Source organism: Clostridium sp. C1 (genome assembly GCF_018223625.1).
GTDB lineage: Bacteria > Bacillota_I > Bacilli_A > Erysipelotrichales > Coprobacillaceae > Allocoprobacillus.
Window position 1 is genome coordinate 1,957,617 of record NZ_CP073631.1, and the last position, 115,343, is coordinate 2,072,959.

At 30.9% G+C, this 115,343-nt stretch carries 115 protein-coding genes, 3 rRNA genes and 1 pseudogene (2 of these 119 cut by a window edge); 25 read left to right on the top strand and 94 right to left on the bottom strand.

The features are described 5' to 3' along the window. The 3 genes from KEC48_RS10530 to KEC48_RS10540 all read right to left on the bottom strand — a co-directional run. Window positions 1–606 carry the start of a sensor histidine kinase gene (locus KEC48_RS10530; RefSeq protein ID WP_087357296.1) on the bottom strand. Its footprint begins 702 nt before the window's first position, so only the first 606 of its 1,308 coding nucleotides appear in the window; the start codon lies at window positions 604–606; its stop codon lies off the left edge, out of view. Continuing rightward, window positions 606–1,559 carry a sugar ABC transporter substrate-binding protein gene (locus KEC48_RS10535; protein ID WP_205089873.1) on the bottom strand — a complete coding sequence of 318 codons (954 nt, stop codon included), beginning with the start codon at window positions 1,557–1,559 and terminating at the stop codon, window positions 606–608. Before KEC48_RS10535 ends, KEC48_RS10530 begins: the two co-directional genes overlap by 1 nt. Window positions 1,560–1,687: 128 nt before the next feature. Then, complete coding sequence (locus KEC48_RS10540) at window positions 1,688–2,155, bottom strand: hypothetical protein (RefSeq protein ID WP_211962184.1); 468 nt, start codon at window positions 2,153–2,155, stop codon at window positions 1,688–1,690. A 244-nt stretch (window positions 2,156–2,399) separates the two neighbouring features. Here KEC48_RS10540 and rhuM point away from each other — a divergent pair, with 244 nt between their 5' ends. Next, entirely contained in the window at window positions 2,400–2,993 is a 594-nt protein-coding gene (rhuM, locus tag KEC48_RS16225) for a RhuM family protein (protein ID WP_249191351.1), read from the top strand. An 11-nt stretch (window positions 2,994–3,004) separates the two neighbouring features. After that, on the top strand, window positions 3,005–3,355 hold the full coding sequence (locus tag KEC48_RS16230; protein WP_249191352.1) for a Fic family protein: 351 nt from the start codon (window positions 3,005–3,007) through the stop codon (window positions 3,353–3,355). A 306-nt stretch (window positions 3,356–3,661) separates the two neighbouring features. Here KEC48_RS16230 and KEC48_RS10550 read toward each other — a convergent pair whose 3' ends face one another. Beyond that, window positions 3,662–4,594 carry an AEC family transporter gene (locus KEC48_RS10550; protein WP_205089846.1) on the bottom strand — a complete coding sequence of 311 codons (933 nt, stop codon included), beginning with the start codon at window positions 4,592–4,594 and terminating at the stop codon, window positions 3,662–3,664. Between the two features lie 129 nt (window positions 4,595–4,723). Between KEC48_RS10550 and KEC48_RS10555 the strand changes: the two genes are divergently transcribed. After that, entirely contained in the window at window positions 4,724–5,602 is an 879-nt protein-coding gene (locus tag KEC48_RS10555) for a LysR family transcriptional regulator (RefSeq protein ID WP_211962185.1), read from the top strand. A gap of 52 nt (window positions 5,603–5,654) precedes the next feature. On the opposite strand, the gene KEC48_RS10560 is transcribed toward KEC48_RS10555, so the two are convergent. Next, a complete protein-coding gene (locus KEC48_RS10560) occupies window positions 5,655–7,118 on the bottom strand; it encodes a family 1 glycosylhydrolase (RefSeq protein ID WP_205089843.1) in 1,464 nt (487 codons plus the stop codon). 305 nt (window positions 7,119–7,423) lie between these two features. Between KEC48_RS10560 and KEC48_RS10565 the strand changes: the two genes are divergently transcribed. After that, window positions 7,424–8,200 carry a transposase gene (locus tag KEC48_RS10565; RefSeq protein ID WP_211962005.1) on the top strand — a complete coding sequence of 259 codons (777 nt, stop codon included), beginning with the start codon at window positions 7,424–7,426 and terminating at the stop codon, window positions 8,198–8,200. Window positions 8,201–8,907: 707 nt separating this feature from the next. Here the strand turns inward: KEC48_RS10565 and KEC48_RS10575 are convergent. The 12 genes from KEC48_RS10575 to KEC48_RS10625 form a co-directional block, all read right to left on the bottom strand. Then, complete coding sequence (locus tag KEC48_RS10575; protein ID WP_087357290.1) at window positions 8,908–9,930, bottom strand: alpha-hydroxy-acid oxidizing protein; 1,023 nt, start codon at window positions 9,928–9,930, stop codon at window positions 8,908–8,910. 4 nt (window positions 9,931–9,934) lie between these two features. After that, on the bottom strand, window positions 9,935–10,792 hold the full coding sequence (locus KEC48_RS10580) for a MurR/RpiR family transcriptional regulator (RefSeq protein ID WP_211962186.1): 858 nt from the start codon (window positions 10,790–10,792) through the stop codon (window positions 9,935–9,937). A 1,213-nt stretch (window positions 10,793–12,005) separates the two neighbouring features. Then, window positions 12,006–12,224: a hypothetical protein gene (locus tag KEC48_RS10585; protein WP_211962187.1), complete on the bottom strand. Its 219-nt coding sequence runs from the start codon at window positions 12,222–12,224 to the stop codon at window positions 12,006–12,008. A gap of 70 nt (window positions 12,225–12,294) precedes the next feature. After that, on the bottom strand, window positions 12,295–12,582 hold the full coding sequence (locus tag KEC48_RS10590; protein ID WP_211962188.1) for a hypothetical protein: 288 nt from the start codon (window positions 12,580–12,582) through the stop codon (window positions 12,295–12,297). Window positions 12,583–12,893: 311 nt separating this feature from the next. Then, on the bottom strand, window positions 12,894–13,109 hold the full coding sequence (locus KEC48_RS10595) for a hypothetical protein (protein ID WP_211962189.1): 216 nt from the start codon (window positions 13,107–13,109) through the stop codon (window positions 12,894–12,896). Window positions 13,110–13,114: 5 nt separating this feature from the next. Continuing rightward, window positions 13,115–13,237: a hypothetical protein gene (locus KEC48_RS16360; RefSeq protein ID WP_283092189.1), complete on the bottom strand. Its 123-nt coding sequence runs from the start codon at window positions 13,235–13,237 to the stop codon at window positions 13,115–13,117. Window positions 13,238–13,492: 255 nt separating this feature from the next. Further along, window positions 13,493–14,968 (bottom strand): hypothetical protein, encoded by a 1,476-nt coding sequence (locus KEC48_RS10600; RefSeq protein WP_211962190.1) that lies wholly within the window; start codon window positions 14,966–14,968, stop codon window positions 13,493–13,495. A 4-nt stretch (window positions 14,969–14,972) separates the two neighbouring features. After that, window positions 14,973–16,019 carry a DNA cytosine methyltransferase gene (locus KEC48_RS10605; RefSeq protein WP_211962191.1) on the bottom strand — a complete coding sequence of 349 codons (1,047 nt, stop codon included), beginning with the start codon at window positions 16,017–16,019 and terminating at the stop codon, window positions 14,973–14,975. Next, complete coding sequence (locus KEC48_RS10610) at window positions 16,012–17,082, bottom strand: DNA cytosine methyltransferase (protein ID WP_211962192.1); 1,071 nt, start codon at window positions 17,080–17,082, stop codon at window positions 16,012–16,014. Before KEC48_RS10610 ends, KEC48_RS10605 begins: the two co-directional genes overlap by 8 nt. Window positions 17,083–17,245: 163 nt before the next feature. Continuing rightward, on the bottom strand, window positions 17,246–17,659 hold the full coding sequence (locus KEC48_RS10615; protein ID WP_211962193.1) for a hypothetical protein: 414 nt from the start codon (window positions 17,657–17,659) through the stop codon (window positions 17,246–17,248). Between the two features lie 595 nt (window positions 17,660–18,254). After that, window positions 18,255–18,788, bottom strand: coding sequence for a hypothetical protein (locus tag KEC48_RS10620; protein WP_211962194.1), 534 nt, complete (start codon window positions 18,786–18,788; stop codon window positions 18,255–18,257). 117 nt (window positions 18,789–18,905) lie between these two features. Continuing rightward, window positions 18,906–19,433, bottom strand: a complete 528-nt coding sequence (locus KEC48_RS10625) for an ATP-binding protein (RefSeq protein ID WP_211962195.1) — start codon at window positions 19,431–19,433, stop codon at window positions 18,906–18,908. An 85-nt stretch (window positions 19,434–19,518) separates the two neighbouring features. On the opposite strand from KEC48_RS10625, the gene istA (KEC48_RS10630) reads away from it, so the two are divergent. Then, window positions 19,519–20,778, top strand: coding sequence for an IS21 family transposase (gene istA, locus KEC48_RS10630; protein ID WP_211962196.1), 1,260 nt, complete (start codon window positions 19,519–19,521; stop codon window positions 20,776–20,778). Beyond that, entirely contained in the window at window positions 20,765–21,523 is a 759-nt protein-coding gene (gene istB / locus KEC48_RS10635) for an IS21-like element helper ATPase IstB (RefSeq protein ID WP_211961934.1), read from the top strand. Before istA (KEC48_RS10630) ends, istB begins: the two co-directional genes overlap by 14 nt. A gap of 14 nt (window positions 21,524–21,537) precedes the next feature. On the opposite strand, the gene KEC48_RS10640 is transcribed toward istB, so the two are convergent. The 4 genes from KEC48_RS10640 to KEC48_RS10655 form a co-directional block, all read right to left on the bottom strand. Then, on the bottom strand, window positions 21,538–21,795 hold the full coding sequence (locus tag KEC48_RS10640) for a hypothetical protein (RefSeq protein WP_211962197.1): 258 nt from the start codon (window positions 21,793–21,795) through the stop codon (window positions 21,538–21,540). After that, window positions 21,792–23,345: an IS21 family transposase gene (istA, locus tag KEC48_RS10645; RefSeq protein ID WP_211962198.1), complete on the bottom strand. Its 1,554-nt coding sequence runs from the start codon at window positions 23,343–23,345 to the stop codon at window positions 21,792–21,794. The genes KEC48_RS10640 and istA (KEC48_RS10645) overlap by 4 nt, the downstream gene beginning before the upstream one ends. A 155-nt stretch (window positions 23,346–23,500) precedes the next feature. Then, window positions 23,501–24,067 (bottom strand): hypothetical protein, encoded by a 567-nt coding sequence (locus tag KEC48_RS10650; protein WP_211962199.1) that lies wholly within the window; start codon window positions 24,065–24,067, stop codon window positions 23,501–23,503. Next, window positions 24,057–26,036 carry an AAA family ATPase gene (locus KEC48_RS10655; RefSeq protein WP_249191353.1) on the bottom strand — a complete coding sequence of 660 codons (1,980 nt, stop codon included), beginning with the start codon at window positions 26,034–26,036 and terminating at the stop codon, window positions 24,057–24,059. The genes KEC48_RS10650 and KEC48_RS10655 overlap by 11 nt, the downstream gene beginning before the upstream one ends. Window positions 26,037–26,540: 504 nt before the next feature. Between KEC48_RS10655 and KEC48_RS10660 the strand changes: the two genes are divergently transcribed. Continuing rightward, on the top strand, window positions 26,541–26,990 hold the full coding sequence (locus KEC48_RS10660) for a sigma-70 family RNA polymerase sigma factor (RefSeq protein ID WP_211962200.1): 450 nt from the start codon (window positions 26,541–26,543) through the stop codon (window positions 26,988–26,990). 321 nt (window positions 26,991–27,311) lie between these two features. Next, window positions 27,312–27,512 (top strand): 2-C-methyl-D-erythritol 4-phosphate cytidylyltransferase, encoded by a 201-nt coding sequence (locus tag KEC48_RS10665; RefSeq protein WP_129739639.1) that lies wholly within the window; start codon window positions 27,312–27,314, stop codon window positions 27,510–27,512. Here the strand turns inward: KEC48_RS10665 and KEC48_RS16235 are convergent. Continuing rightward, window positions 27,421–27,702, bottom strand: a complete 282-nt coding sequence (locus KEC48_RS16235) for a hypothetical protein (RefSeq protein WP_087298203.1) — start codon at window positions 27,700–27,702, stop codon at window positions 27,421–27,423. The genes KEC48_RS10665 and KEC48_RS16235 overlap by 92 nt on opposite strands. Between KEC48_RS16235 and KEC48_RS10670 the strand changes: the two genes are divergently transcribed. Then, a complete protein-coding gene (locus tag KEC48_RS10670; protein ID WP_249191436.1) occupies window positions 27,631–28,929 on the top strand; it encodes an IS4 family transposase in 1,299 nt (432 codons plus the stop codon). The genes KEC48_RS16235 and KEC48_RS10670 overlap by 72 nt on opposite strands. A gap of 554 nt (window positions 28,930–29,483) precedes the next feature. On the opposite strand, the gene KEC48_RS10675 is transcribed toward KEC48_RS10670, so the two are convergent. The 18 genes and pseudogenes from KEC48_RS10675 to KEC48_RS10760 all read right to left on the bottom strand — a co-directional run bounded on the left by KEC48_RS10675 (window position 29,484) and on the right by KEC48_RS10760 (window position 46,607). Then, a complete protein-coding gene (locus KEC48_RS10675; protein ID WP_211962202.1) occupies window positions 29,484–29,774 on the bottom strand; it encodes a hypothetical protein in 291 nt (96 codons plus the stop codon). Beyond that, complete coding sequence (locus KEC48_RS10680; protein ID WP_211962203.1) at window positions 29,749–31,779, bottom strand: histidinol-phosphatase; 2,031 nt, start codon at window positions 31,777–31,779, stop codon at window positions 29,749–29,751. The genes KEC48_RS10675 and KEC48_RS10680 overlap by 26 nt, the downstream gene beginning before the upstream one ends. 731 nt (window positions 31,780–32,510) lie before the next feature. Further along, window positions 32,511–35,408: an SIR2 family protein gene (locus KEC48_RS10685; RefSeq protein WP_211962204.1), complete on the bottom strand. Its 2,898-nt coding sequence runs from the start codon at window positions 35,406–35,408 to the stop codon at window positions 32,511–32,513. Between the two features lie 78 nt (window positions 35,409–35,486). Continuing rightward, window positions 35,487–36,518, bottom strand: a complete 1,032-nt coding sequence (locus KEC48_RS10690) for a DGQHR domain-containing protein (protein ID WP_211962205.1) — start codon at window positions 36,516–36,518, stop codon at window positions 35,487–35,489. A gap of 8 nt (window positions 36,519–36,526) precedes the next feature. Further along, on the bottom strand, window positions 36,527–36,730 hold the full coding sequence (locus KEC48_RS10695) for a hypothetical protein (protein WP_211962206.1): 204 nt from the start codon (window positions 36,728–36,730) through the stop codon (window positions 36,527–36,529). Window positions 36,731–36,791: 61 nt separating this feature from the next. After that, complete coding sequence (locus KEC48_RS10700; protein WP_211962207.1) at window positions 36,792–37,646, bottom strand: hypothetical protein; 855 nt, start codon at window positions 37,644–37,646, stop codon at window positions 36,792–36,794. Window positions 37,647–37,699: 53 nt separating this feature from the next. Beyond that, on the bottom strand, window positions 37,700–38,131 hold the full coding sequence (locus tag KEC48_RS10705; protein WP_211962208.1) for a very short patch repair endonuclease: 432 nt from the start codon (window positions 38,129–38,131) through the stop codon (window positions 37,700–37,702). 10 nt (window positions 38,132–38,141) lie between these two features. Beyond that, the gene (locus tag KEC48_RS10710; protein ID WP_211962209.1) at window positions 38,142–39,662 is read right to left on the bottom strand and encodes a Sau3AI family type II restriction endonuclease; all 1,521 of its coding nucleotides are present in this window, start codon (window positions 39,660–39,662) and stop codon (window positions 38,142–38,144) included. 48 nt (window positions 39,663–39,710) lie between these two features. Then, window positions 39,711–40,928, bottom strand: a complete 1,218-nt coding sequence (dcm, locus tag KEC48_RS10715; RefSeq protein ID WP_211962210.1) for a DNA (cytosine-5-)-methyltransferase — start codon at window positions 40,926–40,928, stop codon at window positions 39,711–39,713. A 445-nt stretch (window positions 40,929–41,373) separates the two neighbouring features. Then, window positions 41,374–41,751: a hypothetical protein gene (locus KEC48_RS10720; RefSeq protein ID WP_211962211.1), complete on the bottom strand. Its 378-nt coding sequence runs from the start codon at window positions 41,749–41,751 to the stop codon at window positions 41,374–41,376. Between the two features lie 648 nt (window positions 41,752–42,399). Beyond that, window positions 42,400–42,765: a TnpV protein gene (locus KEC48_RS10725; protein WP_211962212.1), complete on the bottom strand. Its 366-nt coding sequence runs from the start codon at window positions 42,763–42,765 to the stop codon at window positions 42,400–42,402. Between the two features lie 12 nt (window positions 42,766–42,777). Beyond that, window positions 42,778–44,007 (bottom strand): relaxase/mobilization nuclease domain-containing protein, encoded by a 1,230-nt coding sequence (locus KEC48_RS10730; protein WP_211962213.1) that lies wholly within the window; start codon window positions 44,005–44,007, stop codon window positions 42,778–42,780. A 38-nt stretch (window positions 44,008–44,045) separates the two neighbouring features. Further along, window positions 44,046–44,357: a plasmid mobilization relaxosome protein MobC gene (gene mobC, locus KEC48_RS10735; RefSeq protein WP_211962214.1), complete on the bottom strand. Its 312-nt coding sequence runs from the start codon at window positions 44,355–44,357 to the stop codon at window positions 44,046–44,048. Between the two features lie 156 nt (window positions 44,358–44,513). Continuing rightward, window positions 44,514–45,431 (bottom strand): annotated as a pseudogene (locus tag KEC48_RS10740) (AAA family ATPase); the annotation flags it as partial. Between the two features lie 20 nt (window positions 45,432–45,451). Further along, the gene (locus KEC48_RS10745; protein ID WP_349291061.1) at window positions 45,452–45,727 is read right to left on the bottom strand and encodes a primase alpha helix C-terminal domain-containing protein; all 276 of its coding nucleotides are present in this window, start codon (window positions 45,725–45,727) and stop codon (window positions 45,452–45,454) included. Beyond that, on the bottom strand, window positions 45,678–46,217 hold the full coding sequence (locus tag KEC48_RS10750) for a bifunctional DNA primase/polymerase (RefSeq protein ID WP_211962217.1): 540 nt from the start codon (window positions 46,215–46,217) through the stop codon (window positions 45,678–45,680). The genes KEC48_RS10745 and KEC48_RS10750 overlap by 50 nt, the downstream gene beginning before the upstream one ends. After that, window positions 46,210–46,398 (bottom strand): hypothetical protein, encoded by a 189-nt coding sequence (locus tag KEC48_RS10755; RefSeq protein WP_029482170.1) that lies wholly within the window; start codon window positions 46,396–46,398, stop codon window positions 46,210–46,212. Before KEC48_RS10755 ends, KEC48_RS10750 begins: the two co-directional genes overlap by 8 nt. A 5-nt stretch (window positions 46,399–46,403) precedes the next feature. After that, window positions 46,404–46,607: a helix-turn-helix transcriptional regulator gene (locus tag KEC48_RS10760; RefSeq protein ID WP_156346888.1), complete on the bottom strand. Its 204-nt coding sequence runs from the start codon at window positions 46,605–46,607 to the stop codon at window positions 46,404–46,406. Window positions 46,608–46,797: 190 nt separating this feature from the next. Between KEC48_RS10760 and KEC48_RS10765 the strand changes: the two genes are divergently transcribed. Continuing rightward, complete coding sequence (locus KEC48_RS10765) at window positions 46,798–47,484, top strand: helix-turn-helix transcriptional regulator (protein WP_211962218.1); 687 nt, start codon at window positions 46,798–46,800, stop codon at window positions 47,482–47,484. A 106-nt stretch (window positions 47,485–47,590) separates the two neighbouring features. Continuing rightward, window positions 47,591–48,673 carry a site-specific integrase gene (locus tag KEC48_RS10770; protein ID WP_211962219.1) on the top strand — a complete coding sequence of 361 codons (1,083 nt, stop codon included), beginning with the start codon at window positions 47,591–47,593 and terminating at the stop codon, window positions 48,671–48,673. Between the two features lie 40 nt (window positions 48,674–48,713). Here KEC48_RS10770 and rpsR read toward each other — a convergent pair whose 3' ends face one another. From rpsR to ychF, 8 genes are all read right to left on the bottom strand, one after another. Next, on the bottom strand, window positions 48,714–48,941 hold the full coding sequence (rpsR, locus tag KEC48_RS10775; RefSeq protein WP_087357267.1) for a 30S ribosomal protein S18: 228 nt from the start codon (window positions 48,939–48,941) through the stop codon (window positions 48,714–48,716). Between the two features lie 14 nt (window positions 48,942–48,955). After that, window positions 48,956–49,411, bottom strand: a complete 456-nt coding sequence (gene ssb, locus KEC48_RS10780) for a single-stranded DNA-binding protein (protein WP_087357266.1) — start codon at window positions 49,409–49,411, stop codon at window positions 48,956–48,958. Between the two features lie 13 nt (window positions 49,412–49,424). Then, window positions 49,425–49,712, bottom strand: a complete 288-nt coding sequence (gene rpsF, locus KEC48_RS10785) for a 30S ribosomal protein S6 (protein WP_087357265.1) — start codon at window positions 49,710–49,712, stop codon at window positions 49,425–49,427. 143 nt (window positions 49,713–49,855) lie between these two features. After that, window positions 49,856–50,191 carry a DUF3788 family protein gene (locus tag KEC48_RS10790; protein WP_211962220.1) on the bottom strand — a complete coding sequence of 112 codons (336 nt, stop codon included), beginning with the start codon at window positions 50,189–50,191 and terminating at the stop codon, window positions 49,856–49,858. Window positions 50,192–50,297: 106 nt separating this feature from the next. After that, window positions 50,298–51,416, bottom strand: coding sequence for an SLC13 family permease (locus KEC48_RS10795; protein WP_087357262.1), 1,119 nt, complete (start codon window positions 51,414–51,416; stop codon window positions 50,298–50,300). Window positions 51,417–51,503: 87 nt separating this feature from the next. Continuing rightward, window positions 51,504–53,504 carry an ATP-dependent Clp protease ATP-binding subunit gene (locus tag KEC48_RS10800; RefSeq protein ID WP_087357261.1) on the bottom strand — a complete coding sequence of 667 codons (2,001 nt, stop codon included), beginning with the start codon at window positions 53,502–53,504 and terminating at the stop codon, window positions 51,504–51,506. 119 nt (window positions 53,505–53,623) lie between these two features. Continuing rightward, window positions 53,624–54,349 carry a class B sortase gene (gene srtB / locus KEC48_RS10805; protein WP_211962221.1) on the bottom strand — a complete coding sequence of 242 codons (726 nt, stop codon included), beginning with the start codon at window positions 54,347–54,349 and terminating at the stop codon, window positions 53,624–53,626. Next, window positions 54,349–55,449: a redox-regulated ATPase YchF gene (gene ychF / locus KEC48_RS10810; protein WP_205089833.1), complete on the bottom strand. Its 1,101-nt coding sequence runs from the start codon at window positions 55,447–55,449 to the stop codon at window positions 54,349–54,351. The genes srtB and ychF overlap by 1 nt, the downstream gene beginning before the upstream one ends. Before the next feature lie 113 nt (window positions 55,450–55,562). On the opposite strand from ychF, the gene KEC48_RS10815 reads away from it, so the two are divergent. Next, window positions 55,563–55,883, top strand: a complete 321-nt coding sequence (locus KEC48_RS10815) for a putative heavy metal-binding protein (RefSeq protein WP_211962222.1) — start codon at window positions 55,563–55,565, stop codon at window positions 55,881–55,883. Window positions 55,884–56,081: 198 nt separating this feature from the next. Here KEC48_RS10815 and KEC48_RS10820 read toward each other — a convergent pair whose 3' ends face one another. Both KEC48_RS10820 and KEC48_RS10825 read right to left on the bottom strand, forming a co-directional pair. Continuing rightward, on the bottom strand, window positions 56,082–56,525 hold the full coding sequence (locus KEC48_RS10820; protein ID WP_087360429.1) for an Hsp20/alpha crystallin family protein: 444 nt from the start codon (window positions 56,523–56,525) through the stop codon (window positions 56,082–56,084). 175 nt (window positions 56,526–56,700) lie between these two features. Then, entirely contained in the window at window positions 56,701–57,153 is a 453-nt protein-coding gene (locus KEC48_RS10825) for a helix-turn-helix domain-containing protein (protein ID WP_087360427.1), read from the bottom strand. A gap of 596 nt (window positions 57,154–57,749) precedes the next feature. On the opposite strand from KEC48_RS10825, the gene KEC48_RS10830 reads away from it, so the two are divergent. Further along, window positions 57,750–58,232: a hypothetical protein gene (locus tag KEC48_RS10830; RefSeq protein ID WP_087360424.1), complete on the top strand. Its 483-nt coding sequence runs from the start codon at window positions 57,750–57,752 to the stop codon at window positions 58,230–58,232. 104 nt (window positions 58,233–58,336) lie between these two features. Here KEC48_RS10830 and KEC48_RS10835 read toward each other — a convergent pair whose 3' ends face one another. The 3 genes from KEC48_RS10835 to KEC48_RS16365 all read right to left on the bottom strand — a co-directional run bounded on the left by KEC48_RS10835 (window position 58,337) and on the right by KEC48_RS16365 (window position 61,429). Next, window positions 58,337–59,023 (bottom strand): hypothetical protein, encoded by a 687-nt coding sequence (locus KEC48_RS10835; RefSeq protein WP_211962223.1) that lies wholly within the window; start codon window positions 59,021–59,023, stop codon window positions 58,337–58,339. 166 nt (window positions 59,024–59,189) lie between these two features. After that, window positions 59,190–61,292 (bottom strand): CocE/NonD family hydrolase, encoded by a 2,103-nt coding sequence (locus KEC48_RS10840; RefSeq protein WP_211962224.1) that lies wholly within the window; start codon window positions 61,290–61,292, stop codon window positions 59,190–59,192. 14 nt (window positions 61,293–61,306) lie between these two features. After that, window positions 61,307–61,429, bottom strand: coding sequence for a hypothetical protein (locus KEC48_RS16365; RefSeq protein WP_283092190.1), 123 nt, complete (start codon window positions 61,427–61,429; stop codon window positions 61,307–61,309). A gap of 169 nt (window positions 61,430–61,598) precedes the next feature. Between KEC48_RS16365 and KEC48_RS10845 the strand changes: the two genes are divergently transcribed. The 4 genes from KEC48_RS10845 (at window position 61,599) to KEC48_RS10860 (ending at window position 63,728) form a co-directional block, all read left to right on the top strand. Then, the gene (locus KEC48_RS10845; protein WP_211962225.1) at window positions 61,599–62,060 is read left to right on the top strand and encodes a phosphatase PAP2 family protein; all 462 of its coding nucleotides are present in this window, start codon (window positions 61,599–61,601) and stop codon (window positions 62,058–62,060) included. Between the two features lie 51 nt (window positions 62,061–62,111). Further along, a complete protein-coding gene (locus tag KEC48_RS10850; protein ID WP_087359821.1) occupies window positions 62,112–62,534 on the top strand; it encodes a MarR family transcriptional regulator in 423 nt (140 codons plus the stop codon). Continuing rightward, window positions 62,531–63,373 carry a DegV family protein gene (locus KEC48_RS10855; RefSeq protein WP_087359819.1) on the top strand — a complete coding sequence of 281 codons (843 nt, stop codon included), beginning with the start codon at window positions 62,531–62,533 and terminating at the stop codon, window positions 63,371–63,373. The genes KEC48_RS10850 and KEC48_RS10855 overlap by 4 nt, the downstream gene beginning before the upstream one ends. Before the next feature lie 136 nt (window positions 63,374–63,509). Next, window positions 63,510–63,728, top strand: a complete 219-nt coding sequence (locus KEC48_RS10860; RefSeq protein ID WP_087359816.1) for a helix-turn-helix domain-containing protein — start codon at window positions 63,510–63,512, stop codon at window positions 63,726–63,728. A gap of 90 nt (window positions 63,729–63,818) precedes the next feature. On the opposite strand, the gene KEC48_RS10865 is transcribed toward KEC48_RS10860, so the two are convergent. The 34 genes from KEC48_RS10865 to mnmG form a co-directional block, all read right to left on the bottom strand. Continuing rightward, the gene (locus tag KEC48_RS10865; protein ID WP_087359813.1) at window positions 63,819–64,220 is read right to left on the bottom strand and encodes a secondary thiamine-phosphate synthase enzyme YjbQ; all 402 of its coding nucleotides are present in this window, start codon (window positions 64,218–64,220) and stop codon (window positions 63,819–63,821) included. A 10-nt stretch (window positions 64,221–64,230) separates the two neighbouring features. Further along, window positions 64,231–64,701 (bottom strand): GNAT family N-acetyltransferase, encoded by a 471-nt coding sequence (locus KEC48_RS10870; RefSeq protein ID WP_211962226.1) that lies wholly within the window; start codon window positions 64,699–64,701, stop codon window positions 64,231–64,233. Continuing rightward, window positions 64,682–64,882 (bottom strand): DUF951 domain-containing protein, encoded by a 201-nt coding sequence (locus KEC48_RS10875; protein ID WP_087359807.1) that lies wholly within the window; start codon window positions 64,880–64,882, stop codon window positions 64,682–64,684. Before KEC48_RS10875 ends, KEC48_RS10870 begins: the two co-directional genes overlap by 20 nt. Beyond that, the gene (gene folD, locus KEC48_RS10880) at window positions 64,872–65,732 is read right to left on the bottom strand and encodes a bifunctional methylenetetrahydrofolate dehydrogenase/methenyltetrahydrofolate cyclohydrolase FolD (RefSeq protein ID WP_087359804.1); all 861 of its coding nucleotides are present in this window, start codon (window positions 65,730–65,732) and stop codon (window positions 64,872–64,874) included. Before folD ends, KEC48_RS10875 begins: the two co-directional genes overlap by 11 nt. A 72-nt stretch (window positions 65,733–65,804) precedes the next feature. Beyond that, window positions 65,805–67,451 carry a VanW family protein gene (locus KEC48_RS10885; protein WP_211962227.1) on the bottom strand — a complete coding sequence of 549 codons (1,647 nt, stop codon included), beginning with the start codon at window positions 67,449–67,451 and terminating at the stop codon, window positions 65,805–65,807. Between the two features lie 97 nt (window positions 67,452–67,548). Further along, window positions 67,549–68,967, bottom strand: a complete 1,419-nt coding sequence (locus KEC48_RS10890; protein WP_087359797.1) for an NAD(P)/FAD-dependent oxidoreductase — start codon at window positions 68,965–68,967, stop codon at window positions 67,549–67,551. A 124-nt stretch (window positions 68,968–69,091) separates the two neighbouring features. Further along, a complete protein-coding gene (locus KEC48_RS10895) occupies window positions 69,092–70,018 on the bottom strand; it encodes an AEC family transporter (RefSeq protein ID WP_087359794.1) in 927 nt (308 codons plus the stop codon). A gap of 2 nt (window positions 70,019–70,020) precedes the next feature. Continuing rightward, window positions 70,021–70,272: a kinase to dihydroxyacetone kinase gene (locus tag KEC48_RS10900; RefSeq protein ID WP_087359791.1), complete on the bottom strand. Its 252-nt coding sequence runs from the start codon at window positions 70,270–70,272 to the stop codon at window positions 70,021–70,023. 2 nt (window positions 70,273–70,274) lie between these two features. After that, window positions 70,275–71,747, bottom strand: coding sequence for a family 1 glycosylhydrolase (locus KEC48_RS10905; RefSeq protein WP_211962228.1), 1,473 nt, complete (start codon window positions 71,745–71,747; stop codon window positions 70,275–70,277). Between the two features lie 100 nt (window positions 71,748–71,847). Then, window positions 71,848–72,795 (bottom strand): magnesium transporter CorA family protein, encoded by a 948-nt coding sequence (locus tag KEC48_RS10910; protein ID WP_087359785.1) that lies wholly within the window; start codon window positions 72,793–72,795, stop codon window positions 71,848–71,850. A 237-nt stretch (window positions 72,796–73,032) separates the two neighbouring features. After that, a complete protein-coding gene (locus KEC48_RS10915; protein WP_211962229.1) occupies window positions 73,033–74,241 on the bottom strand; it encodes a carbamoylphosphate synthase large subunit in 1,209 nt (402 codons plus the stop codon). A gap of 1 nt (window position 74,242) precedes the next feature. Then, window positions 74,243–74,998 (bottom strand): alpha/beta hydrolase-fold protein, encoded by a 756-nt coding sequence (locus KEC48_RS10920; protein ID WP_087359779.1) that lies wholly within the window; start codon window positions 74,996–74,998, stop codon window positions 74,243–74,245. A 10-nt stretch (window positions 74,999–75,008) separates the two neighbouring features. After that, window positions 75,009–76,190 carry an ATP-grasp domain-containing protein gene (locus KEC48_RS10925; protein WP_205090401.1) on the bottom strand — a complete coding sequence of 394 codons (1,182 nt, stop codon included), beginning with the start codon at window positions 76,188–76,190 and terminating at the stop codon, window positions 75,009–75,011. A 106-nt stretch (window positions 76,191–76,296) separates the two neighbouring features. Then, window positions 76,297–76,405, bottom strand: a 5S ribosomal RNA gene (gene rrf / locus KEC48_RS10930). Between the two features lie 52 nt (window positions 76,406–76,457). After that, window positions 76,458–79,341, bottom strand: a 23S ribosomal RNA gene (locus tag KEC48_RS10935). 36 nt (window positions 79,342–79,377) lie between these two features. Beyond that, the gene (locus KEC48_RS10940) at window positions 79,378–79,518 is read right to left on the bottom strand and encodes a hypothetical protein (protein WP_211962230.1); all 141 of its coding nucleotides are present in this window, start codon (window positions 79,516–79,518) and stop codon (window positions 79,378–79,380) included. A 16-nt stretch (window positions 79,519–79,534) separates the two neighbouring features. Then, a 16S ribosomal RNA gene (locus tag KEC48_RS10945) occupies window positions 79,535–81,058 on the bottom strand. The 16S, 23S and 5S rRNA genes sit together here, the layout of an rRNA operon. Before the next feature lie 195 nt (window positions 81,059–81,253). Then, on the bottom strand, window positions 81,254–82,630 hold the full coding sequence (locus tag KEC48_RS10950) for an FAD-dependent oxidoreductase (protein ID WP_211962231.1): 1,377 nt from the start codon (window positions 82,628–82,630) through the stop codon (window positions 81,254–81,256). A 58-nt stretch (window positions 82,631–82,688) separates the two neighbouring features. After that, complete coding sequence (locus tag KEC48_RS10955) at window positions 82,689–84,374, bottom strand: ATP-binding protein (RefSeq protein ID WP_087360223.1); 1,686 nt, start codon at window positions 84,372–84,374, stop codon at window positions 82,689–82,691. Next, window positions 84,367–85,056: a response regulator transcription factor gene (locus KEC48_RS10960; RefSeq protein WP_087360220.1), complete on the bottom strand. Its 690-nt coding sequence runs from the start codon at window positions 85,054–85,056 to the stop codon at window positions 84,367–84,369. The genes KEC48_RS10955 and KEC48_RS10960 overlap by 8 nt, the downstream gene beginning before the upstream one ends. An 11-nt stretch (window positions 85,057–85,067) precedes the next feature. After that, complete coding sequence (gene phoU / locus KEC48_RS10965) at window positions 85,068–85,727, bottom strand: phosphate signaling complex protein PhoU (protein WP_087360217.1); 660 nt, start codon at window positions 85,725–85,727, stop codon at window positions 85,068–85,070. 45 nt (window positions 85,728–85,772) lie between these two features. After that, window positions 85,773–86,528: a phosphate ABC transporter ATP-binding protein PstB gene (pstB, locus tag KEC48_RS10970; protein ID WP_087360214.1), complete on the bottom strand. Its 756-nt coding sequence runs from the start codon at window positions 86,526–86,528 to the stop codon at window positions 85,773–85,775. 14 nt (window positions 86,529–86,542) lie between these two features. Next, entirely contained in the window at window positions 86,543–87,406 is an 864-nt protein-coding gene (pstA, locus tag KEC48_RS10975) for a phosphate ABC transporter permease PstA (protein WP_205091011.1), read from the bottom strand. Continuing rightward, entirely contained in the window at window positions 87,396–88,331 is a 936-nt protein-coding gene (gene pstC / locus KEC48_RS10980) for a phosphate ABC transporter permease subunit PstC (protein ID WP_211962232.1), read from the bottom strand. The genes pstA and pstC overlap by 11 nt, the downstream gene beginning before the upstream one ends. Before the next feature lie 222 nt (window positions 88,332–88,553). Then, the gene (locus KEC48_RS10985) at window positions 88,554–89,396 is read right to left on the bottom strand and encodes a phosphate ABC transporter substrate-binding protein (RefSeq protein ID WP_211962233.1); all 843 of its coding nucleotides are present in this window, start codon (window positions 89,394–89,396) and stop codon (window positions 88,554–88,556) included. A gap of 120 nt (window positions 89,397–89,516) precedes the next feature. Continuing rightward, complete coding sequence (locus tag KEC48_RS10990) at window positions 89,517–91,169, bottom strand: FAD-dependent oxidoreductase (protein ID WP_249191355.1); 1,653 nt, start codon at window positions 91,167–91,169, stop codon at window positions 89,517–89,519. A 100-nt stretch (window positions 91,170–91,269) separates the two neighbouring features. Continuing rightward, entirely contained in the window at window positions 91,270–91,950 is a 681-nt protein-coding gene (locus KEC48_RS10995) for a fructose-6-phosphate aldolase (RefSeq protein ID WP_211962234.1), read from the bottom strand. A gap of 15 nt (window positions 91,951–91,965) precedes the next feature. Then, window positions 91,966–92,883: a glycyl-radical enzyme activating protein gene (locus tag KEC48_RS11000; RefSeq protein WP_205089126.1), complete on the bottom strand. Its 918-nt coding sequence runs from the start codon at window positions 92,881–92,883 to the stop codon at window positions 91,966–91,968. Beyond that, a complete protein-coding gene (locus tag KEC48_RS11005; protein WP_211962236.1) occupies window positions 92,870–95,218 on the bottom strand; it encodes a formate C-acetyltransferase/glycerol dehydratase family glycyl radical enzyme in 2,349 nt (782 codons plus the stop codon). Before KEC48_RS11005 ends, KEC48_RS11000 begins: the two co-directional genes overlap by 14 nt. Before the next feature lie 9 nt (window positions 95,219–95,227). After that, complete coding sequence (locus tag KEC48_RS11010; RefSeq protein WP_211962237.1) at window positions 95,228–95,989, bottom strand: DeoR/GlpR family DNA-binding transcription regulator; 762 nt, start codon at window positions 95,987–95,989, stop codon at window positions 95,228–95,230. Window positions 95,990–96,079: 90 nt separating this feature from the next. After that, the gene (locus KEC48_RS11015; RefSeq protein ID WP_211962238.1) at window positions 96,080–96,934 is read right to left on the bottom strand and encodes a zinc ribbon domain-containing protein; all 855 of its coding nucleotides are present in this window, start codon (window positions 96,932–96,934) and stop codon (window positions 96,080–96,082) included. A gap of 116 nt (window positions 96,935–97,050) precedes the next feature. Continuing rightward, window positions 97,051–98,496 (bottom strand): ATP-binding protein, encoded by a 1,446-nt coding sequence (locus KEC48_RS11020; protein ID WP_211962239.1) that lies wholly within the window; start codon window positions 98,494–98,496, stop codon window positions 97,051–97,053. Between the two features lie 327 nt (window positions 98,497–98,823). Further along, window positions 98,824–99,528: a 16S rRNA (guanine(527)-N(7))-methyltransferase RsmG gene (rsmG, locus tag KEC48_RS11025; protein WP_211962240.1), complete on the bottom strand. Its 705-nt coding sequence runs from the start codon at window positions 99,526–99,528 to the stop codon at window positions 98,824–98,826. A gap of 9 nt (window positions 99,529–99,537) precedes the next feature. Beyond that, window positions 99,538–101,391, bottom strand: a complete 1,854-nt coding sequence (gene mnmG / locus KEC48_RS11030) for a tRNA uridine-5-carboxymethylaminomethyl(34) synthesis enzyme MnmG (RefSeq protein ID WP_211962241.1) — start codon at window positions 101,389–101,391, stop codon at window positions 99,538–99,540. Window positions 101,392–101,553: 162 nt separating this feature from the next. Here mnmG and KEC48_RS11035 point away from each other — a divergent pair, with 162 nt between their 5' ends. Continuing rightward, complete coding sequence (locus tag KEC48_RS11035) at window positions 101,554–101,931, top strand: CoA-binding protein (RefSeq protein ID WP_087359756.1); 378 nt, start codon at window positions 101,554–101,556, stop codon at window positions 101,929–101,931. 24 nt (window positions 101,932–101,955) lie between these two features. On the opposite strand, the gene KEC48_RS11040 is transcribed toward KEC48_RS11035, so the two are convergent. Beyond that, window positions 101,956–102,471: a hypothetical protein gene (locus KEC48_RS11040; protein WP_211962243.1), complete on the bottom strand. Its 516-nt coding sequence runs from the start codon at window positions 102,469–102,471 to the stop codon at window positions 101,956–101,958. A 165-nt stretch (window positions 102,472–102,636) separates the two neighbouring features. On the opposite strand from KEC48_RS11040, the gene KEC48_RS11045 reads away from it, so the two are divergent. From KEC48_RS11045 to KEC48_RS11055, 3 genes are all read left to right on the top strand, one after another. After that, a complete protein-coding gene (locus tag KEC48_RS11045) occupies window positions 102,637–104,088 on the top strand; it encodes a substrate-binding domain-containing protein (RefSeq protein ID WP_211962250.1) in 1,452 nt (483 codons plus the stop codon). A 16-nt stretch (window positions 104,089–104,104) separates the two neighbouring features. Beyond that, a complete protein-coding gene (locus KEC48_RS11050; protein ID WP_211962252.1) occupies window positions 104,105–104,641 on the top strand; it encodes a hypothetical protein in 537 nt (178 codons plus the stop codon). Window positions 104,642–104,789: 148 nt separating this feature from the next. Next, on the top strand, window positions 104,790–106,388 hold the full coding sequence (locus tag KEC48_RS11055) for a potassium/proton antiporter (protein ID WP_211962254.1): 1,599 nt from the start codon (window positions 104,790–104,792) through the stop codon (window positions 106,386–106,388). A 47-nt stretch (window positions 106,389–106,435) separates the two neighbouring features. Here KEC48_RS11055 and KEC48_RS11060 read toward each other — a convergent pair whose 3' ends face one another. The 5 genes from KEC48_RS11060 to KEC48_RS11080 all read right to left on the bottom strand — a co-directional run bounded on the left by KEC48_RS11060 (window position 106,436) and on the right by KEC48_RS11080 (window position 111,475). Further along, entirely contained in the window at window positions 106,436–107,755 is a 1,320-nt protein-coding gene (locus KEC48_RS11060; protein WP_211965482.1) for a 6-phospho-beta-glucosidase, read from the bottom strand. Further along, the gene (gene nagB / locus KEC48_RS11065) at window positions 107,739–108,488 is read right to left on the bottom strand and encodes a glucosamine-6-phosphate deaminase (protein WP_211962256.1); all 750 of its coding nucleotides are present in this window, start codon (window positions 108,486–108,488) and stop codon (window positions 107,739–107,741) included. Before nagB ends, KEC48_RS11060 begins: the two co-directional genes overlap by 17 nt. Before the next feature lie 366 nt (window positions 108,489–108,854). Beyond that, entirely contained in the window at window positions 108,855–109,418 is a 564-nt protein-coding gene (locus KEC48_RS11070) for a flavodoxin family protein (RefSeq protein ID WP_211962258.1), read from the bottom strand. 173 nt (window positions 109,419–109,591) lie between these two features. Continuing rightward, window positions 109,592–110,575 (bottom strand): serine hydrolase, encoded by a 984-nt coding sequence (locus tag KEC48_RS11075; RefSeq protein ID WP_087359145.1) that lies wholly within the window; start codon window positions 110,573–110,575, stop codon window positions 109,592–109,594. 78 nt (window positions 110,576–110,653) lie between these two features. After that, window positions 110,654–111,475 carry a MerR family transcriptional regulator gene (locus KEC48_RS11080; RefSeq protein ID WP_211962267.1) on the bottom strand — a complete coding sequence of 274 codons (822 nt, stop codon included), beginning with the start codon at window positions 111,473–111,475 and terminating at the stop codon, window positions 110,654–110,656. A gap of 389 nt (window positions 111,476–111,864) precedes the next feature. Between KEC48_RS11080 and KEC48_RS11085 the strand changes: the two genes are divergently transcribed. From KEC48_RS11085 to KEC48_RS11100, 4 genes are all read left to right on the top strand, one after another. Further along, window positions 111,865–112,248, top strand: a complete 384-nt coding sequence (locus KEC48_RS11085; protein WP_211962269.1) for a GntR family transcriptional regulator — start codon at window positions 111,865–111,867, stop codon at window positions 112,246–112,248. Continuing rightward, window positions 112,229–113,089, top strand: coding sequence for an ABC transporter ATP-binding protein (locus tag KEC48_RS11090; RefSeq protein ID WP_211962271.1), 861 nt, complete (start codon window positions 112,229–112,231; stop codon window positions 113,087–113,089). Before KEC48_RS11085 ends, KEC48_RS11090 begins: the two co-directional genes overlap by 20 nt. A gap of 1 nt (window position 113,090) precedes the next feature. Continuing rightward, complete coding sequence (locus tag KEC48_RS11095; protein ID WP_087359138.1) at window positions 113,091–113,813, top strand: hypothetical protein; 723 nt, start codon at window positions 113,091–113,093, stop codon at window positions 113,811–113,813. Window positions 113,814–113,881: 68 nt separating this feature from the next. Then, window positions 113,882–114,571: a hypothetical protein gene (locus tag KEC48_RS11100; RefSeq protein ID WP_087359136.1), complete on the top strand. Its 690-nt coding sequence runs from the start codon at window positions 113,882–113,884 to the stop codon at window positions 114,569–114,571. Between the two features lie 179 nt (window positions 114,572–114,750). On the opposite strand, the gene KEC48_RS11105 is transcribed toward KEC48_RS11100, so the two are convergent. Continuing rightward, window positions 114,751–115,343: the 3' portion of an alpha/beta hydrolase gene (locus KEC48_RS11105; RefSeq protein WP_087359134.1), read on the bottom strand. 397 nt of this gene lie beyond the right edge of the window; 593 of the gene's 990 nt are visible here — the last part of the coding sequence; its start codon lies off the right edge, out of view; it ends in the stop codon at window positions 114,751–114,753.

Here is a 115,343-nt window from a genome sequence, read left to right on the forward strand (position 1 = left end):
CATTTCATCGGCAAGATAAACAATCATAAATGCAATAAACAAGATAATATTGAGCATCTCTAAACATGAAGTAATAATCATAAGAATACCATTGACTTGTGAACCATATATCTGAAAATATTCAAACATATTGGTCATAGGTACAAATATAGAAAAAACATCATAACTAGATATGATATACACAATAATCAATACACCTAATAATCCTTTAGAATATTTTTCTTGTTTTAGGTTAAAAATAGAATCACAGAAGATGAGGAATAAAACACCATTATAGGACATGTATAAAAAATAAATCAAAAGAAAACCAATCAAAACTTCTAAAAAACTATAAAAAACATTCATTTTATATGAAACTTTTGTTGTATTTCTATTATATATAACAAAAATTAAAACTGCATATAATGATATAGAACCCAAAAAAGTAACGAGTGGGTGTTGTGGAAGATGTGTGATACGATCTAAAAATTCTCTGGCATATTGTATTTGTACAATATATTGTGTTGTCATTAAAATCAACATACTATAAAAAAGAATAATAACAAAATTTAATATACTAAGGGAATGACGTAATATAGATAGAACTTGTTGATAAGAATATTTCATTATTGCCACCCCGTTTGATCATACTTTGTTATGTTATTTTCATTGATTAACTGAACTGGAATAATAATATTTTTTTCAATAGCTTTCCCTCGTAATAATTCATACATCTTTTGTGACGCAATATTGCCAATAGAAATAGGTGATTGTGCAACAGTTCCTGCAACCATCGAATGATTACCAATAAGTGTTTTAATATCTGGTGTCCCATCAACCCCATAAACGATAGTATGATGATATTGATATGCCTGTAAAGCCGCTAATGCTCCTAAAGCACTTGGATCATTTAAAGCCATCACAACATCAACATCTTTATTTTTTTCTAAAATATCTTCCATAATAGGCATGGCTAATTCCAGCTGTCCTTCACATTCTCCCTGATCAATAATTTGATATTGGGAGTATCCTTCAATTGTTTCTAAAAATCCATCTATACGGTCTTTCGCAGACTGGACATTTGTATGTTTTAATAGAACAATATTTGCTGATTTCAATCTTTTCATCATGTCTTTAGCACATTGAACACCTGCATCATAATTATCCGACACAATCGTACAATCAACAAACTGTTCCTGTTCTATAGATGCATCCATAACAATAATAGGTATCCCGGCTTTTTTAGCTGCTTTTAAAGCAGGAGTTACTTTCTTTGAATCTACTGGATTAATAAAAATCCCATCTACATCTTCATCAATAAAATCATAAATTTGTTCAATTTGTTTATCTATATCTAAAGCTGGATCTCTTACAAGAAGCTGATCTCCCCTATTTTCAATTTCCTTTAATAATTCATTGTTGATAACTTCATAAAACGTATTGTTCATTGTCATATATGTTACCCCAAAAAGATAATTCTGTCTTTTAGGAAAATAATCATTATTATAAATAAGAGTACCAATTAACATGACAACGATAAATAAACTCATAACAACAATCTTTTTCTTTCCTATTTGCATCATTTCACCTACTTTGTTTATGTAAAGATATATCTTATTATATACTTTCCATAAAAATTAAGATAGTCTTTCCATAGGTTTATCTATTTCTTTTCAATAAAAAAGCATATTCTTCAATAGAATATACCTTATGATTCATTCATATCTTCATCTAAAGATAAAACTTCTTTTTGATGTCGATGTCTTAAATATTTAGATATTGTTTGATTCTTTAATCGAATTTCAATATGCTTAGCTTTTAAATATCTATTCATAACTAATGCTTCATCATCTCTTAAACAATCTATCCAATGAGAAGCATCTACACTTAAAATAAAACGGACAATGATAACCAATCCCATAACAATGATGGCAAGAATAAAAAAGAGAATACCCAAAGGATAAATATGTTGTTGGATAAAGAAGATACATAACGCTATAAAAAGAGTCGTGATTCCAATAAAAACTTTCATCAAAATATAACCACCTTGAGCCAACAGTTGTCGTATTTCATAATAGAGTTGATAAACTTCTTTGGTATCTTTGATAATATTTTCTAGAATTGTTTCATGACTTTCTCTGATTGCTGTAATAATTTCTGATTCATAATCAAACATTTTCTCATCTCCTGACTTATATATTATATCTTAAGAATATATCTTCGTAAAATAAAAATATCAATAAACACTATCATCAATTAAAAAACATATTTCAACAAGGAATGATATAAAAATATATTCTTTCCCATTTATTTATTTTTTATTCTATTATTCAATCTTTTTTGTATTTGGTCATAAAATAGAAACAAACAAATGTTATCATAAACTCATCAATAAAAATAGAAAAGGAGAAGATGATGCTATGATTAATACTGTAGAAAAAAATGAAGTTGTTCAATTTAAAAATGGAGATTTTGTATTAGATGTTACTATTGATTCCAATAATGAAACAGTATGGCTAAATAGAGAACAATTATCACAATTGTTTGATAGAGATATTAAGACAATAGGAAAACATATTAACAATGCATTAAAGGAAGAATTAGATAATTCAACTATCGCAAAATTTGCGACAGTTCAAAAAGAAGGCAATCGTCAAGTCACTCGACAAATTGAATATTATAATTTAGATATGATAATAAGTATCGGATATAGAGTAAAATCTAAAAATGGTATTCTTTTTAGAAAATGGGCTAATAATATATTAAGAGAATATTTATTAAAAGGATATGTTGTTAATGATAGACACTTTCAAGATATTGAATATGTTACAAGAATGCTTGATCAATACAAAGAAGCAGGTGGTCAATTGCCAAGTAGTGATGCTATGCTAGAGTTTTTAAAAGCCTACCAGAGAGGATTTAAAATATTAGATGATTATGATCATCATTGTTTAGAAGTACCCAAAGGACAAAAAGATATTTATATCATTCAATACGATGAATGTATAAAATAAATCACAATACAATGTTTGCAGATCAGGGAGATCAATTTGCCATTGAAAGAGATGATTCATTTAAAAGTAGTATATCAACCATCTATCAAAGTTTTGGCGGAAATGACTTATATCCAACACTTGAAGATAAAGCCAGTGCATTATTATATTTTATTGTTAAGAATCATAGCTTTATTGATGGAAACAAGAGAATAGGTGCAACGATATTTTTATATTTTTTAGATAAGAACAATGCTTTATATAAAAATGGAATAGAAAGAATCAATAATGATACGCTTGCAACCTTGACTATATTAGTAGCTACTTCAAGACCAGAAGATAAAGATATTATGATGCAACTCATTAAGACAATTATGAAATAAAACTCAGTTATATAACCCAATGTCATCGAATCCAATTTATAGATTTTTTAACTAGGAATGATATTAAAATAATTCCTAGTTTTTATTTCATATAGGCTAAAATAGACTAATACTTATTGAAAGAATCATTTTCATACGGATTTCTACTTTTTCTTTTGATAAAATCATTATCTAAATGAAAACAATGGATGTAAGAATAGAATATTTATAGTTGTTCAAATATATATCAAACAAGTTTACATCTTTCTTTAAAAAAGAAAAAGAGGCGATGTCATGCATCCCTCAAATACCATTAAAATGATATTGTTAAATCAATACAACAATCAAAGCATAAACGATTAATGTAATGACCATATATAAAGAAATAAATGCTGATTGAAAATCTTCATCTTCTTCTGTTTTATTAAGTGGGGATATAATCATAGGAACAGCAAATCCTGTTGGACTCATAAAATAAATCAAAACTGCAATCATATAAATCTGATCTGCCATCATTGATGGAAATAAGATAAAAAATCCTGCAATAATTCCTGCAAACAATACAAATCTTACACACAATAATTTGATAAGTGATGGTAATGCTTCTTTTTGTATTTTTAAATTAAAACCAATAATTAATAAAATCATTCCTACAATAGGACCCGTTGCCTGATTAATTGTATTTGTATAAATATCTATGAGTGGTGTTGTTTGTAAAAAAGTGTAACCCCCTATTAAATTAAGAATTAACCCTAAGGTTACTGCAATCAAAAATGAATTTGTACACATTGTTTTCAATAATTCTTTAAAACTTGTTTTTCCAGATGTTTCTTTTGCAACCATAATAGGCATCACAACAAAAGCCATTAAGCTTCCTGCAATATCAAAAATAATTGTATTGCTGGCATAACTTAAACCAACGATAGATGTGTATAATGGTAAAGCGACATTCCCACCTTCTGTTGTTGTTAATAAATAGGGTGAAATATGAGCCATTTTTGCTCCTGTAAACTGACTTAACAATTTTCCTAATACCATTGTTAATACAAATGCGATAAAAACATATAATACAATCCAAATTACCGAAACTGATATATTGGCAGTAAATAAGACATTAAAGATCATAATAGGAAATAAAATATTAAATATAATATGGTTGGCTCCCTCTTTTTGTTGGGGTGTAATCCATCCTTTTATTCTTGCAAATACTCCTAAACCAATCATAAAAAATACGGGGAATAATGTTGATAAAGCTGTCATATATTTTCTCCTTTCATTTTGCCTTTATTATATGAATTCACCCAACATATATCAAATACTTATATTTTATATTTTCCTATACTTGTAAGGCATAGCAAATGCGGCTATAATGATAATAGGTGATGAATCATGGAAATAAGAGTCTTAGAATATTTTTTAGCTATCGCAAGAGAAGAAAGCATTTCTAAAGCAGCTGAAGTTTTGCATATTACACAGCCAACTCTTTCAAGACAGATGAAAGAATTAGAAGATGAATTTCAAAAGCAATTATTTATTCGTGGTAATCGCAAAATCACACTCACAAAAGATGGCATCATTCTAAAACAATATGCTCAAGAAATTATCAGTCTTACCCAAAAAGCTGAACGTGAATTATCAAAAAATCAAGAAGAACTTTCTGGTGATATTTATATTGGTGGTGGGGAGAGTGCTTCTATGCGTCTGATTATGCGTGTGATTGCCAGTATGCAAAAAATGCACCCTAAAATTCAATTTCATCTTTTTAGTGGTAATGCTCAAGATGTTGCTGATAAATTGGAGAGTGGATTATTAGATTTTGGTATTTTCTTTGACCCTGTCAATCTTTCTCAATATGATTATTTTACACTACCAGGAAAAGAAGTGATGGGTGTATTAATGAGAAAAGACGATCCTTTATCTCAATATGATGCCATTACACCTGATATGTTAAGAAATCAACCGATTATTTTATCTGATCAGGATATTGTAAAAAATGAAATTGCTGGATGGATTGGTGGTAATGAAAGAAAACTGAATATTAAAGTCACTTACAATTTGATTCATAATTCTGCTTTATTAGTCGAAGAAGGTGGAGGTTATGCTTTAACTTTCAACAATATTATTTCCACTGATGAAAATAGTTTACTATGCTTTAAACCTCTTTCTCCACAATTAGAGGATGGTATTCATATTGCATGGAAAAAATATCATCTTTTTTCTAAACAAGCTGAAAGATTTTTAGAACTATTGAAGGAAGAAATCAGTTAATATTGACATCTAAGCTTCATGAAGGTAAGGTTTCATGCCTTACCTTCATTATTTATATTTCCTCTCCATTTGTTTCAATAACTTTTTTATACCAAGTAAATGAATCTTTCTTATATCTTGACAAATCCCCTGTTCCATCATCATTTCTATCTACATAAATAAATCCATATCTTTTGTAAAATTGTCCTGTCCCCGCTGATACTATATCAATAGGTCCCCAACTTGTATATCCTATTAAAGGTACCCCTTCATCAATAGCCTCACTCATAGCCTGTATATGTGCTCTAAAATATTCAATACGATAATCATCATGAATACTACCATCTTTTTCTATTTTATCTACAGCTCCAAATCCATTTTCAACTATCATAATCGGTATATGAGGATAACGACTTGCAACAGCTTTTAGTGTGTATTTTAAGCCTAGAGGATCAATCTGCCATCCCCATTCACTTGCTTTAAGATAAGGATTTTTAACACCTCCAACAAGATTGCCACCAATATGCTCAGCATGAGGATCTGCGCTTACACAATTAGAAATATAGTAAGACATAGTATAAAAATCAATAGTTCCTTTCTTCAAAATATCTAAATCAGTTTCTAGAATATAAGATAAATCTATTTGATGATTTTTTAAATAAGCTATCATATAATTTGGATATTCTCCTCTTATCTGTACATCTGCACAAAAATCATTGAACAATGCATCTTTTTGTTGCCACGCTAAAATATCTTGAGGATGACATGTATGAGGATACCATGTGATATGACTAATCATATTGCCAATCATCAAATTTTTATTTATACGATGTCCTTCAATCACTGCTAATGCACTGGCAACAAGTTGATGATGCAAAGCTGTATAACGTTGTTGAGGGTTATCTTTCAATTCATCAAACGAACATGGTTGTTCTCTTTGTAAATCTTCTTTTGTCATATAACCAAGTCCCATTAGACTAGCAAGAGGATCTCCCATTGTTCCAGCATTAATCTCATTAAAAGTCAACCAATATTTCACTTTATGTTGATATCTTTGAAAGCATGTTTTCGCATATCTTATAAAGAAATCAATAACTTCTCTTGAATAAAATCCTTGATATTTTTCAACAAGATGCCAAGGCATCTCATAATGAGATAAAGTCACCATTGGTTGAATACCATATTTTAAACATTCATCAAAAACATTTTCATAAAACTGGAGTCCTGCTTCATTAGGTTCTAAATCATCCCCATGAGGATAAATTCTTCCCCAATTGATAGATAGTCTTAAAATCTTAAATCCCATCTCAGAAAATAATTTAATATCTTCTTTATAGTGATGATAAAAATCAATCGCTTCATGGCTTGGATAAAACTTTCCTTCTTGAATAATCTTACAAATTGTTCGTGGTGTATTTTGATCACCACCCAAAATCATATCTGGTACACATAATCCCTTACCATCTTCTAAATAAGCACCTTCGCATTGATTAGCTGCAAGTGCCCCACCCCATAAAAATCCTTCTGGAAAACTCATATTTTCTACCTGGTATATTATAATTGACTCATTTATCAGTCATTAAAATATACCTTTTCCTTTCTATCAACTTTATTAATACGTAGTTGATGACGTTTAGGTTTATATGTAAAATTGAAATATGTGTTTGTGGATTTGTATTTTTCCGTGTGGCTTTGACTACTTCAAGGAGGTTTGGACCACTCACTTATTCCTCAATAACGATGAGTTAGATGAGTCTTTGAATTCGCATTTTGAACCAGGTTTTATGGTCTAAGTGTTGTGGGTACCACTTCACATGAAATTTATTTGAAAGGATGGTTTTTATGAAATTAGTTGGTATTGATATTGGAAAGCACAAGCATTTCGTCAGTATCGTTGACAAGTTGACTGGTGAAATTATTCTTCAGCCTGTCGCTTTCTCTAATAATGCTCAGGGTTTTGAATTCCTTATCTCTCAGATCGCTCTCTATCCTGTTGATAGCGTTCTTATCGGTATGGAAGATACTGGTCATTATCATTTCGCTTTATTGCGCTTTCTTTTACAGAAGAACTACAGCGTCGCTTTGATCAATCCTAAAACTACCGATCTCAATCGTAGAATGGATGGTGGCATCACTAAAAACGATAAACTTGATACTCTTAATATATGCGATATATTAAGCTCAAACAAACTCAAGAAACCTTATCGTTTGACGTCATCTAAGAAATTTGACCTTTATGAACAGAAGCAGCTGACTAGGTTGCATCATTCCCTCAAGGAACAGATTAATGTTCTTTCCAATCGTCTGCAGAAATGCATAGATCTTGTTTTCCCTGAATATAACGCACTTTTTAAATCCAAGTATGGAAAAGTCTATATGTCTATTCTTAAACAGTTTGGCAGTGCAAAGGCCATTGCACAGGCTGACATCAGAACTTTACGCAAATGCTTTGATATTACCGGCAGAGGCAATCGCATTTCTCTGACTGCTGAAAAGCTAAAGGAAAGTGCAAAAACATCTGTTGGCATTTCTTCGTTGGCAGATGAAATGCAGATCAAGCATTTGATAGCTCATATCGAACTGCTTAACGATCAGCTCAAAGAAATAGATAAAAAATAGAAGAGTTTTCCACTGACTTAAACTCTCCTATCATCTCCGTACCAGGAATTTCGCATTTCTCTGGTACATCAATTCTAGCAGAATATGGAGATATTTTCAACTATTCTAAGCCTTCAAAGATAATAAAGGCAGCGGGTGTCGCCCCATTTCACTACGAATCAAGTCAGTACGAAGCCAAGCATAGTGCCATAACCAAGCAGGGATCGAGCTATTTAAGAAAGACGTTATATCAGGTCATTGTGCCAGTCATCAGGTTCAACAAGGTCTTCAAGGATTACTACGACCTTAAACGCTCACAGGGAAAAAGTCATCGCTGTGCGCAGGGACATTGCATCAGGAAGCTGTTGAGAGTCATCTATCATCTGGTAACGACAAATCAGCAGTTTGATGCATCGTTACTGAGATAGAAAGAAAATGAAACCGTATTCAAAAAAGTCTATTCCATAGGCTGTTTTCGTCATGCCCAAAAACACAAATCGTATTCACATTTCAAAGATCTTACATATTGATGAGCTACCATAATCAAATCATTTAACATTTTCAAACTTTTTTCATCAAATGACTTGAATTTTATATAGTTAGCTCCTTTTATTTCATATCATCTTTTTATCACAACTTAATATAAAAAAATAGAGCATTGTACCATTTTAAAACAATGCTCTCATATTCATCTGATTTTTATGCCTTAAATTAGAACAGTGATTGAATTAAAGACATACAATCATATCTCGTGTTATATCTTTTAATGATGTTGCTCCACACATTTTCATTGTATCTTCCAATTCACTAACTAATTTCTTTAAATATATTTCAATACCCTTGTCTTTTCCACCATATAAAGCTGTCACAAATGGTCTAGCAATCATCACAGCATCAGCACCTAAAGCCAGTGCTTTAAAAATATCCACACCACTGCGAATACCTCCGTCAACAAAAACTTTCATATCTTTTCCAACAGCATCAACAATATCACCTAAAACTTCTGCTGTTGACAATGTCTGATCTAAAACTCTCCCACCATGATTAGAAACAACAATAGCACTTGCTCCTGCCTCTCTAGCTTTTACTGCGCCTTTTACCGTCATAATTCCTTTAACAATAAATGGTGCATCACACAAGGATATTATGTCTTTTAATTGTGATACGGTTTTGCTTCCTGCAGGTGGATTCATATTTTTTAAAAATGGTAAACCTGCTGCATCAATATCCATTGCAACAGCAATAGGATATGCTTCTTGAATATAAGTGAGTTTTTCTTGAATCGTGTCTTTATTCCAAGGTTTAATTGTTGGAATCCCTTTACCATGCACTTTTTTGATAGCTTGACAGGCACCAATCATAACTTGAGGATCAAGTCCATCACCTGTAAAAGCAGCAATTCCTAACTGAGCACAAGTTGACACCATGATTTCATTATATGTAATATCATCATATTGTTTACCATAATGAGTTTGAACCGCACCAACTGGACCTACAAAAATCGGATAACGAAATGTCTGATCAAAAATATGAAGGGTAAGATCCGGTTCCTTGTTTTCAACAATTGTATCCATTTGCACTCTTATTTTTTTCCACTGATCATAATTTCTAATCGCAACATCTCCTACACCTTTAGCTCCTGGACCGGGAATACAATGACGACAGGCTTTTCCATTACATTCCGGACACGCTTTACAATATGGTCCTATACACTCTCTTGCATTTTTCAAAACATCTGCATATGTTTTCATATTCTCACTCCTTAATCATTTGATTTGATGAAAAATGTTCTTGTTCTACAGATTTAGAATAATGTATCTTATGTTCTAAATTCTTTTGATACTTTAAACGGAAATAACATGAATAAAGAATATCAAATAATAATGATACAGAATGTTCCGAAGTATAATTGGCAATTTTTGAAAACAGTTTTTCTCTCGTTGACATATAAAGAACAACTTCTCCATCATGACTTAATGTATTCTCCCCTAGACTCGTTATAACAATGATAGGTATATTTTTCTGCTTAATCAAACGAGAAGCACTTAATAATGTCTGATTTTCACCTGAGTATGAAATAATAATTGCACAATCATTTTTATTCATCATATCTACTTGATAATTGTCTTCACCCGGACAACTTTGTACAATAACATGCTTATGAACTCTTGACATTTTTTGTTGAAAAACAGTTGCCAATGATATATATGAACTAAAACTAAATATATAGATATGTTGTGATTGATTAATTATTTTTACAGCTTTTTGCAAACTATCATGATGTAATAGGGAAATTGTATCATTCATAGCTTCCTGAATAACTTGATAAACACTTCCTACAACCCCCATCATCGTTTCATCTTCTGTAAAAGGTATATTAGCATCAATATGATCAAAATGAGAATCAAGATATTCCTGCTCTTTGATTAATTGTTCTTTCAATTGACTATAGCCTTGAAAGCCTAATTTGTGGGCTAATCGAATCAAAGCCGAAGTTGAACAATATACCTTTTTAGCAATATCTCTCGTTGATAATTTGTGAAGTAAAGATTGATGACTAAGAAGATAATCAACAATATCCTGTTCTACTCTTGTCAAAGTTATACTTGTCATTTTATCCTTTAATAACATGTTATCACCCTCTATATCATAACATTTTTCAGGATTAAAAATATAGACTATCCTTATTATATTCTACATTTCTATTTAAAAAAGAAGAAAACAAGTATAAATAAACTCCATGAAGTGAGTAAGAAATATTTAAAATAATCTCGATTTTGTAAAAGACAAGATATTATTTTTATAAAGCCATATATAAGTGTAAATGGTGTAAAGATAAAAAGCATATTTATACAATCATTAATGAAAGAATTTGTTTGTATAGATGCAAATAGAAAAACAGCAACAGGCAAAAGGATAAAAAACCATATCATTTTATATGTTAGAAATGCATCATCACTCTTTTTATGATAAAGTTCTAAAATAATCTGTTCTGATTTTTCTAGTAGTTCGTCTTGTTCTATATGTTCACCTAAAATCAGTTCTTCAACACGTATATCTAAGCAATCACATAAAGAAGATAAAACTGTCCCTTTGGGAAATGACAGATTCGTTTCCCATTTTTTGACTAATTATTCTTTTACACCTAATTGTTCTGCCAACTCTTTTCGAGTCATTTCTTTTTTCTTTCTACATCTTATTATAAAACTTCCTATATTGTGTGTATCCATAACTTTCCCTCCTACTTTTATAGTAGCATTTCTTTATGGAAAAAGTATGACTTTATAGGAATATGCAATAAATATTTTGATATAAATGAATTAAATTTCTGTATAAAGCATATTTTTAAATTATCTATTCTTTTTACAAAGTAACATAAAAAATTCTTTGTAGCTTCCAATACTGGTTGTTTTTCTTTATTTTTATCGTATAAATTTGATCAACATTTAATTTTGTGAATTAAAATTAACAAAAAAAGCCTTGATTTTATCAAGTTTTTTTAATACTTATTATTCAACAACATAAGGTAAAACACTTATTTATCGTTTTATCTGGAACAAAATCATTAAAATAAATCGAAAAACTATATTTTTTAGGGCTGTTTTTATTTATCGTGTGCAACTGTTAATTAAGTTTTATGAAACTTTCACGTATGAATCACGTATAAACACACGTTTTATAGGTCATTTTCACGTAAAAGCTACCAAAAATGGTCCTGTTTTTTTGATGTGCTTAAATTTGGTACATCTTTACCTATTTTTTCACGTATAAAAGCAAAATGAGAGATGCAGGAGTATACCCCCACACATCTCTTCTTTTGTTTAAACTACACTGAGGCTACCGGTTCTTTCCATGTAATATCCATAATTGGATTATGTGTTAGAAAGTCAATTGTCTTTGGTGCATTAATATAATATCTGCTACCAATCTTCATATAAAATACTTTTTCTTCTCTTAATAACTTTCTAACGCAGCATTCACTTAAACCTGTATGTTTAGCGAATTCTCTTACTGTCATAATTTCTTTTTCAACACGTTTTTCCATATTTAGTAATTCTCCTTTTCCTTGATAAACTCATTATAGAGTTTCTTCTTAAATAAAAATAAGGTACAATTCAATGAATGAACTTGTACATCTTTCTCCTTATATATCTGATACTTTGATCAATTGATTTACGAATAGCGCTATATGAAACTTGTTCAACTTCAGCAATTTCCACATTTGACATTTCTAAATAATATTTCATATATAATCGTCTTTGTTGAATTACTGTTAGGTCTTTTATTAATTGTTCTAGTTCGTAATATAAGCAATCGTTTTGATTAGCCTCTAGTGTTGATGATGGATCAGGTAATGATTCAACATCAACATCTACTATTGGCCAATATAATAATGTAGCCATTGGAATTCCTTCCCTCTTATATAGTTCATGTTATGTTTCAATATCAGCAACGACATATCCCATTATTAGTCGTTCATTTGATGATGATCAAGCAGGGATCTTAGTTATCCTACACAATCCTTTGACTTGCGACGGTCATTATCACGCTCGAGTTAAAGCTAATTGTATGTATCATTATATTTGATTTGCGAAAATGCAAAACTATGGTATGGACTGATATCGCCTTTATTCTTTTTTCAATGTACTAGCAAAGGATTAAAAAAACACCCTTCATTATATAAGATAAAATGAAAGATGTTTTTAAGTTGTTTTTAAATTTTTTTTATTTTATTTAATTTGTCAATTAATTCACTCATATATTCTGAACTTAAATATCTCGATTTCATCATACCAATTGCCATTCCGGTGATAAAACCTTGTTCAAAATCATAATACCTGTACAATGATGATAATGCATTATTAGCAAAAAAGATATCATCAACTATTTGATCTATATCTTTTTTGCTATTAGATCTTTGCTTAAGCATTGCTTTTAGCTTTTTTCCAGATCCACAAGTTTTCCAGTTAGCTCACCATACTTTTCATCATCAAAGATAGCATCATTGTTTGTATCTCCAACATATAAATCATACATTATTCTCATTAACTGATCCATTATAACATCTCCTTTAATACTTACATAATAAAGGAAATTAATAGTGATTACTAATGTACAAATTATAATTATATCTTAAAAACATGTCTATTATTGATAATTTTAATTATTATATTCAAATATGTAATCTACAAATTTAATTATACCTATATTATTAAACCAATATTTTTTGGTTCTTGTTAAATATCACTACAATTAAAATTTAATAATAGTTTAAATTTTTATTATATCATAACAATCAAACAATTATAATAGCTAATTTTGAAGAAAACTAGAGTTAACTGCATTACTTAATTTATCACAAATAAAACTATCAATAATAGGAGAAATATCTGTTCCTAAATTATGAGTTATTATCTCATTTAAAAAATCATAATGAATATCTCTATCATATTTAACAGATAATTGATACATTAAGTTTGAAAATGTCCTAGATTTTATAATTACTATATCATCATTCTTAATATCTTCTTTGACAGCAGGCATGTATTCAGGGGTAATGACAATAGTATACTCCGATCCTATCCTTTTTCTATGAGATCTTAATCTTCCTGAGTTAAGTGACGATAGTTTATTTTTTGTTGATTTTGCTTCTATATCAAATTTTTTATTATTTTTATAATATAAGCATTCAATGTCAGTATTTCCAGCACCACCTATCTTTTCTGCACGAACATCAGCAAAATAATTAAATGCAAGAGTTAAAACATCTTCAAAAGTATAGCAGTCACCTGCAGCTTGATTGGTACTTGTTTCTTCAATTTTCTTTGTAATAGATAGTATTGATAATAATCTTTCTTGTTTATCATCTTTAATACCCAATTCGTCTATTAATTCTTCAGGATAAAAATTATATAGTTCAGTTACCTTATCACTTCTAAATAAATCAGTTCGTGACATTATAGTTTTTTCATTAAAAGGATATTTTTCTAACATTTTTGTTATTAAAGTATCTACTTGTGGATGAATTGAAACATATTCTAATCGGTATGTTCTTTTCGTATCTTTACCTTGAATTAAATTTCCATATTTTATGCCATCAGTAGCATGATTAATTAGTACGCCTGCATTTTCTAAAGTTCCTACTGTATATTTCCACAAATGTAAGGAATCAGCTAATACAGATTCGTCCTTTTTAAAAAGCATCATTTTTTCTATACAACTCATATTTCTAAATTTTAAAATATCTTGTACGAGTTGTTCATAAATATAAAAATCAATTTTCTTTATAAAGGCCAGATAATAGAAGACCTCATCATTATATAAGATACCACCTAATCTTTTATCTTTTAAAAGTTTAAAAATAATACGGAATGGATGTAGATTAAAATCTTTTGACATATGATTAAATGGGTGGTGAAACTCTATAGAAAATAGCATTGCTGTAAAAATTTTGGCTACTTCTTCTTTATTATCATAATGATCTAATAACAAGTTGCCTAATGGAGAAAAAACAAATTTTAAATCCTCTCCTATTTTCTTTGTATACCCAAACATAAAATACACAATATGTCTAATTTTACATTCTAATGTTGTTCTATTTCTCTTTCCAAAACGCGGATTATAAAATCCTATATTTTCAAACTCTTTTTGTATCTCATCGAGAGATGCCGAATCTATTTGAGATTTCATTCCTCTAATCTTCATAGCATAAGAAACAATTTGATCAAAATTTTTTATATATTTCATAAATGTCCATTTTTCTTTTGTTGAAGATCTATCATAATTCATATATTCACCTTCTTATTCCACTTAATATTTTTTTTATAAATAATGGAGGTACCCCTTCTCCTATAATTTGTCTAATAAAATTATCTGAAAAATCACTTGGATAAATAATATCTTTCGGAATTGATGAAACAATGAATAACTCTAATAAACTTAACACTCTAGCATCCGAATATGTACCATCTGATTTCAAACGACCTGGATGGACATTATTATGCCCACTGATAGCTCCATTATTAAGAGCTCTGGTAGGACAGGGCTCATCCCATTTCATTCTCTTGTAAGTATTATGAAATCCTTTTACTTTTTCACCATTCTTTTTTTTTGGATAATAAACTTTATTTTGCATTGCACTTTTTCCCTCAGGAGTATGTTTCATAACATTTATATGCATTTCATTATGTATTGGAGCATAATGATACTTTATTGCCGAGGCTTCTCCACTCTCTAAAGAAGGTAAGTCTCCAATAGCCTCTTTTAATGTAATAACCTTTTCTTTTTTCGGTAGATCCCAACTAAGATTTTTTTTGTATATTCTAATTATGCTTCTTGGCCTACATTGTGGAACGCCATAATCCATTACATTTAGAATTGATGATTCTATAACATATTTTTCTCCTAATTGATCTTTCAATATATCATCTATATGCATTAGAGTATTATTATATGGATAATACATTTTTAAAAATTTGGGAACATTTTCAATTAAACAATATTTAAAATCTAGATTTTTTAATACCTCTAAAACATAATAAATAAGATAATTTCGTAAATCATTTTCATAATCTTTTTTTCCTAATGTACTCATTCCTTGACATGGAGGTGTTGCGATAATAAAATCAATTTCACTTTTCTTTGCTTCTTTAATTATCTCCATATAATGTTTTTTTATATCGCCGACAAACATTTTTGTCTTTGGGTGAAAATACGAATAAAACGAAGCTCTTTTTTGAATTAATTCATTTGCAACAACTACATCTATATTTATATCTTTAAGGAACATTTCACCTATACCACCACCAGAGAATAATGAAAGGCCTTTTAAATTAGTCATGTTTGATTCCCTCCAATATTTTTTTAATAAGTAGTGGAGGAACTCCCTCACCTATAATTTGTCTTATTTCAGTATCCGAAAGCCATTCTGGCAATTGAAAATCATTAGGAAGTGACATTAAAATAAATAGCTCTTTTATAGTTAATACCCTAGCATCAGAATAGGTTCCATCAGGTAATAATCTACCAGGATGAACATTATTTTGTGAAGAAATAGCATCACTTCTTATAGTTACGGTAGGTGCCGGTAAATCCCACCTCATTCTTTTGTAACATGTATTAAATCCACGAATTCTGCTCCCATCTCTTTTGGTCGGATAAAATTTTTCATTATCTAAAGCCGTTTCTCCTGTTGGGGTGTGCTTCATCCAATTTATATGCTTATCATTATGTTTTCTAGCATAATGGTAAGGAATTTCACTTATTTCTCCGGATTCTAATGATGGTAAATACCCTATAGCCATTTCAACAGTGATATGTTTAGATGGTTTTGGATCGTTCCATACCAAACCTTTCTTATATATCCTTATTATAGCCCTTTTCCTATATTGCGGGATACCATAATCTGCACAATCAAACACCTTACAATATATTTCATATTTATCACTCAATTTATAATTTAAGATTTCCTCAATAGTATATAAATCAATGCTATTTTCAATTGAATATGGATATTTTACATTTAAAAACCGTGCTACATTTTCAATTAAGACATATTTAAAATTATATTTTTCTATTAAGTCTATCACCTTAAATATCAAATGATTTCTCTTATCATTTATCATATCTTTATTATTTTTATTTTTACCAGCAATACTCATTCCTTGACATGGTGGAGTAGCTATTAACATTTCTATTTTATTTTTTTCAATTTCATTGCAAATTTTTTCAAAAACATTTTTATTACATATATCACCAATAATCATTTTGCAATTTGGATATAGCCATTCATGAATCTTTGCCCTTTTTACTAACAACTCATTTGCTGCTATAACATCTATTCCAATTGCTGATAAATATGCCTCATCAATACCTGCACTCGAAAATAAAGTGATAGCTTTCATAAGCACTCCTCCTTCAGTTACAACCTTCAATAATAAACTAAAAATTAGTATATTAGCTATTTTATTCTTTGAAATAATTAAACTTTAATAGTTAAACATTGTTCTCATTTTTTAGCAATTATAATTCTATAATATCTTGTTAATAATTTTCATATATTTATTACTAATTAATTTTTAATTGAATATCATTTTTAATAAACAAATATGATAAATCTAAGAATTCTCTATTTTCATCATATGGCAATATACTTATGCTATTCTTTACAAGGTAGTGCTCTTCATTTAACGTATAAGTTGATCCATAGCAAATAAGATACAAAACATTGTTATCACCTATTTCAATATCTACGCCATTTTTTATGTCTACATATTCAATCATTTCTAAGAAATCATATAATGAGCATGCCATTATTTTATCTTCAACATTCTTGTGTGCTGGATCCAGACTTTTAATTACTACTGCGCAATCATAATTAGGCAATTCACATATTTCATCAACAATATCTAATATTTCTTGATTATGTTCCTGTTCCTCAAATTCATCACATTCCAAAATTGACTTACTATTTAGCAACATTAATGATCACACTCCTAGTAATTACATATTATATCAAATTTAATCGTCTCTTGGAATATGCAAATACAAAAGTTTAATTATAACAAATAATACCAATAATTACACAAGAAATTTTGAAATATTCCCTTTTTCTAAAGTGAAAACTTAAATTCCGCTTTAAATACATCAAAGTTGAATTTATTTTTTTACTCAATTTTAGTTGTGTTTTCTCTTACAAATGGAATTTATTTCTATACTTTTCTTTTTGAATTGACTTTTTCACCCATATAATGTTCTTGATATCTCCTTCACTCCATATATCCGCTACATTTACATCTTGCTTCTTCCATTTCCCTATGAACTTCGTGATGCGGAGCACACTCGTCCTCCACAAAATGCCTTATATGTTATTGCTATCCGTCGGACCAAAGTTTTACATCCTCTTTTTTCAGATTCCACTTTATGATGGACACCTTTGATATTGGCTAGTGGTTGGTTGGAAACAATTTCACTCTAACTGTGAACTTTCAACACATAGAATATGTTGTGCTCAGCATACTAAAAAATGTGGAACATATTGTTTATTCCACATCATTATCTAATCTATTTATCATATTTACACATGAAAATAATTGTTCACTATATCACCTAGTGACTGACATATCTTTTTAAAATCAGTGTTAAGATCTAAAGTTGTAAACTCAAATTCATATCCTTTATCAACAAACTTTTGATTTGGTATAACTGATTCATTAGTTTTCGCATAAAGGAGCATTCCTTTAACATTATATTTATTTTCAATATCAGCATGCATGACATAAGCAAATATTTGAAACCAGTTCTTACTGTGATATGAATGCTTCCCATATTTTTCCTGCATGGTATGACTGTAATACTTTGCATCAATGATGAGTATCTTTTTACCATCAGTTAGATAAATGTCAGATATCATAGATGGCAAAAATTCTGCATCATCATATTCATCTAGAAGCCATTTTATCTCAGCTGCATGAGGATTTAAATACTTATAGTGTTCCTTATAATATTCCAAAATGAACTTTTCATATAATCTATGCATAAATTCATCAATGAAATTCATCATTTTTGATTGTCCATATTCATCACTTAATAATTGAGTGATTATTCGCATGTAAAAGCACTGGTAGTCGCAGACATCTGCACCACCTCAATCGCATAAAGTGCACCACTTATATTTATACACAATTATAGTCAATCATGTCCAAACATGATTGACCTTTTTAAAAAATTATTTTTTGATTCTAAAGTTTTCATTACCCATATACACATCTATTCTATTATGAATGATTCTATCAAGCAATGCCTCTGTTAATGTCGATTTATGCAATTTATCATACCAGTCTCCTGATGGATACTGACTGCAGAAAATTGTTGAACATTTATCATGTCTTACCTCCATAAGCTCAGATATAAACTGTTTTTCTTTATCAGTCATTTCATACATTAACCATTCATCTAATACAAGCAGATCGTATTTTGCGTATTTCTTAACTACTTGTGATAGACTTTTACCCATATTCCTCAGTTCATTATACTTTTCTAATAGCTCAGGCATTCTAATGTAAAATATTTTATATTTTTGTTTTGCCGCTTCATTTGCTAATGCACATGAGAGCCATGTTTTCCCTGTACCACATGGTCCATGAATAATGATGTTGGTTTTTAATGTAATATAATTACATGTAGCCAGTGAGCTAATCAGCTGATGTGTAATGCTTCGATTGTCAGTTATAAAAGTTAAAATAAGATTACCCAAATTGTTGCAGATAAGTGGTTACACTTTGCATTAATCAGGGTAATCTTTTTTGATATAATTCTTTCCTGTAAAGGAGTGAATTATATTGAATACAGCAGTCATTAAAATAAATAATTTGGATCAGGCTTTAATGTTAAGCAGAGCCTATAAGGAAGGAGAAATTAAATTGAATGTTTCTAAACTTGCAAGAGAATTAAACTGTAGCCGAAAAACACTAAGCAGAAGGCTAAACGGTATCGCACCTAAAAAAACAAGAAACAGAAAAAGATATTTAGATGATTATAAAGATCTTATATACAAATATTTGTGTGATGAACAGAGAAATTTTGATTATATCGATCATATTTATTATTTTATGAAACGTGAACATGGTATCACCTGTACACGTTCGACATTTTTCAGATACATTAAGGATAACGAAGAGCTCAATAGTAAATTTAAAAATAACAGAACCGATTCTTTTATCGAACGTTTTGAAACCAATCCTGGTCAACAGGCTCAGTTCGATATGAAAGAAAAAGTTAAACTTACAGATAAAAATGGCACGCAGACAGTAGTATATATTCCTACTCTGACTTTATCATGGTCAAGATATAATTACAGGCAGGTAATATTAAAACCTACAACTGATAACCTGTTAATATTTTTAGCCCAGGCATTTGAAGAAATCGGTGGTGTTCCTAAAGAACTGGTCATTGACAATCTTAAAGCATTTGTAGAAAAGCCTCGTAAATCAGCTGATGATAAAGCTTTATTAAACAGTAAATTTGAAGAATTCTGTAAAGATTATGGAATAACACCTATGCCATGTATGCCATATAGACCTCAAACCAAAGGAAAAACTGAGACACAAAATAAAATAGTGGATCAGCTTAAAAATTATAACGGTTATTATAGCGGATTATCTGATATACATGACAAACTGGAAATAATCAATAACGAGGATAATGAACGTTCCTCACAGGCAACAAGGCTTCCTAGAAATTTTCTTTTAGAAAGAAAAGGCGATCTGCTTCCGTTACCCAGCAAAGAAATCAGAAGCAGGTATCACCTTAAATTAAATGAAGTCTATGTTACAAATGAATCACTATTCCAGTATAAATACAATAAATATTCCCTACCACAAGAATATATTGGAAAACGTGTCGGACTAGTGGTCCAAAACAAAGAACTTCTTATATATTATAACGGAAAAATTATTGAAAAACATCCTATTACTAATAATAAATTTAATATAAAAGAAGAACATGAACTTTATTATAAGAAAACAGATAAGCAGGCAGTTAAAGAAAGCAATCAAATAATATTAAAAGAACTGGAGAATATAATTTATGACAATGACTAATGATGTACTGGAACAATTGAATTATTTAAAACTGAAATCAGCATATTCATATTTAAATTCATTAGTAATGAATAATGAAATAGCTGAAGAAGAACTGCATGTAATGCATAAGATACTGAATAAGGAAGTGATAGCTAAAGAGGAGAATAACAGACTTTATAATGTAAAAGTAGCAGCATTTCCTTTTCTAAGAAAAGTTGATGATTATGATTTTAATTTTCAGCCAGGTATAAAAGAAGAAAAAATAAGATCTATTATTGAATCGGATTTTTATGAAAATGCTACAAATATCGTATTTGTAGGTAACCCTGGTACTGGAAAAACACATTTGGCAATAGCAATTGCATATACAGTAGCTATAAGAAGAAATAGTGTATATTTTATTAAATTTAATAAATTAATCAATATACTAAGACAGGCATATAATGAGGGGACATTAGAAAGAAAACTAAGACTCTTTTATAAGTATAAGCTGCTAGTCATTGATGAAGTTGGATTTAATGAAATAACACCACTGGAAGCTAAATTATTTTTTCAATTGATTGATTTAAGATATACTAAACGATCTACTATTTTTACAAGCAATATTTCATTTGATAAATGGTCACAGATATTAGGAAATGATGAAATGATAACTAAAGCCATATTAGACAGGATTCTTCATTATTCATATTTATTTAATATCACAGGTCCATCTTATCGAATCAAAGATAAATTAAATCCTAAAAAAACTGAGAACACTTAATTGCAACAAATTGGTCAAATTATCTTGACTTTTATATCAGTATAGTGAATATCTCTTAGATCTGCATCTACATAGCGTAATTTAGCCGATTTCTTTAATCTTCTTACCGTTTCGTTATATCTTTGCTGATAAACAAAGTCGATGACCATATTTATTTTTTCATCAAATGTCAAAGTAATATAAGCAGGATTTGTTTCAATCAATTTAATGGCATCTACAACATCTATAATCCCAATTTCTGATGCTTTTCTTACAGTTTCATTATCTATCATTTTGATTTGCCTCCGTAGAACTCTGCACCTCTCAGGTGTCCTGTCGTTTTTCTTTCTTCAGATGCATTTCCTTGTTTTCCTAGTTTATCTTGATTGTTAGATAGAATGGCATTAAGATGTTTATATCTAGGTGATGGATATTTACTTAAAGCTATCTGGCAGGATAATTCAAGTCTTTCATTTGAATATTTATCACTTAGATGTAATACACTCATTGCAGGGTTATAACCCTGTTCCTTAACTTTACATCTTTCAAATATAATCTCTACAACCTTTCTTGTGTAGGGTCCGATTTTGCTCGCCCATTTTTTTATACGCACATCATCCCACTCACTTACTTTCACTGATTCAGGCATATCCTGTTCATAGGTAGAATATTTATTCTTTATATAGGCAGGAAACAGCTTGTGGATGTTGATTCGCTTGTTTTGATAATAAATAGTCAATGTTGTTTCTGACACTTTTAGATCAACGGATTTGCCTACATATTCATAAGGAACTGAATACCAGTTTTTTTGATAGGTGATATGGCAATTGACTTGTACTTTTCTGGAATAAAACCAATGACATACTTCAAAAGGTATTTCAGGAAGTGGTTTAAGTGCCTGCTTTTCAACAGCTTCAAATATTTCTTTTCTGCTTCCATCTCTTTTCTGGAATGGAGTAGTATTAAACTCATCAAGCTTTTCTCTTACTGCTTGATAAAGTTCTTCGAATGAATGAAACTCTACATTTCTTAATGATGCAATAATGGTTGTAGCTATTTTGCCAACGGTACCTTCGACACTCGCTTTCTGCTTAGGTTTTCTGACTTGTGCAGGCATAATAGCTGTCATATAATGATTTCCAAAATCAGAATACATATCTGTGAGAATGATTTCTCCTTCTTTAGGATGACTGACAACACCTGTTTTAAGATTGTCACATACAATTCTAACTGTTGAACCACCGAAGTATTCAAACATATGTTTATTACAGTTAATCCATGTATTCATTTTCATATCCTTGGTAGGTTCCACATAAGAATATTGAGAAAATGGTAAAGTTGCGACAAACAGATAAACTTTAACCAATTCACCAGTAGAAGGAACCATGTAATGCATTGTAGGCCCGGACCAATCAATTTCTGTACGAATCCCGGGTTTGTGTTCAATGTGGTTGGTATAGTTGTGCCTTTCGACATGTTGAGCATAACCTCTACAATATTTTGAGTAACTTACTGGATATTTACCATCCTTAGCACTCAAGCAATATTCTTTCCATAATAGTTTTAAGTTAACACCAGGCTTAGACAATTCTTTATGAACATAGTCATAATCCACTGCTAAATAAATGTTTTCAGATTCGTACATTTCAGGGAAAAATAATTTACCCAACTCATCATCTGAGTACTGATCAATAGTACTGACATCAAATTGAAGCACCTCCATTCTATGTTTTGTTTTGGATGAGGTATGTTTACTAATATGATATTGTTTGGATATCGTATTGAGGGATATGCCTCGATCAATCAATTGTAAACATAGTCTCAAATTGAATTTTACAGCCATAATAAAAGCTCCTTTCATATAATATTAGAGACAAAGTCTCCAACATTATAATAATATAAAAAAGACCACCTATAATATAAAAGGTGGTGCAGTTGCGTATATTCAATAATATCATCTCAGTGGTGTAGTTGTTGAAATTGGTGGTGCACTTTATGCTATTGATGGTGCAGTTCATTGCAAATAATCAATTGAGCTTGTATGATAAAATAGCAAATGTTAATAATTATCTGATATGTTTGATTATTCTTTGTATATATTAAATTATTCCATGCAATCAAAGATGTATCTATATCATCCATTCCACTAAAATAAATCAATGCTCTTTTTAAATCCAGTTTTCTTTCATTTTGAACATCTGACTTCTTGATCAGTAGCAAAAGCGTTGCTTTAATAATCTGATTATACTTATTATTGCTGGTAAACTCATCAAATTCACAGGAAATACTCTGCTTTCTTAACATTTTATTTTGAATTGTACCATTGATATCAATCTTTCCTCTAATTGTATTTAAATTATCCCTTTGATTAACATATTCATGGTACAATCCCTGCTTGATTTGTTTGATAACTGCTCGATAAAGAACAGCTGCTAGAAGATCATACACATTGTGAAAATCCTCTCCTGAAAGACTTTCATAATTTGTTTCTTTCAAAACTGAGAAAGCATATGTCAGCATATAATAAATATTTTTAATGTATATAGTTTGCTTATCAATAATCATTGATGACCTCTTTCAATGCTTTTTCCCATGTGTTATACATCTTTTCATTATCAAACCAGTATTCCTTCAATGTTGGTAGGAGATCGTATTCAATAACTTCTTGAATCCATTCATCATCTATGACATCATTGGTTATAAAATAACTATGTCCTATACAAAAACCGCTTCCCAGTGAACTGTCTTTTGTAATAGTATCATTAAGTTCTTTGACTTTATCAATTAGCATATTAAAAGCATGATTATTCTTCTCTTCCTGATACTTAACAAAACCATTTGAATCAAATCCAGACAACATTTCTACAAATGAAAAACGTCTTCTTAATGCATAATCAATTAAAGCAAGAGAACGATCCGCTGTATTCATCATACCAATGATATAAACATTATCAGGAACAAAGAATTCCTTTTTGTTGTAAGCTAAAGTAATCGGTTTATTTCGATAATCTTTTTCAATAAGCTGCAGCAGTTCTCCAAATATTTTACTTAGATTTCCTCTGTTAATTTCATCGATGATAAAAAAATAATCTTCTTTTGGTTTTTTAGATGCCTTATTGCAGAATTCATAAAATACACCTTTCTGCAATTGAAACCCACCATCAACAGGTTTATATCCCATAACAAAATCTTCATAGGAATAATTTTGATGAAACTGAATGATTTTTATATGATTATCCCTCTTCTCGCCCATCAAGACATAAGCTATTCTTTTTGCAGTAAATGTTTTTCCAGTTCCTGGAGCACCTTGAAGAATGATATTCTTTTTCTTTTTCAATAGATGAGTCAACGCATTCAATTTACTTTCATCTATAAACACTTCGTTTAAGAACTGTTTTTTATCATATTTAACTGATTTTCCCTGTTCCTCCTCGTTTAAAACAATATCTAAAGCTTTAGAAAGCTCATCCCTTAACTTCCAAATATAGTTCCCTTTTTGTTGCTTATCAGCATCTTTCCCTACATAAAGTATAGGCCACCATTTACTATTTTCAGTTTTTTCAAAAGGAACTGGACAATTTGTTTTCTCTGCAATTCTTTTAGCATAACTTGATGACCCGCTGTTATAATAGTTAAATGTCTCGCCATATTTATCAGCAAGTTCTTTACAGGTTGCTTGTCCACCATTTTCTTTAAGTCTGGAAAGGATAATCAAATTATTTTCAAACGTTATATCAGGGTCTTTTAAAATATCAACCCATTCTTCAGCCTCAAAACCAGGACTATATTCGTTAATTGATGGCCACCATCCATCTTGACTAACATCGATATTCTGTTGCCATGCATAATAAGAAAACTCAGGTATGTTGTTGAAAGAAAGCATTTCATTCTTAAATAAATCTTTCACAGACTCACAGGCATTGATATAATCTTTTCCATTTGGTATTTTTTTTATCAAAGGCTTAAATAAATGATATATTTCTTTACCAACTTTACTTTCATCTTTTAAAAACGATCTATTTGTCTGATCCAAATTGATATATTTATAAGGCCTAGCCCAATATAATCCTATGGTAATTCTCCATTTTCCGTTCTTCATTGCCATAACTTGATCAAAATATTTAATGAATTCATCTTTTAATAACAGATCATTATTATCAGAGTATTTTAATGCTATTTCAAAGAATTTCCAGTAAATATCACATTCAGCAGAATCGCTGTTTAACCATATATTTAAATTGTTGAAAACAGGTATACCATTAAAGTCTTCTGGGACTATAGATTCTATATTAAAAACTGATTTTAATTTTACTAATATAGCTACCCTATTTTCATCACTGATTCCTCTGTTAAAACATCCAAAAATACCAATTGGATCAATATCAGTTATTTTTTCTTCATGATATACATAAGGATATTTTAGTGTAATATCGTTAAATACCTCTTCCATCTTTTTTAGCAATTCATCTCTTCTATCTTTATAATCAAGTATTTTTGTTGCGAATTCTTCATAAAATGGTATCCATGTAAACATATAACTTCTCCTCCACATGTTTCTACATATTTCATGTATCTGATACCCTTTATTATATCATTAGACAAATAAAAAGAACAACTAAACCATGTTCTATTGTAGGGTAATCTAATAAAAACTATAAATAAATGAGCACTATGCATAAATAGTGCTTATTTGTTATGTTACATTATTTTTTAATTCTAATTTTTATTGTTGACAGTGCAAAAATGTGCTGTATCAACTATGACTATCTTATCTTTTTTTGACATATTCTCATGTTTTACTGTTTTAAATGCAAAAAACTTGAAATTATTACTTATAATATACTTTTTCTAAATATTAATCCCCCTTTATCTTATAAATAATTGCTGTTATTGTTTTACAAATGAAAATTAATGCTATTTTATGTCTATTTAGTGCAATTTATGCACTTTTTTTATTATTTAAAATATTTGACTTAGATTTATTTATTTAAACTTAAATTTCCTCACCTAAACCTCTTAATTCTTGAGGTGTCAATTTATGTCAAATAAAATCAAAATAAATCTAAAACAATACTATCCTGAACTTTATAATAACGATTACTTTATTGAAGTAGATCAAGAAATCGTTAATGTTTTCATTGAATTTCAAAGAGCTGAATGGAACTATAACCAAAAAATTAAATATCATAAGTCTTATTATTCTCTAGATAGTCAACCTTATTTAGAAAATGAATCACTTAATATAAATTTATCAACAGATAAAATGATAAATGATTTATCGCATAAGGAAATGATGGATTACATATTTTGTTGTATTAGGAAACTTCCAAAAAAAGAAAGTTCCAGAATAATAAGATATTATTTAGAAGGAAAAAACTTAATCCAGATAGCAAAGGAAGATAATGTTTCCATTACAGCAATACATTTATCAATTCAATTAGGATTAAAAAGCTTAAAGAAGTTCTTAACAAGGATAATTATTCGTTGATTGATGAATAGACAATTTAAAAAAATAGTTTCTCATTAGTTTACTTGCATATTTGTACAGATCATTTGAAATTAAGATACATATTTTCTCACATGACCATTTTAATTGATTATATATCTATATTCATCGTTAATGAAAGTTAAAATAAACTGATGTAAAATCACACTTAAAAAGTGATTAAATTATACTAAGTTGGCTCTTTTTTATTTTTTTGGAAATAAAAGAGTATCTTTTTTACTTGTAGTTAAGTGTAATTATCTATTTATTATCTTATTTCCTTTACTTTTATTGTATAATGTAGTTAAGAAAGAAGGTGCTTCTATGTTCGTTAGAGTTATCAAAAATAATAAGGGTAAGAAAAACACCTGTTTTTGCGCACTCGTTGAATCCTATCGTGATTCTTCTGGCGTTCCTAAACATCGTGTCCTTATCAACTTTGGGCAGGTTGATGAGGAATCCGTTCCTTTTCTGAAGGCTGCTTTCGCCAAGAAAAAGCCTCGTCTTGTCTATGATGATGAATAATGTAGTTAAGTCTTCTCAGCTGGCTGCTATCTTCAGTGAGTTTAATGCTATCATTCATTCTGATATCACAAACAGACTCTGTCGCAAGAGAACACAGGACTTTACCAGAAATAGAAATATGAATTTCTATTCGCTCATCTATTACTTCATCTTCAGAAACAGAACCACAACCAATGCTGAACTCTCTCATTTTTATTCTTCCATAGATCGATTTGAGAAGAGAATAAGCAAGCAGGCTCTCAACAAGGCCATTAGAAAGCTGAATCCAAATGTTTTTTCATATCTCATCAATCGATTTTCAGCCATCTATTATACATCGTCGCTCCCTAAAAAATATAGAGGATATTTCCTGATTGCAGAAGATGGGACCTATATGGAAATCCCATACAATGTCTATAATATCTATGATTTTCATTTTGTGGAGAATCAACATATCATTGACATGTTCGATGTCAAAAAAGTCCAGTCCAAGGCCGGAGGACTCTATGATGTCCTTAATGGTCTGTTTATAGATTTTTCACTTAGGCCTGCACCATATTCAGAATTGCCTCTTGCGTTTTCTCATCTCTATCGAAGTCAAAGTATATTCAAGGGAAAGGATGTCATTTATCTTGCTGACAGATATTATGGATCAGCCGAAATCATATCCCACCTTGAGTGTATTGATTATCATTATATCATCAGAGGAAAAAGCAATTTCTATAAGAAGCAGGTTGCGCTCATGAAATCTGATGATGAATGGATTGAGGTGGAAATTGATGAAAAATGGAGAAGGAGATTCCGATTTTCACCTGAAGCCATGGAATTGAGAGAAAATAATCCAGTCATGAAAATCAGGGTCATTAAAAGAAGAATTGAATATATCAACAATCATGGAGAGGCGTGTCAGAAAGAGCTTATTTTCTTTACCAACCTAGGAGAGGAATTCTCTGCTCAGGAAATCATTGAGCTATATACATATAGATGGGATATCGAAGTTTCATACAAGACACTCAAAACAGGCCAGGAGATAGAAAGGCATATAAGCAGTGATGGTGATGTTGCACGAAATGATATATATGCAAAGGTACTGTTTCATAATATTGCAGGAATCATGAGAAAAGAGTTGAACCGTTCACTTGAAATGAAAGAGTCAAATAGACAGTATGTTGTCAACATAGCACAGCTACATGAAATCATACATGATGTCAACATTCTGCTTTCAATGATCAATGGTAAAAAAAGACAGCTAAAAAAGAAGATAGAACAGATAGAGAAGATGCTAGACAAAATAAAAGTGCCTGTTCGCCCAAACAGGCACTATCAACGATGGGGACGAGTCATGATTTCACCACCAAGCTATCGCTTCAGACTTGATGGAAGAAACAATCCAAAAGTCAGACGATACAAATCAGTGCTTATGACAATATCCCCGTAGTTAAGAATACAATTATATTGTATCATAAATTTAATGGGATAAAATTTTAAAAAACGAAAAAAAATCAACAGGGGCTTTATGCGCTTTTTTTTGCATAATAATAAAGAGTGCATATAGTCATACCACAAGAATTACAGAAATAAAAAAAGAGTCACCTAGTCTAATATACTAAGTTGACTCCATTGGCCTTGATTTTATCAAGGTTTTTTAATCATTATTATTCACCAACGTATGATAAGTTTGAATATATTTAAATTTTAATAAGTACTTTTAAGTACGCATTTAGCCTAATTTTACCTTTATATCTTTTAGTTATTTTTATTTATAACATATCTTAGTACCAAAATAGTACCATTGATTAATATACATATGTTATAAGAAAAATCAAAACCTTTCTTGTAACGACCATTAATAACTAATACAAATTTTCTTAGTGCTATTATCTAGATATAAACCATTTTTTATATAATATTTTTTCTAAAATATCATTTAACTTATTTAGCTGTTCCATTAAAGAAAAACCTACAACAATAAACAGATTTAAATTTAAATTTTTAATCCCCATATTTATCAATTGCAGCTTTATATAAATTATTTACTTCATCAATAATTTCATCTTTCTGTGCAATCACTTCTGAAAACTTATTTTCAATATTTTTATAAATTAAATTGTGAGCCTGATTCTTTATTTTATCCGAATCATACTTATCAAATTCGAAATCTTCATCAAAAGCTTTATTAATTAAAAATAATAAATCTTCTTTTGTGATTTGATCCAATGCAATTTCCTTATTTTCTTGATTTAAAAAATACACTTGATTATTCTTTATTTTGAAGTATTTCATAAGTCCTTTTCCTTTCCGTAAACGTATCATATCCACCTTCTAAACAATCCATTAAAACTAAAAAATTATTAATTTCTTCTCCTTCCACACTTTTTAGTGTACTTGATGATGGATATCCTCCAAATATTTTATAAATTGGCTTAGAATCAATTATTTCTCTTTTTGTATACATCACATAATCTGGTTTGATTGACTCACCAATAGTGCTATTATGTGTAACAATAAAAACAGGAATCTCACCAGCAATTTCCTTTATCAAATTATTAACACTGCTATTCAAGAAAATATTATCAAATGATGATTCTGGTTCATCGATTAATAACATACTATATTTTTTTGCATCAGTTAACTCATATAATAAATTAAATTCGGATCTTTCTCCACCGGATACATTTGCTCCATAACGATTTAATACTTTGTAACTTAACTTAATAAATAATTTATAAAACTCTGTATCTGGAACAGATTGAATTTCTTTCAATTTGTTAATATATTCATATGGATTTGAAAAGCTTTTATAAGCATCAGAAAAAGAAGCTTTTTTCCCATATTCAGCTCCAACTGCTGTAGCATTCTCTAGAGCTTCTGTTGTTGCAATAACTTTGAAATTGTACAACTCACTGCTTGCTATTATCTTAGAAACTTTTATTTTATTTGCTATCATATTAAATTTATTTATTTTTTGTTCATCAATATATAATTCTATGAACTCACAATCAGTAGGAGAAGTAGCTCCTGTTTTTATGCTTAGTGAATCTTTTGTCAATCTTATAATTTGATTAATTATATTTTTTTTACGATTCTCTAACTCAAGCTCTCTATACTTTTTAATTAAAGCAAATAAAAGATTTTTTAAATTTTCAAAAGATAAATATGTATTTATTAATGAACTATATTCTAAATTATTCATTAATAACTCAGTTGCTTCAATTAATTTATTTAAAGTTGATAAATCTTTTAATACAAATCTTGTCTCCGTAAATAATTTACTATTAGAAAAAATATCTCTTTTTTCTGATTCAAATGCGTATTTTTTCAATGATTTCAAATATTGATCTAGCATTTGTAAATTTTCATTCATATCTATTTTATTTATATCATCAACTACATATTTAAATTCTGATAAAAATTCCTCAAATATCTTTGCTTTTCTTATTTTTATTTTATCTTTAAACGCTGCCTCTTCTTTTTTTTCATCTTTCTCAATTAAGGAGAATTGCCGTATATATTTTACATTTTCAAATGATTTATAAATATTATTTAGTGTCACCGTTTTTCCAGATGATCTCTCACCTAAAATAACATTTAACCCACTTGATGCAGAGAATCCATTTTCTAAAATTTGAAATAACTCATGACCATCTTGAAGGCTTAAAGAAACTTTACTTTTATCAGAAAGACAAATTTTCAAATCGCTCATTTTCAATTCTTCGGTATCAATGTATGTTTGTCTAAATGAAAAGTTTTTCGCATTTTCTGACATTCTTTCATCGCTAAATAAAACTGGTACTAGTTTTTCAGAATCTTTAATACATTGATGAAATTTTTTTTCTGATTTAACTTCTCCACAAAATATATGGGGAGTTAATAAATCAATGAATTTTTGTTTTAACTCTGGAGATTTCATATAATGCGGTATTATTAGGTATTTTTCTAATGAAGAGAAAATATTAATGAATTGTTTAAATGTCAAGCTATCGTTAGGAGTTTTTATTAATTTTTCTACTTTTGAACATCTATCAATAAAATCTACAACATCATCTTTTTCTGAAATAACTAGGATATGTCCGTTTTCCAAATCCACTTCAATTCCAGGATAAACAACAATATCTAATTCTCTCTCAATTAATTGATATTGTTCATAATCAAACAAATTATGATTAGTAATTGCAATACAATCTAATCTCCTAATATTTACATACTCTTTTAATTTATCTAAAGAAAAATCAAAATCATAATCACTAATACTTTGTTTAGTATGTATATGCAAGTCAATTTTTTTCAATCGTTATCCCTCACTTTCTATAAACTGTTATTTTTATCTTAGTTTTGTTGATTTAAAAATACAATTAAACTTACTTCAAAGAACATTAACCAAAAGTCCACCATAAAAGATAATCCCAATTTCAACCTGTTAATGATTGAATAATGTACATCCGCATCATACTTATTTCTATTTTTAGCGTACTCCTTATCAGTAAATATGGAAAAACAAAGACAATATTCCCCGCCAACTGCAAACATTATTTCTTATTAAACAATAAAGTTATTTAATGCCATTTTTAATAATAAATTCTACAGGTAGATTAGAAAAAAGTTTGATTAACACTTAAACTACTAGCATTTAAGATAACTAAAAAATTATTTCTATATCTTGCCCAACTATTTCATAAACAAGCATACACAACATTCTCTATGCTTTTCATAAGATTCTTCTTTTTTGTCTAAACCACGCTAAATGATGTCTTCTAATCTTGAAAAGATTTCTTCTAACAGTAATTTACCTTTGAAACAAAACAATTCTTTCAAACACAATCATTAATATTGCATTTACTAATTTCATATATCTATTTAAACTTAACGCTCTATACTGGTAGCCAAAAATCAACATTGTAAGCTCTCCGTAATCAAATTTTAATTTCTTCTTATATCTTTACTGGTCAGTTATAAAAAACATAAACTATCAAACAAATTTTAATTTATACCATTTTTAATTCTAATGTATATTAAAAATATTTAAATAAAATATTTGATAAATAAATATGTTGTCTGAGGAGTAATGTTATGTGCTAAATGATATTCTTTATATATATGAACTATTTTTTCTTTTGTAATAGAATCTTCAGCAATTTTTTTACACAGCGACTCGCTACACCTCGATAACCATTCTAAATCAAACAATGAGTAATCGAAGTCTTTAATGTTTGTAATCCACTCATAAAATTTATTTTTCGTTTTTTTTGATATTGATATGAATTTTTCTTTATCAATAAGAAGATTATTCAAAAATAATTTTAAAAAACTATCATAAAGAGAATCACTTTCAGGTATAAAAGTGCATATTACTTCCTTATTTTTTAATCTTAAATATTTTTGCTCGATATTCTTTAATGCTTCTTTTTCTATATTTTCGTCAGGATGTAATATTTCCTTCATAACTGCCTCAGCATATAAAATGTATTTATCAGCAACATCATTTAAACAAATAATACTTTTTATTGAACTCTGAATATTTGTTCCAACAACATCATATATATCAATTAGCATCTCATATTTTTTGTTTTTTATCATAAAAGACACTTCATTAATATCATCAAATTTGGTATAATCTTTCAAAATAAAAAGTGAATATCTAAGTATATTTTTATATTCAAAATAATCATCTGGGTCGTTTCTTAATTCGTTAAAAATATTTGCAACCAACAAATTTACTTCTTTTTGAATATCATCATCATCTATTAATTTATAGTCATAGAGCTTTAAAATAAAATTACAAATTAGAAGACGATGCATCAAGAAATCATTTTTTTTAATATTTTCGTTTAATCTTACCAAAACTTTTTTAGCATTCTCTTTATTAATTTCGACATGTATTAATAATTCTAAATAATTCCAGAAAATATCAACATCTCTTCCTTTAATTTTAACTACTTTATGATAATTACAAAAATTAATAGTAATTTTATCCAGATATTTCTTTGCCTCATCATCTAACGATAAAATATTGATATTATATTCTTTAAATAATTTCTTAAGAGTGTTTTGATCAAAATATCTTAATAATATAAAGATATCAACCTTAGTTAAACTTTTTTTATAAATATTATATCTTTCTTCTTGAATAGAACTTTCATTTTTATTTGCAACATTAATTGACGATAAAATAGTTCTTACGTAAAGCATAAAAATAGAAGTAGCCTCTAAATAATTATCAATCATCAAATAATTATTTATTGAATACTTGATATAATCGATAATTTTATTTTCCATAGAGACATAAGCAGGAGTTCCAGAATAAAAAGTATAATTTGTTATTGCCTCTTCACTTACTTTTACTGACTCTTGAAAACTGGTAGTAAATAATGTATATAAAACTTTAAAAGAACCTAATTCATTTAAAAAATCATAATTTTCTTCATCATAATTTGGAATAGTTTCTAAAATACAATCTAAATCTATGCTTGCAATTTCCTCTTTTATTTTATTCTTCTCTGAAGTATTTAATTTTGAAAAAAATGGTCTCACACAAGACTTTCCAACATATTTTCTATTAAACTCTGAAATATAATACCATGTAAAGTTTCTTTTTTTATAAAAAAATGAACTTGCAATTTTTAAACAATTATATGCATAATGGGGATTATTCAATAATACATGTAAATAGGCTTGTTTTAGATATAAATCTGGATTACCAGGTGATAAATTTAATTCATTTTGTACCTTGAGATTTATTATTTTTGGAAAATCAAAATTAAATATCATCGTTATAAATGTGTCTTTCAGTGTTTGTTTTATCGGTATTTCAATATTTCCATTTGTTTCAAATTTTACAATTTTGTTATAAGGACTTTTTTGTAAACAGTTCTTAATATTATTGATTTTAAAATCTTTATTGGTATTATCTTCTTTAAATGAATCTTCCAAAGAATTTAAAAAAAGATTGGTTTCGTCCTTTATATCTATTGTATCAAATCCTAAGAATATATTTTCTTTCATAAACCTTGAAGATATGTATTTGCCCATAATATAATTTAAATGAGATAAAGGCATACAACGTTCATATATTTTATCAATTTGACTTTGATCATTATGTTCCAATATAAAATCCAAAACATTTATAAGTTGATTCTGATGATTCTCTTTTTCATCTGCATTTATTTTTAATAATTCTGTAGCATAAATAATATTTATTCCTAAATTCCTATAATAATCATTTTCAATACTAGTAAAATCTTTTCCAGTAAGTATTAGATATCCTCTTTGAAAATCTTTATTCAATATTTGTTTTGTCCACGTAATAATATGTTTAACATCAGGATCATTTAATGAATATCCCATAAATAATATTACTTTTGATCCAATAATAGATTTAATATAAGTTTCTATCAATTTAAAATTTTCACCATATAATAAATAATCTTCTTCTTTTAAAACAAAATTATCATTTTCAAAATCCCCATGCATCTTAATCAATTCTATTCCTGATTTTTTATATGGCAAATCTGTGTCTTTACTAAATACCTGTATAAACTGACCATTCTCTTCATATGCCTTCTCTAAAAGATTATCATAATTTGTTGTAATAACTGTGTCCACACCAAACTTAACGATTTTCTTATGTATTTCATTAGTTTCTAACGGTTCCTTATAGCGAAAAATTTGTTTCATCAATTGTTTATATTCTTTTTTTCCTCTTGAATTATAATAGTATTGTGGTATCTTTAAAAAATCTTCTTCTAAATCTGATGGTAATTTCTTTGTAATCTCTTTTATTACCTGAGGCCATAAAGGCATTCCCGAATTTGCAGAAACACCTGAACCAACAAATAATACTAGTTGCTTTTCCCTCATGGCTTCCTTAATAATATCTCTAGACTCTTTATATAATTCTTTACCATTTCTAGATAAATGCATTTTATAACCTCCTTCCGTTCAAAATAATAAATATTACCTCTTAAATATTAATAACAATTTAAATAAATAGCTCTGTACTTAATTTTCATATAAATTTAAAAGATTTTTTGCAATTATGTTACATCCTGATTCGGATGAAAATATAGAAAATTCATTTCCCTTTAACCATGGAGTTTCATCAACATTTAGATTTACTATCCATTTTTTTACTAAACTGTTAAATTCTTCAATACTATAACTATTACTTTCTAAACCTTTCATCTGCATGATAATATATTTGTTTAGTGAAGAAACTCCAATATTACCCTGTATGATATTATTATTGCTATTAAATAACTTTGGCCATTTAGATTGTATAACGTTCCACAATTCCAAAAATATAAATTTTAAATTACTTTTAATTTCTTCTAATTCAGTTTCATTTTTCCAATTCAAATCTATAATATTATATTTATTTAAATAACTAACAAATACTCGAACACTTCTTACAAATGAATTCAAACTAATCGTTTCACAAGAACTATGTGTGGGGTTCCCTTCCAAAAGTATTTTATTATACCATAATGTATTTTTATCAATATTTATATCCGTAGCCAATTCAACCGCTAAGAACTCTTTTTTTGCAATCGTCAAATCATCTGAGCATTTTTTTCTTCTATTAATTTTATTTTTTAATATGTATGCTAAAGAAGTATCTACTTTCCTTGATGTTTTATTAATTGTTATAAAAGTATCAACTTCTAATTCTTCGCTTGGTTTTTCTAAAATGATAACTGATAGTTCAAAATCTTCAATTTCTTGATATTTTTTTTCATCAATTTCTTTCAATCTCTTAAAAGCTTCGATTCTATGTTGACCATCAACAATACTCAACTGCGTATCCTCTTTCACTTCCTTATCAGATGAACAAATTATTGAGGTTGGCATATAAAAATCATTTTTTATTAAATAATCAACAATTTTTAAAACATGATTTTCATTAACCTTTCTTTGATAACCAGTAAAATTTAAAGTGTTAAATGTTCTTACATGAGTATTTTCAACTAACCAATTTACAGTTTTAGAATCTTGTATAATCTTACAATTGCATTTTTGATTAATAATCTTCATAACCTTTTTCACTTCCCATCATTTTTTTCTATACAAGATAGAACTTTTTTTATTGTTTCATTAATTTCTTCAGAAATTATTGTATGGTCTAAATCATCAAACTCATCATCAATAGATAAGACACCAATATCATATATTCCTTTTATTAAATGTTTCAAAAGGATTTCATTCGATTCAAAATCGTATAAAACAAACGCAATACTACAAAACATATCAAATTTAAACTGGTCAAATTCATCTTTAAATTTTGTTATTTCAACTTCTATTTGAAAATCACTTAATTTTTTTCCTACAATATTCTTGATTCAATAATTTTTTTCCCAAATATTCATCGATGTGATCTTCACTATTATCAATATAGCTTATTAACTCAAAAAAATTTTTATAGTGCTCACCTAAAATTAAACATTTTTGTCTTAAATCTATCTTCGAGTATTCATAAAATAACTCATGTTTAATCTCTTTAATACTTGTTTTAAACAAAAATAACTTACTCAATTGTTTGTCTGTTCCATCTAAAATAGTATAAATTCCCTCCACTATTTCTTTTTTCAAGTTTTCTCTAGAGTCAAAAGCTTTGCTTTTATATACTATAGAGTGTTCCACCTCTCCCCAAGCATCATGTAATAAAGATTTTACTTGTACTTCAAAACAAAATATGTTAAATAATTCTTTATATTTACAGGCTATTTTATATATTGTATGCCCATTTTTTTGTACAGTTTGAGGATTTTTTTCAATTTCGATACATTCTTCTTTAGATAAATATTTAATCAATTCTTCAAATATCGCTCTTTCATCTTCTTTAAAATAACAATTTATTCTAAACCCAATCAAATCAGGCAAATTTTCACATATTGCCTTTTGAACATTCGCTTCATCAAAAAAATATATTTTCCATTCATCTAAATAGTTTTTTCTACTTAGTTTTTCTTTTAAACTATCCTTACTTTTTATGCGTGACTGTACTTTTTGTGAAATCTTAATTCCTGAGTGTTTCGAATAACTCTGATTGTAATTCACGATAAAATTATTTAATTTTTTTTCAATAGTTCTTAGTGCAGTTTGTAAAATAGATTGAAAATTATCCTCTAAAAAGTAGTCGATTATTTTTTCTATTTCTTCCATCTTATACTCCTTTTACCCACTTAATATATTTTCAAATTTCAAAAACTGATATTCTATAAATTTTCCACAAAAAATATCATACTTTCTATTTCTTCAACACAAAAATTTGTATATTTAATAACATCTTTACTCCAAAAATGAATAGGTGTCCACTCAATCTGTCGAAGTAAATTATCATTTTTTATATCTCTCTTAATATTTTCCTCAATTTTTTCAATCCAATAATCCTTGTTATTCTTCAATTTTTCTTTTGTTTTTTCAAAATCTTTCCCATGCCAGAATTCACCATCAACAAATATTGCTATCTTATATTTTATTAATGCTATATCAGGAGTTCCAGGTAATTTTTTATAATTTAATCTATAACGATACCCATTATGCCATAATGCTTTTGCTAAAATAGATTCTACCCTACTTTTCTTATGACTCAAGGCTTTCATTCGTTTTGAAACTTCTTGTGTAGTTTTTAATTTTCGATGTTTCACGTTCATCACCTTACTTTAGTTGTCTCAACACATATTCCTTATGTAACCAAAAGCTTTGTCTTGTCATCCATTCTCCATTTGGTAACTCATCTGCATCTCTTTCAAGATTACCTTTTGTGAATCCATCATTTAACTTATATGCAGATTTCTGAGCATGTGGTCGAATATGTATGATTTCCGTATCTTTCATTCCGGGTAAATTATTCTGAATTTCTAATTCACCATTGCCATTTTTTACCTTTTCAAATATTACTCCTCTTTTGATTATATTTTTATATTCTTCCCATTCACTTTTCACGATATAATTTAAATCATAGTAAGGCATATGCCATAATTTTGCTTTTTTCAGTACATAAACATCTTCAACTTTTTGAAAAACTACAAACAAGAATTGTGTTGTATCAAAATAGTTGAATACCTTCGATTCTTCCCATTCTTCTTGAATAAGTTCTTTGAATTTAAATGGTGCAAAAGACATATTTTCTCTATTCTTTCCATTTTCTTCTATTCGTATGGTCTTTACCACTATATTTGATTTTTGAAATTCTGCAGCATGATTACCTTTGATCCCTAACATTCGAAATGTAAGATCATTCCATTGTGCTTTGTTATTGTTATATGGTCGATTATACATTGCACATAATTTTTTATCTGTCATACCAATATGCTTGTTTATCAATGACAAAACATATTCTTGAAAACTTATTTTGATATCTTCTTTTATGATGGATTCACATGGAACATTGTTTTGAAGAACATAATTTTTCAAAACGTAGTTCATATAAGATAGTTTGAAACAGTAATTTCTTTTCTTAGCTAAAGTGTGATCACCATAATATTGTGGGCGCATGCTTTTTTTTGCATTTGCACCTTTTGTACAAGCCCCAAGATACATTGTATCGCCTTCGCTCAATTCATGAGCTTTTCCCTGTTTGATTTTTTCATTGATTTGATTAAAGTCATCGATGATTATCTTAAGATCATCTTTAGGTGGACTAAATAGATTCACAAATTTAATAGTATAATCTAATCGTTCCATGGACTTGTCCCTCAAATAATGAATCAAAAGAATACATTTGATTTTTTCCCATACATGACTTTTATAGAAATCTTCTTCTACTGGCTCATTATAAGAAATGTTTGTTATGGACAATCTTTCTCCTGCTCTGTATTCCCCTTTTTTTGTCTTATCAATAGGTGTTTGCTTTAATTCTAATCCAATCTTATTAAAATCCGCTTCTTGATTACCATTTGGATCATAACCAAAATAATATTTTTCTATAAAATTTCCTAACTGTCCTTTCGCTTTTTCATTCAAAGAAACACCAGTATCATAGCTCACTGATTCCTCTTTTACCACCATATTTTCAAAACTATCATATACATCATATAATTTATCTCTATAACTTTTTATGGGACTTCTTTCATATTCATCCAACACTTCATGAAAAGTCATTCCCTCTAGCTTTTTAGCATAAGAATAAATACTATTGATATCTGTATCATCATAATCAAATAGCTGCACATTCATCACCCTCTTTCCTTATATGCACAAAAATCTTATGCCTAAGACATAAGATCATTGTTCTTTATCGATTATCATATCCAAAATTTTTGCCATTCTTGTGATCATTGGTACAACCAATGCATTCCCCATGCAAAAAAATCTCATCCTATTAGGCATTCCACTATTTGTCCAATCATCATCAAATCCTTGTAAACGTTCTGCTTCGATTGGCGTTAATGTTCTCAATCTTCCTGTTCCAGGATCTGAAACAACGTGTGTGCTTCTATTCAAAGTAGATTCGCTAGTTAGCATGGTTCTACCAGGTTTATCCCAAGAATCAGGGAAAGCAATAGGACCTTCTGAGAAGACATACGCATGCCCTGTCTTAGATACTCTGTTAATTTTTTTAGCACCTTTCAAATAAGTCCATTTGCTCATTTTTTCAGTTGTGATATAAAAATTTTCATCAACATTAGATTGTAAGATATCTCCTAATACGATAGGTTTTTCCATTACCGGAATAACATTATTTGTATATATTTTTCCATCTCTCATTAAACCAGCTGATTTAAAATCAAATGAGAATTTATCGGTCATTTCTAATAAATCAGATACCAAGGTACCATCAAAACATTCATGTATCTGCTCAATAGGAAATGCTTGTGCCATAAATCCTAAAGAATTAATTAATGATAATTCGTCAATTTTTTTCATAGAATTAGCATAGGCAGTGTCATCTCTATACGCAAAAATGAATACTCTTCTTCTACGTTGAGCTGCACCATATTCAGCAGCATTGATAACCCTCCACTCAGCAGAATATCCTAATTCATTTAAACAACTTAAAATGATTCCAAAATCTCTTCCACGTTGTTTTGCTGGAGATTTCAATAATCTATCAACATTCTCAAAAATACAAAAAGCTGGTCTTTTAGCTTCAATAGTATCTCTAATTTGCCACCAAAGGACTCCTTTTTTTCCTTCTATTCCTTTTGAACTAGATAATGATTGAGCTACTGAATAATCTTGACAAGGAAATCCACCGACCAAAAGCGTATGATCTGGAATAGCATTTTTATCTACGATAGAGATATCTTCACAAGTATGAAATTCACCATTCATATCTGGTAAATCTCCAAAATGTTGTATATAACATTGGTTTGCCCATTGTGTTCTCGCACCTGGTTCCCATTGCGAAAACCATGTAGTCTCCCATCCAGAATTAGCTCTTTCAAAGCCTAATCTGAATCCACCTACACCGGCAAATAACTCACATATTGTTTTGTTCATAAAGTCCTCCTAGTTTACACTTCACACTTATTTTTTTAGAATCTAAGCTTTGCCTTGAACACTATCAAACGATAGATCATGATTCTACTATTAAATGAACCTCAATTCTAAATAAGAAAATCAAACAATAGTCTCCATGATGTTATCAATGAAGTATCTTTTAATTAAATCATTAATTATAAATTGAATTTTGATTTTCTATTTTATAAAAAAATTATATCAATTCTTCTCTTTTAATTGAAGAATTTTTTTCTTATTGTTGTTGAAATATTTATAAAAACATAGAAAAATTATCCATAACTCCAAAATTTTTTAGTCAATTTTACAAAATGCTTCTTCAAGTATTTTCAAGTTTAACATCAAAATTAACATCAATAAATTTATTTAGTATTTATGCAATATCTCATAATATAACAAAAATACAATATTTCACTATAGCTTTTTTCTAAATAAAACTAATAAATTCTCTATTTTCATCATATGGCATTATTTTTAATGCTGTTGTTACCATATGATATTTTTCTCCTAATTCATAAATTTGACCATAAACTATAAATACATAGTAACCTTCCTCATCAATACAAACATCAACACCGTTTTTAAAATCACAATCCTCTATTACGTCAGATATGTTATATAAGTTGCTATGCAATATTTCCATTTGTATATGCTTATGACCTTCATCCTGATATTTCTTTAAAACTGCACAATCATAATTTCCTTTTGAATGTAGCAATTCTAAAACATTATTTATCTCATCAGCATGAATTTTTTCTTCTTGTTCATCACAGTCAATAATACTCTTACTATTTATAAGTTTCATTTTAAATATCCTCTTAATTCTACATTATAGTTACTATATAAACTATCGAAGAACTTAAAATCATATGTAATTGGTTAACATTATTAATAAAATCGCTTTTATTATTTTAATATTTTTTTAATATAAGAAAATCATTACTATATAATTAAGCTTACTTCGTTCCATTATGACTTTTCAATCACATAAAATGTTAAATATAACATTTATATCTATGTTTCATCATATATTTCATAATAATTTATTTTATCATAGTATATGATTTTTGTCATTCATATTCAATTTATTAAACATACTCGTACTTTATTAAATTACATAAATGATAATTAACTTACCATCAAAAGATATTGATCAGAATTAACAAACAATTCTATACACATAATAATTAATAAAAAGAAATTACAGATAATGTATTAATTGTAAAATATCATATCTATAATCTCTCTTCTAAATATATCAAATTATATATTAGTATTGTTATTGCTTCGTATTATAAGTCGTCTCATTTAATACAGCACAAGTATCTTTTATTAAATTCACTCAAAAATCTCAATTTATATTTATTACTATTTTAAATACTTCTTTTTTTATTTTTCATATGAATTTATTATAATTTCCTTTTCTATTATACTAATATATTCCCATAAAATATTACAAATCAATAATTAACAAATTTATGATTTCATTAATTAAACTTTCTTCTACAAAATTTTTTATATTATTCATCTCTTGAACCCATTTCATTTGGTCTTTCTCTTTCAATTCTTCTGTTATATTTCTTAATGTTTTGTATTGTTCTATAAGAATTTCATATCGTTGATTTAACTCTTTATCAATACGAATCAATTCTTCATTCAGTTCATCTTTTGCTCGTAAAGCTAGGTAATGTCCTGGATGTTTTTCTTTTAATATCCTTAGATATTCTCTTCCAAATCTTGATAAAATTGGTAATGGTCTTTCTTGTTTTAATTCAGGAAATTCATAATCTCCTACTCTGTTATATTTAATTTCTTTCATGATTTTATCCTCCTATCTTACATCTCTTTGTTTAATTTTCTTCTGTGCGATTCTTTCGATATCTTTATCAAAGCTACGATTCCTGATGTTCTCACATGCTTTGATTTGAAGCCTTAGTTTCTTTATTTCTGGTGTAAATAACTTGGCTCTTTCTGACCACTCTTCTTTTTCATCCATTGTTTTTGCTCGTTGTCGTTGATAATAACAACCTTGTCTTTGCTTTAATAAGTCATTGAGTTCATCTTGTTTTTGTTGTTGATAATTATTTAATTGATCAATATCTTCTATCTTGTTCTTGGCAAGAAGTTCAATTTCTCTAGAATATTGATCCATTTTCTTGAGTGCTTGTCTTGCTTCTTTGGAAATATGTTGTTTTCTAGTTGGTAGGATATTAATCGAAATAAGATAAGCAACATGGATTCCTGCTAGCTTAGGTAACTGTTTTCTTTTATAAAGTTGATAATATTCCTTACAACGATAATAACTTTGTGTATGTTCAACGTTTTGAGGAAGAATCCATTTATCAGTTAATCTTTCTTCAATTTCATCAAAATGATACTTTTCTCCTAATGACTTTAGATAGATTGGTTCATTACAATATGGGTGATAAATGACATCTTCTCCTTCGATTCTATCGAACTCATACCCTTTCTTTTTCATATTATCTTTCAAATCTCTAATACAATTACTTTCCTTTACAAGAGCATCAATATCTTTATTAATGTCATTCACGTAGGTTTTCATGACATGATAATTCAACTTTTTTGAATCATAGGATGGATCTTCAATGATGGATAATCCGTATTCTTTACATAGTTCATCGGAAGTGTTTCTCATATTCCAGTAATCTTTTTTGGTATTGCAAAATCGTTTTCCATCAACGAAGGAAGTTGAATTTATTAAGATATGATTATGGATATGGTCTTTATCTAGGTGTGTGGTAACAATAACTTCAAAACGATTTCCAAACACTTTTTGTGCAAGCTTTACACCAATTTCATGCGCAATATTTGCATCGACCTCATCTATTTTAAATGACTGATAACCATGAAATGCTACGATTCTTTTATGATCATGGAACAATTTTTTGGTCATCTGCATCGATTTTAATGGATTAAATGCATCACAATTAAGACAAGTTACATACTTTTTTTCTTTGACTTTATTATCTTGGCTGATGTAATCCAAGACCGTTTGCATCGTCTTTTTTTCATCTTCGACATAATTGATGGCGTTATCCAAACGATCTCGGATAGCCCAAATTGATGTTACTGCTTTAATCAGCTCCTTACTTTTTCATCAAGATTTTTGATCATTTGTCTTAATTCTTTGATGGTTTCCATGAGGGTTTTTAGTGATATGTCTTGTCTATTATTCAATGCTCTTGCTATCTGATTTAGATTATTACCGATATGATTGAACTCGTTTTTTAACTTATAATACTCTAAATCAGGTGGTACTTTTATCTCTTTGCCTAATATACAAGCTCTGGAAAATGCTTCTCTACTTAAGCTTGTTCTTTCTAATTTATTGTTTAAGATTTTAAATTCATCATCATTAAATCGTATCTTAATTTCATGATTTCTTTTCATATGAACCTCCAATCTTGCTGGTTGTACCAGCTTTTGATTTTGTATTTTGGGGACAAAATACGTTGCTTGCTAATACATAAAATCTTAAATTTAATTTATTTAAGGAGTGACGGTGTGACGGTCAAAAGGTATTGTCAGACAACTGTCACACTGTCACTAAATTTCTTCATTTCCATGATATCTTAAACAAATTGGTCTTGCTTTATTTTGTCGTGGTTGCTTCTCGTAAGAGATAAATGTTGACTCTAGGATATTACTGTTTTTTGCTAGTAAAGCTTGAAGCTGTCTTCCTGTCAGCGAAAGTGAAAGAATGGATGACAAATCTTCATGAGAACCAATAAATTCTTTTTTTCGAATGATAAAATTAATAACTTTCATAACATTCTCATCAACATCACCATCATCCTCATTTTCAGTGATTTCTAAAATCATACTATCATTTTGTAATAGTGTCATTTCATCATCCGGTATATCTTTCCCTTGTATTGCTAACTGACGTATCTTGGATAAATGGTTTTTCTTATACATAACAAGGATCGAATCAGACCCGGCTGTTAAACCTCTACTTCCATAGATTGAATCAAAAGGATGATTGACATCTACCTCTTTTTTTACATGTGTTATTAAAATAATCGCAATATGATATTTACAAGCTAATTCATGATAAGCTGTCGCTTCAGCATACTCACTATCATAATCTCGATCTTTTGATTTTCTTATCTTATGGAATGTATCAACCACTACAAGTTTTAAATCTGCATTTCTTTGAAGCTCTTGTTCAATTCTTAATTCTAAATCATACAAATGATTCGGCTTTAGAATATCAATAACAAATTTATCATTTGGGTCTACTTGCATTCTTTGCAATCTTTTTTTGATTTTTGTCTTTTTATCTTCAAAGGCAAGATAGACCGCTGTTCCTTTTTGTACTTTCCTTCCTAAGAAATTTTTACCTTCTACAATAGCATCACATAGCTGCAATCCAAAAAATGTTTTTCCTGACTTTTGTGGTGCACCTAAAAGAGTTAGGCCTACCGATATCATATTTTCAACAATATCATCTTCATCATCATCTTTAGAAGCATAAAGTTGTGTTAAAGTAAACGATCCTTCATACTTTTTTCATTTCGTAATTGAACTATACCCTTTTTATACTTTAGTGTACTTTGAATAATACGTTCTATTTCTTGGATTCCCAATGATGGTTGACATTTTGCTTCATTCTCTTTTTTAATACATTCTTTGATGGCTTCATCACTAAAACCTTTTTGTTGTAAGAAACACGCCATACGAAATAGATAATCGTTCCTACATCCTTCATTAACGATATCTTGACTTGTAAATGAACTCTCTGTTTTCTTTATGTCTATTTAAAAAGTTTCGTAATGCATCATTTATTTTTGCAACCGGTTCTTTATTAACAAACTGATATTTATTACCATCTATCATACTTGGCGGTGCTACAATGTAGCCACCTTTTCCTCGTATATCAATACCATCATACAATCCTGTACGTGTTTTAACTTCTTGTTGGTCATCATAATAGTAAAGATGAAATCCCCCTGAGGGAGATTTCACCATTTTTGTGGTAGGTAATTCTTTTCCATATTGTTTTAAAGATTCAATTCCATTATGTTGATTTTTTATATCAACATCTATAACAAATAGTTTTTCGCCCGTTACGATACCAATATTATATTGTGGATTTGTATCCCACCAATATTCAATAGTATCTGGATTCGTGGTTGCTTCTTTTATCCATGAATGAAGAACTTGCTTTCCTTTACTGTTTGGCGCCAGTGGAAAGACTCGTAGCCCTTCTTTAGCATAGGCTAGTGCACTTTCTTTTAAACTAAGCATGTGTTCCACCATACCACTTTTCATTAAAATATCTTGCAGGGACTTTACCAGAAATAACTAAATATCCTTGTTCTTCTAAATAATCATTCATCTCTCTCATCACTGCATAAGCTTTACTTTTACTAACTCCTAATAATTTAATGACATCGTATACATCATAATAACTTTTTTCAATTTCCATAATTTCTATTCTCCTTCTTTTAATATACTATCAATACTTACATCTAACGCATCAGCAATTTGTCCGATAGTTTTGAGTTGTCCAATCCTTTGACCTCTTAATATTGCAGAGACCGTACTATAAGACAAGTTGTTGATTTTACAAAACTCCTTTACTGATAATTGACGTTCTATCAGCAAGATTTTAATTCTTGTTGAGTCAACCTTCATATTTTCTCCTCCTTTTATACTCAAATTGAGTTATTTTCAATTAAATAATAGCATATATTAGGTTGTTGTCAATATAAATAACTCATTTTAAATAATTTTCATATATTTTTATTCAAAATGAGTTATATTTATTTACAAGTTGTACAAATTTGATATAATTAACTCAAGAAAGGAGGTTAAATACATATATATGGCTACTTTTTCAGATATATTAGCAAGAGAACGTAAGAAAAAAGGTCTATCTAAAGCCGAGTTAGCCAGACGGCTCAATATCCCTTATACAACTTATCAAAATTATGAAAATGGTCGTGAACCTAAAATAGATGTTATCAAACAAATATCTGATGAACTCTCTATTTGTCCGAGCGTATTTTTTGACTTAGAGAATAATGATTTTCTTTTTGATCATAGCTACCATCCTGTACAACACAACGAACTAAACGATATTCTATTGTACGATTCCGGTAAATTCTTTGACATGAAAGAAAATTTTGATAAAGAACATGAAAAAATAGGAGATTATGAGATTGATATATACACAAATTTTGATGAATTCTATACATTACTAAAGGATTTTCGTAAACTTTCATTTGTTTCAGTTGATCAGTCTCAATTTGAACAATTGCGTAATGATGCTTATCTTCTCATCGATAGAAGTTTACAAGATGCTCAATACCAATATCAAAAAGTTGTATATGAATCTCAATTTATGAATGAAGAAACAATTAAACAATATAAAGCAAATAATCCAAATTATAAGAAAGATATTATTTACAAAGTTCTCTTTACAAACAAAGAATTAGACCTTGATTTAGAAGATGATCAATCAATTGATACGATGTATCGTGTCGCATTAAAAAAATATTACAGTAAATAAAAAAAGCACTCCAGCGCCAACTAGAGTGCACAGCATGAAAAAGAATTACCTACCACAGCAATCATTTTTCATGCTCCAATTTTAACATGAAAAGGAGCGAAATACAATGCCAACATATTATGATAAGAAAACCAAAACTTGGTTTTGTAAGTTTTATTATACTGATTATAAAGGTGAGAAAAAACAAAAGAAAAAAAGAGGATTCAAATTACAACGTGAAGCTAAAGAGTTTGAACGACATTTTCTAGAACAACAAAGTACAGATCTTAATATGTCATTTGAAAACTTTGTAAAACTTTACCAAGATGATATGTCGCCTCGACTGAAACCAAAGACATTACATGTTAAAAACAATATTATTGAGAAAAGGATTCTTCCTTTTTTTAAACAATATCAAATGAATGAGATTACTGCCATAATAATAAGACGATGGCAAAATGAGCTTATAAGCCAAAACTATTCTGAAGCCTATTTAAAAAAGATAAATGGAATACTAAATGCCATTTTTAATCACGCTACAAAATATTATGACTTAAAAACGAATCCTTGTACTAAAGCTGGAAGCATTGGTAGCCATAAAAGCAAAAAAATGCAAATTTATACTATCGATGAAATGAAAACTTTATTAGAAAACGTACAAGACTATAATGATTACACTATATTCTCTACTCTTTTTTACACAGGTATGAGAAAGGGTGAATTGTTTGCATTACAAAAAAAAGATATAGATTTAGATAAAGGAGTTATTCACATTACAAAATCATATCAACGTATTAATAAAAAGAATGTCATTACATCTCCTAAAACGCACAATAGCTATAGGGATGTTAGTATTCCACAATTCCTTGTAGATATTATTAAGCAATATATCGATAATCTCTATAAACCAAAGGATGATGATTATATTTTTATGAATCATTACACAAAAGCAAGAGGGCGATTGAAATACGCACAAAGAAAAGCAAATCTTAATCCTGAGTTTACCATCCATTCCTTTAGGCATAGTCATGTTTCCATGCTTATTGAATTAGGTTATAGTGCACTCATGATAGCAGAACGTATAGGTGATACCGTTGAAACAACATTAAAAACTTACAGTCATTTATATCCTGATAAACAAATTCATCTCGTTAATAAGCTTGATGAATTAAACAATAGTACCAAATTAGTACCAGAAACGCTTCAATAAACAAAAAAACCTTGATTTTATCAAGGTTTTTTAATACTTATTATTCACCAACGTATGGTAATAAAGCCATTTGTCTAGCTCTTTTGATTGCTACTGCTAATTGTCTTTGGTATTTAGCACTTGTACCAGTTACACGTCTAGGAATGATTTTCCCATTAGCAGATATAAATCTTTTTAATAATTCAACATCTTTGTAATCGATGTAATCAATCTTGTTTTTTGTAAAATAGCAAACTTTTTTTCTAGGTCTTTGTCTTTTGAATGCCATAAACCATTTCCTCCTTAAAATTGAATATCATCTTCCATGATATCAAATGAATCAAAAGAATTATCAAAATCCTTTTCTAATTCTACTGTCTTCATATCATAGAAGTTATCTTGTGATACTTGTGGTTGTTGTTGCTGTGCTCTTTCTCTGGCAGCTCTTGTTTCCAAGAACTGTACACTGTCACAAACAACTTCAACAACATATACTTTTTGACCTTGAGCATTATCATAGCTACGTGAACGAAGTCTTCCTTCAACACCTACTAATGATCCTTTAGAACAATATTTTGCTACATTTTCAGCAACTTTATTCCAGACAACACAGTTAATATAATCTGCTTGTTGTCCATCTGCCGAATTATAGTTACGATTAAGTGCTAAAGTGAAACTTGTTACAGAAGCACCAGTATTTGTTGTTCTTAGCTCAGGATCTCTTGTCATTCTTCCAACTAATACAACACGATTAATCATCAGAACTCACCTCTTATTTAGATTTTCTAAGAGTCATATGACGGATAACGTTTGCGTTGATACGTGAAATACGTTCAAATTCAGAAATGTTTGCAGGAGTTGTTGTTGTATCAATAACAACATAGTATCCTTTTTTGTAATCCTGAATTTCATAAGCAAAATCACGTAATCCCCATTCGTTGACATTATCTACAGTTCCTTCACCATTTGTTAAAATGTTTTTGAAGTTTTCGATTAATGCATTTCTTGTTTCTTCTTCAACGTCAGGTTTTACAATAAACATGATTTCGTATTTATTCATCTTTTTACCTCCTCCTATGGTCTAATGGTCTATATTCTTCATATAGACAGGCAGTAAATATATTACATGCAAAAAAGTTTATACCATAAATCCACCTTTTTGTCAATAAGTAACGGTATAATCAAAATAATTTTACTTCACAATCACTTTATTTTTCTATCAGCTCTTATATGCAATATTGTTTTTAAATCTTCATAGACTTGATTTTTATCTTCTACATCAATCATTAACCATTTTTGATAATTCCCTTCCTTTGTATGCATATAAATGTCTTGAATACGTATATCCATTGTCGGTAACAATTTTTCAAACAGTTCTTTTTCTTTTGGTCCAATCACAACCATGACAGTCAAAAATCCCTGTCGTGGATAAACCGTACATATCGAATGACTCCCTTTTTTAAATTTCACATTCCAACCATGTTCCCAGCTACAATGGCTGAACTCATACTGTGGCTTTGCATGAAATTCATTTTCCATATATAAGTATCATTCATCCCACAATGTATTATGGATATATTGACTAATCATAGATAAAGTTGGTACACATTCCTGTGAATCTCTATCAAACATACTCCTTCACTCCTTATACAATCAACAAAAATATTTCTGCTGCAATCACTAATACAATTAAATCAATGATATTATATTTTGTAAAAGACATAAAATAACGTTTTTTATATTGCGGATAAATACGTGTTATATACTTATAAGATATAAGCGAAGCCATTGAAGCAATGAATGTTCCTAACCCTCCAATATTGACACCTATCAATAAATCATAAACATTCTTTGTAAATCCAGATAATAATATTGCTGTTGGAACATTAGAAAATACTTGTGAACAAATAACACTGATAATCATTTCATAACCATTGACAATCTGATTTAAAAATTGTGCAATCATATCTATATTCTTTAAATTTCCTATAAAAATAAAGAAACCAACAAATGTCAACAATAATAAATAATCTACTTTTACGATGGTTTTATAGTCCATAAAACCACATACAATCATTATAACAGGTAATAAATAAAAAATACTTAAAAGATGCAAAACACTTAAAATACATAATACAAATAAAATCATATAAATCCATAGATAAGTGATATTCGTATCTTCTTTTTGATAAATCTTTGGTGTTTCAATGGATTGATTTCTATGCATAAATATATGTATCAATAAAAGTATCAAAGATAACATGACAAATGGTAAAATCATTATCATAAAATGACTCAAGGACATATCAAAATAAGTATACAAGAAAAGATTTTGTGGATTTCCTATTGGTGTACACATACTCCCTAAATTAGCAGCTAAAGTTTGTAAAACAACGATATGAACGACTCTTTCTTCCATCCTTAATATTTTTAAAACAACAATTGTTAGAGGAACAAAAGTAATTAATGCAACATCATTTGTTATTAACATACTCAATAAAAAACATAATCCTACAAGCAATAAGTCTAATTGTCTGGTTGTTTTGATTTTCTTCATAAAAAAGATAGCAATCTGTTGAAATAATTGGATATTTTGCAAACCATTCACTATAACCATTAAACAAAATAATAAAGCTAAAGTTGTATAATCAATATATCCTAAATACTCAAAAGAAGGTTTCACAAAAAAGCAAGATAAGATAGCTAAAATCCAAGCTATCATTAAAACCGTATCTTTCTTTATGATTCCCCATATTCTCCTCATTTCTTTCACCTCACGAAATCCTATTTTAGCATAAATAACCTAACTATCAATTTCTTTTCATGCAAAAAGTGCCACTTCACAATGGCACTATCTATTTCTAGAAACAAGATACTTCTTCATTTCTTTTAAAAGCGTTCTTGCTCCTTGTTGACAATCATAATTTGTTAAAATATCTTTAATCATACAATCTGTTAAAGGGATTGGAGTTTGATTTAAAAGAATTTGTTGAAGATGTTGTTTTTGTAATGGTTGATATTCAATAATTTCATCTATACGATTTAAAAATTCTTTAGAAAAGAACGATTCTAAATATTGGTGTGATTGAAGTTTCTTTTTAAAACCTACCACAGGTTGATTTTGTCTTGTAATATTAGATGTCATCATAATAATAGTATCTTTAAAAGAAAGAATATGATGTTGATGATCCTTTAAAATACCTTCATCAAAGACTTGTAAAAATAAATGTATAACTTGTGGATGGGCTTTTTCAATTTCATCTAATAAAACGATACTATCGGGATATAAAATCATATCATGAAATAAAAAAGATTGCTGATCAAAACCAATATAACCTGGAGAAGACCCTATAAGTTTGTTGACACTAGTTGCATCACTATATTCTGACATATCTAATTTGATAAAGTGTTTATGCAAAGTTTTCGCTAGAATCTTTGCTGTTTCGGTTTTTCCAACACCACTGCTTCCTGTTAATAAATAAACACCTTTAGGACGATGTGAATGAGGATATTGAGCAAGTGATTCTAAAGATTCTACCAATTGATGAATTGCTTCCTGTTGTCCAATAATATGTTGATGAAGTGTCTGTTCAATATCAAGATAAGAACTTTCTTGTAAACAACTTCCTGAAATTTCTTCTATCACTTTTTCAATATGACATGTCTGTAAAACCTGTTCGTTTTGAAATATAGCTTTGACACAAGATAAATCCAAAACATCTAAGGCTTTATCTGGAAAAACACGTGAAAGTAAATATTGATCGCAAAGGTCTATAATTTCATCAAGTCGTTCATTGGGGATATGAATATGATGATAATTTTCATATTGCTTTTTAAGTCCTAAAAGAATATCTTTGGTTTCTTCTTTTGTATTTTCATTGATTTTCAATATTGAAAAACGTCTGTTCATCGCTTGATCTTTTTCAAAGTATTGATAATATTCTTCAATGGTTGTCGCTCCAATCAAAGTTAAATCCTTTCTTGCTAAAAAAGGTTTTAAAATATTAGATGCATCAATAGCTCCTTCAGCTCCTCCAGCCCCTATTAAATTATGAATTTCATCTATAAATAAAATTGCATCTTTAGCTTGAATGACCTTATCAATTAATTTTTTGAATTTTTCTTCAAATTCTCCACGATACTTTGTTCCAGCAACAATACTTGATAAACTTAATTCATAAATCACTTTGTTTTGTAATAAGGCAGGAACTTCTTTTTGATTAATCTTATATGCTAGTTTTTCTACTAATGCAGTCTTTCCTACACCTGCTTTACCTATCAATAAAACATTATTTTTTTCTTTCTTACAAAGTGTTAAAAAAAGTTGTTCTAACTCTTGTTCCCTTCCTATCATCAAACGATTTTCGTTTTTTACACGTTCATTAAAATTAATTAATTCATGTATTTTATCTAATTCATAAAGAAGGGATTGTTTTTCACTTAATTTTTCTTTTAACTGATTAAATGAAACATGATATTTGTTTAATAATTCTACAGCAACACTTTCTCTTTGCAGTAGTAAAGCCAAACATAAAGTATTGATTGTCACTTTACTTTCTTTTCTTTCATGTGTGAGACGAATAGCTTCTTCTAATATCTTTTTTACAACTTCACTATATTCCATATAAAAAGGTTGAATATCTTTTTTGCCAAACAACCTGACTATATCTTTATAAATGACATCATCATCAACATGATAGGTTTTTAACATTTTTGTTAAAGGGATTTCTTTCATTTTTAATACTGATAATAAAAGATGCTCACTTCCTACATGACTATGCCCCAAATCAAACGCTATACTTTCAGCAATAACAATGGCTTTTTGTGCCTGTTCATGAAATTGTGTAAGCATATGACACCTCTTTTCCTTTCTATCATATGAACTCTATTTGAAATTATTAACGTTTTCTTTATATTTAATCATTTTATTATTTTGCATTATTTACCAAAAAAAGAGATAATGCTTTAACATTACCTCTTATAGTTTTCTTTTAACTGTCCATAAACAACATATCTATTTTCAGTTCCAGTATAACATGTACTTAACATAATCATATTGACTTGTTTTTCACTGACATTTTGATAAACAGAAGCTTCACTCTTGACTTGATTCATATATTTTTGATAATCAATACCTTTTTGATATAAATCACTTCTTGAATCAATGACCGCAGAAGCTACACCTTGATAAATATTAATACTTCCATCTGGTAAGTAAATATAAATATTTTGGTGTTCATTAAAATAATCTTTTTCTACGAAGTATCTTAAATCATGAAAACGAGAACCATTTTTCATATTATGTCCATAGATAATTGTATTATCATCACTAAAATTTCTTGAATTGATTTCATCAATAAAAAGATTTCCTGCCGTATTTGCTTTCATATATAAGTCAGTACGCAAATATGTATCATTATTTTCCCCCTTAAGAATAGGCTCATCAATCTTTGTATCTGGAATATATAACCATCCTATCACATCTGAATTGATATTTTGAAGTTCTTCAAAATTAATAACACGTTTTAATGGATCATTTTCATCTTCTTGAGGTTCTTCTACATATTTTGTAATAAGTTCTGTACTCTCTTTTTCAATAGTATAATAATTATAGAATATCTTTCCCAATTGAAAAGCTGAAAAAAGAAAAACACATATACAAACAACAAGTAATATTCTTCTAATAATCTTTTTCATTAAACATTAAACTTGAAGAACATAATATCACCATCATGCCCTACATATTGTTTTCCTTCCTGACGAATTTTTCCAGCTTCTCTTAAAGCATGTTCACTACCATATTCCATTAAATCATCATAGCTATATGTTTCTGCTTTAATAAATCCTCTTTGGAAATCAGTATGAATAATTCCCGCCATTTCTGGTGCCAACATCCCTTTTTTAAATGTCCAGGCTCTCACTTCATCTGCTCCAACGGTAAAGAAAGTATTTAAACCTAACAAAGCATAGGCTTCTTTAATTAACTTATCTAACCCACTTTCATCAATACCTAAATCATCTAAAAACATCTGTTTTTCTTCTTTATCTAAACCAACAAGTTCACTTTCAATCTTGGCACAGATAGGAACAACATCACAGTTTTCTTTTTCAGCATATTCTTTTAATTGAACATAATAAGGATTACTTTCTGGATTTTCTAAATCTTCTTCTCCAAGATTAGCTACATAAATTAAAGGCTTCATTGTCAATAATGTGTATTGTTTAACAATATCCATTTCCTCTTTAGAAAAAGATAATACTCTCGCTGGTTTTCCAGCTTCTAAAGTTTCTTTTAAAGGTTCTAAAACTTCCATTTCAGCCTTTGCTTCTTTATCACCAGATTTAGCTTTCTTTTCAATTTTACCAATACGCTTTTCCACTGTTTCCAAATCAGCAAAAATCAATTCTAAATTGATTGTTTCCACATCTCTAACAGGATCTACATCCCCATCTACATGAGTAATATCTTTATCTCTAAAACAACGAACAACTTCACAAATTGCATCTGTTTCACGAATGTTTGCTAAAAACTTATTTCCTAAACCTTCTCCACGACTTGCCCCTTTGACCAAACCTGCAATATCAGTAAATTCAAATGTTGTAGGAATTGTCTTTTTAGGATTAAAAATCTTTGTTAATTCATCTAAACGATAATCAGGAACTTCCACAACACCTACATTAGGATCAATTGTCGCAAATGGATAGTTTGCTGCTTCAACCTGTGCATTTGTAATTGCATTAAATAATGTTGACTTACCCACATTAGGAAGTCCAACAATTCCGGCTGTTAATGCCATCTTTTCATCACTCCTTAACTCCATTCCATTTTAGCGAAAAATTATTAAAAAGGCAATTCTTATTCATATCTTTTCCAAACAAATATGATATATTAAAGTTAGGAGGCGAGAATATGATTTTAACAACAACTCCTTCTGTTGAAGGAAAAGAAATTATGGAATACAAAGGAATTGTTTTTGGTGAGGTCATTTCTGGTATTAATTTTATCAAAGACTTCACAGCTGGTTTATCTAATATCTTTGGTGGCAGATCAGCAACATATGAAAATGAACTTTTGGAAGCCAGAGAAAAAGCATTACAGGAATTAGAAGAACGTGCTCGTGAAAAAGGGGCAAATGCTGTAGTGGGTATTGATGTTGATTATGAAGTTTTAGGTGCTGATAATGGCATGTTGATGGTGACTGTTTCTGGAACTGCTGTGATTGTCAGATAACCAAAAAGATTCCTTTCGTTTTGAAGGAATCTTTTTATTTATAGAAAGTGGTTGCCCACTTGGTTATCAGTATAAAGAATGTTAAATGTGGAGAGAAAACCTGATAACTGCTTATAATATATAAACTTTTTTTCTTATCTACTATCTCATTACCTAAAGTTTTGATTAAGAATAAGTAAAGCAGGGATTTTTCCCTGCTTAGTCAATCATGATTGTGTTGTTGTTTTCAATAGCTTTCATATCCTGTTTTGGAATTGAAATTCTTAAAACACCATCTTCAAATTTTGCTTTAATATCACTCTGTGGAACACTTTCTCCTACATAGAAGCTTCGACTCATGCTTCCTGCATATCTTTCCTGTCGGATATATTGTCCATCTTTATTCTTTTCATCTTTATTCAAGTTCTTCTTAGCTGAGATTGTCAAATATCCTTGTTCAAATGTCAATTCCACATCCTCTTTCTTAAAGCCTGGAAGATCGACATCCAATTCATATGTTCCTTCTGTTTCACGTACATCTGTTTTCATCATATTTCTTGAATGTTTTCCATATAATGGATTCTTCTTTCCAAAGAATTCCTTATCTAAATCATCAAACCAATCATCAAATAAACTTTCTCCAAAAATACTAGGCATTAACATAAATATCACCTCTTGAAAAACAATTCTAAGCATTGTTAGAGAATGAACAATGTTTGATATGAGAAGTAAGGATTGCCTTTTTTATTCTCTTTCCTTATTTCTATTTATATTATAGTCCTCTATTTTAGCAGAGTCAAGTCTAGAGTGCTAAAAACATTTTTTCACATAATTGACATCATTTGTTCCAGCTTTTATAAGCATTGTATAAAATATCTTTAAGAACAAGCATGGCATCTTGTTTTGTGTAGCCATATTCATCTTTTATTTCATCAAACATTTTTGTAATTCGAAATGCATAATTTGCTGTATTAACTTCACTTTGATATTGAAGAAGTATGGGATATTTCTTACCCCACGCATTTGTCCAATTCACTTTTTCATTGATTTTATCATCACTCTTTTCAATCATTTCTTCTATTTCTTGTAAATCAACATCAAATTCAATGAGTTCATCAAGCGAAACATTATAGAGTTTTGCCATCTTTTTTGATTGATAAATATCTGGAATGGTTTCATTTGTTTCCCATTTTGATATAGTTTGCCTACTTACCCCAATCTTTTGGGCAACTTCTTCTTGTGATAATCCTCTTTTCTTCCTTGCATGAAATAAACTATTTCCTAAATTCATTGTACAATCCTCCTTGTCTTTTGATAATTCCATTATAAAAATGTTCCAAGAAAAACACCACCAACTTTGATAACCAATATCGCACGAGAATTTAACAATTTAACAAATTTTATTCATTCTTTATCATTTTTTATATCTCTATAGCTATGATTTCACTGAAATATAACAAGATTTATTAGAATGATTATTTAAAAAATGCTTATATTCTTTTTATGATTAATAATTTTGAGTTTTCAAAAATATTATGGCTTAAGCCCCTAATGCATACTGCATATCAACATTGCCTTGATCGTTACATAAAATGAATCCAAGCCGCATAGTTTAACAAATGATTATCCACAATCAACTAATCCTTCAATATTAATTTTTCTTATTATCCCTCTATTTAAAATAAGAGTATCTTACTAATTAAAAAATACATAAACCAATACAAAAAGAATAAACTATTATTAATGGATATACATTAACCTTTTCTACCGGCATGTTAATATATATATGAAAAAATGATCGGTATGGAAACCTCAAAAAACCATATCCATTAAAAATCAAAGGGCGATTAATCCCCTTTATGATTTCATAGAAACGAAGATGAACATATGGTTGAACAAACTTCTTTTAAAATAAGAGTAAAAGAAATCACAATAACTGAATCAAAGAAATATAAGGAAGTTTTTGTCACCCATCTATATCTCATTCGTTCTAAAGATTTCAAGAAAAAATTACTATATTCTTGCAGCAAAAAAGATAATTTTCTCCATCTTAGTGGAATAAATGTAAATTTATCCGCCGCTTCATTTTTGATAAATGCTATGATGGAACACTTATTGGACTTTAATTTTCATAAAAAAGGAAAATATGAAAATAGTATTAAGGGTTCTGTGAGAAAGAAGATTAAATCATTAAAAAGAGTAAGTACCTTATTTCAAGAAGATATTTTAATTGAAGAAGATTTCAAAAAAATAAAATTATATATGCCATTGCCACCACGAATAAAAAGATTACATTTGGATTCTAAATACTTCTTTAATCTTCTCATAACAATTATTACTAACGTTTTGAGGACTTCAAAATATGATTAGATAAAATTTTTTAGTTTATAAGTAAGCAACAAAATGGATTTAAAATGTTTCTGACATTTTCAAAAATGATTGATAACGAAATAATCTATGCAGCTTCCATATTCTTATATAATATGATCAACATGTCGTAAAAGGTAAGCATCCATATCATCAAATCCTTCCATACTTCTACGAAGAATAATCTTTTTATTTCTTATATAGATGATTATCTTTTGACATTCTTCCCAGCCATATAAATTTTTAGTTTTTCTTACAACTTTCTCTATTTCACTTAAAGGAAATGAATAAGTTTTCCCTATCATTGATCTCACTGTCATTTCATCCCCTTTTGTTTTCACAAGAAATCTACATATAGAAATTCCCCATAAGATAAATGGACTTATAAAAATAAAAGCACCAATACTCAAAATAAATAGGAACATAGCACTTACAACATCTAATACTGCAACTAAAATAATTGAAGCAATCATTGACAATAAAATAACAGCAATAAAAATAAGATTGTTTTTTGCCCAATAGACTTCTGTTGAAAGCTCAAGTTCTTTTTCAAACATAACTTTATTATCATGGTCAAAAAATAATACTTTTATATCATAATCCCTGCCATATTGCGTTGCCTTGTAAATCAGTTGAACTCTATCTTCATCAGTGACTTCTCCTTGATGTTTTAACCAGCAAATAGAATCAGCCACTGCGTAAAAACCATTTAAACATACTTCACCATCAAATCTTGCGATATTGCCACTATCATCTTCAACTTGTATATAACTTTTTGTTCCAGTGATTTTCATAATATCCCATCTCCATATTATTTACATTATATCAATTCTCAATTTTTGCTTCAATAAAACTATCAGAAAGTCATAAAAAGGAACGTTTTGCGTTCCCCTTTTATTAATTCATTCTATTTTAAATGATAGTAGTATTTGATAGATAAATCATTTATGAGTGACTTTTTTAAAAATCATCTTGAATATATTCTATATAAGATATATAAGGTGCTCCCCAATAAATCCTTATATTTGCTTTTCTTTTTTCTATACCGTTAAATCCTTCTTTCGTATTTGTATTAGGGAAAATGAAATTTTCTGCGCTAGAAGTTATCGTTAAGCGAATTCTATGACCTTTTTGAAAAGTATTAGATATTTTTGTAGTCTGTATTTCAATAGGATAAACAACATCACTTTGAAGAAATTTTGGTTGTTCAAAACCATCTCGATATTTTAAATCTAGCACACCATCTGCCAATTTTATTGAATTTCCCAAAGGATCAACATCACAGATTCTCACAACAATATCTGTATCAGGGCAATCACAGGAAACATATAGTTTGACTTTAAAATCTCCAGTCATTGTGATGGGATGATCTAAAATATCTGTAGAAAAAGTAAGAACATCTTTTCTTTTTTCTTCATGAATGTAATTTTCTGGAACTTCCAGTTCATTCTCTGATACATCAATGATGTGCTTTGCAGGATTATCAGGATCATAACAATACATACTCCAGCCATTTTTGAAAGGTTGATTTTCAATCAAATGTCCACTTCCACATGTCAAAGTATTTCCATTGGCTTTGTCATCAGAATCTTGTAGATAGAGCTTCACTCTATGATTTGAAACAGGCCATGTTGTAGCAGTTTTCCATCTATTTTCATGTAACGTATAATATTCAACTGGTGCTCCTTCTTCGATACCATTGTGAACCCCTTTCACAAATCGGTCTAACCACAACATACATTGTAAATCAATATCATATCTTAAAGCATTCTCTCCCATATAAACATGATGTAAGTCATATTCAGCATTCCCGTTATGTTTCCATGCTCCTATGATGGCTTTCCATGTTTTCGGTTTCCATGATTTAACTAAACGTAGAGCCTGTGTTGTTCCCATACCATTATCATCAAACCAACCAGATATAATAAGAGCAGGGACTTGATAACCACCACTTCTTTTTTCCCAATCCATTGTATTCCAAAAATCATCCATATTCTCATGTTTTAACCAGCGATCAAGAAAATCAATAGGCTTCCCTAAAGCCACTTCAGGAATTTTAGAAATAGGTCGTATTTTCATTAAATAATCCCAATCCTGAGTCATGTTCTCTGGTAAAAATGTTTTTTGTGCCATCGCAAATGCCCATGCCAACATACCAGAATTGAAACATCCTCCACGTCTTGGTATGTCCACAAAAGCACTTCCCGAGCACATAAAACTAACAATAGCTTGAAGATGCACATTTTGGCTACATAAAGCTGCCCATTGTACATAACCTAAATAAGAAGCTCCTATCATTCCTACACAACCATCACTCCAGCTTTGTGAAGCAATCCAATTCAGTGTATCATTAGCATCTTCTACTTCATAGTACGATGGCATCCATTCGCCTTGACTTTCTTCTCTACCACGAACATCTTGTATAACAACTGCATATCCTCTTTGAACAAATCGCCAATATTGAAAATAACTTTGTTTCTTTCCATAAGGAGTACGAACGAGTATCGTTGGGAATTGACTCTGATTTTTATTTACTGGCAAATAGACATCAGTTGCTAGAGAGATATGATCTTTTGTTTGTACATCAAATGTTTTTGCTTTTTGAACAGGAAAAACATTGACTTTTGAATAAGTCAAATCTTCCCATTGTTTTAATATCGTCCTTTTTTCATATCCATTTTTTACTAATATACAAACCATATCCCTTGCTGCCATCAAAACAGCATATATACCTGTTTGATCAAAACATAAATCCATTGGATAGAGTTTATGTCTTTGAATATAGACATTATGTTCTTTTAATTGAAACTGTTCGTTCCATGATGTTTGAAACTGTTTTGCACCACTAAAAATCTTTTCTTCATAATCTTTTTTTCGCTTAAAAAAAGACAAAATATCTCGATGACATATTTTTTTCAAGTTTTCACTTTCAGATTCGCTAAATAACGTCTTTTCTTGCCATTTTCCTGAATAGACATCAAGCTTTGAAATCATGATTTTTTCATCTTCTTGAAAAAACTTATCATATAAAATGCCAGACACATAAAAGTTCCATTGTTCCATAAACACCATCCCCTTTAATAAAAATATAATTCATTTTCATCTCTAAAATAATAGATAATCTTATGTATATTTATTTCTTTAATTAATAATATTCTATTCTTAACAAGATAAACTGTCAATAAAATACAATTTTCCATTAATATGTTGATTCTTCATTTCTTTATCCATTAAAATAAGAGCTTGTATCTATTTTTTTATTTTCAATGATTAATAAGAATACAACAACAGATTTTATTTGTTTTCATCACATATTTTAGATATAATGGTAAAGAAAGGGTGAGCAATTTGGAGCATTTCTATCAATCAATGTTAGCCTATATAAGACAACGTCCTCGTTTAGAAAAAACCATTCTTTTTCTAACAGAATACTGTCCTTATATTACTTTCATTATCTATCCATGTGTATTGATCAACTTATGGTTAACGCATAATCCTCACTTTATAGAAGCGATATTAAGACCATGTATTGCTTTTATTATTGTGACGATTTTTAGAAAAATAGTGAATCGCCCTCGTCCTTATGACCACATGGATATCAAACCCTTAAAAGGACATAAACATGGTGAATCATTTCCCAGTCGCCATAGTGTCAGTGCCTGTATTATTGCATTGATTTGTTTTTATGCGAATACATATATTGGTATCTTTGCTTGTATAATCGCAATCATTGTGAGTCTTACTCGTATTTTCAGTGGAGTGCATCATATCAGTGATGTTTTTGCAGCAATTATTATTGCAATTCTATGTTTTATAATTGACTTTCATTAAAAATAATTTATACTATACTTAAAATATTTTAAGTATTTATAAGGAGGTCTTATGCTCAGTCAAGAATTTCAAGCTGTTTATAATATTTTTAAAATGAATTTTTATGCATCTATGTGTGCAGCATCTAAAGAGCTTACGATGCAAGAAGCATTTAGCTTAGATATTATCTATATGTTAGGTGAACCTACTATTTTAGAGTATGCAAAATATATGGGGATTTCACAACCCAATGCAACGTATAAAATCAATCAATTGGTTGATAAAGGATATTTAATTAAAACGGTCAGTCAAGAGGATAAGCGTTCTTATCATTTAAAAGTCACAGCGAAGTTTTTAGAGTTTTATCGTGAAAATGACCGTTATATTAAGAGTGCTTTAAGAAAGATTGAAAAACTTTTCAGCAAAGAAGAAATTAAATCCTTAGAAAAAATGCTTCATACAATTAGAATCTTGATGACGGAGGAAAAAAAATGATTAAAATTATTACTGATTCTACTTCAGATATTGATTTAGAATACGCTAAAGAATTAAACATTGAAGTCGTTCCATTAAAAGTTATTATCGATGGAAAAGAATATAAAGATCGCATTGATTTACAACCTGATCAATTTTATGATTTGTTAGTGAATAGTGATACATTACCTTCAACATCACAACCTTCACCACAAGATTTTGCTGATCTTTATGAAACAGCAAAAGATAACAAGGATAGTGTTATTGTGATAACATTATCTAGCACAATTAGCGGAACATATCAAAGTGCTAATCTTGCTAAAGACTTAGTAGAATATGATGATATTTACGTCATTGATAGCTTAGGAACAACACAAATGCAACGTTTACTTGTTTTAAAAGCTGTCGCTTTAAGAGATGAAGGAATGGTAGCTCAGGATATTTATACATTCTTAGAAGAATATAAGCATCGTATTCGTCTATATGCCTTTGTGGATACTTTGGAATATTTATACAAAGGTGGGCGTTTATCCAAAACAGCTGCTACAGCTGGAACACTTTTGAAATTTAAACCTATTATAGGTTTTGATGATGGAAAATTAGAAATGTTTGCTAAGGCAAGAGGAGCACAAAAAGCAACTGCAAAAATTATAGACTTGATTCAACAAAATGGTGAAATGGACTTAAATGAACCTATCTGTATTGGTTATAATGGTTCAACTGATGGTTTAGATAAGTTTGAAAATACATTAAGAGAAGCTTTCCATTTTGGTGAAACTTTACATGGTGTTATTGGTCCAGTCATTGGAACACATGCGGGACCTGGAGCTCGTTTAATTACTTATGTTGTGAAAAAATAATGTTTAAAAGAAATTGATGATAACATACTATATGTATGATCATCAATTTTTTATTTTTTGAAAGCACTTTTTTATACTCAATATATTAAGCCTAGTCAACGTTTTGACTATGCTAAAGTTGAATTGGGTGATAAATATGATTAGTTATAAACCATTGTATGAAACAATGTATAAACAAGGCATTACAGAGTATGCTCTCATCTATAAAGAAGGAATTTCTGCTAATACAATGTATAGAATTAAACAAGGGAAAGCCATCACAACCAAAACAATTGACACCCTTTGTTTTATATTACACTGTCGTGTAGAAGATATTATTCAATATGTTGAAAATTTAAAAAAAGATGTATGCTGATTGTCATACATCTTTGATTACAACGTAAGTTTTCACTCTTTTATCCAATGAAATATTTATTCAATTCACTTTAGATCAACAATATGCCTTTTATCCTGCTATTATTTTGACATAAAATGTCCTTTTTCGTGGTCCATCAAACTCACATAAATAAATACCTTGCCATGTTCCTAATATGATTCTTCCTTGATGAATAATAAAAGTTTGACTGGCATTAAAAATTGTTGATTTCATATGAGCATGGGAATTTCCTTCAAAATGATGATAATCTGAATGATACGTTGGAAAAGCACGTTCAAAACCTGCCAGCATATCTCTTACAACATCCGGATCAGCATTTTCATTGACTGTAATTCCTGCTGTTGTATGTGGCGTATAAACAACAACTATACCTTCTTGTATTTGAGATTGTTGAACATCTTTTTTGACTGTTGCTGTGATGTCATGCATTTCCATACGTTTTGAAAATTGATAATGATGTGTTACTAACATAAAATCACCTCTATAGATCTTTGATATACCATTTATCACAGGCATAATGGGGTCCTTTGATAAGTGGTTGATCTAACAGTTGAAAACCATTTTTAAGATAAAAACGATTGGCTGCAATCATATTGGAAAATGTTTCTAAATAACACTGACAATAATATTGTCTGGCAAACTCTAAAGATTGATTCAAAAGTTCTTGAGCAATCCCAGTGCCTCTCACCTCACTATAACAATACATTTTCTGTAATTCACAGATTCCTTCTATTCCATCTAGAGGACCTATCCCACATCCTCCTACCACATGATTATCTTTTATAACAACTAAATATTGTTTATTTTTAGGTTGATATACTTGATAAAACTGTCCTAAATCTTTATCTTCCCATGCACAACCCGGTTTATTACCACCAAATTCAATTAAACAATCTCGAATGAGTTTTTCAACTTCTAAATTATCTTTTTCTTTAATCAATCGTATCTTCATGAGCAGGTATAACCTTTTTTAAACGTTTTTCAAAATCACGACGTGAAAACATAACAATAGCGCCACATCCTAAGCATTTAATTTTAATGTCCGCACCCATACGAATAATTTTCCATTGATTAGATTTTTTACATGGATGTTGTTTCTTCATTTCTACAATATCATTCAAATTATACTCCATTTTTCAGTTCCTCCCTTTGTAAATATGCCTGATAAGTATTTTCCATTAACATGGCTATGGTCATAGGGCCTACTCCTCCCGGTACTGGTGTAATATATGAAACAATATCTTTGACATCTTCATAATCCACATCACCACATAATTTATGATTTTCATCACGATTAATACCGACATCTAAAACAACAGCCCCTTGTTTTATATAATCTTTATTAAAAAAACGAGGTTTTCCAATAGCTGCAATTAAAACATCTGCTCGTTTGCATAAATCCGGTAAATTCTTTGTACGAGAATGAGCAATCGTTACTGTCGCATGTTTATGTAAACATAACAGGGCTACAGGTTTTCCAACAATATTACTACGCCCTACAACAACAACTTCTTTGCCTGTTAAATCATAGTGAATCTCATCTAATAAAACCATCATTCCTTTTGGTGTACATGGGACAAGTCCTTTTTCACCTAAAACAAGTTTTGCGACATTTGATGGATGAAACCCATCAACATCTTTACAAGGATCAATTGTATTTAAAATACAATCTTCATCAATATGAGAAGGTAGAGGTAATTGAACCAATATACCATCAACTTTATCATCTTGATTCAATGATTGAATGATTCGAACTAATTCTTCTTGAGATGTCTGTTCATCCAATCTTATAATATCTGAAAGCATACCGACATAAGCACAGGCTTTATCTTTATTACGCACATATGTTTGACTAGCTTGATCTTCACCAACTAAAATAACTGTTAATTTCGGTATTCTTTTCCCTTGTTCTTTTAATTCATCTATTTTCATTTTTAATGCATCTTTTCTTTTTTGTGATATTAATTTTCCATCTATATTCATATCTACCACTCCCTTATATGAATTATATCAAAATAAAATCACTTGTAAACAAAAAGAGGAAAACGAATTCCTCTATTGAATAATTGGAGTCTGTGGTTGTTGATTTGTTGAAGGTTGTGTTTGAGGAGAGGTTTCCTGAGTAGAATTATCAGTAGGTGTTTCAGGTACAGGTTGAATTGGGGTAACTTCTACAGGCTTTGTACCTCTTTTGACGACTTTATCACGTTTTTTATAGACACTATAAGCTTCTTTCTTTGAAGAAATCAAGTTTCCGTTTTTATCGTAGACATAACGATATGATTGTGCTTTTGCTCCAGTGTAGCCACTTGTCTGAACTTTTTCTTTTCCAAGCTCTAATGTTGGATCATCAATATATTGAGTTTGAAAAGGTGTAGAAGATAATTTTTGACTTGTGATTTTTACATATGTTCCATCAACATCTGTTCCTAAAATCTTACAATACAGACGACTACCACTATAAGACATTTCTATTTTGATAGGGTAATCTCTGTTATTCTTAAATTTGAAGTCAGGTCCACCCCAAGAAACAGTCGCATCTCTACCAATGGGTACATAACTAGATACATAGCTATGATTAGATCTTAAAGTGACTTCTAAATTAGAAAGCAACACTGCATTATATAATGTGGAAGATGATTGACAGATACCTCCACCCACTTCATTAACTGTTTCTCCATCTCGATAAGCTCCAGCTGCTCCAAATCCTCTAGCTGTGGTACGTTGTCCAACTTGTTTGTTGAATGAAAATTCTTCTCCCGGCAATAAGATAGAATTACATTTTATTCCTGCTAAACGGACATTATTCTTTCTAACAGATGAACCACTAACATATGTGGAATAACTTCCTAAAACATCTTTAAATAAATTCTCTTTTAAATCTTCAGTAGAAATATCTGGTTGCGTAATCTTAGCTGAAACTTCAAAAGTTTCTCCTTCTTTTGTTTTTAAAAAGACTTCTTGAGCTTTCTCTAAATCATATGCAATCCCCACTTTAGCATCAACAATAGCGTAATCATTATTTTTATCTAAAGTCGCATTTTTAGCTTCTGTCGCTAATTCTTTATATATTGATTGCATTTCATTGTCTTCTAGATGTGTTTGTTCTAAGTGACACTGTATTTCTTTTTGAAAATCATAATCTTTAAAAGCTTGTTGAATTTGTTGAATCACTAATTTTTCAGTTGTTCTTTCACCATTATGCCCTTTTTTAAAAATAATTTTCTGCTTCCCTAATTCATAAGTTGTCTTTTGTGTTGTGTCATAATTAAGAATTTGACTCTTTTGAATAGCTTCTTTCATTTGATTCTCACTTTGAATCGTTACAGGAATAACAAAATCATGATTCATTAAATAATCATATCCTCTTGTTAAAAAGTTTCCTTTATTTTTAATAATCTTTTCCACACCCTTTTTCGCATCAAAAGATACATTTCCTGTGAAATCAATCGTATAAGTTTGATCTTTAGCTTTCATTTTTATCAATAATTTTTCTGTATCATCTTCAAATTGTTGATTTAAAGTTTCAATAGCTTTTGACTGAGTTAGCTGTCCAACCTTTATACCATTAATTGTTGTATTAGAAACAAAATCCCCTGTTCCTGCCATAATACATAAAATAAGATATATAGTTAATAATACACATATCATTCCAGCTGGAATCAATACTTTTTTATTTTTTAACCATTTTTTATATTTCATAGTCTTATTTTCTCCTATAGATTCTACTCACATATCATAAACTTCTTTGATGCTTCTTGCAAGATGGAGATATAAAAAAATAGTCGTATTTTTTCGACTATTTTTGCTTATTAATAATATGTCTGGCAATTAATATACCATTTGCTCCAGCTTGAGCAAGTCCTCTTGTTAAACCAGCACCATCACCACCAACATACAATCCATCTATTTCACTTTCAAATCCTTCTCTTACTTTAGGTCTAGCTGAATAGAATTTGGCTTCTACACCGTAAAGCAAAGTATGTTCATTGGCAATTCCAGGTGTAACATGATCTAAAGCTTCAATCATTTCAATAATTGATTTCATCGTATTATATGGTAATACCAATCCTAAATCTCCCGGTACAGCTTCTGGTAGGGTTGGAACAGTATATCCTTCCTTTAAACGTTTGGCTGTTGTACGACGACCTCTTTTAATATCTCCATATCTTTGCACAATAATACTTCCATGTGATAACATGTTTGCTAATCTAGCTACTTCATGTGCAAATTCATTAGGTTCATTAAACGGTTCACTAAAGACATGGGATACAAGCAAAGCAAAGTTTGTATTAGGACTTCCTAGTTTTGGATCATGGTACGCATGTCCATTGGCTAACATTGTTCCAGAATGATTCTCAATAACAACATGCCCACTTGGATTAGAACAGAATGTTCTGACTTTTGTTCCTACAGAAGCATTATATACAAATTTTCCTTCATATAAATTTTGATTAATTTCATCCATAACAATATTACTTGTTTCAACTCTGACCCCAATATCCACTTGATTGTTATAGAGTTCAAGTCCTTGATGTTTAAACACTTTCGCAAGCCATGTTGATCCATCACGTCCTGGTGCCAAAACAACATGAGGAGCATAGATTTCTTCACCATTTTCTAAGATAATTCCCTTAACATGACGATCTTCTACTATAATATCTTTAACAGCTGTTTTAAAAGCTATATCAATATGTTCTTTTAATTCATTTGACATTTCTGTCATAATTCTTAAATTTTCTTCTGTTCCTAAATGTCTCACTTTGGCACGTAATAATTTTAATCCAACCGCATATCCACGTTTTTCAATTTCTCTTACTTTATCTGTTGTTGGATCTGTAATTTCACGTGTTGCTCCATGTTTTAAATACAATTCATCAACATAATGAATCACATCTTCAACTTCCTGATTATCTAAATAATCTGTCAGCCATCCACCAAATTCACTTGTAATATTAAATTTCCCATCAGAATAAGCGCCTGCTCCTCCAAACCCTGAAGTAATCGAACATGCAGGTAAACATCCTGGTTCATTTTCTTTAATTTGTGGACAACTTTTAATTTTCTTATCTTTAATTGGACAATGTCTATACATCACATCATGTCCTTTATCAATAAGTAAGACTTTTAATTCTGGATTTTTTAAATACAATTCATAACTTGTCATAATTCCTGCTGGTCCAGCTCCAACAATAATGACATCATAATTCTTTTGCATAAAAAAACGCCTCATTTCTGGGGCATTATTAAATAATCCTCGTTTATTATATTCATAAAATCAATACATTGTCAATACAATAAAATGGATTAAAAAATGTTATAAATTGATAAAACTTTTTTCACTATATCAAAAACAATGCGACAATAACAGGAATAGTGATAATTGAAAGTAAGGTTGTCATAAAAACAGTTTTCGCAGCTAAAGCGACATCTTTTTGATATTCTGTCGCAAATAAAACAGCTATATTGCCTACTGGCATTGCAATCATGATTAAGGATACACCTAAAATAAGAGGATCTTGGATAAAGAAACTTAAAACTGGATAAGCAATGATAGGAATAATGATTTGTTTTAAAATGGTAAAAGGATAAACTCTGATTTCATTGAAAACTTCTTTTAATGGAATCGTTGCGAGTGTTGAACCAATCAACATCATTGCAATTGGTGTAGTAATATCTCCTACCATCGTTATTGTTGAAGCGATGACATCGGGTACCTGTATCTCTGTTAAATAAATCAATAAAGCAATCAAAGATGATATGACTCCTGGTGAAAGTAGCTGTCTGGCATTCATCTTAATTTTTTCTGTGGAATGATAATTCATAAAAACAATACCTACAGTAAAGACTAATAAATTAAATAACATATTAAAAATAGCAGTCAAAAAAACAGCTTCGTTACCAAAAATAGATTTCATCACTGGAAATCCCATAAATCCAATATTAGAAAACATAGTCATAAAGATATATAACCCTTGCTGATGCGTTGGTACTTTTATTATTTTGACAATAATAAAACCAAGTATTGGTAAAACAATAAAGATAATGACACCCACAATAAAAACAAAAGCAATCTTTGAAATATCTTTTTCTAAAGTCGTTGATAAAACAGAAGATACAATTAAAGCTGGTGTTGTGACTGATAATAGTAAACTTGTTAAACGTTTATTAAATTCCACATCAAGAATCTTGATTTTTAATAAACCATACCCCAGTGCAATCACTAGAAATAATTGTATCATCTGTAAAATAATAACTTGTAAATCCACACTTATCCTCTTAATCCATGAGCTTGTCTTTCCATATTTTCAACAACAATGTCATAGATTTCACCAAGTGTTGCTGCATATTCTAAAACAAGCCATGGCTCATTTGTATGATAGTGAATCTTGATAAGTTCATCATCCCCTACTGCCAATAAACAGTCCCCTTGAAAATGTTCTGTAATATAATCATGAATTTCATCTTCGTTTAAATTCTTACCTTCAATAAGTAATTGTGTATCAAATTTATATTCTAACATCGTTATTCTCCTTCAAACAAACATGCTCCATTTGTTTCAATGACTTTCTTATACCAATCAAATGATTTCTTTTTATATCGTTTATATGTTCCATTTCCTAAATCATCACAATCGACATAGATGAATCCATAGCGTTTACTCATCTGTTTTGTTGATTCACTTACTAAATCTATACATCCCCAAGACGTATATCCCATCAAATCAACACCATCTATTTCTATCGCATTCAACATTTCCTTAAAATGTGCTGCAAAATAATCTATACGATATTGATCATCCACTGTTCCATCAATAAGTTCATCTTTTGCTCCTAAACCATTTTCTACGATAAATAATGGTTTTCTATAACGATCATATAAATCCACCAAAGATACTCTTAATCCAATAGGATCAATTTGCCATCCCCACTCAGATGAAGGAATGTATGGATTTTTAATGGCTGTCATTGTATTAGCAGCTGTTTTCTTTAATCCTTGATCATCTTTCGCAACACAGCTAGATGAATAATAACTAAATGATACAAAGTCTACTGGATATTTTTTCATGATATCCAAATCTCCATCTTCCATCTGAATATGAATACCTTCATTCTTGAATTTCGCAAGAAGATATGCTGGATATTCTCCAAATATTTGTGTATCACTATAACAATATGTACTTCTCATATCCTGTTGTGCCTGTAATACATCTTCTGGTTTACATGTATATGGATAATATGTAAGCTTTGTCAACATACATCCTACCTTTGATCCTGGTATTGTTTCATGACATATTTTCGTAGCTAAGGCAGAAGCTACAAACTGATGATGCATCGCCTGAAAAATCACTTCTTGAAAGTTTCTTCCTGGAAATCTGTCTTCGACAAGTCCTCCTGTTGTATAAGGATGTCTAATCATTGAATCAACTTCATTGAATGTCAGCCAATATTTGACCTTATCCTTATATCTTTCACAGATGACCTTAACATATCTGACAAACATATCTACGACTTCTCTTGATGCCCATCCTTCATAATTTAAAACAATATTGATTGGTGGTTCATAATGTGACATTGTCACTAATGGTTCTATTCCATATTTCAAACATTCATCAAAAATATCATCATAGAATTTCAATCCTTCTTCATTTGGTTCTAAATCATCTCCATTAGGGAAGATTCTAGACCATGCAATGGACATTCTATAAACCTTAAATCCCATCTGGGCAAATAGTTGAATATCTTCTTTATAATGATGATAACCGTCAGAGCCATGTCTTTTGGGATATAATGACTCATCAGTTGATTGTAATGCTTCTTCAATATCTTTTGTTGTAATGGCATTTTGTGCTTTATAATCTTGCACATCTACATCTAAATGATGCCTGGCACAGTCAGAAACACTGATTCCTTTTCCTCCCTCGTTCCATCCACCTTCATATTGGTTGGCAGCAGTTGCTCCACCCCATAAAAATCCTTCTGGAAATTGTCTTACCATGTTTTCTCCTCCTCTTTCTTCTATTATACATCATTCCATTTCATCATGTCTTTATTTTCAAAAAAAGAAAGATGAAAAAAAGTACATCTTTATAATGTACTTAATGAAACATATCTTTTTTCATAAAAATAAATGTAGCCACACCACACGCAATTAACGCTATCAAAGTTGGTACCCACCATACAGGTCCAGGTAATCCAGTAACATTCATTCCATAAAAACTAAAAACGATATTTGGAATAGCCATCACAATTGTAATCACAGTTAATACCTTCATTACAATATTTAAATTATTAGAAATAACAGAAGCAAAGGCATCCATTGTTCCAGATAAAATATTTGAATAAATATTACACATTTCAATAGCCTGATGAATCTCAACCAGTACGTCCTCTAATAAATCTTGATCATCCTCATATAATTTGATTAATTTTCCTCGCATGATTTTATTTAATGTTATTTCATCAGTTTTTAAAGAAGTTGAAAAATAAACCAATGATTTTTCTAATCCCAACATTTGTATTAATTCTTTATTTTGCATTGATCGATGAAGTTTATGCTCAGTTAATGAAGATAAGCGATCAATTTGGCGTAAATAAATCAAATATCTTTGAGAAATCCTTAATAACAATTTCAATAAAAATCTTGTTTTCATTTCTGTATGAATACCTTTGACTTTCCCTGTAGCCATATCTTCAATGTTTAAATTTTCATATAGAGAAATTGTAATAATATATCCTTTCATTAAAACAATACCTAAAGGTAATGTTGTATACTGTAAAGTCATTTTATCATATTTACCTTCAGTTTCTTCGGCACTTGGATAATCGACAATGACTAATGTTTGATTATAGTCATCATCAAAATCAATATGTGAACTTTCTTCTTCATCCAAAGATGCCTGTACAAATTCAGGAACAACGTCTAAATTTTCAATCAAAAAATTTTTTTCTTCTTCAGTAGGTGAAATGACATTAATCCAGCATCCTGTTTCCAATGCTTCAATTTTTTTTGTTTCAGTTCCAAAAGTCTTGTAAAATTCTATCATTTTAATCCTCCTATTCTATAACAGGAGAATTTTTATTATGCCTCCTGTTATGCTTTGTTTGATATTGAAATTCGTTTCTTCATCCGGCTCCGGAGACATAATAACACCTTCTTTCTTTCCCATGCCATTATAACACAAAATATGAGAGATAGAAGCCTTAGAAAGGTAATTTTTTTGTTTTTTTAACAAAAAAAGATTTAAATTAAAAGTTTACTTTCAACTTAAATCTTATTATTCTTAAATCCAATCCGTTCCATCTTCTCTTTTTAAAATATAACGAATCATTTCAAACATTTCTTCTTTGGATTTTGATTTAACAATAAAAACATGATTACCCATTGCAGCACTTAAAGCCGCAGGAACATCTGTTTCTAAAGCAATTTGATCTCCATACTTTTCTCTAATCTGATCATAATTGTACATATACCAGATTCCCTCTCTACGACCAGTGTAAGCTACCCAATATTCACGATGAATATCATAGAAACATTCATTATATTTGATCATATCTGCCCATATCGTATATACATCAACGTTATAAGCATAATTAATCATATCTGGCATATAAGCACCTGGTGCTCTCATATTCACTTCTAAGCCTACAATATCACCCTTTTTACCAAGACCTTCTTTATCTTCATCTAATCTAAAGAACTCAAAATGATAGAAACGACTTCTTGTATCAAAAGCTTCTACAACTTTTTTTCCTATTTCATATAAATCCAATCCTTCAACAGGCTGTGAATAGAATGCAGTATCACTTAATTCATTAACATTATCCATGATAGAATTCAGCATCACATGAGATGAACAAATCAAAATATTTTTATCTTTATCAGTAACTCCATCAAAAGTTTCTACATGCCCGGGCACCATTTCCTCAATAATAAATTGAATATAAGGTGGTTTTGTCGCAAAGAAATAATCTAACTCATCATCACTTTTCAATTTATATGTTGAACTTGCCCCAACACCATTATCGGGTTTAACAATGACTGGATATCCAACTCTATTTGCAAAAGCTTTAGTTGCTAGATAGTCATCTATTTTACGATATCGTGCGGTTGGAATTCCTACAGATTTATAAACATCTTTCATTTTTGATTTATATTTCATTGGTGAAAGATCTTGAATCTTTGTTCCAGTTGTCACATTAAACTCATTTCTTAATGTTGCTTCTAATTCCAGCCAGTATTCATTTTGAGATTCAATCCAATCAATCTTTCCATAATGCCATGTAAAATATGCACAAGCTCTATATACACTTTCATAATCTTCCAAATCATCAACACGATAATATTCTGTTAAGGCAAGTTTTGTATGATATGGCAGATTTTCATAATTCTCATCGCCTATTCCTAATACACGAACTCCTCTGACTTTTAAACGATCACAAAAGTTATAGAAATATGCCGGAAAATTTGGCGAAATAAAGATCACGTTCATATTAGATCACCCTTTCTACAAAATATGGGAATTGTACTTGCCACCAATCCCAATCATGATTCACATCATATCCCCAAAAATCAATCCATGCAGGAATATCTTTATATTCAAGAAGTTCTTTCATACGTGATGTACTTCTAATCATATCATCTTCCCATGCCCCTTGCCCACAGCATAATACAATATGGCATTGACGATACATATCAACATAAGGATGGTCATAACTCATTCCATTTAAATATTGTACGGGTGAGTTACGATATAAAATATCATCATGATAATCACCAAAGAATAAATCACTATCATAATAGCCACTCAAAGCAATTGTTCCTTTAAAAATATCAGGTCTTCTAAACATAAAATTAGCGGCATGAGATGCCCCCATTGAGCAACCTGTTGTATAAATACCTTCAGCATAATTTCCATTATTTCCATAAGAATTGATTTCAAATATTCTTGGTACCAATTCATTAACAATATAATAGAAATATTGTTCAATCATATAAGTGCGATGGCGATTATCTCCCCCTTCAGCAGACCAGGATTCCTGATCAATGCTATCACAGCAGAAAAGCTGAATTCTTCCCTCATCAATAAGATGTTCAACAGTATGAACCATTCCGTTATTTTCAAAATCAAAGAATCTTCCGTTTTGTGATGGAAACACTAATATTGGTGTTCCAGCATGTCCATAAACTTTAAATTCCATATCACGCAATAAACAATCACTATATTCTTTAAACCATTCTGTTTTCATATTCTCCCTCCTATCCTAAAACATATTGAACAAAAGCATCAACTTGTTCCATATTTTCAAAACGTGCAGTATACGTAAAATTCCCCATTGCTCCACTTAGAATATCTGGCATTCTTTCACACATAACTAAATCGAAATGGTATTGAGATATAATATCTTCATGACTATGTGTGTAAGTTATACCATCCCTTCTTCCACAATATACACAATGATATGGACGATGATGATCATATTCACTATATCCTTTAGTTACCATATCTGCATAAATTTGATAGACATCTATGTCATTTGCAAAATTCATCATATCAGGAGTATATCCCCCTGGTGTACGTAAATTCACTTCTAAACCAATAATATCTCCCTTTTTCCCTAATCCTTCTTTATCTTCTAGAAGTTTAAAAAATTCCATATGGAAACATCTTCCTGCTGTATAAAAGGCTTTAACACAAGCATGTCCTGCCTGTTTTAAATCATATGGAATTTCCCTTAATGAGTAATAATACATACTGCTTTGATCATTAACAACATCCATTATTGGATTTGGGAAAACATGTGATGTTTCAAAAATAATATCTTTGTCAAGATTAGCAATACCATCGTATGAAATAATGAGCCCATTCACAAATTCTTCCATAATGTATTGTGTAACATGTTCTTCTTGATAAAATTTTTCTAATTCATCTTGATTAGAAATTTTATAAGTTTTAGCTGCTCCTACGCCATTATCAGGTTTCACTACAACTGGATAACCTACTTTTTCAATAAATTGTAGACCTTCATCCAAATTAGTAACAAGGTGATAACGTGCAGTCTTGACACCTGCTTCTTCATAAAATTTCTTCATTTTTGATTTGCATTTAATATCTTCAATATGATTCGTATGAATACCTGTTGTAATATTAAAATCTGTACGTAATTTAGCATCTTGTTCCAACCAGTATTCATTATTTGATTCTAGCCAGTCAATATGTCCATAATGAAAAATAAAATATCCCATTGCTTTTATCATTTCATCATAATTTTCCATTGAATAAACTTGATAATAATCATCAATAGAATTCTTTAATTCTTCGCTTAATTGATCATATGGAGTATCTGCAATTGCTAAAACAGTAACACCATTTAATTTTAATCGGTTGCAAAATTGATAAAAATTTTTTGGAAAACTTGGTGATATATATACAAAATTCATAAAATAAAATTCCCCCTTTTTATATCCTTTTTTCTATTATATCATAATAAATAAAAAAAAGAATAAAAAAAAGGACGGAACCAGAAGAAGACTGGACCGTCATGTGAACTGGCAGCGTGCTATTGTCGCAGTTGCCCACTATCTTCGCCGCTATGATGCTTAACTTCTGTGTTCGGCATGGTTACAGGTGTGTCCATCATGCCTTCGCCACCAGATCATCTGAGCACGAACGCTCAAAACTGAACAGCTTCCTTCCTCCCACTTCTTATGGCTAAGCTCTCGGTCTATTAGTATCATTCAGCTCAGCATGTCGCCATGCTTGCACCCATGACCTATCTACCTCCTCGTCTTGGAGGGACCTTCCTTCCGAAGAATGGGAAGTCTCATCTTGGAGGGGGCTTCACGCTTAGATGCCTTCAGCGTTTATCCCTTCCGGACTTGGCTACCCAGCTGTGCCACTGGCGTGACAACTGGTGCACCATCGGTCCGTCCACCCCGGTCCTCTCGTACTGAGGGCAGCTCTCCTCAAACTTCCTGCGCCCACGACAGATAGGGACCGAACTGTCTCACGACGTTCTGAACCCAGCTCGCGTACCGCTTTAATGGGCGAACAGCCCAACCCTTGGAACCGACTTCAGCTCCAGGATGCGATGAGCCGACATCGAGGTGCCAAACCTCCCCGTCGATGTGAACTCTTGGGGGAGATCAGCCTGTTATCCCCAGGGTAGCTTTTATCCGTTGAGCGACGGCCCTTCCATGCGGTGCCGCCGGATCACTAAGCCCGACTTTCGTCCCTGCTCGACTCGTCTGTCTCGCAGTCAAACACCCTTCTGCCTTTGCACTCTGCGCATGGTTTCCATCCATGCTGAGGGTATCTTTGGGCGCCTCCGTTACTCTTTGGGAGGCGACCGCCCCAGTCAAACTGCCCACCTGACACTGTCCCGTCCTCAGTTCCATGAGGCCCGGTTAGAACTCCAATGCATCAAGGGTAGTATCCCAACGTCGGCTCCTCGAATACTGGCGTATCCGTATCTCAGCCTCCTACCTATCCTGTACATCATGCATCAGAGTCCAATATCAGGCTACAGTAAAGCTCCATGGGGTCTTCCCGTCTAGTCGCGGGTAACCTGCATCTTCACAGGTACTAAGACTTCACCGAGTCTACAGCCGAGACAGCGCCCAAATCGTTACGCCTTTCGTGCGGGTCAGAACTTACCTGACAAGGAATTTCGCTACCTTAGGACCGTTATAGTTACGGCCGCCGTTTACTGGGGCTTCGGTTCATGGCTTCGCTTGCGCTGACCACTCCCCTTAACCTTCCAGCACCGGGCAGGCGTCACCCCCTATACTTCGACTTGCGTCTTCGCAGAGAGCTGTGTTTTTGGTAAACAGTCGCTTGGGCCGTTTCACTGCGGCTCAGCTTCCACTGAGCACTCCTTCTCCCTAAGTTACGGAGTCATTTTGCAGAGTTCCTTAGCTATAGTTCTCTCGCTCACCTTAGGATTCTCTCCTTACCCATGTGTGTCCATTTTCGGTACGGGCAGAATGCAGTTATGCTAGAAGCTTTTCTTGGAAGCTGGCTTCAGACTCTTCTGTACTTATCGCAATGTTCCATCCGCTTCACGCCTTCGGGTTATGCCATCCGGATTTGCCTGGATGACCCCTACCTCGCTTGCTCCAGCTTTTCCGTCAGCTGGTTGTCCTAGCCTTCTCCGTCACTCCCTCGCCTGCACTCCGGTACGGGATTCTCCACCCGTTGTCCATCGACTACGCCTTTCGGCCTCGCCTTAGGTCCCGACTTACCCAGAGCGGACGAACCTTCCTCTGGAAACCTTGGGTCTCCGGTGCGTGGGATTCTCACCCACGTGCCGCTACTCACACCGGCATTCTCTCTTCCACACGCTCCACGACTCCTTCCGGTATCGCTTCTTCGCTGTCTGGAACGCTCCCCTACCATTTACATCGTAAATCCATAGCTTCGGTATCATGCTTAGCCCCGGTAAATTTTCGGCGCAGAGTCATTCGACCAGTGAGCTGTTACGCACTCTTTCAAGGATGGCTGCTTCTGAGCCAACCTCCTGGTTGTCTGTACATCTCCACATCCTTTTCCACTTAGCATGTATTTGGGGACCTTAGCTGATGGTCTGGGCTGTTTCCCTCTTGACCATGGACCTTATCACCCATGGTCTGACTGCCGTCCATGTCTTCATGACATTCGGAGTTTGATTATGCTCAGTACCTCGAGATGAGGCCATCACATATTCAGTGCTCTACCTTCATGCGACTTCCTGACGACGCTAGCCCTAAAGCTATTTCGGGAGAACCAGCTATCTCCGGGTTCGTTTGGAATTTCACCCCTAGCCACAATTCATCCGCCAACGTTTCAACGGGGTCGGTTCGGTCCTCCATCGGGTCTTACCCCGACTTCAACCTGATCATGGCTAGATCACCCGGTTTCGGGTCTATGACATGCAACTTTCGCCCTCTTCAGACTCGCTTTCGCTTCGGCTCCGCATCCCCTGCTTAACCTCGCTCCACATCATAACTCGCCGGCTCATTCTACAAAAGGCACGCCATCACCCATTAACGGGCTCTGACTTCTTGTAAGCATATGGTTTCAGGTTCTCTTTCACTCCCCTCCCGGGGTTCTTTTCACCTTTCCCTCACGGTACTGGTCCACTATCGCTCACCAGGGAGTATTTAGCCTTTCGAGATGGTCCTCGATCCTTCCGTCAGGATTCCTCGTGCCCCGACGTACTCAGGGTCTGCCTCGCCTTCCTTCACGACTTCGGATACGGGAGTTTCACCCTCTTCGCTGCGCCTTCCCCTGCGCTTCTCCTGTCATGTCGCATCGACTTCCTCGGCAGCCCTATAACCCCATCCTGAGATGGTTTGGGCTCCTCCGCTTTCGCTCGCCACTACTTACGGAATCGTTCTTACTTTCCTTTCCTGCAGGTACTGAGATGTTTCAGTTCCCTGCGTATCGCCTCGATTCTTCATCGATGTCATCCTCATGGATGACGGGTTCCCCCATTCGGACATCGACGGGTCCTTGCATGCTTACTGCTCGCCGTCGCGTTTCGCCGTTTGCTGCGTCCTTCTTCGCCTCCTGGTGGCCAGGCATCCGCCATACGCTCTTCTTCGCTTAACCTAAAGTGTTCTCTTTTCGTGCTTTCTTAGTTTGCAACTAGATGATTTCGACCTTCTTCCTGATCTCTTTCATCTTTCGTTTCTTCGCTTTCTTGTAGAAAGTTTGCTGTTCAGTTTTCAATGTTCCTGCCTTGAATGCATCTTTCCAGATACACTCAAAACCAAACAGTATCCACATCTTCTCTTCTCCCTAGAAAGGAGGTGATCCATCCCCACGTTCCCGTAGGGATACCTTGTTACGACTTCACCCCAATCATCAGTCCCACCTTAGACAGCTCCCTCCTTGCGGTTGGGCCACCGGCTTCGGGTGTTACCAACTCTCATGGTGTGACGGGCGGTGTGTACAAGGCCCGAGAACGTATTCACCGCGACATGCTGATTCGCGATTACTAGCGATTCCAGCTTCGTGCAGTCGAGTTGCAGACTGCAGTCCGAACTGTGAACGGGTTTCTGGGTTTCGCTCCACCTCGCGGCTTCGCCTCCCTCTGATCCGTCCATTGTAGCACGTGTGTAGCCCAGGTCATAAGGGGCATGATGATTTGACGTCATCCCCGCCTTCCTCCTCCTTGCAGAGGCAGTCTCGCCAGAGTCCCCAACCTAATGCTGGCAACTGGCAACAGGGGTTGCGCTCGTTGCGGGACTTAACCCAACATCTCACGACACGAGCTGACGACAACCATGCACCACCTGTGTGAGATATATCTATCTCCCTGTCTCCAGGGCCTTTATCTCCATGTCAAGACCTGGTAAGGTTCTTCGCGTTGCTTCGAATTAAACCACATGCTCCACCGCTTGTGCGGGCCCCCGTCAATTCCTTTGAGTTTCATTCTTGCGAACGTACTACTCAGGCGGAGTGCTTATTGCGTTAACTCCAGCACTGAGGTCTGACCCCCAACACTTAGCACTCATCGTTTACGGCGTGGACTACTAGGGTATCTAATCCTATTTGCTCCCCACGCTTTCGGGACTGAGCGTCAGCTGCACCCCAGACCGCCGCCTTCGCCACTGGTGTTCCTCCATATATCTACGCATTTCACCGCTACACATGGAATTCCGCGATCCTCTGATGCTCTCTAGCTGTGCGGTTTCCACGGCTTACCGAAGTTTAGCTCCGGTCTTTCACCGCAGACCTGCACTGCCGCCTGCTCCCTCTTTACGCCCAATGATTCCGGATAACGCTCGCCACCTACGTATTACCGCGGCTGCTGGCACGTAGTTAGCCGTGGCTTCCTCATGAAGTACCGTCACGCACATGGCATTCCCTCCATCTGCCGTTCTTCCTTCATAACAGAAGTTTACATCACGAATGACTTCTTCCTTCACGCGGCGTTGCTCGGTCAGGCTTTCGCCCATTGCCGAAAATTCCCTACTGCTGCCTCCCGTAGGAGTCTGGGCCGTGTCTCAGTCCCAGTGTGGCCGTCCACCCTCTCAGGCCGGCTACGCATCGTCGCCCTGGTGAGCCGTTACCTCACCAGCTGGCTAATGCGTCATAAGCCCATCCCTGTGCTATCCCGTGGGATATTTAACATAGTCGACATGCGTCCTCTATGCCTATGCGGTCTTAGCTGCCGTTTCCAGCAGTTATCCCCCTCACAGGGGCAGGTTGCTTATGTCTTACTCACCCGTTCGCCACTCAATGCCGAAGCATTGCGTCCGACTTGCATGTATTAGGCACGCCGCCAGCGTTCATCCTGAGCCAGGATCAAACTCTCCATTGTCCTTTTCTATCTTCAGACAATTTCATGTCTTCTTGACTCTTTCTTTTTTCCTATCTTTATTGACGTGTTTACTGTTCAGTTTTCAATGTTCCTGTCGCCCTCTCTCTCGAGTGCTCATCTATAATATCATCTATTCCTCCCCTTTGCAACCCTTTTTTTTACTTTTTTTCATCTTTTCTCTTTTTTCCCTTTCCATCAATGTTTTTTCTTTCTGTTTTCTTTTGTTTCCTTCATAGAAGATAAACTAGGCCCATCAATAAGCTTACCAAAAGCTGTAAAAGTTGATTGATGACAAGGGCATATCCATATTTTATCTTTTTGATCAAACTGCAAAATACATCTCATATGGGGACAATACGGAGAAAATATATGACATTTTCCAACCTTATCCTTATATACTGCTCTTAATTTACTTCCAATTCTCACAATTTTCCCTTCTTCATACGACATCTGATTCAATTCTTCATAGTGAAATCTCAAACCAATATAACCCTTATAATACGATTGAAGCAGTTCTTTTTGATACTCTTTTGCAAAGCCTATTGAAAAATATTGACAACTATATAAACTACGATAAGGATTTTGCTGATGTATAATACAATCTTTAATGAGTCTTGCTGCTACTTGAGATAAAGTCATACCCCATTTTTGAAATCCATAAATAACATATTCATGTGTATGTGGCTTTATTTCACCAATATAAGGGACTCCTCTTAAAGGAATACTGTCCATTGCATACCAATCACAACTTTTAATATCTATATATAACCCTTTTTGATTAATAGGTCGATAACTTATGGATTGATCTATACAAAGACGGCTTGAATTCCCATCATACAAACGACAATCTATATTTTCTTTTGTTTGAAACAGTTTAGCAAAATACATTCCTTTTTTGATAAATGGATACCTTGTCGCATGAACAACATATTGACATTGGATTTGATATTGACCAACTTTCACTTCAAATGCATAATGTTTTCTTTTTACCTTACTCACTTGACTATACTCATAAAACTTCACTCCACTTTTTTGACAAATTTTTACCAATTGATATAAATATTTTAATGGATGAAAAACAGCTTGATGTTTCAAACCTATTGAAGCAAGATGTTGTGAATCACTGATCGTTTCCACACGAAAAGATTTCAATATATTTTCTATCTCTTGAATAAGAGATACATATTGTGGATCATCTGTATATAAATAAGCATCATTTTCATAAAAATCACAGTCTATATGTTCTTTTTGAACAATTTCTCTTATTTCTTGAATAGCACTTTCCTGAGAAAGAAAATATAAATGTGCATAATGAATGTCATAATGTTTCTTCAATAATTGGTAAATCTGCCCATGTAAAGATGTTATTTTAGCAGTTGTATGTCCACTTGTTTGAAATCCAACTTGCCCTCTTTCCACTACGACTACACGATATGGCAAATCCTTAAGCTGATACGCTAAAGAAACACCCGCTAATCCTGCTCCAATAATGACTATATCCACCTCTAAATCTTCCGTTACCTTTTCACACTTTATAGAGGATGTTGTATCTTGCCAATAAGACTGATTCATATTTCATCACCAAGTTCTATTTTACCCAGCAACTTTGATTTTAAACAAAAAAAGAGAACTAATTTCTCTTTTGCTGCGGTAAAACAATCTCAATCGTTGTTCCAACATTGAGTTCGCTTTTCAAAGAAATCGTTCCCTTATAATTAGAAACAATATGTTTAACAATAGCCAGTCCCAGACCTGTTCCACCACGTTGTTTACTTCTTCCTTTATCAACACGATAAAATCTTTCAAAAACACGCCCCTGATCAGCTAACGGAATACCAATTCCTGTATCTTCTACAACAATCTTCATTCCATCACCTTGTGCTTCAATATCTACAAACACTTGGCCATGATCTTTATTATATTTAATCGCATTTCCAATCAAATTATTTAATAAAGTATAAATTTGCTGGTGATTTCCCATATATGTCATCTCATCAAAGTCATATTCTATATGAATATCATGTTTAGCAATTTCTACCTCATAACTTTCAAGAACTTCATCGACAATTCCTTTCATTTTTAATGGCATAATTTCTGCCTCAATATCCATACTTTCCAATCTCGATAACATTAATATATCATTGATTAACCTCGACATACTATCCACTTCAGTTTGAATTTTTTCTAACATCATTTGTTTCTGTCTATCATTTTGGACAACTCCCTGTGCCAGTAAATCACTATAACCTCTAATTGAAGTCATTGGTGTTTTTAATTCATGCGAAACATTAGAGAAAAATTCACTACGCATTTTTTCAGCTTTTTTAGATGCTGTTATATCTACAAACAGTAAAGTTGTCCCAAAATCCACACGCGAAATATAACAAGCATAAATATTATGATCTATTTTTATTTCTACCTGCTGCTTCATGATGTTATTTTTCAAAGCCTGAATAATATCCGGAAAATAAAGATAATCAAAGATACAATCATGGACTTTCATATCTCCTAAAATAGAAGCTGCTTTTTCATTTATACTTAATATCTGGTAATCTTCATCTAACAAAACAAATCCTTCATTCATCTGTTTAAGAATTTCATCAATTTTAATTCTTTCCAGTTTCACTTGACGCATAGATTTACGTAGCCTATGTGATAAATTATAAATCGTATCAACAATGACATTAAATTCCTGATAATCATAATCTTTTAAATCAACTCTAAAATCTTTACTCATACGATCTAAACCTTCACTAATTTCAATAATAGGTTTAGAAATTGTAATTGCCAGTTTTCTTGATAAAACAAAAGCTATAAAGAAAGAAATACCACTACTTAATGCAAATGCTGGAATGAGCGAAGCCAAATAATCAGTAATGCCATGATAAGGAATAGAAAGACGAACAATATAATCTCCTTGATTATATAAAGCTACATAAAGCGTATCTTCATGCGTTGTTTCTGATTTTCTTTGGGCATATCCTTCACCATTTTGAAGTGCTTCCTGTACCTCATTACGATTTAAATGATTTTCTGAAATTGAATCTCTCGCCGTATCTGCCACAACATTTCCTTGAAGATCAATGACACTAATACGTGTATCATCACTATATGCCAGTGGATTCAATTCATCAATCTGTTCATCAAGATTTTGACTGTAATCTAAAGCATAATCAATTAATTTTAAAGAATATAACATATCATGCTCAGTAGTATCTAAAATACTATTAGAAACAAGCATAGCTGAAATGGTACAACTGCTAAGCAAAGCAACAATTAAAATAACAATAAAATAACGGAGGATAGACTTAGTCATATTTATCCTCCTCTTTTTCAACAAAGCGATATCCTACAGATCGAATTGTTTTAATATATTTTTCTCCATCATCATTCAGCTTCTTACGAAGTGATCGAATATGCACATCTAATGCTCTCGATTCACCAATAAAATCATATCCCCATATATTATTCAATAATTCATCTCTTTCTACAACACGTTCTCTATTTTCAATTAAATAAACAAGTAATTGATATTCTTTATGCGTTAAATCCATCACTTCTTGATTGTGCTTAACCACATGTGTTGATTTATCAATAGACAAAGATGGTGTTCTTAAAACTTTTGACTTTGGATGAACCCTTCTTAACAATGTACGAACACGAGCACAAAGCTCTAAAACACCAAATGGCTTTGTCATATAGTCATCACTACCACTATCTAAACCATGAATCTTATCAATTTCACTATCTTTAGCACTTAAAATTAAAATTGGTATTTCTGTATTTGTTTCTCTAATTTTTTTGACTGCAGAAATGCCATCCATTTGAGGTAACATGACATCAAAAATAGCCAAATCTGGTGCATCTCTTTTGATTTCAATAATAGCATCAATCGCATTATCAAATAATGTCACTTGATAACCATTAGACTCAAGAGATAGCTTGACTATCTCCTGAATATTTTCATCATCTTCGATAACAAAGATACGTTCGTTCATTGTTATACCTCCTAAATCAATCTTTGATCATTGACAGACCCTGTTTGATTAAACTCTAGCCATTCACAAATATTTACAGCATGATCCCCTACTCTTTCCAAGTATTTCGCAATCATCAAAAAGTCAATACAATAATCAATTTTTTCACTATTCTCCTTTAGAATTTCAATAACTTCCTGTTTGACTTCTTCAAACAAAGCATCTATTTCATCATCCATACTCTTAACCAAACGAGCTGTAGATAAATCTTTTTTAATAAAAGAATCAATCGCCTCATGGACCATAATCTTTGCTTTTTTAGCCATTGTTGGAATATGCTCAACTGTTCTATAAGCATGTTCCCCTTCAAAATTCATAATAATTTCAGCAATATCTGCTGCCTGATCCCCAATTCTTTCCAAATCTGTTACAATTTTTAAAGCTGTTGTGACATTTCTTAAATCTGTCGCAATTGGTTGTTGACGTAAAATCAAATTAAAAGCTCTTGATTCCACCGTTCTTTCCATATCATTAATCAAACGGTCATTTGTAATGATTTCTTTAGCTAAAGTCTTATCTTGATGTTTAAATGCATCAATCATATTTTCAATAGCCAATTCAACAAGATGCCCCATTTTTGTTAAATCAACATTCAGTTTTTCTAATTCTTCATCAAATAATTTTCTCATCATTTTCCATACCTCCATTATATTTGTTTTTTATAAAAAACACAACTCTTAACCAAAACGACCAGTAATATAATCTTCTGTACGCTTATCCTTAGGCATTGAGAAAATGTCTTTTGTTTCACCATATTCTACCATTTCTCCAACAAGAAAGAAAGCTGTATAATCAGCAATACGTGATGCCTGTTGCATATTATGTGTTACAATCGCAATCGTATATTTATCTTTTAATTCCATCAATAATTCTTCAATCTTTAAAGTAGAAATAGGGTCTAGTGCACTTGTTGGTTCATCAAGTAAAATCACTTCAGGTTCTACTGCTAAACATCTGGCAATACATAAACGTTGTTGTTGTCCACCAGATAAACCAAGCGCTGATGTATGCAAACGATCAGAAACTTCATCATATAAAGCTGCAGCTTTTAAACTTTTTTCAACAATTTCATCTAATTTCTTTTTATTTTTAATACCATGAATTCTTGGTCCATAAGCAATATTATCATAAATACTCATTGGAAATGGATTAGGTTGCTGAAAAACCATCCCTACTTTTTTACGTAACACTGTTGTATCAACACGTGGATCATAAATATTTTCTCCATCTAATGTAATCTCACCATCAATTTTTACATTATTCACATAATCATTCATTCTATTTAAAGTCTTAAGAAATGTAGATTTCCCACATCCAGAAGGACCAATAAAAGCCGTTATTTTATTTTCAACAATATCTAAATTCACATCTTTTAATGCATGTTTTTCTCCATAATGAAGATTTAAATTTTTAGAACTAATTTTTACACTCATTTTTTTAACCTTCCTTAATCAATTTTATTGACATCAAATCTCTTAGAAATCCATTTTGCTAAGAAATTCAATACTAATACAACAACAATCAAAATCAACGCAATGACAAATGCGACTTCATAATTAGCTTTAGCCATCTCTAAATATAACTGAATTGTTAATGTTCCACCACTTGAGAACAAGTGTTCAAACAATCCTCTTGGTAAAGTTGATAAACTTCCAGCAGTAAAGAGTAAAGCAGCAGATTCAGCCACAATTCTTCCCATTGCTAAGATAATACCTGTTAAGATTCCGGGAATAGCACTTGGTAACAATACTGTACGAATCATATACCATTTTGTTGCTCCAATTCCCAGTGCGGCTTCACGATAGCTTTTTGGGACAGCCTGTAAGGCAACTTGTGTGTTTCTAGAAATAATAGGTAAAATCATAATAGCTAAAGTCAAAGCCCCTGTTAAAATGGAATAACCTAATTCAAGGAAATTTCCAAAGAACAACATCCCAAACAAACCATAAATAATAGATGGTATTCCTGCTAAAACTTCTGTTGTAAATGAAATGACTTCAACAAACTTTTTATTTTTAGCATATTCATTTAAATAAATAGCTCCACCAATACTGATTGGACCTGCAATAATTAAAGTCACAACAATCATATAAACAGTATTAATAATATTAGGTAAAATACCTACTGTATTCTTTAAAATACTTGTTGTATTAACAAGATAACCAAAATCAAAACTTGGAATACCTCTGATTAAGATATAACCAATAATCACAACCAATAAACCAACAGAAATAAAAGTGGATAATTGAATGAGAAAACTCAAGATTTTATCACTTAATCTACTTTTTTTATCAAAAATACTATTTTCCATCTTCTCCACCTCGTTTTAAAATAAATGTTAAAATTAAATTAATTGCTAAAATAAAGATAAAGAGAACTAATCCAATTGTAAATAAGACTTCTCTATGTGTTCCTGAAGCATATCCCATTTCAGAAACGATACCAGTTGTTAAGAAACGAACTGAATTGAATGGTAATGGGAAATTGACTGAGTTCCCTGCCACAAGCAAGATAGCCATGGCTTCACCAATTGCACGACCAACACCTAATACAACCGCTGACATAATCCCATTTTTAGCAGCTGGTAAAACAACTTTAAAAATTGTCTGCATTTGACTTGCACCTAGCGCCAAAGAACTTTTACGATAATCATCTGGTACTGATTTTAATGATGTTTCCGTAATATTAATTAAAGTTGGTAAAATCATAATGGCTAAAACCAAAATAGCAGAAATCAAATTGGCTCCACCCGTAAACTGATGTGTTTTTGACCCAGCAAAAATCATCAACTCTAATTGATACATCAATGGATTGATAATTAAAATTCCTAATAACCCATAAACAACTGAAGGAATCCCTGCTAATAATTCAACAGCTGATTTAATAATATTTCTTACCTTTGGATTTGCAATTTCTGCTAAATTGACAGCTGTTAAAATACCAATAGGAACACCAATTAAAATTGCAAAGAATACACCAACAATTGATGTTAAAATAATGTTTAAAATCCCATATTGTGGATTGGCAGCTGTTGGTGCCCAAACATTACTAAATAAGATTTCAGTTAACCCAACCTTAAAAATAGCAGGTGTCCCTGAAACAAACATATATGCTGTAATACCAACAACGGCTACAATAGAAACAACTGCACAACAAATAAAAATAACAGAAGCTGTTTTTTCTACCATTGATTTTGTTTTTCTATTTGCAATAATACTGATTGTCTTTCTTTCCATATTTAAACCCCTTCTTTTTTATAGCTCCACAAATCAATGCTAGTGTATATCTTTTTATGTAAAAGAAATAGCAAGATTTTGTATAAAGAATGTTAAGATTATGTAAAGTATTTTATTTTTTTATTATATTTTCCACTTTTTCTTTGTTTTTAATCATTTTTCCTCTTTATTTTTTTAACCTTTTCTTTACAAACAAAAAAAGGAGGTTTCCCTCCTTGTTCATTATTTTGCTGAAACTAAACCAACTGATGAAATCACTTCTTGACCTGCATCACTGTTAATGAAATCAAATACAGCTTGAACTTGTGCAGATTGTTTACTCACTTCACCTTTTGTAGCCATAACGAATGGTCTTTGTAAAGTATATGTTCCATCTTTAATAGTTGCTTCACTTGGTGAAACACCATCTAATTGTAATGCTTTTACATCATCACTTAAAGCATCTAATGAAATATATCCAATAGCTCCTGGTGTAGATTGAACCGCAGCAGCTACTGCACCTGTTTCATTTAATGTTTGAGCTAATTGACATTGATCAGCGATATCTAAGATTTCTTCAAAAGCATCTCTTGTTCCTGAACCACTTTCACGTCCAATAACAACGATATTTTGATCAGCTCCACCAACTTCACTCCAGTTTTTAATTTTACCAGTATAAATATCTTTTAATTGTTGAGTTGTTAAATTTGAAGCTGTGTTTGCCTTATCAGTGACAATCGCGATACCATCTAAAGCAACAATGTTTTCTACTAAACCAGCTGCTTTTTCTTCATCAGTTAAAGCTCTTGAAACATCTCCAATATCAGCAGTTCCATTTGTCACTGCTTCAACACCAGCACTTGATCCTGTAAACTGAGGTTCTAATTGTAAATCTGGATAAGTTTCAACAATAGCTTCTTTTAATCCATTCACAAATTTTTCCATAGATGTTGAACCATTTAATGCAACAGTTCCACTTACATTTTCACTTCCAGCAGATCCTTCATCACTGCCACCATTACTTCCGCATCCTACTAAGCTAAAGCTTAATACACATGCTAATAATAAAGCTGAGAATTTTTTCATATTTTAACCCTTCCTTTTTTATCCTTCGTCTTTATTGACACACATAGTGTATATCTTTTTAGATAGTAGAAAAATCATATTTTTGTATAAAATTTGTTAAGATTACGTAAAAGAATTTGATTATTTATAACAATAATCTAAATAAAATCCTATTCCACCACTTAAAACGTAAACTTTCTGATATCCTCTTTGCATTAATATTCTGGCACAATTATAGGCTCTAACACCCACTGCACAATAAATGACAATAGTCTGATTTGGGTCTAATTCTTGATAACGTTTCGTCAATTCACCATAAGGAATATGATATGAACCTTCAATATATCCCACTTGTCTTTCCTCATCCTCTCTGACATCCAATGTTATCACCTGATCTTTTTGTTGTTGATATTCATCCGGTAACATCAACTTGACATAACCATTTTGTATATTTTCAGCTACATATCCTACCATATTCACAGCATCCTTAGCTGATGCAAATGGTGGTGCATAAGCAATATGAATATCTTTTAAATCAGTCACTTTTCCATGATAATGGATTGCTGTTGAAATGACATCAATACGCTTATCCACGCCCTCATAACCAACAACCTGTGCTCCTAGAATTTTTTGTTGTAAATCATAAATCACTTTGATTGTAAGAGGTGTCGCACCGGGATAATATCCTGCATGTGATTTTTGCTGAATAATAATCACTTCATAATCCTGATGTCTTTTGAGACCTTGAGCTTGTAGTTGTTTTTCATTGAACCCTGTACTCGCTGCTGCCATCTTAAACACTTTAATAATACTGCTGCCAAGTGATCCTTGATAAGATTCATTGGCTCCCATTAAATGATTTGCTAAAATTCTTCCTTCTTTATTCGCTGGACCAGCTAAAGGAATCATCGTCTTTTGATGATTGATATAATGTTCAACTTCAATGACATCACCTACTGCATAGATATGAGGAATATTCGTCATCAAATGTTCATCAACAATAATACCTCCACGTTGATTACATGCAATACCTGCTTGTTTTGCCAATTCACTTTGAGGCTTAACACCTACAGAAAGAATAACCAAATCATAACTCTTTGTAAATGCATCTGTTTTCACTTGAATTTTTGAATGATCATCTTCAAAAGCCATTAATTCTGTATTTAAATAAAGATGTACACCTTTTTTATTCAAATATTTATGAATAGGCTGTACCATTTCAAAATCCAGATTATTTAAAATCTGTGCTCCTTTTTCTACAACATCTACATCTACTTTTAATTCTCTTAAATTTTCAGCCGTTTCAATGCCTACAAAACCACCACCGATAATACAAGCTGTTTGAATATTTTTTAATTCAACCATTTGTCTGATTTTCACAAAGTCTTCAATCGTCCATAATTGTTGAATATCTGGATGATCAATACCCGGTATAGGTAATCGAATGGGAGCTGATCCTGTCGCAATCACCAGCTGATCATAACTTTCCTGATATGTTTTTTCTGTAATATGATTATATACAGCAACTGTTTGATTGTCTGGATCAATGGCTTTCACTTCACTGCCAACTCTTACGTCCACTTGAAAACGTTCTTTAAATAGTTCAGGAGTCATCAACAATAAATCACTTTTTTCACGAATTTCTCCAGACACATAATAAGGCAATCCACAATTAGCATAAGAAACATAATTGCCTTTTTCAAACATAATAATCTCCACATTTTTGTTTAATCTTCTCAGTCTTGCTGCTGTGGTTGCCCCTGCAGCAACACCACCAATAATAACCACTTTCATTTCTATCACCCGCCTATATTCATTGTAAATATTTTTCAATACAAAGTAAATGATTGTGCTTAAAAAGGTATTCTATGCCTAGCATAAAATACCTTTATTCTTATAAATCGCAAATACCTTTTCCTTCACCATACATACTATACCAGTCAGCATTGAAATCATCCACTGCTTTTTCTATGTTTGGATTCTTGAATATCTGCTTTAAAATTCCTACTGGTGCTGTTATCGCCTGTGCTCCATTATTCAATGCATTCTTGATCTGTTCAACACCTTTAAATGATGCTGCGACAATCATTGTATCATAGTTATCCATGATGATACGATTTGATAACTCATAAATCAGTTCCATTGGATCAGCTCCCAAGTTTCCTATTCTATTAACATAGGGTGCAATATAGTCTGCTCCTGCTGCCAATGCCATATATCCCTGCATTAAATCATAGACTGCTGTCGCTGTGACATGAATGTTTTCTTCCTTCAGCATTTTAATCGCTTTGATACCTTCATAAGATACAGGTACCTTGATATAAACCTGTCTATCAATTTCTTCTAGGATTCTATGAGCTTCCTTCACCATACTGTCACAATCTTTAGAGATGACTTGAATATGCAGACTTCTATCCTTCCCAATAATTTCTCTAATTGTTCGCATATGTTCAAAGAAATCCTTTGGATTTGTCTTTTTTACTATTGAAGGATTACTCGTTACACCAACAATTGGCATATAGTCTACTGCTTCTTTGATTTCATTTAAATCAACTGTATCAATAATCAATTCCATTTTCTTTTCCTCCTGTTATTCCTTGATTAAATTTTTAATACCATTTTGATAAGCAATTTGATAAAATGCTTCCATTTCATCATCTGTATATTTCTTATATTTTAAATCAATTCCATAATCAAAATCAACATATTCATATTTAGAAGAAGCCAAAGGATTATAATTTAATAATTCATAATATACTTCTGGATTAATATGTGATAAAAACTGACTGATAGATTGTAGGTTTTGTATAGTCGCTGTGATTTGTGGAATTAGTGGAGTACGGATAATGACTTTTTTCCAATGTTCACTTTTTAAAATATATTCTATATGCTTTTTAATAAGCGCTACTGACCCACCTACATACTTTTGATGTAATGCTTCATCATATATTTTTAAATCAATATAAATTTGATCTAGATAAGGCAAGGCTTTTTGAATGAGTTCTAATGATGTATATAATGTTGTTTCAATAGCTGTATGAATATGTTGTTGATGGCAACGTTTTAAAATATCAATTAAGAACTCTCCCTGCATCAATGGTTCCCCTCCAGAAAAAGTCACTCCACCACTATCACGATAAAAAACACGATCTGACTCAATTTCTTTCATCAACATATCAACATCATAATATTGACTGTCATAACGAATAGCTGATGATGGGCAGATATTAACAAGGTTATCAAAATCTCCTTGATAATCTTTATTGAAATAAGGTCTATCATTTTGATAAATCATTTGTCCTTCTTTCGCATACTTTTCACAACAACGACAATGTATACAGTTATTTTGAAAATAAATGGGTTTGCGTAAAGTTGAGATTCCTTCGGGATTTTGACACCATATACAACGAAGGGGACAACCTTTGAAGAAAATCGTTGTACGAATCCCATCACCATCATGCACAGCAAATCTCTTAATATCAAAAACTAAAGCTTTAGATGTTGTCATATGTTGTCCTTTCAATGATTTCATCTTGTAATTTATGTGCTAACTCTACAAAATAAGCTGTATATCCTGCCACACGAATCGTTAATGATTTATGGAGCTGTGGATGAATCTTGGCATCTTGTAAATCTTCACGTCTGACAACATTAAATTGAATATGTGGAACTTTTAAATCAACAAAAGCTCTTAAAAAGTTTTCAAATTTGTTCATGCCATTTTTTGTTTGAAAAAACTCTGGTAAAAACTTCATATTCAATAAACCACCATTGGTTGTCAAACTATTATTTAAGCGTGATACTGATTTAAGAACTGCAGTTGGACCTTTTAAATCACGTCCATATACCGGTGACATACCACCATCAGCTAATGGCGTTAAAGCATTTCTTCCATCTGGCGAAGCTCCTACATTTTCTCCCATTGGTACATGTGCAGAAACGGTATACATTCCTGTATGGTAAGGCCCACCACGATAATTCGTATAATCTTTCATTCTTTCTCTAAAATACTCAGCCCATTTTGCTCCTAAACGATCAACCCATTCCACATCATTTCCATACTTAGGCACTTTATTCAATAGCATAGTCTGTATGATTTCATAGCCTTGAAAATCAGCCTGTAAAGCTTTCAATAATTTTCCAGCCTCAATCACACCATCATCATAAACCAACTTTTTCATTGCTGCTAATGAATCAGCCAGATTGGCAATTTGAATCATCTGGATACCAGATAAATTATACTTAGCACCACCTTTAGTCACATCCAATCCTTTTTCTAAACAATCATCAATGACTGATGATAAAAAGGCAGTAGGTAAACAATCTTGATGGGCTTTTTCAACAATAATTTCACATTGCATCATTTTTTCAATAAAATAATCGATTTGTTTTTGAAATGCATTTTCTAAATCATCAAATGTTTCATAAGTATCTAAACCACCTAAATCCAAACCTATTTGTTCATGTGTAAGCAAACATTTACCATGATTCAATGTTAGTTCTAACGCTTTATTCAAATTAAACATAGCCGCATCAGACCAACCCAAGTTATTTCCATGTGTTGTTAATTCAACACATCCTACAATCGCATAATTCAAAGCGTCTTTCTTTTCAATTCCTAAATCTATTAACGCATGGATAATCGCTTCATCATTGAAGAATTGAGGCATTCCACTTCCTTTAGATACAACTTCTATTGCCTTTTGCATTAATTCATGAGAACTATGACGATTTAATCTTACAGATAAATTAGGTTGTGGTAATCCTAAATCATATTGACATTGTAAGCAAAGCAAAGATAATTCATTATAAGTATCATTACCATTTTCATCAAGACCACCAATCGCAATATTAAATCCAATCGGGAATCCTGCAAAATATTTGGCACTATTTTGATTACGTAAATAAACAATCTGATTAAATTTTAGCCATAAACATTCTAAGATGTCTAAAGCATCTGCCATAGATATTTTTCCAGCTTCAATATCTTTTTGATAATAGGGATATAAGTATTGATCCATTCTTCCAGGTGAAAATGAAGAAGCATTGGATTCCATATGCAACAATACAAATAAAAACCATAGTGATTGCACTGCTTCATGGAATGTTTCTGGTGGACGTTTTGTGAGATTTAAACAATTATTTGCGACAGTTTTCAAAGATTGTTGATAAGATCCTTCAACATCATGAATATTTTCCATAATCATATCATAATAACGTTTCATAAATGTACATGCACCTTGCATAACAAGAATAACACATTCATAAAATTCTTTTTGTGATTCATCACAAGTTTTTAATTTTTCTTGAGCTTGTTTCATCAATCCTTGTGGTCCAAGTTTCAACCACAAAGCCGTATCTGGGCAAATATGTCCTTGCGCATGATCTTTTTGATTAATTTTGACAACTTTTGCGATAGCTTGAATATCCTCTCCTCCACGATGTTTAATCACATCTTCCATCGTTTTCCCTTTCCAGTAAGGATAAATCTTTTCTCTAAATTCTTGAATATCTTCTTCTTTAACTAAGAATTGATCTTGGGGACGTGTTGGCAATGTTTCAAATTCCTTATCTATCCATGAACAACCACTCTCAGGAAAAACAACACCATATCTGACACCCTTTGTACGATTACCAACAATCAATTCTTCTTTTTCAAAACCTATTTCCAATTCTTCCATTGCTGTCTTTAAAGATAAAGCTCTTTTTTTAGGAACAGATAAAGATTCATTTTCCTGATAAACACGTGTAATGATACGAGCCTGTTCAATTGAAGCATAACGTGGTGAAGATAACATTTTCTCTTTTAATATTTGAATTCTTTGACTCATTAATTTTTCCATAGTCCCCTCCTACAACATCTCAATATCATAAATTTTCATATACTCTTGATAATCTTGATTCAATACATCACTTAAAATCAACCCATCTACATCTTTTAAATTTCCATAAATAAACTGTCCATCTTCACTTAGCTTTCTTGTTTCACACAAAAGATAATTTCTCTGACTCTGTTTCATAACTCTTTGTTTCATCAAACCATCTTCAATATAATATGTAGAAACATCTCCATTATCTAATTGAACGCCTACAACCCCTAAAAATGCTTTATCAATCTTAAATTGTTGAATCATCTGTAAAGATAATCCACCCCAAAAGCCATCTCTTTCCTTATTCAATTCACCACCAATAAAGACAACTGATATATTTTGATTATCTTTTAAGACATCTAATATTTCTATCATATTAGTGATGACAATAAGAGATAAAGAAGAAACATTCAATAAATGAGCCACTTCTACATTTGTTCTTGAAATATCTAAATAAATCGTATCTTGATTTTCTAATAACGATATGACTTTTTTTGCTATTTCTTGACGTTGCTTATCGTTCATATCTTTACGCTGTATACTACTATACAAATGGGGATTCTTACGAAGACTCATAGCTCCTCCATAAGTCTTTTTCAATAATCCTTTTTTCTCTAAAAGACTTAAATCCTTACGGATACAATCTTCAGTCACCTGATATTTTAAGCTCAATTCCTTAACCTTAACATGACCAGATAAATTGACCTGATTTACAATATCATCTTGCCTTTCTTTCGCAAACATTGCCACCCTCTTTTCTTATTTTTTATTATTTAATATTATTATATATTGTTTTTTATTAATTTTAACATATTTTCTCAAATAGAAAAGACATCAGTTTTCACCAATGTCCTGTCCTAAAGATAAATAAACAAAATAATTATCATCACTACCTAAAGATTCACTGAAATAAACACTTGAATCATCCTGATAATCACTTACCACAAAACGTGTATCATCATCTTCATCAACTTTTAATTGAGATTTATATTGTTCAATAGACTGATAAATATCTATCTGAAATCTTTCATTTATTTTCTCTATAAGTGATGTATCCAAATAAATCGGATTTTCTCTTATACTTCCTTGATTCGTCCAAGATAAAGTGACAGACTGATGATACGGCTGTTGTTCAAGAAAACTCATAGAAGCCGTTAAACTCACAGTATCATATGTGCCATATACATTTATATAAGCACTATATTCATCTTCATAAATACTATAATTTTCAGAAACATCAACATCCATCAATAATTCATCAGTAAAGAAAGTTGTTAAATCATTTTCATAGTCCAACGCTAATTGTAAAGTTCCATCATCATCACCATTATCAATACCTTCCTGTAAAGATTCACCCGTAAATTCTGTATAGTTATGACTATTATAATTTGTGACAATATTCCCTACAAATACTGCCATCCCCTGCCCTATAACAATCAAAGCTATAATAAAAATAATATATTTTTTAAAAGTTCGTGATTTTTTTTGTTGCGAAAAACGACCCGATGTTTGACTGCGTGATTGATAGAACTTCCTTTTTTTCTTTGGTTTAAAGATTTCTGGTTCTGGATATTCAGTAGATATTGTTTGACTATGAGTGATGTTTGAACTTCCTCGAACACGATAACCACAGTTAGGACATCTATCAGCTCCTGGAGGTATTTTTGTATCACATACATCACAACGCATAAAACTCTCCCCTTTCCCCTAGATATGTCTATAAATATATTATAGTTGTTTATTCACAAAAATAGAAGAAAAGTTTACATATTTCGTCATAATCACTCCTATCCATAAATATTTTTCTATTCTTTTAAAGTATAGTATTTTTGATATCTACTTCTTGGTTTTTCTGGAATTGTCATTTCTAATCGTCCTTCTTTTATAAGTGGTACAATATACTTGTTTGTTACATAGCTTGTTGTCTTAATATTTAAGAATCCCATAATTTCTTGTCGTGATCTTGGTATCTGACAAAATTCTAATAATTGATCATAATCATCTTTTTCATCAATATGTTGTTCTTCTTTTCTTTGATTATATAGAGTTACAACAAATTCATTTCTCAAATTTTGAAAAACCGGGTCAGGTAAATTCATTTTTCTCATCTCACGATAAATAGTGGGAATACCAGAATATCTATTTTCTGTATTTAGTAGAGATTCCGACATAGTTGCTAAAACAGGATTACGTAAATCAGGGCGAGAATGTCCTAAATCTTCAACTGTCATACGTCCATAAAGACCACCTGGACTATGAATTTCTAGACGATTTGAATAAAAATAAATCTGTATTGGTGTTCCTTCTGTATATTGACTATAATCACGATGAATCAAAGCATTTAAAATAATTTCTCGAATGGCATTAATAGGATATTCTGTGACATCCTCTCTATTTCCTGTTTGAGGATTAATGATTGTTTCTACTTTCATATTTCTTTGACAAAAAGCAATAGCACCATCAAGCATTTCAATCAAAGTTCCTTCTATTCTTTTATTATCTAAAAAACGTGCTCCTTGATTTGATAGATCACCTAAATTTTCTCCCGGCACAACAACTGCAATAATAGCCATTTGTGGCAGATATCCTTGAGGATATATCCCAAAATTCATCACGGCAGCAAGTGTTGGTATACCATTTCTAGAGATAGATAACATTTCATACACTTGTTCATCAGATAATTTTGAGAATCCTGGCTTATTAATTTTCATTGTTAAAATATATTTTTCTAATTCTTCTTTTCTCAATAAATCAAATGTCGCTCTTTCAATTGGTCTTTCATCATCATGAACATGTTTTTTAAACGCTTCATATGAGTAGATTTCATAGTCAGTCATAGGAAGATCGGCATCTCCAACACGAACATATGAGCCTTTGACTTTTCCTGCACCAGCATAATAACATGGTCTTTCTGTTATATCAACGGATGGAATTTCAGCACTACATATATCTAAACCATGATACTTAGCAACAGTAAACATTGCACGAGCAGGTGGAACCATTTGATTACATTGTTCTGTCACTTTCTTTTGTAAATCATGAACATCATATACACCTACAGCTTCAAAACCTTTTGTTTCATCTAATCCAAACAAAATAATTCCTCCACCATCTTGATTAGAAAAACTAGATAAAGTATCATACAATCTCTTAGGACAACCACCATGAGCAGCTTTAACTTCAACTGTCTGTGTTTCGCTTTTCAATTGAGTAATTGATGATGTCAATTCTATAAGTTCTTCACTTAACATGATTTTCCTCCTTTAAAATTAAACTATTTTTTCATACATTCATTAATTATCATTTGTTTTCTAAATTCATTTTAGAATAATATTTCATTTAAATCAATAAAATTTAAGTTATTTTTCATTATTTCATTTAATATTTAAGTTATTTCTTTAATTATTTAGTTATTTTTTATTATTTGTTAACTTATTTTATCATTTCTTCACTTATTTATTATATATTTCAGTTATTTTTTGAGTTACTTCATAATTTGTTCACTTATTTGTTTAGTTATTTTATTTATTATCAACTGAAATCATATAAATATACGAAAAAACGCATCAACTGATGCGTTATAATGGTTTCTTTTTAATTCTACTAAAATCTCTAGGATATTGAATGGGTGTATTCTTTACTTTATGTATATAAATATTACAACGATGATCATTTTCATCTGTTAAAGTGAAACTTTCCTGTTTGATAACTTTTCCACCTAGTTTTTCTATACCCTGTTTAGCTTCCTGTAATTCTTCTTGAGCTTTTAATCCTTTTAAAGTTATAAAATCTCCATCAACTTTCACTAAAGGCAAGCATAATTCATCTAAAATATTTAATCTGGCAACAGCTCTTGCTGTCACAATATCAAATGATTCACGATGTTTTTTCGCATATTCTTCTGCTCTTGAAGCCATAGCTTGAACATCTTTTAAATCTAAAACTTGAATCAAATGTTTTAAAAATGTAATACGCTTTGATAGTGAATCCACAATTGTGACTTTTAAATCTGGATAGACAATCTTTAAAGGAATAGAAGGAAAACCTGCACCTGCTCCTACATCACATAAAGATTGATTGGATAATTCATAATCAAATGAAATTGTTAATGAATCATAAAAGTGTTTTAAATAAACATCTTCTTTTTGAGTAATAGCTGTGAGATTCATTTTTTGATTCCATTCAACTAATGTTTGATAATAAAGTTCAAACTGTTCAAGTTGTTGATCTGTTAAAGTGATACCTTTATCTAAAAGGGCTTGTATAAATTGTTCCTGATTCATATATACCTCTTAATAGTGTTGTTTTAAATAAATCAAAAGTACTGAAATATCAGCCGGATTGATTCCTGAAATACGTGATGCCTGTGCAATTGTGACAGGTCGAATCTGTGATAATTTTTGTTTTGCTTCTAAAGATAGATTTAACACATCTTCATAATCAATATCTTGAGGAATTTGTTTTTCTTCCATCTTTCTTTGTTTTTCTACTTGTCTTAAAGTCTTATCAATATATCCTTTATACTTAATAAGAATTGTTACTCTTTTTTCTTCTTCTGAAGTTAAATGAGCATTTTCAATATAAGGCTTTAATTTTTGATAATCCATCTCTGGTCTTTGAAGTAAAACTTTCGCACTGATTCCTTCTTTTAAAGGCGTTGAACCCAGTTCAACCAATAATTCATTGATTTCATGTTTAGGCGTAAAACGAATACTATCCAATCTTTCTATTTCTTCATGAATATGATTCATCTTTTCAACATAAGCCTGATAAACATCTTCTTTCACTAATCTGGCATCATAACCATATTGTCTTAATCTTTCATCAGCATTATCATGTCTTAACAATAAACGATATTCAGCACGTGATGTCAACATACGATAAGGTTCTTTTGTCCCCTTTGTGACTAAATCATCAATCATAACACCAATATAAGCTTCATTTCTCTTTAAAATTAATGGTTCTTCATGATTGATCTTCTTTACAGCATTGATCCCTGCCATTAAACCTTGAGCTGCAGCTTCTTCATATCCACTCGTTCCATTGATTTGTCCTGCTGTAAAAAGATTTTTAATCACTTTTGTTTCTAATGATGGCCATAATTGTAATGGATCAATCGCATCATATTCTATCGCATAAGCATATTTTAAAATCTGACAGTTTTCCAATCCTGGAATCGTACGTATCATTTGTTCTTGAATATCATGAGGCATGGATGTTGAAAAACCTTGAACATAAATAGTATTCATTTCTTTGGATTCTGGTTCTAAGAAAATCTGATGTTGTGGTTTATCAGAAAATTTCACAACTTTATCTTCAATAGAAGGACAATATCTTGGTCCTATTCCTTTGACAATCCCAGAATACATACTACATCTTGATAAATTATCTTTAATAATTTGATGTGTTGTTTCATTTGTATATGTTAAATAACAAGGAGTTTGTTTTTCAATAGGAACAAATGTTGTTGTTTCATAACTAAATGCAAGAGGTTCGTCAGTGCCTGGCTGTAATTGTGTTTTTGAATAATCCACACTGTTGATTTCTACTCTTGGAGGTGTTCCTGTTTTCAGTCTTTGAATACGGAAGCCTAAATCTCTCAGTTGATCAGATAAATACAATGATGGCTTTTCCTGATCAGGTCCACTTGGTGTCTTTTGATCTCCAACCATGACTTCAGCTTTTAAATAAGTTCCAGTTGTTAATATGACAGTTTGACCAGCATATGTTTTTCCATCAGCTAAAGTCACACCTTTAACTGTCTGATTTTCAATAATTAATCCTTCAACCATTGCTTCAACAATATCTAAGTTTTCTTGTTGTTTTAAAATCTTTTGCATATAACGTGGATAAGCTTTTTTATCTGCCTGAGCACGTAATGATTGGACTCCTGGTCCTTTGGCCGTATTTAACATCTTCATCTGTAAATAAGTAGCATCCGTTGTTTTTCCCATTTGTCCACCTAAAGCATCAATTTCCCTGACAATGATACCTTTTGCCGGTCCTCCAATGGATGTATTACAAGGCATTGAACCCACATTATCAAAATGTGATGTTACCAATAGTGTTTTTTTACCAATTCTTGACGTTGCTAAACAAGCTTCAATACCTGCATGTCCACCACCCACAACAATTACATCATACATTATTCCTCACACTCCTTTAATCTGTTTCATATTAGCACAAAATATTCATATTATCAAATTGAATTATTGATACATCTTCAATAGAGAAAACTTTTTGGTATCTTGAAGTTTTCTTGTGCATAAAATAAAGCATATGTTATAATACTTTTGAGGTGAAAACGTATGAATCCTAAAGATATATTAGAAAAATATTATCATTTTGCAGTTGTGGGAGTTACTCCCAATCAAGAAAAATATGGTTATAAAATATTTAAACGTTTATTAGAAAAAGGATATCAAACTTATGGTGTATCTCCTATTTATCAAAATATAGATGATATCCCAACATATCCAAATCTAGAAGCAATAGATCATCCTATAGATGTTGTGGTTTTTGTCGTCAGTCCAAAATACGCTTATGACTATGTTGATGAAATGTCTGGCATTGGTATTCGTTATGCATGGATGCAACCAGGAACATATGATGACCAGTTATTACAATATATGCACGATCAAGGTATTACACCTGTTCCTGCCTGTATCTTAGTGGAAACAGAATAAATCAGCCCATCAAGGCTGATTTTTTCAATTTTGTATAATTTGATGATTTTGATCATATAAAGTCCAATCAGCTATATGACATGAACTCCCCTCTAACATATAAATATCAAGAATATAGGAATCATTCATTTCTTTTTTATAAACTTTCCCATTATTCACAAAAGAATATTGAGAGGCATTTTGTTTATTCTTTCCATAAACAACAACCATAGCCTGATGAGAATCTGCATAATTGAAAGTATCTATGTCCTGGGAAGAAGAACTCTCTCCCCAAAATTGATAGTTATCCATCCATAAATTATGAACATTTTCATAAATAAGCAAATGACTTTGAGCTTGATCGTCTTGATAAACTATAAAATACAAATTATCCTGATATTTTACTTTTTCAATCGTTTCAAAATGACTATCTCTTTTTGATATATCTTGAATAAGATAACTATAAAAATCTTGACTTTGACGATTCATCATAAATAAGCACCCTATAACCAGTAATATCAAACAAATCAAAACATGAAAATATTTCTTTATAATACTCATGAATCATTCTCCTTCATATGTCATCTTTTTATAGAATGTCATAAATTTTATTTTCTTTCGACTCATTTTTATAAATATTTCACTAATTTTATGTTAAACAAAAATATATTTTCATTTGTTATACACATCTTTATAGTACAATATCTTTAAGAGGTGATATCCATTATGAAAGACTATCTTAAATACTTTATTTTTCGCTATGTTCTTCTTTATTTCGTTTTATCTTTCATTTGTCTTTTCATTATGCCCACGACCGCCTTTATCATTATGGCAATCCTTGTTGTATTGTTTACTTACTATCTGAAAAGAAAAAATCGTCTTTATCCACATCAATTTCAAATCCAATTAACAATCATCCTTATCATTTTAGTTTGCTTAACCATTGTCAGTTTATTATCTCAAGGATATCTTTCTTTTCAGTTATGGAATTATTACTACATACTCTATTTCCCTTTTGCTTTATTTTTACTTCTATGCTCCTTGACTGCCCATTATCAGTTAATGATATTTGGTCCTATTCTTCTTTTGTTCATTCAATTAGTAAGTCTTTATGTTTTTAGTCAAGATCAAATTCCTATAAAGAAATACATCGTTAAAATTCTATGTCTAGTCCTTCTTTGTACAACAAGTTTTTATGTATATCAAACCTCCCCTGCCAGAAAATATAGTGGTGGTCATGGCTTTGACTATATGAATGGTTATTCCAGCACTGACTTATCTCCTTTTTATCCATATAGTGAAGATAGTCAACTTGTCGAACTTCAAGAACCAAGTACCTTTATCATTGAAAATGAAGAAGATATGCCTGTTCTTGATGGTGCAGAAGCTTGTTATCCTGTTTACAGTGCTATTGCGAAAGCCGTTTATAAAGATATTGATCAAATAGAAAAAGCATATAGTGAGTCAGAAGACTACAATTATTATAATACTAATGGCAAAATTGTCACATTTACTAATACATCTGTTGGTTATACCCGTTTAATCAATGGGAATATTGATATGTTCTTTGGCGCAAAACCTTCAAAATCACAATTAGCAGAAGCCAAAGAAGCTGGTGTCGAATTTGAATATACACCTATCGGTCAGGAAGCTTTTGTCTTCTTTGTGAATAAAGATAATCCTGTATCTAATCTATCGACTCAACAAATTAAAGATATTTATCATGGTGATATAACAAACTGGCAGAAAGTTGGTGGACTAAACAAAGACATTCTTGCTTTTCAAAGACCAGAAAGATCTGGCAGCCAAGCCATGATGGCTTACTTTATGGGAGATATTCCACTAAAAGAGCCTTTACAATATGAATACATATCAGGTATGTCAGGTATCATTTCAGATACAGCCCAATATAATGGTGAAAAAGATGCTATTGGATATACGTTTAGGTACTTCCTGGAAGGTTTACATCAAGAAGAAGATGTGAAAATATTATCTGTTGATGGTGTTGAGCCAACGACTGAAAATATTAAAAATCAGACATATCCTATATCTACTTATTTATATTGTGTGACTTTAAAATCTAATCAAAAAGAAAATGTAAAAAAATTAAAAGACTATCTTCTCTCTTCACAGGGACAATATATTATTGAAAAAACAGGTTATTGTGCATTAAATTAGAAAAGGAGTTTCATTCATGAAAAAAGTAATCGGCTTATCACTTTTGGTCATCATTATGATAATCATCTGTCTATTTTGTTTAAGTCCAATAACAAAGGATTCGATGACACATGTTGCAAAAGAAGACACACTATATTCCAAAGCCTTAGACTATGTCATATCCAAACAAAAGAATGCTTCTTATAATAAAGATAAGGAAGACTATCATATTTTTACAGATTATATTCCTTATGGTATTGAAGAAACAGGTCATTATCAACATATCTTTATGTGGATACATTTAGAAAGTTTCTATGTGTTGAATGATGAACTTATTCAAGATGAAAGCTTTTCTATTCCTTATAAAATCACTTACAAAGATAACCAGGTCATTCAATGTGAAACGCCGGAAAGTGGAAATCTTTATATTGATTCTATTCAAAGGCTATTTCCACCTCAAATACAAAATCATATCTTAAATCACTCATCCCATTCATTTGATTTAAGTCAACAAATTCAAGAGTACTATGCTTATCTTCCTTCACCAGATATAGCTCATACTGTCTGTTATTAAGCTTACTATAACGAACAGTTTAAAACTTATTGATGAATAAAATCTTTGTATGGCAGTCATTCTCTATACAAAGATTTTCGTTTTCTCATCTTTTGTTATTATGGGATACACAAATATTTGTTATAGTTTGGAAAAAGGAGATGATGTGATGGATTTATATTTTGTATTAGTTGGATGTGTTATTCTTATATGTATTTTATTAAATCGTTTTTTAGATAAATTGGCTATTCCTTCTCTTTTGTTTTTTATTCTTTTAGGAATGCTTTTAGGTGAAAATGGTATTTTAGGTGTTGTTTTTAATGATTATCAGATTGCCGAAATGATTTGTTCAACCAGTTTGATATTCATCATGTTCTTTGGTGGTTTTGGAACCAATTTGAAAGTAGCCAAACCAGTAATTGTGAAATCTATTGTCTTATCAACACTCGGTGTCTTATTAACAGCATTGCTGGTTGCGGGATTTGTTTATTATGTTTTAGATTTATCATGGTTACAGAGTTTATTAATTGGATCTGTCATTTCTTCTACTGATGCTACATCTGTCTTTAACATTTTACGTTCTCGTCATTTATCTTTAAAGTATGGAACAGACTCCTTGTTGGAAATTGAATCAGGATCGAATGACCCTGTTTCATATATGTTAACAATATCTGTGATTATGATTATGACAGGACAAAACATATCTTTACCAGTTATGATTTTTCAACAAATCATCTTTGGTTTATTGTGTGGTTTTTGTATTGGAAAAATCATAGTGAAAATTTTAAATGAAGTTCATGTCAATGAAAGCTATGAAAATACAGTTATTATTTTTGCGAGTAGTATTATCACTTATGCTTTTTCTAATCTGATTGGTGGAAATGGATATTTAAGTGTTTATATTTGTGGCATCATTTTAGGTAATAGTTATATTCCTCATAAAAAAGACATGGTTCATTTTTATGAAACTCTTACAAAAATGGCACAAGTCTTAATCTTCTTTTTACTAGGATTACTTGTCACACCATCTGAACTTCCAGAAGTTATTATTCCTGCCATTTTGATTATGATTTTCTTAACATTTGTAGCTCGTCCTTTATCTATTTCTGTACTCCTTGGTATGTTTCGTTCACCATTGCGACAAATGACCGTTGTATCATGGGCAGGATTAAGAGGTGTAGCATCAATCGTCTTTGCGATATATGCTGTGCTTTATCAAGTTAATTTACCATTTGATTTATTTAACCTTGTCTTTTGTATTGTCTTATTTTCACTTTCTATTCAAGGCTCACTTCTACCATGGATTTCAAAGAAATGTCATATGATTAACCCACAAGTTGATATATTACGTACATTTAATGATTATCAGGAAGATAATGATATGTGTTTTGTGAAAATGAAAATAGGGCATAATCATCTTTTTAAAAATCTAAAGCTTAAAGATATTAATGCTGATGATTTGTTAGTCATTTTAATCGCAAGAGATCACCAAACTTTAATTCCTAATGGTGATACAGAAATATTAGAAGGAGATTTACTTGTTTTAGCCGCAAAGCAATTTGAAAACAGAGAAAACATTCGTTTAGATGAAACCCATATTCATTCATCACATAAATGGAAAGATAAGCTTGTTAAGGATATTTCTTTACCTGCTAAACAGTTAATTATCATGATTCAAAGAAATCATCAATCTATTATTCCTAATGGAACAACGCCTATTTTAGAAAATGATATTCTTGTGACAATTGAAACACAGGATGAAATATAAATATGGAAAAAGACCTCAAAATTCAATTGTTTGAAGTCTTTTTATCATTATTTATAAAATTGAGGTAGGTATTTTTTATGGGCTTCTAGCATTTCATCTAATATCTTTTTAGCAGTGATTTCACTTTGAACAAGAGGGTTAATTGTCATCGCAACTAATGCATCATCATAATTTCCACTTAATGCAACATTTGTTGTTAAAATTTCAAAAGCTTTTAACTGATGAATTAAACCAACTGTTTGTAAAGGAAGCTCTCCGACTGGGATAGGAACAGGTCCATCTTTTGTGATTTTACAGCTCACTTCCACAACAACATCATCAGGCATATTAGAAATAGCACCTTTATTTAAAGTATCAACAACTTGTATATCACCTTTATCATTATATAATGACGAAATCAAGTTGCAAGCTGCATCACTATAATATGCTCCACCACGTTGTTCCAATTCTTTTGGTTTAACATCAAGATTTTCATCTTTATATTTTTCAAATAATTCTTTTTCAACCTTTTTAACAACTTGTGCTCGACATTGTCCTTTCGCAGCATCTTCCTGACAATGTTCTAACATTTGTTGTTTTTGTAAGTAATAGCGTAAATACCCAATACCTAAATATCCATAACTATTTAAAAACTCTTTTGACCATGGTATATCTACAATATTTTTCAAAGATTCACTATTTCCCTGATCAATCATTGTATCAATCAATTTTCGATTCGCATTTTCTCCATTCAATGTAATATCTAATGCATAAATCATATGATTGATACCACCAATTTTAACATCCAATTCATCATTGTCTTGGACATTTAAAATATGTTCAATATCTTTAATCATATTCACTGGTCCATTACATAAACCAATAAATTTCTTCCATCCTGTATGTCTAAAAACAGCTTCGGCATTAATTCCTGATGGATTCGTAAATGAAATAATCCATGCGTTTGGACATAATTTTTCACAATCTTTAATAATATCAAAGATAACAGGTATTGTTCTTAAAGCTTTAAACATACCTCCTGGACCATTTGTTTCTTGTCCTATAATACCATATTTCAAAGGAATCAATTCATCCTTTTCTCTCGCATCTAATTGTCCAACTCTAAATTGAGTTGTGACAAAATCTGCATCTTTCAATGCTTCCTGACGATCAAGAGTCATATAAATCTTCATAGGGATTCCTGCTTTTTTCACCATTCTTTTTGCAAGATTTCCTACAATTTCCAACTTATGTTTCCCTTCTTCAATATCAACAAGCCATAATTCTCTAACAGGTAATTCATCATATCTTTTGATAAATCCTTCAATCAGTTCAGGTGTATAGGAAGAACCACCACCAATTGTTACTATTTTAACGCTTTTCATAATCTTCCTCCTTCAATTGACTCGCTGCATTTCTATCAAGGCAGACAATCACACTTGGATGTCTTTGAATAATAGAGCTAGGAAAATCTGGTGTCACTTCACCATAAATCATTCTTTTCACTAAATCAGCTTTCTTTTCTCCCTTAGCCATCATGATCAGTTGTTTTGCTTTCATGATTGTGCCAATTCCCTGTGTGACACCTTGTGTAGGAACATCTTCAATATGATCAAATCCATAATCAAGTGAACTTTCTATAGATTCCTGATGTAAATCCACAACATGACATGCTCCATCAAGTGGACTTCCTGGCTCATTATAAGCAATGTGTCCATCCATTCCAATTCCTAAAATTTGGATATCAATAGGATTTTGTTCAATCAATGTTTCATATCTTTGACATTCCTCATCCATATCTTCTTTTGAGCCATCCAATGCATTGATATTTTCAGGTAAAATATCAATGTGGGAAAAAAGTTCATTTTTCATTGCTGAAGCAAAACTTCTAGGATGTTCCGGTTTCAATCCAACATACTCATCTAAATTAAAAGCTTGTACATTTTGAAAACTCACTTTGTGATTCTGATAGCTATCAATAAAATATTGATAAACACCTAATGGTGTTGAACCAGTCGCAAAACCAATTGTTGCTTGATCATGTTGTCGGATAAAATCACATATCGTTTCTCCTACATAAGCATCAAGCTTTTTTTCTTCATCAAAAACAAGAATTTTCATAATGACCTCCTCTTTTATTCTGCTCGTTCTTTTTTCTTAGCGTTATCTATTGCTTTTACAAATAGAAAATAAATATTAATAATGATACCATCAACCCTAAAGACATCAAATCGCATATAGAACAGCGTTATCATAATAATATGGTATCATTATTATAGTGTTTAAAACAATAGAAATTCTAAAAATAATGGCTTCATAAAAAATAAAATGTACTTTCTTGATTGTTTAGAGATGATATAACCTTACTTTGATTTTCTCAAATAAAAATACGATTCCCTAGTAAACATATCTTTCATCATTGATAATGTCTGCTTATTTGAATCGTATTAACTTCCCTTTATTCAATATTATTTAAATCATCATTATTTATTTTTTAAGAATACATGCCATATTTTGACCAGTATTTTTCATATTTTCTATTCCTTCTAAATCACTTTCAACTTCTCTAGATAATTGACTATAAACCATATTCCAATATGTTGATCCTACAACAATCATTTCATGATTCAAAAAGAAATGATTCATTGCATCTACTGCATTTAAGCCTCCACCACGTCGAAGCGATACAATAGATGCACCTACTTTATATTTCATAGATAGATTCTCTTTATTCATATCTAAAACAACTGCTGCTCGTTCTAATAGAGCCTGCATAAATGAAGATATATTTGCCATATAAACTGGTAATCCTAATATCATTCCATCTGCTTCCATCATTTGATTAAATACATCATGAAAATCATCTTGATAAACACAATTTTTTCTACTCTGACAAGCCCAACATGCATGACAAGGATTGATTTTCTTATCATAGAGAATTATTAACTTGGTTTCTATTCCTTCTTTATTTAACTCTTCAAAAATATATTTCATTAATCCTGTTGTATGGCTATCTTTTTTTGCACTTCCATTAATACCTAAAACTTTCATACTCTCTCCCTATCAAAATCTTTTATTTTAAATCTTCACCATTTGATTCACATACTTTTTTATACCAATAAAAACTATCTTTTTTATTCTTTTATAAGTTCCTTTACTTTTGTCATTAGCATCTACATTTTTGATTGATTGCTTTTTTAATAATTAATAAGGTATTGAAATTATTATATTGAAATACATGGCTCAATATACTTTTGTATAAAATCTATGCGATCAAATATCGTTGGTTTAAAATATGATGTAACTGCTATAACTATATTTTCCGACGGATTTACATATATAACATTCCCGCTATTTCCTATGGCCGCAAAAATATGTTTATTCTCATCTACAATCCACCATAGATACCCATAAGACATATTTCTAAATTCGTCTCCACATCTATAATTTGGTTTTATCATTTCTTCAATCCATTTAGAAGATACAATTTGTTTTCCATTATGAAAGCCTTTATCTAAACAAAGCTGTCCGATTTTCGCCATATCTGTTGCAGAAAAACACAAACCATATCCGGCTGTTCCTATTCCTTTAGGGTCGCAAAACCATATATTTTTTTGTGGGTCTTTACACATAATAAAATGTTTATGTTCTTCGGCAGTTTCAGCTAAATAATTTATATGTTTTTCTACTCCAATGGGTTCAAATAAAAATTCGTTTGCAAAATCAACGACTTTTAGACCACTCGTTTTTGATATAATGCCAGTTAGTATATGTATGCCTAAAGTAGAGTATTTGAATTTTCCAGTCGATCCTTTTCTTCCACCCAGAAAATCTAAAGCTGAAATAGTCCAATCATCACTTGAACAAATTTTAGTCCACGGTTCGTACTTATACTTATAAGGTGCAGTCATAGTCAGTAAATGCTTGATTGTAACTTGTTGAATTGTTTTTTCTCCTCTTTTAATTTTATATTCAGGGAAAAAATCTAATACAGGTTGGTCTATGCTTTTTATAAATCCTTTATCAAGTGCTATTCCTACAAGCAATACCACAACACTTTTTGTTGCAGACATAACATGGCAAGTGTCTATTTTTTTATAATTATTCCATTCATCAGAATAAACCTCTTTACCGTCTTTATAGCATGATATTTGACAGATATTAGGCTGTTTTTCTTTAATAAAATCGTGCAGTTCCTTTTTATTCATAGTATCAATTTCATCTCCATTTCACGTTATTGTATAAGAAATATTCATTCACAAAATATAAATCTTTGATACATTTGCTTATTTCTTTTTTACTGGATAATAAATTTCCGTTACTAGGTCATCTTCATTTGAAGTTTGTGTTGGGTCAGTAATATAAACTTCATAAAGAGGACCATTGTTTTCATAACCGTTTTGTTCTGCCCATTCACATTGTTTCGTATAAACAGATGTCAAATTAGAATATCCACCATGTAGAGTTGTTTTTAAGCATAGTCCCGGACAAAAATCTCTTGTTCCTGTAACAAATTGTTCTACTGGAATAGCGAATTCTGTATCTAATCCAAAAGGAGTAAACTCATCACCATGAAAAAGCACCATAGGTGGAGCATTGACAGTTAATTTGTCATATTGAATTTTCCTTAATATTGAATTAAAGCAACAAGCGTATTGTTCTTCCATTTCAAATTTACAAACCATTTTACGAATAGAAACCAAATACATAACTGGTACTTCAACAAGCTGTACATTAATCTTGTTCAAATAAGACATGATTGATTTTCCTTGTTTCAAAACTGCTATATCCTTATTTAATCGTTCTGTAATTTGTGAATATATCTGTATTTGTTTTTCAAATTGTTTCTTTTTCTTATAAAGTTCTAAGCATAATTTTTCATTTAGCATTTCTTCTGATGTAATAATCGTTCTAATTTCTTCCAAAGAAAAATTATATTGTTTTAGGCGGTTAATAAAAAGCATAGTTTCTAACTGTTCAATGGAATAGTATCTATAATTATTCTCTGGATTAATTTTGCTGGGTTTTATCAGTCCGATTTCATCATAGTAACGAAGCGTTTTTGTAGAAACTTTACATATCTTCGAAAATTCACCTATAGATAACATAAATCTACCCCTCTCAACTTGCTTCCATATTTATGTTACACCTTCCTGTAAGGGGAAAGTCAATGCGTTAATTCTATGCGCAATACCTTACTTACACCTAAAATAACATGATAAGAAATGAATTCCAACTATTTAATAGGTTATTTAAAAAGCTTGTATACCACTAGAAAAGTAAAGTGCAGCCTTTTTCATTTATCCTATAATCTTCCAGTTTCTATCCTTATAAAGGGTCAGTTCGTATTGATTTAATTAGTGAATTTATTATAAATAATCCTTTCATTTTTTTGGCTAATTCAAGAAAATTATTGACAACCTTGTGATTATCATCTATATTATAGGTGTAAGGTAGTTAGTTGCTCCACTAACAAACTATAAAGGAGTGATGTTCGTTGAATATAAATACTAATATAGAAAAACCTATATTCATTCAGATTGCAGAGCAGTTAGAGGATTCAATATTCACGGGAATATATCCAGAGGAAACGAAAATTCCTTCAACAAATGAATTTTCTACATTGTTGAATATCAATCCACATACTGTTTTGAAAGGAATGAATTTACTTGTTGATGATGAAATCATTTATAAGAAAAGGGGTTTAGGAATGTTTGTAAAAGAAGGAGCAGTGGAAAAAATCCGACAGAAAAGACAGGGTCAATTTTACGATCAGTTTATAGCAACCCTAATAGAAGAAGCAAACAAATTGAATATGTCTAAAGATGAAATAATTAAACTCATAGAAAGGGGTTATGACAATGAATGCAATTCAAATTAAGAATGTTACAAAACAGTATAAAGATGTTATCGCACTCGATAATATTTCCTTTTCATTTGAACACGGAAAGATCTACGGATTTCTAGGAAGAAATGGAGCTGGAAAATCTACGCTAATCAATATTATTGCCAATCGTATTTTTGCTGATAGTGGAGAAGTTCTTATTGATGATATTCCAGCAAAAGAAAACATGAAAATCCATGATAAGATCTTCTGTATGAGTGAAGCGGATTTATATGATACTAACTTAAAAATCAAAGATCAATTCAAGTGGATCGCTCGTTTCTACGATGATTTTGATAAAGAAAAGGCATTAGAAATAGCAAACAAATTTAATCTTAATATTAATAAGAAATTCAAGGCATTATCAAAAGGATATCAGTCTATCTTCAAACTAACAGTTGCCCTATCTTTGAATGTTCCTTATGTTATTTATGATGAACCGGTTCTTGGTTTGGATGCGAATCATAGAGAATTGTTTTATGACTTGTTATTAAAAGACTATGAAAATAGCGAGAGAACTATTATTATAGCGACACATCTTATTGAAGAAGTAGCTAATATCATTGAGGAAGTCGTATTAATTGATAAAGGAAAGGTACTTCTTCAAAATAATGTCAATTCATTATTGGAAACAGGATTTAGTGTATCAGGACTTGCACACGAGGTAGATGCTTATTGTGCTGATAAAAATGTTATCGGATACGATGAATTAAGTAACCTTAAAATTGCATATGTATTAGATGAAAAAACTCCTCTTCCTAAAACAGCTAATTTATCACTATCTGCCATGAATTTACAAAAACTGTTTGTCAAATTGACCGAGAAAGGAGACCAATAATATGAAAAATCTTAAATCTATTATTCAATATGAATGTATGACATCATTTAAGTATATCTGGATCTTCTATGCTATACAGTATGCTATCGTTGGATTAATTACAATTACTATCGGATTGATAATGGGTACCTTTGAAGATGTAGGCACTAATTGTTTAGAGATAAATACTTTGATTTATGTATGCGTATTAGGAGTTCTAGGATTTAATGAAGATTTTAAAATGCTGATTCAAAATGGTTTTACTCGTAAATATATATATATTGCAACTATTGCAATGTTCTGCTTTATTTCTGGAATAATGGCACTCGTTGATACGGTGGTTGGTAACATGATGCATTTAATCAATAATAATTATTCGTCATTATATGGAGCTTTATATGGGTATGATAACTTGTTTATGAATTGGCTATGGTTATTTCTTTTCTACGTAGCATTTTGTAGTTTACTTTATTTGATTGTTCTTGTAATCAACAGAGTAGGAAAGAATATTTCAATATATTTAGGTGTTGTTTTTGGCGGGGTTATCTTATTGATTATTGCATTGTTCAGATATGTATTCTCTGCTGAATTGGTTAGGGATATTGTAGAATTTTTGATGCAAGCAATGGGCTTTATGACTGATGGAACAATTAATTATATATTCCCTGCTCTAACATTATTTGTAATTGTAGCAATATTAGGAATTGGTTCTTATGCAGTTATTCGTCGTACAGAATTAAAATAATTTAGAACATTATAATAATTCTAATGTATTTTATTGAAAACCTTGTTGATGATAAGGGGATAGTAACAATGAAAAAAGAATTAACAGTAGAACAAAAAAGACTAGATACAGATATTTGGATCATAGCGGTGATAACATTAGCGGGATTTATCTTATTTATGTCATTAAGTAAATATCTTAACGACTTTATTAATAACGATGAAATTCATATTTTACTTCGTACTATAGTAACTGGATTAATGCAGTTTTCAATTGCAGGTCTAGGTAGTTCAATCGTATGTATAATTCGTAAAGATACATTTGCAAAAATGGGACTTAGGAAAAAGGGTGCACTAAAAGCTATTATCGAATCTGTACTGTTCTTTATACCATATGTCATTTATCTACTTATTTCCAGACAGTTTGATGGATATATGCCACTTTCTGTTTTAATAACTGATAATATACTTGCAAGCAATATTGTTTATAAAGCATTAGGATTAATTATGGTTGGAACTTTTTGGGGATTTTTTGAAGGATTTAATTATTATATTGTCAGTAGAGTAATCAATCAAAGATATCCTAGCAAAATTAATCTTGGAGCTATAATATGTGCATTTATCTGTATCTTATTTCATCCATTTAGTACATCATTCTGGGGGATACTTGAAATGATTGTAACTTTCATATTTATCTATGGTATGGTAAGCTGTGTAGATAAAAATAAAAATGCTTGGGGCTGTGTCTTTGCATTCATATTTCTATGGAACGCTTTTTAAGATAATATGGTTAAAAAAAATGAAAGTCATGACTGATGTGCATAATTCATTTTGTTGAGTTCAGATCATGATTTTTTATTATAATATAAGATATGAAAAGAATTTTTAAATTGATGTATATTAATAAACGATTAACCTAAAAATGAGTTCACTATCACTTGATAATGAACTCGTTTTTTCTATTTCAAATAAGTATTCATAAAGTCAGCTATTTTATCAAATGGAATGATGTCCATCTGATCATACAAATCCGTATGCACTGCATCAGGAATAATCATCAATTCCTTATTATCAGGACATGGATTATGATTCATCATAGCTTGATAAGCATCTTGACTCATATAACAAGAATGGGCTTTTTCACCGTGAATAATCAATACGGCGTTTCTAATTTCATTTGTGTATTGTAGAATAGGTTGATTTAAAAATGACATTGTCCCAATTACATTCCATCCATCATTAGAATTTAATGAACGTTTATGATATCCACGTTGTGTTTTATAATAATCATAATAATCTTTTACATAAAATGGAGCATCTTCAGGTAATGGATCAATAACCCCACCAGCTCTTTGATATGTCCCTGATTTATAATCTTTGATTCTTTGTGCATTATAGTTAAGACGTAACTGATATCTTTCTTTTTCACTATCATTAGCGTCAAAATATCCTTTTGAACCCACTCTTGACATATCATACATTGTTGAAGCGACTGTAGCTTTGACTCTTGTATCAATAGATGCAGTATTTAAAGCCAGTCCACCCCAACCAC

What these genes read in the sequence shown, in the direction of transcription:
- KEC48_RS10535 (WP_205089873.1), bottom strand. Translation starts at nt 1,559, where the DNA reads ATGCAAATAGGAAAGAAAAAGATTGTTGTTATGAGTTTATTTATCGTT.
- KEC48_RS10540 (WP_211962184.1), bottom strand. Translation starts at nt 2,155, where the DNA reads ATGTTTGATTATGAATCAGAAATTATTACAGCAATCAGAGAAAGTCAT.
- rhuM (WP_249191351.1), top strand. Translation starts at nt 2,400, where the DNA reads ATGATTAATACTGTAGAAAAAAATGAAGTTGTTCAATTTAAAAATGGA.
- KEC48_RS16230 (WP_249191352.1), top strand. Translation starts at nt 3,005, where the DNA reads ATGTTTGCAGATCAGGGAGATCAATTTGCCATTGAAAGAGATGATTCA.
- KEC48_RS10550 (WP_205089846.1), bottom strand. Translation starts at nt 4,594, where the DNA reads ATGACAGCTTTATCAACATTATTCCCCGTATTTTTTATGATTGGTTTA.
- KEC48_RS10555 (WP_211962185.1), top strand. Translation starts at nt 4,724, where the DNA reads ATGGAAATAAGAGTCTTAGAATATTTTTTAGCTATCGCAAGAGAAGAA.
- KEC48_RS10560 (WP_205089843.1), bottom strand. Translation starts at nt 7,118, where the DNA reads ATGAGTTTTCCAGAAGGATTTTTATGGGGTGGGGCACTTGCAGCTAAT.
- KEC48_RS10565 (WP_211962005.1), top strand. Translation starts at nt 7,424, where the DNA reads ATGAAATTAGTTGGTATTGATATTGGAAAGCACAAGCATTTCGTCAGT.
- KEC48_RS10575 (WP_087357290.1), bottom strand. Translation starts at nt 9,930, where the DNA reads ATGAAAACATATGCAGATGTTTTGAAAAATGCAAGAGAGTGTATAGGA.
- KEC48_RS10580 (WP_211962186.1), bottom strand. Translation starts at nt 10,792, where the DNA reads ATGACAAGTATAACTTTGACAAGAGTAGAACAGGATATTGTTGATTAT.
- KEC48_RS10585 (WP_211962187.1), bottom strand. Translation starts at nt 12,224, where the DNA reads ATGGAAAAACGTGTTGAAAAAGAAATTATGACAGTAAGAGAATTCGCT.
- KEC48_RS10590 (WP_211962188.1), bottom strand. Translation starts at nt 12,582, where the DNA reads ATGGCTACATTATTATATTGGCCAATAGTAGATGTTGATGTTGAATCA.
- KEC48_RS10595 (WP_211962189.1), bottom strand. Translation starts at nt 13,109, where the DNA reads ATGCTTAAGCAAAGATCTAATAGCAAAAAAGATATAGATCAAATAGTT.
- KEC48_RS16360 (WP_283092189.1), bottom strand. Translation starts at nt 13,237, where the DNA reads ATGGATCAGTTAATGAGAATAATGTATGATTTATATGTTGGAGATACA.
- KEC48_RS10600 (WP_211962190.1), bottom strand. Translation starts at nt 14,968, where the DNA reads ATGAATTATGATAGATCTTCAACAAAAGAAAAATGGACATTTATGAAA.
- KEC48_RS10605 (WP_211962191.1), bottom strand. Translation starts at nt 16,019, where the DNA reads ATGACTAATTTAAAAGGCCTTTCATTATTCTCTGGTGGTGGTATAGGT.
- KEC48_RS10610 (WP_211962192.1), bottom strand. Translation starts at nt 17,082, where the DNA reads ATGAAAGCTATCACTTTATTTTCGAGTGCAGGTATTGATGAGGCATAT.
- KEC48_RS10615 (WP_211962193.1), bottom strand. Translation starts at nt 17,659, where the DNA reads ATGTTGCTAAATAGTAAGTCAATTTTGGAATGTGATGAATTTGAGGAA.
- KEC48_RS10620 (WP_211962194.1), bottom strand. Translation starts at nt 18,788, where the DNA reads ATGCGAATAATCACTCAATTATTAAGTGATGAATATGGACAATCAAAA.
- istB (WP_211961934.1), top strand. Translation starts at nt 20,765, where the DNA reads ATGACAATGACTAATGATGTACTGGAACAATTGAATTATTTAAAACTG.
- KEC48_RS10640 (WP_211962197.1), bottom strand. Translation starts at nt 21,795, where the DNA reads ATGATAGATAATGAAACTGTAAGAAAAGCATCAGAAATTGGGATTATA.
- istA (WP_211962198.1), bottom strand. Translation starts at nt 23,345, where the DNA reads ATGGCTGTAAAATTCAATTTGAGACTATGTTTACAATTGATTGATCGA.
- KEC48_RS10650 (WP_211962199.1), bottom strand. Translation starts at nt 24,067, where the DNA reads ATGATTATTGATAAGCAAACTATATACATTAAAAATATTTATTATATG.
- KEC48_RS10655 (WP_249191353.1), bottom strand. Translation starts at nt 26,036, where the DNA reads ATGTTTACATGGATACCATTTTATGAAGAATTCGCAACAAAAATACTT.
- KEC48_RS10660 (WP_211962200.1), top strand. Translation starts at nt 26,541, where the DNA reads ATGTCAAATAAAATCAAAATAAATCTAAAACAATACTATCCTGAACTT.
- KEC48_RS10665 (WP_129739639.1), top strand. Translation starts at nt 27,312, where the DNA reads ATGTTCGTTAGAGTTATCAAAAATAATAAGGGTAAGAAAAACACCTGT.
- KEC48_RS10670 (WP_249191436.1), top strand. Translation starts at nt 27,631, where the DNA reads ATGAATTTCTATTCGCTCATCTATTACTTCATCTTCAGAAACAGAACC.
- KEC48_RS16235 (WP_087298203.1), bottom strand. Translation starts at nt 27,702, where the DNA reads ATGAGAGAGTTCAGCATTGGTTGTGGTTCTGTTTCTGAAGATGAAGTA.
- KEC48_RS10675 (WP_211962202.1), bottom strand. Translation starts at nt 29,774, where the DNA reads ATGAAATACTTCAAAATAAAGAATAATCAAGTGTATTTTTTAAATCAA.
- KEC48_RS10685 (WP_211962204.1), bottom strand. Translation starts at nt 35,408, where the DNA reads ATGCATTTATCTAGAAATGGTAAAGAATTATATAAAGAGTCTAGAGAT.
- KEC48_RS10690 (WP_211962205.1), bottom strand. Translation starts at nt 36,518, where the DNA reads ATGAAGATTATTAATCAAAAATGCAATTGTAAGATTATACAAGATTCT.
- KEC48_RS10695 (WP_211962206.1), bottom strand. Translation starts at nt 36,730, where the DNA reads ATGTTTTGTAGTATTGCGTTTGTTTTATACGATTTTGAATCGAATGAA.
- KEC48_RS10700 (WP_211962207.1), bottom strand. Translation starts at nt 37,646, where the DNA reads ATGGAAGAAATAGAAAAAATAATCGACTACTTTTTAGAGGATAATTTT.
- KEC48_RS10710 (WP_211962209.1), bottom strand. Translation starts at nt 39,662, where the DNA reads ATGAATGTGCAGCTATTTGATTATGATGATACAGATATCAATAGTATT.
- dcm (WP_211962210.1), bottom strand. Translation starts at nt 40,928, where the DNA reads ATGAACAAAACAATATGTGAGTTATTTGCCGGTGTAGGTGGATTCAGA.
- KEC48_RS10720 (WP_211962211.1), bottom strand. Translation starts at nt 41,751, where the DNA reads ATGAAACTTATAAATAGTAAGAGTATTATTGACTGTGATGAACAAGAA.
- KEC48_RS10725 (WP_211962212.1), bottom strand. Translation starts at nt 42,765, where the DNA reads ATGAAAGAAATTAAATATAACAGAGTAGGAGATTATGAATTTCCTGAA.
- mobC (WP_211962214.1), bottom strand. Translation starts at nt 44,357, where the DNA reads ATGAAAAGAAATCATGAAATTAAGATACGATTTAATGATGATGAATTT.
- KEC48_RS10750 (WP_211962217.1), bottom strand. Translation starts at nt 46,217, where the DNA reads ATGCTTAGTTTAAAAGAAAGTGCACTAGCCTATGCTAAAGAAGGGCTA.
- KEC48_RS10755 (WP_029482170.1), bottom strand. Translation starts at nt 46,398, where the DNA reads ATGGAAATTGAAAAAAGTTATTATGATGTATACGATGTCATTAAATTA.
- KEC48_RS10760 (WP_156346888.1), bottom strand. Translation starts at nt 46,607, where the DNA reads ATGAAGGTTGACTCAACAAGAATTAAAATCTTGCTGATAGAACGTCAA.
- KEC48_RS10765 (WP_211962218.1), top strand. Translation starts at nt 46,798, where the DNA reads ATGGCTACTTTTTCAGATATATTAGCAAGAGAACGTAAGAAAAAAGGT.
- KEC48_RS10770 (WP_211962219.1), top strand. Translation starts at nt 47,591, where the DNA reads ATGCCAACATATTATGATAAGAAAACCAAAACTTGGTTTTGTAAGTTT.
- rpsR (WP_087357267.1), bottom strand. Translation starts at nt 48,941, where the DNA reads ATGGCATTCAAAAGACAAAGACCTAGAAAAAAAGTTTGCTATTTTACA.
- ssb (WP_087357266.1), bottom strand. Translation starts at nt 49,411, where the DNA reads ATGATTAATCGTGTTGTATTAGTTGGAAGAATGACAAGAGATCCTGAG.
- rpsF (WP_087357265.1), bottom strand. Translation starts at nt 49,712, where the DNA reads ATGAATAAATACGAAATCATGTTTATTGTAAAACCTGACGTTGAAGAA.
- KEC48_RS10790 (WP_211962220.1), bottom strand. Translation starts at nt 50,191, where the DNA reads ATGGAAAATGAATTTCATGCAAAGCCACAGTATGAGTTCAGCCATTGT.
- KEC48_RS10795 (WP_087357262.1), bottom strand. Translation starts at nt 51,416, where the DNA reads ATGAGGAGAATATGGGGAATCATAAAGAAAGATACGGTTTTAATGATA.
- KEC48_RS10800 (WP_087357261.1), bottom strand. Translation starts at nt 53,504, where the DNA reads ATGCTTACACAATTTCATGAACAGGCACAAAAAGCCATTGTTATTGCT.
- srtB (WP_211962221.1), bottom strand. Translation starts at nt 54,349, where the DNA reads ATGAAAAAGATTATTAGAAGAATATTACTTGTTGTTTGTATATGTGTT.
- ychF (WP_205089833.1), bottom strand. Translation starts at nt 55,449, where the DNA reads ATGGCATTAACAGCCGGAATTGTTGGACTTCCTAATGTGGGTAAGTCA.
- KEC48_RS10815 (WP_211962222.1), top strand. Translation starts at nt 55,563, where the DNA reads ATGATTTTAACAACAACTCCTTCTGTTGAAGGAAAAGAAATTATGGAA.
- KEC48_RS10820 (WP_087360429.1), bottom strand. Translation starts at nt 56,525, where the DNA reads ATGTTAATGCCTAGTATTTTTGGAGAAAGTTTATTTGATGATTGGTTT.
- KEC48_RS10825 (WP_087360427.1), bottom strand. Translation starts at nt 57,153, where the DNA reads ATGAATTTAGGAAATAGTTTATTTCATGCAAGGAAGAAAAGAGGATTA.
- KEC48_RS10830 (WP_087360424.1), top strand. Translation starts at nt 57,750, where the DNA reads ATGGTTGAACAAACTTCTTTTAAAATAAGAGTAAAAGAAATCACAATA.
- KEC48_RS10835 (WP_211962223.1), bottom strand. Translation starts at nt 59,023, where the DNA reads ATGAAAATCACTGGAACAAAAAGTTATATACAAGTTGAAGATGATAGT.
- KEC48_RS10840 (WP_211962224.1), bottom strand. Translation starts at nt 61,292, where the DNA reads ATGGAACAATGGAACTTTTATGTGTCTGGCATTTTATATGATAAGTTT.
- KEC48_RS16365 (WP_283092190.1), bottom strand. Translation starts at nt 61,429, where the DNA reads ATGGAAAATTGTATTTTATTGACAGTTTATCTTGTTAAGAATAGAATA.
- KEC48_RS10845 (WP_211962225.1), top strand. Translation starts at nt 61,599, where the DNA reads ATGTTAGCCTATATAAGACAACGTCCTCGTTTAGAAAAAACCATTCTT.
- KEC48_RS10850 (WP_087359821.1), top strand. Translation starts at nt 62,112, where the DNA reads ATGCTCAGTCAAGAATTTCAAGCTGTTTATAATATTTTTAAAATGAAT.
- KEC48_RS10855 (WP_087359819.1), top strand. Translation starts at nt 62,531, where the DNA reads ATGATTAAAATTATTACTGATTCTACTTCAGATATTGATTTAGAATAC.
- KEC48_RS10860 (WP_087359816.1), top strand. Translation starts at nt 63,510, where the DNA reads ATGATTAGTTATAAACCATTGTATGAAACAATGTATAAACAAGGCATT.
- KEC48_RS10865 (WP_087359813.1), bottom strand. Translation starts at nt 64,220, where the DNA reads ATGTTAGTAACACATCATTATCAATTTTCAAAACGTATGGAAATGCAT.
- KEC48_RS10870 (WP_211962226.1), bottom strand. Translation starts at nt 64,701, where the DNA reads ATGAAGATACGATTGATTAAAGAAAAAGATAATTTAGAAGTTGAAAAA.
- KEC48_RS10875 (WP_087359807.1), bottom strand. Translation starts at nt 64,882, where the DNA reads ATGGAGTATAATTTGAATGATATTGTAGAAATGAAGAAACAACATCCA.
- folD (WP_087359804.1), bottom strand. Translation starts at nt 65,732, where the DNA reads ATGAATATAGATGGAAAATTAATATCACAAAAAAGAAAAGATGCATTA.
- KEC48_RS10885 (WP_211962227.1), bottom strand. Translation starts at nt 67,451, where the DNA reads ATGAAATATAAAAAATGGTTAAAAAATAAAAAAGTATTGATTCCAGCT.
- KEC48_RS10890 (WP_087359797.1), bottom strand. Translation starts at nt 68,967, where the DNA reads ATGCAAAAGAATTATGATGTCATTATTGTTGGAGCTGGACCAGCAGGA.
- KEC48_RS10900 (WP_087359791.1), bottom strand. Translation starts at nt 70,272, where the DNA reads ATGTTAGAATATAAATTTGATACACAATTACTTATTGAAGGTAAGAAT.
- KEC48_RS10905 (WP_211962228.1), bottom strand. Translation starts at nt 71,747, where the DNA reads ATGGTAAGACAATTTCCAGAAGGATTTTTATGGGGTGGAGCAACTGCT.
- KEC48_RS10910 (WP_087359785.1), bottom strand. Translation starts at nt 72,795, where the DNA reads ATGATAGAATTTTACAAGACTTTTGGAACTGAAACAAAAAAAATTGAA.
- KEC48_RS10915 (WP_211962229.1), bottom strand. Translation starts at nt 74,241, where the DNA reads ATGAACGTGATCTTTATTTCGCCAAATTTTCCGGCATATTTCTATAAC.
- KEC48_RS10920 (WP_087359779.1), bottom strand. Translation starts at nt 74,998, where the DNA reads ATGAAAACAGAATGGTTTAAAGAATATAGTGATTGTTTATTGCGTGAT.
- KEC48_RS10925 (WP_205090401.1), bottom strand. Translation starts at nt 76,190, where the DNA reads ATGAATTTTGTATATATATCACCAAGTTTTCCAAAAAATTTTTATCAA.
- KEC48_RS10940 (WP_211962230.1), bottom strand. Translation starts at nt 79,518, where the DNA reads ATGTGGATACTGTTTGGTTTTGAGTGTATCTGGAAAGATGCATTCAAG.
- KEC48_RS10950 (WP_211962231.1), bottom strand. Translation starts at nt 82,630, where the DNA reads ATGAATCAGTCTTATTGGCAAGATACAACATCCTCTATAAAGTGTGAA.
- KEC48_RS10955 (WP_087360223.1), bottom strand. Translation starts at nt 84,374, where the DNA reads ATGACTAAGTCTATCCTCCGTTATTTTATTGTTATTTTAATTGTTGCT.
- KEC48_RS10960 (WP_087360220.1), bottom strand. Translation starts at nt 85,056, where the DNA reads ATGAACGAACGTATCTTTGTTATCGAAGATGATGAAAATATTCAGGAG.
- phoU (WP_087360217.1), bottom strand. Translation starts at nt 85,727, where the DNA reads ATGATGAGAAAATTATTTGATGAAGAATTAGAAAAACTGAATGTTGAT.
- pstB (WP_087360214.1), bottom strand. Translation starts at nt 86,528, where the DNA reads ATGAGTGTAAAAATTAGTTCTAAAAATTTAAATCTTCATTATGGAGAA.
- pstA (WP_205091011.1), bottom strand. Translation starts at nt 87,406, where the DNA reads ATGGAAAATAGTATTTTTGATAAAAAAAGTAGATTAAGTGATAAAATC.
- pstC (WP_211962232.1), bottom strand. Translation starts at nt 88,331, where the DNA reads ATGGAAAGAAAGACAATCAGTATTATTGCAAATAGAAAAACAAAATCA.
- KEC48_RS10985 (WP_211962233.1), bottom strand. Translation starts at nt 89,396, where the DNA reads ATGAAAAAATTCTCAGCTTTATTATTAGCATGTGTATTAAGCTTTAGC.
- KEC48_RS10990 (WP_249191355.1), bottom strand. Translation starts at nt 91,169, where the DNA reads ATGAAAGTGGTTATTATTGGTGGTGTTGCTGCAGGGGCAACCACAGCA.
- KEC48_RS10995 (WP_211962234.1), bottom strand. Translation starts at nt 91,950, where the DNA reads ATGGAATTGATTATTGATACAGTTGATTTAAATGAAATCAAAGAAGCA.
- KEC48_RS11000 (WP_205089126.1), bottom strand. Translation starts at nt 92,883, where the DNA reads ATGACAACATCTAAAGCTTTAGTTTTTGATATTAAGAGATTTGCTGTG.
- KEC48_RS11005 (WP_211962236.1), bottom strand. Translation starts at nt 95,218, where the DNA reads ATGGAAAAATTAATGAGTCAAAGAATTCAAATATTAAAAGAGAAAATG.
- KEC48_RS11010 (WP_211962237.1), bottom strand. Translation starts at nt 95,989, where the DNA reads ATGTTTGCGAAAGAAAGGCAAGATGATATTGTAAATCAGGTCAATTTA.
- KEC48_RS11015 (WP_211962238.1), bottom strand. Translation starts at nt 96,934, where the DNA reads ATGCGTTGTGATGTATGTGATACAAAAATACCTCCAGGAGCTGATAGA.
- KEC48_RS11020 (WP_211962239.1), bottom strand. Translation starts at nt 98,496, where the DNA reads ATGTTAAGTGAAGAACTTATAGAATTGACATCATCAATTACTCAATTG.
- rsmG (WP_211962240.1), bottom strand. Translation starts at nt 99,528, where the DNA reads ATGAATCAGGAACAATTTATACAAGCCCTTTTAGATAAAGGTATCACT.
- mnmG (WP_211962241.1), bottom strand. Translation starts at nt 101,391, where the DNA reads ATGTATGATGTAATTGTTGTGGGTGGTGGACATGCAGGTATTGAAGCT.
- KEC48_RS11035 (WP_087359756.1), top strand. Translation starts at nt 101,554, where the DNA reads ATGAATCCTAAAGATATATTAGAAAAATATTATCATTTTGCAGTTGTG.
- KEC48_RS11040 (WP_211962243.1), bottom strand. Translation starts at nt 102,471, where the DNA reads ATGAGTATTATAAAGAAATATTTTCATGTTTTGATTTGTTTGATATTA.
- KEC48_RS11045 (WP_211962250.1), top strand. Translation starts at nt 102,637, where the DNA reads ATGAAAGACTATCTTAAATACTTTATTTTTCGCTATGTTCTTCTTTAT.
- KEC48_RS11050 (WP_211962252.1), top strand. Translation starts at nt 104,105, where the DNA reads ATGAAAAAAGTAATCGGCTTATCACTTTTGGTCATCATTATGATAATC.
- KEC48_RS11055 (WP_211962254.1), top strand. Translation starts at nt 104,790, where the DNA reads ATGGATTTATATTTTGTATTAGTTGGATGTGTTATTCTTATATGTATT.
- nagB (WP_211962256.1), bottom strand. Translation starts at nt 108,488, where the DNA reads ATGAAAATTCTTGTTTTTGATGAAGAAAAAAAGCTTGATGCTTATGTA.
- KEC48_RS11070 (WP_211962258.1), bottom strand. Translation starts at nt 109,418, where the DNA reads ATGAAAGTTTTAGGTATTAATGGAAGTGCAAAAAAAGATAGCCATACA.
- KEC48_RS11075 (WP_087359145.1), bottom strand. Translation starts at nt 110,575, where the DNA reads ATGAATAAAAAGGAACTGCACGATTTTATTAAAGAAAAACAGCCTAAT.
- KEC48_RS11080 (WP_211962267.1), bottom strand. Translation starts at nt 111,475, where the DNA reads ATGTTATCTATAGGTGAATTTTCGAAGATATGTAAAGTTTCTACAAAA.
- KEC48_RS11090 (WP_211962271.1), top strand. Translation starts at nt 112,229, where the DNA reads ATGAATGCAATTCAAATTAAGAATGTTACAAAACAGTATAAAGATGTT.
- KEC48_RS11095 (WP_087359138.1), top strand. Translation starts at nt 113,091, where the DNA reads ATGAAAAATCTTAAATCTATTATTCAATATGAATGTATGACATCATTT.
- KEC48_RS11100 (WP_087359136.1), top strand. Translation starts at nt 113,882, where the DNA reads ATGAAAAAAGAATTAACAGTAGAACAAAAAAGACTAGATACAGATATT.